Annotated in this window: 91 protein-coding genes and 2 pseudogenes (2 of these 93 running past the window's edge); 69 read left to right on the plus strand and 24 right to left on the minus strand. The window is 37.4% G+C overall.

What is annotated here, in order from left to right:
• From IPK35_08370 to IPK35_08425, 12 genes and pseudogenes are all read left to right on the plus strand, one after another.
• Positions 1–185, plus strand: partial view of an META domain-containing protein gene (locus IPK35_08370; protein ID MBK8053269.1) — the 3' portion only. 430 nt of this gene lie to the left of the window's left edge; the window shows 185 of its 615 coding nt (coding positions 431–615); its start codon lies beyond the left edge, outside the window; the stop codon is at positions 183–185.
• Positions 186–638: 453 nt separating this feature from the next.
• Positions 639–1,826, plus strand: a complete 1,188-nt coding sequence (locus IPK35_08375) for a hypothetical protein (protein ID MBK8053270.1) — start codon at positions 639–641, stop codon at positions 1,824–1,826.
• Positions 1,827–1,875: 49 nt separating this feature from the next.
• The gene (locus IPK35_08380; GenBank protein MBK8053271.1) at positions 1,876–5,301 is read left to right on the plus strand and encodes a hypothetical protein; all 3,426 of its coding nucleotides are present in this window, start codon (positions 1,876–1,878) and stop codon (positions 5,299–5,301) included.
• A gap of 37 nt (positions 5,302–5,338) precedes the next feature.
• Positions 5,339–6,607 carry a glycosyl hydrolase family 17 gene (locus IPK35_08385; protein MBK8053272.1) on the plus strand — a complete coding sequence of 423 codons (1,269 nt, stop codon included), beginning with the start codon at positions 5,339–5,341 and terminating at the stop codon, positions 6,605–6,607.
• 89 nt (positions 6,608–6,696) lie between these two features.
• A pseudogene (locus tag IPK35_08390) lies at positions 6,697–8,081 on the plus strand (MFS transporter).
• An 87-nt stretch (positions 8,082–8,168) separates the two neighbouring features.
• A complete protein-coding gene (locus IPK35_08395; GenBank protein MBK8053273.1) occupies positions 8,169–9,014 on the plus strand; it encodes a glycosyl hydrolase in 846 nt (281 codons plus the stop codon).
• A 69-nt stretch (positions 9,015–9,083) separates the two neighbouring features.
• Positions 9,084–9,704, plus strand: a complete 621-nt coding sequence (locus IPK35_08400; GenBank protein MBK8053274.1) for a hypothetical protein — start codon at positions 9,084–9,086, stop codon at positions 9,702–9,704.
• 684 nt (positions 9,705–10,388) lie between these two features.
• On the plus strand, positions 10,389–13,490 hold the full coding sequence (locus IPK35_08405; protein ID MBK8053275.1) for a glycosyl hydrolase: 3,102 nt from the start codon (positions 10,389–10,391) through the stop codon (positions 13,488–13,490).
• A gap of 73 nt (positions 13,491–13,563) precedes the next feature.
• The gene (locus IPK35_08410) at positions 13,564–14,325 is read left to right on the plus strand and encodes a metal-dependent hydrolase (GenBank protein MBK8053276.1); all 762 of its coding nucleotides are present in this window, start codon (positions 13,564–13,566) and stop codon (positions 14,323–14,325) included.
• A gap of 200 nt (positions 14,326–14,525) precedes the next feature.
• Positions 14,526–14,741: a hypothetical protein gene (locus IPK35_08415; GenBank protein ID MBK8053277.1), complete on the plus strand. Its 216-nt coding sequence runs from the start codon at positions 14,526–14,528 to the stop codon at positions 14,739–14,741.
• The gene (locus IPK35_08420; protein MBK8053278.1) at positions 14,731–15,060 is read left to right on the plus strand and encodes a type II toxin-antitoxin system RelE/ParE family toxin; all 330 of its coding nucleotides are present in this window, start codon (positions 14,731–14,733) and stop codon (positions 15,058–15,060) included. Before IPK35_08415 ends, IPK35_08420 begins: the two co-directional genes overlap by 11 nt.
• Before the next feature lie 92 nt (positions 15,061–15,152).
• Complete coding sequence (locus IPK35_08425; protein MBK8053279.1) at positions 15,153–16,349, plus strand: amidohydrolase; 1,197 nt, start codon at positions 15,153–15,155, stop codon at positions 16,347–16,349.
• Here IPK35_08425 and tilS read toward each other — a convergent pair.
• Complete coding sequence (gene tilS, locus IPK35_08430; protein ID MBK8053280.1) at positions 16,323–17,672, minus strand: tRNA lysidine(34) synthetase TilS; 1,350 nt, start codon at positions 17,670–17,672, stop codon at positions 16,323–16,325. The two genes, IPK35_08425 and tilS, sit on opposite strands and share 27 nt — an antisense overlap.
• Before the next feature lie 51 nt (positions 17,673–17,723).
• Here tilS and IPK35_08435 point away from each other — a divergent pair, with 51 nt between their 5' ends.
• Positions 17,724–18,305, plus strand: coding sequence for a hypothetical protein (locus IPK35_08435; GenBank protein ID MBK8053281.1), 582 nt, complete (start codon positions 17,724–17,726; stop codon positions 18,303–18,305).
• 520 nt (positions 18,306–18,825) lie between these two features.
• Here IPK35_08435 and IPK35_08440 read toward each other — a convergent pair.
• On the minus strand, positions 18,826–19,560 hold the full coding sequence (locus IPK35_08440; GenBank protein ID MBK8053282.1) for an RDD family protein: 735 nt from the start codon (positions 19,558–19,560) through the stop codon (positions 18,826–18,828).
• Positions 19,561–19,580: 20 nt separating this feature from the next.
• On the opposite strand from IPK35_08440, the gene IPK35_08445 reads away from it, so the two are divergent.
• The 9 genes from IPK35_08445 (at position 19,581) to IPK35_08485 (ending at position 30,503) form a co-directional block, all read left to right on the plus strand.
• Positions 19,581–20,552 carry a stage II sporulation protein M gene (locus IPK35_08445; GenBank protein ID MBK8053283.1) on the plus strand — a complete coding sequence of 324 codons (972 nt, stop codon included), beginning with the start codon at positions 19,581–19,583 and terminating at the stop codon, positions 20,550–20,552.
• On the plus strand, positions 20,545–21,321 hold the full coding sequence (locus IPK35_08450) for a hypothetical protein (GenBank protein ID MBK8053284.1): 777 nt from the start codon (positions 20,545–20,547) through the stop codon (positions 21,319–21,321). Before IPK35_08445 ends, IPK35_08450 begins: the two co-directional genes overlap by 8 nt.
• Positions 21,318–22,526 (plus strand): DUF4350 domain-containing protein, encoded by a 1,209-nt coding sequence (locus tag IPK35_08455; GenBank protein MBK8053285.1) that lies wholly within the window; start codon positions 21,318–21,320, stop codon positions 22,524–22,526. The genes IPK35_08450 and IPK35_08455 overlap by 4 nt, the downstream gene beginning before the upstream one ends.
• A 3-nt stretch (positions 22,527–22,529) precedes the next feature.
• Positions 22,530–23,525: a MoxR family ATPase gene (locus tag IPK35_08460; protein MBK8053286.1), complete on the plus strand. Its 996-nt coding sequence runs from the start codon at positions 22,530–22,532 to the stop codon at positions 23,523–23,525.
• A 2-nt stretch (positions 23,526–23,527) separates the two neighbouring features.
• Positions 23,528–24,874, plus strand: a complete 1,347-nt coding sequence (locus tag IPK35_08465; protein MBK8053287.1) for a DUF58 domain-containing protein — start codon at positions 23,528–23,530, stop codon at positions 24,872–24,874.
• Positions 24,875–25,173: 299 nt separating this feature from the next.
• Complete coding sequence (locus IPK35_08470; protein ID MBK8053288.1) at positions 25,174–25,752, plus strand: hypothetical protein; 579 nt, start codon at positions 25,174–25,176, stop codon at positions 25,750–25,752.
• Positions 25,753–25,852: 100 nt separating this feature from the next.
• Positions 25,853–27,181, plus strand: coding sequence for a diaminopimelate decarboxylase (gene lysA, locus IPK35_08475; GenBank protein ID MBK8053289.1), 1,329 nt, complete (start codon positions 25,853–25,855; stop codon positions 27,179–27,181).
• A gap of 9 nt (positions 27,182–27,190) precedes the next feature.
• Positions 27,191–27,799 carry a histidine phosphatase family protein gene (locus IPK35_08480; GenBank protein MBK8053290.1) on the plus strand — a complete coding sequence of 203 codons (609 nt, stop codon included), beginning with the start codon at positions 27,191–27,193 and terminating at the stop codon, positions 27,797–27,799.
• A gap of 73 nt (positions 27,800–27,872) precedes the next feature.
• Positions 27,873–30,503: a valine--tRNA ligase gene (locus tag IPK35_08485; GenBank protein ID MBK8053291.1), complete on the plus strand. Its 2,631-nt coding sequence runs from the start codon at positions 27,873–27,875 to the stop codon at positions 30,501–30,503.
• Positions 30,504–30,582: 79 nt separating this feature from the next.
• Here the strand turns inward: IPK35_08485 and IPK35_08490 are convergent, their stop codons facing one another.
• A complete protein-coding gene (locus tag IPK35_08490; protein MBK8053292.1) occupies positions 30,583–31,071 on the minus strand; it encodes a hypothetical protein in 489 nt (162 codons plus the stop codon).
• Between the two features lie 245 nt (positions 31,072–31,316).
• On the opposite strand from IPK35_08490, the gene IPK35_08495 reads away from it, so the two are divergent.
• Positions 31,317–31,775, plus strand: a complete 459-nt coding sequence (locus tag IPK35_08495) for an SRPBCC domain-containing protein (GenBank protein ID MBK8053293.1) — start codon at positions 31,317–31,319, stop codon at positions 31,773–31,775.
• Between the two features lie 557 nt (positions 31,776–32,332).
• Here the strand turns inward: IPK35_08495 and IPK35_08500 are convergent.
• On the minus strand, positions 32,333–32,734 hold the full coding sequence (locus IPK35_08500) for a type II toxin-antitoxin system VapC family toxin (protein ID MBK8053294.1): 402 nt from the start codon (positions 32,732–32,734) through the stop codon (positions 32,333–32,335).
• Complete coding sequence (locus IPK35_08505; GenBank protein ID MBK8053295.1) at positions 32,731–32,979, minus strand: hypothetical protein; 249 nt, start codon at positions 32,977–32,979, stop codon at positions 32,731–32,733. Before IPK35_08505 ends, IPK35_08500 begins: the two co-directional genes overlap by 4 nt.
• Positions 32,980–33,116: 137 nt before the next feature.
• On the opposite strand from IPK35_08505, the gene IPK35_08510 reads away from it, so the two are divergent.
• The 3 genes from IPK35_08510 to IPK35_08520 are packed head-to-tail and all read left to right on the plus strand — an operon-like array spanning position 33,117 to position 34,295.
• Positions 33,117–33,443: a winged helix-turn-helix transcriptional regulator gene (locus IPK35_08510; GenBank protein ID MBK8053296.1), complete on the plus strand. Its 327-nt coding sequence runs from the start codon at positions 33,117–33,119 to the stop codon at positions 33,441–33,443.
• The gene (locus tag IPK35_08515; protein MBK8053297.1) at positions 33,440–33,871 is read left to right on the plus strand and encodes an SRPBCC domain-containing protein; all 432 of its coding nucleotides are present in this window, start codon (positions 33,440–33,442) and stop codon (positions 33,869–33,871) included. The genes IPK35_08510 and IPK35_08515 overlap by 4 nt, the downstream gene beginning before the upstream one ends.
• A gap of 13 nt (positions 33,872–33,884) precedes the next feature.
• Positions 33,885–34,295 (plus strand): SRPBCC domain-containing protein, encoded by a 411-nt coding sequence (locus IPK35_08520; GenBank protein MBK8053298.1) that lies wholly within the window; start codon positions 33,885–33,887, stop codon positions 34,293–34,295.
• A 204-nt stretch (positions 34,296–34,499) separates the two neighbouring features.
• On the opposite strand, the gene IPK35_08525 is transcribed toward IPK35_08520, so the two are convergent.
• Together IPK35_08525 and IPK35_08530 are read right to left on the minus strand one after the other, a co-directional pair.
• Positions 34,500–36,866 carry a glycoside hydrolase family 127 protein gene (locus tag IPK35_08525; GenBank protein MBK8053299.1) on the minus strand — a complete coding sequence of 789 codons (2,367 nt, stop codon included), beginning with the start codon at positions 36,864–36,866 and terminating at the stop codon, positions 34,500–34,502.
• 5 nt (positions 36,867–36,871) lie between these two features.
• Positions 36,872–39,268, minus strand: a complete 2,397-nt coding sequence (locus IPK35_08530) for a glycoside hydrolase family 127 protein (protein ID MBK8053300.1) — start codon at positions 39,266–39,268, stop codon at positions 36,872–36,874.
• An 817-nt stretch (positions 39,269–40,085) separates the two neighbouring features.
• Between IPK35_08530 and IPK35_08535 the strand changes: the two genes are divergently transcribed.
• From IPK35_08535 to IPK35_08550, 4 genes are all read left to right on the plus strand, one after another.
• Positions 40,086–41,156 carry a diguanylate cyclase gene (locus IPK35_08535; GenBank protein MBK8053301.1) on the plus strand — a complete coding sequence of 357 codons (1,071 nt, stop codon included), beginning with the start codon at positions 40,086–40,088 and terminating at the stop codon, positions 41,154–41,156.
• A gap of 50 nt (positions 41,157–41,206) precedes the next feature.
• A complete protein-coding gene (locus IPK35_08540) occupies positions 41,207–42,292 on the plus strand; it encodes a hypothetical protein (GenBank protein ID MBK8053302.1) in 1,086 nt (361 codons plus the stop codon).
• A 923-nt stretch (positions 42,293–43,215) separates the two neighbouring features.
• Positions 43,216–43,821, plus strand: a complete 606-nt coding sequence (locus IPK35_08545; GenBank protein ID MBK8053303.1) for a hypothetical protein — start codon at positions 43,216–43,218, stop codon at positions 43,819–43,821.
• Between the two features lie 92 nt (positions 43,822–43,913).
• Positions 43,914–45,401, plus strand: a complete 1,488-nt coding sequence (locus IPK35_08550) for a DoxX family protein (protein MBK8053304.1) — start codon at positions 43,914–43,916, stop codon at positions 45,399–45,401.
• A 217-nt stretch (positions 45,402–45,618) separates the two neighbouring features.
• Here the strand turns inward: IPK35_08550 and IPK35_08555 are convergent, their stop codons facing one another.
• Positions 45,619–46,470 (minus strand): ChaN family lipoprotein, encoded by an 852-nt coding sequence (locus IPK35_08555; protein ID MBK8053305.1) that lies wholly within the window; start codon positions 46,468–46,470, stop codon positions 45,619–45,621.
• 733 nt (positions 46,471–47,203) lie between these two features.
• On the opposite strand from IPK35_08555, the gene IPK35_08560 reads away from it, so the two are divergent.
• Together IPK35_08560 and IPK35_08565 are read left to right on the plus strand one after the other, a co-directional pair.
• Positions 47,204–49,486, plus strand: coding sequence for a TonB-dependent receptor (locus IPK35_08560; GenBank protein ID MBK8053306.1), 2,283 nt, complete (start codon positions 47,204–47,206; stop codon positions 49,484–49,486).
• A gap of 25 nt (positions 49,487–49,511) precedes the next feature.
• Positions 49,512–50,072 (plus strand): hypothetical protein, encoded by a 561-nt coding sequence (locus IPK35_08565; GenBank protein MBK8053307.1) that lies wholly within the window; start codon positions 49,512–49,514, stop codon positions 50,070–50,072.
• A 102-nt stretch (positions 50,073–50,174) separates the two neighbouring features.
• Here IPK35_08565 and IPK35_08570 read toward each other — a convergent pair whose 3' ends face one another.
• Entirely contained in the window at positions 50,175–51,620 is a 1,446-nt protein-coding gene (locus tag IPK35_08570) for an OmpA family protein (GenBank protein MBK8053308.1), read from the minus strand.
• 1,079 nt (positions 51,621–52,699) lie between these two features.
• Here IPK35_08570 and IPK35_08575 point away from each other — a divergent pair.
• Positions 52,700–55,384, plus strand: coding sequence for a hypothetical protein (locus tag IPK35_08575; protein ID MBK8053309.1), 2,685 nt, complete (start codon positions 52,700–52,702; stop codon positions 55,382–55,384).
• A gap of 699 nt (positions 55,385–56,083) precedes the next feature.
• Positions 56,084–56,719, plus strand: coding sequence for a transposase (locus IPK35_08580; protein ID MBK8053310.1), 636 nt, complete (start codon positions 56,084–56,086; stop codon positions 56,717–56,719).
• Positions 56,720–57,255: 536 nt separating this feature from the next.
• On the opposite strand, the gene IPK35_08585 is transcribed toward IPK35_08580, so the two are convergent.
• Entirely contained in the window at positions 57,256–57,528 is a 273-nt protein-coding gene (locus IPK35_08585) for a T9SS type A sorting domain-containing protein (GenBank protein MBK8053311.1), read from the minus strand.
• 261 nt (positions 57,529–57,789) lie between these two features.
• On the opposite strand from IPK35_08585, the gene IPK35_08590 reads away from it, so the two are divergent.
• A complete protein-coding gene (locus IPK35_08590; protein MBK8053312.1) occupies positions 57,790–58,275 on the plus strand; it encodes a hypothetical protein in 486 nt (161 codons plus the stop codon).
• Here IPK35_08590 and IPK35_08595 read toward each other — a convergent pair.
• The gene (locus tag IPK35_08595; protein MBK8053313.1) at positions 58,250–59,932 is read right to left on the minus strand and encodes a hypothetical protein; all 1,683 of its coding nucleotides are present in this window, start codon (positions 59,930–59,932) and stop codon (positions 58,250–58,252) included. The two genes, IPK35_08590 and IPK35_08595, sit on opposite strands and share 26 nt — an antisense overlap.
• An 867-nt stretch (positions 59,933–60,799) precedes the next feature.
• On the opposite strand from IPK35_08595, the gene IPK35_08600 reads away from it, so the two are divergent.
• From IPK35_08600 to IPK35_08610, 3 genes are all read left to right on the plus strand, one after another.
• Positions 60,800–61,027 (plus strand): hypothetical protein, encoded by a 228-nt coding sequence (locus IPK35_08600; protein ID MBK8053314.1) that lies wholly within the window; start codon positions 60,800–60,802, stop codon positions 61,025–61,027.
• 67 nt (positions 61,028–61,094) lie between these two features.
• Positions 61,095–62,045 carry a transposase gene (locus tag IPK35_08605; GenBank protein MBK8053315.1) on the plus strand — a complete coding sequence of 317 codons (951 nt, stop codon included), beginning with the start codon at positions 61,095–61,097 and terminating at the stop codon, positions 62,043–62,045.
• Positions 62,020–62,184 (plus strand): hypothetical protein, encoded by a 165-nt coding sequence (locus IPK35_08610; GenBank protein MBK8053316.1) that lies wholly within the window; start codon positions 62,020–62,022, stop codon positions 62,182–62,184. The genes IPK35_08605 and IPK35_08610 overlap by 26 nt, the downstream gene beginning before the upstream one ends.
• A 208-nt stretch (positions 62,185–62,392) precedes the next feature.
• Here the strand turns inward: IPK35_08610 and IPK35_08615 are convergent.
• The 4 genes and pseudogenes from IPK35_08615 to IPK35_08630 all read right to left on the minus strand — a co-directional run bounded on the left by IPK35_08615 (position 62,393) and on the right by IPK35_08630 (position 66,816).
• Positions 62,393–63,605 (minus strand): annotated as a pseudogene (locus IPK35_08615) (IS256 family transposase).
• 264 nt (positions 63,606–63,869) lie between these two features.
• Positions 63,870–64,316 carry a DUF5606 domain-containing protein gene (locus IPK35_08620; protein ID MBK8053317.1) on the minus strand — a complete coding sequence of 149 codons (447 nt, stop codon included), beginning with the start codon at positions 64,314–64,316 and terminating at the stop codon, positions 63,870–63,872.
• A 188-nt stretch (positions 64,317–64,504) separates the two neighbouring features.
• Entirely contained in the window at positions 64,505–66,073 is a 1,569-nt protein-coding gene (locus tag IPK35_08625) for a hypothetical protein (GenBank protein ID MBK8053318.1), read from the minus strand.
• A gap of 131 nt (positions 66,074–66,204) precedes the next feature.
• Positions 66,205–66,816, minus strand: a complete 612-nt coding sequence (locus IPK35_08630; protein ID MBK8053319.1) for a hypothetical protein — start codon at positions 66,814–66,816, stop codon at positions 66,205–66,207.
• 513 nt (positions 66,817–67,329) lie between these two features.
• On the opposite strand from IPK35_08630, the gene IPK35_08635 reads away from it, so the two are divergent.
• The 10 genes from IPK35_08635 (at position 67,330) to IPK35_08680 (ending at position 76,438) form a co-directional block, all read left to right on the plus strand.
• On the plus strand, positions 67,330–68,190 hold the full coding sequence (locus tag IPK35_08635; protein ID MBK8053320.1) for a class I SAM-dependent methyltransferase: 861 nt from the start codon (positions 67,330–67,332) through the stop codon (positions 68,188–68,190).
• Between the two features lie 148 nt (positions 68,191–68,338).
• Complete coding sequence (locus IPK35_08640) at positions 68,339–69,955, plus strand: Na(+)-translocating NADH-quinone reductase subunit A (protein MBK8053321.1); 1,617 nt, start codon at positions 68,339–68,341, stop codon at positions 69,953–69,955.
• 30 nt (positions 69,956–69,985) lie between these two features.
• A complete protein-coding gene (locus IPK35_08645; protein ID MBK8053322.1) occupies positions 69,986–71,236 on the plus strand; it encodes an NADH:ubiquinone reductase (Na(+)-transporting) subunit B in 1,251 nt (416 codons plus the stop codon).
• A gap of 31 nt (positions 71,237–71,267) precedes the next feature.
• A complete protein-coding gene (gene nqrC / locus IPK35_08650) occupies positions 71,268–71,987 on the plus strand; it encodes an NADH:ubiquinone reductase (Na(+)-transporting) subunit C (GenBank protein MBK8053323.1) in 720 nt (239 codons plus the stop codon).
• 7 nt (positions 71,988–71,994) lie between these two features.
• A complete protein-coding gene (locus tag IPK35_08655) occupies positions 71,995–72,687 on the plus strand; it encodes an NADH:ubiquinone reductase (Na(+)-transporting) subunit D (GenBank protein MBK8053324.1) in 693 nt (230 codons plus the stop codon).
• A 20-nt stretch (positions 72,688–72,707) separates the two neighbouring features.
• The gene (gene nqrE, locus IPK35_08660; GenBank protein ID MBK8053325.1) at positions 72,708–73,313 is read left to right on the plus strand and encodes an NADH:ubiquinone reductase (Na(+)-transporting) subunit E; all 606 of its coding nucleotides are present in this window, start codon (positions 72,708–72,710) and stop codon (positions 73,311–73,313) included.
• Positions 73,314–73,333: 20 nt separating this feature from the next.
• The gene (locus IPK35_08665) at positions 73,334–74,656 is read left to right on the plus strand and encodes an NADH:ubiquinone reductase (Na(+)-transporting) subunit F (GenBank protein MBK8053326.1); all 1,323 of its coding nucleotides are present in this window, start codon (positions 73,334–73,336) and stop codon (positions 74,654–74,656) included.
• A gap of 214 nt (positions 74,657–74,870) precedes the next feature.
• A complete protein-coding gene (locus tag IPK35_08670) occupies positions 74,871–75,098 on the plus strand; it encodes a helix-turn-helix transcriptional regulator (protein MBK8053327.1) in 228 nt (75 codons plus the stop codon).
• Position 75,099: 1 nt separating this feature from the next.
• On the plus strand, positions 75,100–75,426 hold the full coding sequence (locus tag IPK35_08675; protein ID MBK8053328.1) for a HipA N-terminal domain-containing protein: 327 nt from the start codon (positions 75,100–75,102) through the stop codon (positions 75,424–75,426).
• The gene (locus tag IPK35_08680; protein MBK8053329.1) at positions 75,413–76,438 is read left to right on the plus strand and encodes a HipA domain-containing protein; all 1,026 of its coding nucleotides are present in this window, start codon (positions 75,413–75,415) and stop codon (positions 76,436–76,438) included. Before IPK35_08675 ends, IPK35_08680 begins: the two co-directional genes overlap by 14 nt.
• 1,137 nt (positions 76,439–77,575) lie before the next feature.
• Here IPK35_08680 and IPK35_08685 read toward each other — a convergent pair.
• Positions 77,576–79,408: a glycoside hydrolase family 13 protein gene (locus IPK35_08685; protein ID MBK8053330.1), complete on the minus strand. Its 1,833-nt coding sequence runs from the start codon at positions 79,406–79,408 to the stop codon at positions 77,576–77,578.
• A 145-nt stretch (positions 79,409–79,553) separates the two neighbouring features.
• Between IPK35_08685 and IPK35_08690 the strand changes: the two genes are divergently transcribed.
• Entirely contained in the window at positions 79,554–79,949 is a 396-nt protein-coding gene (locus IPK35_08690) for an ACT domain-containing protein (protein ID MBK8053331.1), read from the plus strand.
• Positions 79,950–79,963: 14 nt separating this feature from the next.
• Here IPK35_08690 and IPK35_08695 read toward each other — a convergent pair whose 3' ends face one another.
• Positions 79,964–80,890, minus strand: a complete 927-nt coding sequence (locus IPK35_08695; protein MBK8053332.1) for a hypothetical protein — start codon at positions 80,888–80,890, stop codon at positions 79,964–79,966.
• Positions 80,891–80,975: 85 nt separating this feature from the next.
• Here IPK35_08695 and IPK35_08700 point away from each other — a divergent pair, with 85 nt between their 5' ends.
• The 9 genes from IPK35_08700 to IPK35_08740 all read left to right on the plus strand — a co-directional run bounded on the left by IPK35_08700 (position 80,976) and on the right by IPK35_08740 (position 91,848).
• Positions 80,976–81,614, plus strand: a complete 639-nt coding sequence (locus IPK35_08700; protein ID MBK8053333.1) for a 4'-phosphopantetheinyl transferase superfamily protein — start codon at positions 80,976–80,978, stop codon at positions 81,612–81,614.
• A gap of 4 nt (positions 81,615–81,618) precedes the next feature.
• Positions 81,619–82,044, plus strand: coding sequence for a hypothetical protein (locus tag IPK35_08705; GenBank protein ID MBK8053334.1), 426 nt, complete (start codon positions 81,619–81,621; stop codon positions 82,042–82,044).
• Between the two features lie 409 nt (positions 82,045–82,453).
• Positions 82,454–86,083 (plus strand): T9SS type A sorting domain-containing protein, encoded by a 3,630-nt coding sequence (locus IPK35_08710; GenBank protein MBK8053335.1) that lies wholly within the window; start codon positions 82,454–82,456, stop codon positions 86,081–86,083.
• A gap of 62 nt (positions 86,084–86,145) precedes the next feature.
• On the plus strand, positions 86,146–86,946 hold the full coding sequence (locus tag IPK35_08715) for a PASTA domain-containing protein (GenBank protein MBK8053336.1): 801 nt from the start codon (positions 86,146–86,148) through the stop codon (positions 86,944–86,946).
• Between the two features lie 44 nt (positions 86,947–86,990).
• Complete coding sequence (locus IPK35_08720; GenBank protein MBK8053337.1) at positions 86,991–87,290, plus strand: rhodanese-like domain-containing protein; 300 nt, start codon at positions 86,991–86,993, stop codon at positions 87,288–87,290.
• 24 nt (positions 87,291–87,314) lie between these two features.
• Entirely contained in the window at positions 87,315–87,857 is a 543-nt protein-coding gene (locus tag IPK35_08725) for a CvpA family protein (protein ID MBK8053338.1), read from the plus strand.
• A gap of 100 nt (positions 87,858–87,957) precedes the next feature.
• Positions 87,958–88,452 (plus strand): hypothetical protein, encoded by a 495-nt coding sequence (locus tag IPK35_08730; GenBank protein ID MBK8053339.1) that lies wholly within the window; start codon positions 87,958–87,960, stop codon positions 88,450–88,452.
• Positions 88,453–89,024: 572 nt separating this feature from the next.
• Positions 89,025–91,385: a hypothetical protein gene (locus IPK35_08735; GenBank protein ID MBK8053340.1), complete on the plus strand. Its 2,361-nt coding sequence runs from the start codon at positions 89,025–89,027 to the stop codon at positions 91,383–91,385.
• Entirely contained in the window at positions 91,372–91,848 is a 477-nt protein-coding gene (locus IPK35_08740) for a type I restriction enzyme HsdR N-terminal domain-containing protein (GenBank protein MBK8053341.1), read from the plus strand. The genes IPK35_08735 and IPK35_08740 overlap by 14 nt, the downstream gene beginning before the upstream one ends.
• A gap of 11 nt (positions 91,849–91,859) precedes the next feature.
• Here IPK35_08740 and IPK35_08745 read toward each other — a convergent pair whose 3' ends face one another.
• Complete coding sequence (locus tag IPK35_08745; protein ID MBK8053342.1) at positions 91,860–92,915, minus strand: branched-chain amino acid aminotransferase; 1,056 nt, start codon at positions 92,913–92,915, stop codon at positions 91,860–91,862.
• A 236-nt stretch (positions 92,916–93,151) separates the two neighbouring features.
• On the opposite strand from IPK35_08745, the gene IPK35_08750 reads away from it, so the two are divergent.
• The gene (locus IPK35_08750) at positions 93,152–93,580 is read left to right on the plus strand and encodes a hypothetical protein (GenBank protein MBK8053343.1); all 429 of its coding nucleotides are present in this window, start codon (positions 93,152–93,154) and stop codon (positions 93,578–93,580) included.
• A gap of 6 nt (positions 93,581–93,586) precedes the next feature.
• Positions 93,587–94,165, plus strand: a complete 579-nt coding sequence (gene rdgB, locus IPK35_08755) for an RdgB/HAM1 family non-canonical purine NTP pyrophosphatase (GenBank protein ID MBK8053344.1) — start codon at positions 93,587–93,589, stop codon at positions 94,163–94,165.
• On the opposite strand, the gene IPK35_08760 is transcribed toward rdgB, so the two are convergent.
• The 3 genes from IPK35_08760 to IPK35_08770 all read right to left on the minus strand — a co-directional run bounded on the left by IPK35_08760 (position 94,148) and on the right by IPK35_08770 (position 97,436).
• Positions 94,148–95,008, minus strand: a complete 861-nt coding sequence (locus IPK35_08760) for a UbiA family prenyltransferase (GenBank protein MBK8053345.1) — start codon at positions 95,006–95,008, stop codon at positions 94,148–94,150. The two genes, rdgB and IPK35_08760, sit on opposite strands and share 18 nt — an antisense overlap.
• Positions 95,009–95,098: 90 nt before the next feature.
• Positions 95,099–95,620 carry a DUF1573 domain-containing protein gene (locus IPK35_08765; protein MBK8053346.1) on the minus strand — a complete coding sequence of 174 codons (522 nt, stop codon included), beginning with the start codon at positions 95,618–95,620 and terminating at the stop codon, positions 95,099–95,101.
• A 199-nt stretch (positions 95,621–95,819) separates the two neighbouring features.
• The gene (locus IPK35_08770; GenBank protein ID MBK8053347.1) at positions 95,820–97,436 is read right to left on the minus strand and encodes a DNA polymerase/3'-5' exonuclease PolX; all 1,617 of its coding nucleotides are present in this window, start codon (positions 97,434–97,436) and stop codon (positions 95,820–95,822) included.
• A gap of 667 nt (positions 97,437–98,103) precedes the next feature.
• Here IPK35_08770 and IPK35_08775 point away from each other — a divergent pair.
• Positions 98,104–100,002, plus strand: coding sequence for an amidophosphoribosyltransferase (locus IPK35_08775; GenBank protein MBK8053348.1), 1,899 nt, complete (start codon positions 98,104–98,106; stop codon positions 100,000–100,002).
• A gap of 75 nt (positions 100,003–100,077) precedes the next feature.
• The gene (locus IPK35_08780) at positions 100,078–101,487 is read left to right on the plus strand and encodes an aminotransferase class V-fold PLP-dependent enzyme (GenBank protein MBK8053349.1); all 1,410 of its coding nucleotides are present in this window, start codon (positions 100,078–100,080) and stop codon (positions 101,485–101,487) included.
• Between the two features lie 32 nt (positions 101,488–101,519).
• Here the strand turns inward: IPK35_08780 and IPK35_08785 are convergent, their stop codons facing one another.
• The 3 genes from IPK35_08785 to IPK35_08795 form a co-directional block, all read right to left on the minus strand.
• On the minus strand, positions 101,520–105,143 hold the full coding sequence (locus tag IPK35_08785) for a DUF4961 domain-containing protein (GenBank protein ID MBK8053350.1): 3,624 nt from the start codon (positions 105,141–105,143) through the stop codon (positions 101,520–101,522).
• Between the two features lie 131 nt (positions 105,144–105,274).
• Positions 105,275–105,718, minus strand: a complete 444-nt coding sequence (locus tag IPK35_08790; protein ID MBK8053351.1) for a hypothetical protein — start codon at positions 105,716–105,718, stop codon at positions 105,275–105,277.
• A 106-nt stretch (positions 105,719–105,824) separates the two neighbouring features.
• The gene (locus IPK35_08795; GenBank protein MBK8053352.1) at positions 105,825–106,454 is read right to left on the minus strand and encodes a hypothetical protein; all 630 of its coding nucleotides are present in this window, start codon (positions 106,452–106,454) and stop codon (positions 105,825–105,827) included.
• A 420-nt stretch (positions 106,455–106,874) separates the two neighbouring features.
• On the opposite strand from IPK35_08795, the gene IPK35_08800 reads away from it, so the two are divergent.
• From IPK35_08800 to IPK35_08830, 7 genes are all read left to right on the plus strand, one after another.
• Positions 106,875–108,668 carry a hypothetical protein gene (locus tag IPK35_08800; GenBank protein ID MBK8053353.1) on the plus strand — a complete coding sequence of 598 codons (1,794 nt, stop codon included), beginning with the start codon at positions 106,875–106,877 and terminating at the stop codon, positions 108,666–108,668.
• A gap of 54 nt (positions 108,669–108,722) precedes the next feature.
• On the plus strand, positions 108,723–109,253 hold the full coding sequence (locus IPK35_08805) for a hypothetical protein (GenBank protein MBK8053354.1): 531 nt from the start codon (positions 108,723–108,725) through the stop codon (positions 109,251–109,253).
• A gap of 88 nt (positions 109,254–109,341) precedes the next feature.
• On the plus strand, positions 109,342–109,917 hold the full coding sequence (locus IPK35_08810) for a hypothetical protein (protein ID MBK8053355.1): 576 nt from the start codon (positions 109,342–109,344) through the stop codon (positions 109,915–109,917).
• 169 nt (positions 109,918–110,086) lie between these two features.
• Entirely contained in the window at positions 110,087–111,118 is a 1,032-nt protein-coding gene (locus IPK35_08815; protein ID MBK8053356.1) for a hypothetical protein, read from the plus strand.
• Positions 111,119–111,133: 15 nt separating this feature from the next.
• Complete coding sequence (locus IPK35_08820) at positions 111,134–114,730, plus strand: M36 family metallopeptidase (protein MBK8053357.1); 3,597 nt, start codon at positions 111,134–111,136, stop codon at positions 114,728–114,730.
• A 169-nt stretch (positions 114,731–114,899) separates the two neighbouring features.
• Entirely contained in the window at positions 114,900–115,307 is a 408-nt protein-coding gene (locus IPK35_08825; protein MBK8053358.1) for a hypothetical protein, read from the plus strand.
• A gap of 12 nt (positions 115,308–115,319) precedes the next feature.
• Positions 115,320–115,343 carry the 5' portion of a GNAT family N-acetyltransferase gene (locus tag IPK35_08830; GenBank protein ID MBK8053359.1) on the plus strand. It continues 513 nt past the right edge of the window, so the window shows 24 of its 537 coding nt (coding positions 1–24); its start codon is at positions 115,320–115,322; its stop codon lies beyond the right edge, outside the window.

Genomic DNA, 115,343 nt, shown 5'->3' on the forward strand with positions numbered 1-115,343 from the left:
CCTTTTCAACCAGAATAGGTGTAAGAGAAGAAGACGCAAAAAGTGAAAACAAATTTATTGAATTTCTGAACGCCCTGACTCAGTTCAAAGTTGAAGGTAAATATCTTCAATTAAATTCAAGAATTTATAGCCAGGATGGATTGGCTATACCAAAAGATGAGGTATTGATCTTTAAAAAGAGGTAGTAATCTTACATAAACTTATGTTGGAATTCACTGACATCGATAATATGCCATGGTCATAGTCTATGACTTAGATACTATCCAACACTATCCAACTCCAATTTTCAATTCCATATAGCAACGGATTCATAAATATTATTACCAGTTAAGGTTCATATTTTACTAATTTTCGATTTTATTAAAATTGTAATTCCCGCAATTTTAATTCTAATTTATTATAATACAATTATTTAAAAATATACAAATACCTATATATATCCTTGTATATAAAATGTATATATACTATTAAAAATAAATTGAGATATTATTGTGGTGCATTTTTTTTAAAACCACATTTCAATACTAGCAATGCGCCTATCCTTTAAGATAGCCACCATGTTGGCGATCCTGATGACCGGACCTTTCTGCATAGGTCAATCAGCAAAAGTTTCTATTGCCGGTAATAATAATAGTCAGATGCTTTTGGTCAATAATAAGCCACTGATGATCAACGGTATGAACTGGGATTACTTTCCTATCGGCACCAATTATTCATATATTCTCTGGGATCAGCCTGATCCGATTATCAAGGCAGCTCTGGATGATGAAATGGCTTTACTTGCCAATATGGGAGTCAATTCCATCAGAGCTTATACAGGAATACCCAAAAAATGGATTACTTACATTTATGAAACTTATGGGATTTACACCATGCTAAACCATTCCTTTGGACGGTACGGTTTGAGCGTGGAAGGAGTATGGTATCCTATTACAGACTATGCTGATCCTAAGGTGAGAGCACTCCTGCTTTCTGAAGTTAAAAAACTTGCAGAAGATTACAAAGACACCCCGGGATTATTGTTGTATCTATTGGGCAACGAAAACAACTACGGGCTTTTCTGGGAAGGGGCCGAGACAGAAGATATCCCGATGGAGGATCGTAAATCTACGTTAAAGGCCTTACCGATGTACACTCTGTTTAATGAAGGAGCAAAAGCAATCAAAAGTATGGACATGAATCATCCGGTCGCTTTATGCAATGGAGACTTACTATTCCTGGACATCATTGCAAAAGAGTGTAAGGATGTGGATATCTTTGGTACCAATGTGTACAGAGGTATTTCATTTGGTGATCTGTTTGACAGAGTCAAAAAAGAATATGGCAAGCCAGTTCTATTTACAGAGTTTGGTGCTGATGCTTTTAATGTTCAAACCGGGGAGGAAGATCAGCGTGCTCAGGCAATGTTTGCGTTGGGCAACTGGCAGGAAATCTATGAAAATGCTGCAGGCTTGGGTAGGGCGGGCAATTCCATAGGTGGATACACCTTTCAATTCAGTGATGGATGGTGGAAATATGGCCAAACTAAAAATTTAGATATTCATGACAGCAACGCATCCTGGTCCAATGGTGGATATTTTACAGATTTTGTAAAAGGCGAAAATAATATGAACGAAGAGTGGTTTGGTATCTGTGCAAAAGGTCCGACCAATGCTCAGGGTCTGTATAAACTGTATCCAAGAGCTGCATATCACTCACTCAGAGAAGCACATCGGCTAAATCCGTTTCAGACAGGAATGAGTTTGAATGAAATCAAAAAATACTTTGCTGGTATCAATCTTGCTGATGCTGAACTGAAGGCCAGAGGCAGTAATATAACCAAATGATCACAAAATATATCAATTTAAAAATATCAATAGATCAAATATTAGAGATATGAATGAACAGATTTTGCTTACATTTGAAGAATTTGGTGATGAACAATTTCTAAAGATATCTAATAATAATCTGCTGCGCCCTTTCTTTATGAGCATAGTGAGTGATTCTGATCATTGGATGTTCATCTCGAGCAATGGAGGTCTGTCGGCAGGTCGAAAAAATGCTGAGTATGCACTTTTTCCTTATTATACAGATGACAAAATCACCGAGTTTGCAGATATTACCGGAAGCAAAACCATTTTTCAGATTGGAAAAAGAGAGGAGAAAGTCATTTGGGAACCATTTTCAAATAGAAACAAATATAATCTGAATCTAAAAAACAATATCTACAAAAGTATCTATGGCAATAAGATAATATTTGAAGAAATCCTGACGGACTTCAACCTTACTTTCAGATATTCCTGGGCTTCAAGTGATCAATTTGGTTTTATTAAATCTTCTTCGCTGATCCAGAATGGTCAACAAAGTCTTGAGATAATAATATTGGATGGCATCCAAAACATCATGCCTTATGGCGTGACCAGTGACTTGCAGAGAGCCAGCAGTCATTTGGTAGATGCATATAAACGAAGTGAGCTTCATCCATCTTCCGGATTAGGCATCTTTGCTTTGAGCGCTATCATAGTAGATAAAGCTGAACCAAGCGAAGCGTTGAAGGCAAATATCGTTTGGTCTCATGGTTTAAAGGATGTTACCTATCTGATGTCATCACTTCAGCTGGATACATTTAGAAATGGAGATGGCATAAAACCTGAAACTGACAAAAAAGGCGAAAAGGGTGCATATTTTATTTCAAAAAAAGTGGTTTTAAGTGCCGGAGAAAACCTTTCATGGCAATTTGTGGCTGATGTAAACAAAAACCATAGCCAGATAGTAAAAATCATTGCTGATATTCAGTCCACACCTGATTTGAAAGAAAAAATTGAAGCAGATATGGTGAAAGGAACCCACAACCTGATACAACTTGTTGCTGCATCAGATGGTATTCATCACACGAACGACGTGCTTCAGGATTGCCGAAACTACGCCAATGTGCTCTTTAACATCATGAGAGGCGGGATTTTTGATGACGGGTATAATATTGATAAAAGAGATTTTGAAAAGTATATCCAAAATGGAAATAAAGAGGTACATCAAAGGCATCAGCAATTATTGCAATCCATGAATGCTGTTTCTGAGTATGATTCACTGATCAATGCAGCCAGAGAAACAGAAGATGAAGACTTTATCAGGCTGACAATAGAATATTTACCTCTAAAATTCAGCAGACGTCACGGTGACCCAAGCCGACCATGGAACAGATTTTCGATCAATCTGCGTGACGAAAACACAGGTGATAAAATCCTGGATTATGAAGGCAACTGGAGAGATATATTTCAGAATTGGGAAGCTCTTGCTTATTCATATCCGGAGTATATCGATGGTATGATCTTCAAATTTGTCAATGCATCTACTTTTGATGGATATAATCCATACAGGGTGACTAAAGATGGTTTTGATTGGGAAACTATAGAACCCGATGACCCTTGGTCCTACATCGGATATTGGGGAGATCATCAGATCATCTATCTGCAGAAATTTTTGGAAATCATTCATAAATTTAAACCCGGAGGTTTACAATCCTATTTTGATAAAGACTGGTTTGTTTACGCAGGAGTTCCTTACATTATAAAACCATATGAAGATATTACAGCCAACCCTAAGGATACCATAGATTTTGATCATCATTGGAATATTAGGCTGAGGGAGCAACGAAACAATATCGGAGCAGACGGAGCATTACTCAGAAGTAACGAAGACAGCATTTATCACGTCAATCTTATTGAAAAATTATTGGCAACGTTACTTGCAAAAATGTCCAATTTTATCCCTGAAGGTGGTATTTGGTTAAATACTCAACGCCCGGAGTGGAATGATGCCAATAATGCCTTGGTAGGCAATGGGGTATCTATGGTCACTCAATATTACTTGAGAAGATTTTTGGTTTTTCTCAAAGACGCCCTTGATCAATCTGATATGGAAAATGTAAAATTGTCCAATGAACTGATTGAATTTTATCACAGTGTACGTGAGACCTTAGAAGTCCACCAATCTCTGCTTAAGGGTTCTTTCAGTGATAAAGATCGAAAGATCATTCTTGATAAACTCGGCAGAGCTGCTTCTAATTACAGATCTCAAATATATAAATCAGGCTTTTGGGGCAAAAAAAGAACAGCATCCATGGAAGGCCTTAGACGTTTTGTAAGAGTAAGTATCGACTTTGTGGAACATACGATTTGTTGCAACCAAAGAACAGATGGGCTGTATCATGCTTACAATCTGATGACTTATACTGAAAGCGGGGTCACCATATCACATCTTGATGAAATGCTTGAAGGGCAGGTAGCTGTCCTTAGCTCTGGTTATCTCGATGGTCAACAATCTTTGGCAGTACTTGATGGCATGAAACAAAGTGCTCTTTTCAGGGCTGACCAATACAGTTATATTCTCTATCCTAACAAAAAGCTACCTGGTTTTTTGGAGAAAAATAGGATTCCTGCCAAGGATGCAGAAGTTTCTGCACTGATACAGAGAATGGTATTGGAAAAAAACACTTCCATAGTAGAGAAAGATATCCGGGGTCAATATCATTTCAATGGCAACTTCAAAAATGCAGGTGATCTGAAAAATGCTTTAGATCGGATAGAAAATGATGACTATACAGATTTAATCAAAAAGGAAGGTGCACAATTACAAAATATATTCGAAAAAGTATTCCACCATAAAGCATTTACCGGGAGATCAGGTACTTTTTACGGATATGAAGGTTTGGGTTCCATTTACTGGCATATGGTGTCTAAATTACTGCTGGCAGTTCAGGAAAATATTCTTGGAGCCATCAAGTCTAAGGAGAACAATGATATCATCGGCGGGTTATTTGACCATTATTATGAAATACAGGCAGGTATTGGGGTACATAAAAATCCAAAACTTTATGGTGCATTTCCTACTGACCCGTATTCACATACCCCAATGCACAAAGGAGCGCAACAACCAGGTATGACCGGTCAGGTAAAAGAAGATTTGTTGTCTAGATATGGAGAATTGGGAATTGAAATAGAAAATGGGCATTTAAAATTTAATCTGACATTGTTAAGAAGTTCAGAATTTCTCAATGATGTTAAAACTGCATGCTACAAGGACTTAAGTGGAAAAGATAAGACAATAGAAATCATGAAAGATCAATTATATTTTACATATTGTCAGGTACCTGTGATTTACGAAGTTAGTGATACCAATGGAATAGAAATTCGGTATCAGAATGGACAAATTTCAACTTTTACCGGTCAAGCTTTGAATCATGAGGATAGCAACTCCATTTTTAAAAGGCAAGGTAAGATAGAAAAAATAAAACTTTTAATAGATAAAATATCTCTAAAATAAATTATCATTACGCTGATAAATCTAATGCTATATAAATATGAAGCCAATATATTCAGTATTGTTGACAGTTTTTTTAATACTGTCTTGTAATGTAACACAAAAAGTAAAAAATAGATCAGAAAGTATGACGGCTGAACAAATATTGGGTAACCCTCATTATCAGGCAATCAGTTATGGAGGTTACCGCCAAAAGAGCAGAGATATCCAACCGACCATTTCAGAGTTGAAGGAAGATTTAAAGATCATGTATGCTATGGGTTTCCGAATCCTGCGCACCTACAATGTCCATCTTGCTGAAGCAAGCAATCTCCTGAGAGCCATCAGGGAAATGAAAACTGAAAATCCCCATTTTGAAATGTATGTGATGCTGGGTGCATGGATCGATTGTAAAAATGCCTGGTCCCACCTTCCTGTTGACCACAATCAGGAAAGTGAAAATAATGAAATAGAAATTCAAAGGGCCATTGAATTGACCAACCAATATCCTGAAATAGTAAAAGTCTTTGCAATTGGTAATGAAGCTATGGTCAAATGGGCTTCAAGTTACTATGTTCAACCTTGGATTATCCTTAAGTGGGTCAATCATCTGCAGGACTTTAAAAAACAAGGTAAACTTCCCAAAGATTTGTGGATCACCAGTTCAGACAATTTTGCATCGTGGGGTGGTGGTAGCGATGATTATCATATTGATGACCTGAAAAAGTTGATTCAAGCTGTAGATTATATTTCTTTGCATACTTATCCTATGCACGATACGCACTATCACCCGGATTTCTGGGGAGTAAAAACTTCAGAATCATCATTGTCTGATAGAGAGAAGGTAGATGCTACCATGTTGCGAGCCAGAGATTATGCCATACATCAATACCAGAATGTTGTCAGGTATATGAAATCATTGGGTATCAACAAGCCGGTACATTTGGGCGAAACAGGTTGGGCTACTCAATCCAGTGAACACTATGGAGACACAGGATCCAAAGCCACAGATGAGTATAAATCCGCAAAATATTACAAACTTATGAGAGATTGGAGTGATACAAATAAGGTGACATGTTTTTATTTTGAAGCTTTTGATGAGCAATGGAAAGATGCAGCAAATCCATCCGGGTCAGAAAATCATTTTGGTCTTATCAATTTGAAATCTCAGGCAAAATATGCCATTTGGGACCTTGTGGACAAAGGGGTATTTAAAGGATTGACCCGTGATGGAAAACCAATTTCAAAGACTTTTAATGGTGACGAAAAACTCATGTGGGATTCAGTAAAAATTCCTAAAACAGTAGAATCCATCAAAGTTTATAAATAGGAAAGTCATACAAACCATTATCTTAAAGTCACAACAAAACAAGCCACATTACGATGAGTACCAATCACAACAAATCCAGTACAGTACCGATGACACAAAAGGTAGCTTTTGGCCTTGGTATGCTAGCCAATCAAATGTTTCCAGCGGCCTTAGGTATCTTTATGGTAGTGCTCGTACAAGACCTGGGATTCCCCGGGTGGATGTGGGGAATTTTATTCTTTCTCCCAAGAGTGTATGACTCTCTCACTGATCCTATCATGGGTTTTATTTCTGACAATACACAATCCATTTGGGGCAGGAGGCGGCATTATGTGTTTATAGGAGCTATCATTATGGGTATTTCGTTCATCATTATGTGGCAGCTCTACAGGGAAGATGGAGTAAATTACAATTTTATTTATTTTCTTCTTTGGTCCATTGCTTTTTATACAGGATTGACCATTTTCAGCGTGCCATACGTGGCGATGGGCTATGAAATGAGTACTGATTTTCACGAAAGAACAGATATTATGGCTATTGCTCAGTGGATTGGCCAATGGGCGTGGGTACTAGCCCCTTGGTTATGGGTGGTCATGTATGATCCGACTTGGTTTCCCAATGCCGATACTGCTACACAGACCCTCGCTATTTGGGTAGGTATTTTTTGTACGATTCTGGCCGTGATTCCTGCCATATTTATTAAGAGTGAATCAACAAAAAATGATGCATCTTTAACTCCGCTTACATTTTCTACAGTGGGTTCAGGGATGGTGCAGATAGTCATAAGTTTCAAAGAAGCTTTTGCTTTTGCCCCTTTCAGAAAATTATGCATTTCTACTTTTCTTATCTTCAATGCATTCAATACTATAGCAAGTTTTTCATTTTTTATAGTAGTCTATCATCTTTTTAATGGTGATGCCGCTAAAGCAGGAATATGGCCTACTCTATTTGGTAGTGTAGGTGCACTGGTCACCACTTTCGTTGTTATCCCTATCGTGGCCAGACTTTCAAAAAGGACTGGTAAAAAGAAAGCTTTTATCATTTCTCAGGGCATATCCATCATAGGCTATATTTTGCTTTGGTTTCTATTTGTTCCGGGTAAGCCGTATATGTTCATTTTTGCACTTCCCTTCTTTTCATTCGGTATAGGAAGTTTATTTACATTGATGATGTCTATGACTGCAGATGTTTGTGATCTTGATGAACTACACTCCGGGAAGCGAAGAGAAGGTGTTTTTGGAGCTATCTATTGGTGGATGGTCAAGTTTGGTTTTGCTATTGCAGGATTATTGTCTGGAGCTATCATGTCTCTCATAGGATTTGTGCCTGGTGCAGATTCACAAAGTGAAGAAGCTATCACGGGATTAAGACTTTTTATTCCGGTGTGCCCATATTAGGTACACTCATAGCCATGTATGTGATGAGAGATTACGACTTGTCAGAAGAAAAATGTCATGAAATCAGAGCACAGCTCGACCAAAAAAAAGGAGAATAAACTGTCCAATTATCTTAATATATGTCTTACAGATCAGAACAAATTGCTCCTTATCAAGGGTTTCCTTATCAGCACAATGATGTGTTTATGGTAAATATGGGTGTGGAGGACATTGATGCATTGTTTCTGGAAATCCTGAATAGCGGAATTCATGGTATTTGCTTTAGTCTTTATGAAGACGGACAAAAACCGGGTGACATCATTTCAGCAGCTCAGGTAAAAAGACGAATAGAAATTATAAGGCATCATGCACAATGGGTCAGATCATTTTCAACAACAGAAGGCAACGAACTCATCCCTGAAATAGCCAAGCAACATGGAATGAAAACCATGGTTGGAGCATGGTTAGGAAATGATAAAGGAAAAAATGAACAAGAATTAAAAAACCTTGTTTCGCTTTGCCAAAATGGATTGGTGGATATTGCAGTAGTTGGAAATGAAGTTTTGTACAGAAACGACCTGACCCTCGATGAACTCCTAGAACACATAAAGCTGATAAAAACTCAGGTTCCTGACATTACTGTAGGATATGTAGATGCTTATTATGAGTTTAGCAGGCATCCGGAGTTGGTAGAAGTTTGCGATGTCGTTTTGACCAATTATTACCCATTTTGGGAAGGTACAAGTTTTGAAGATTCATTAGGGCATCTTCATCATATGCACCAGCAAACGTTACAGGCAGCCAACGATAAAAAAATCATCATTACAGAAACAGGATGGCCAAGCCAGGGTGAAAATACTAATAACGCTTTTCCGGATCCGATTTCTGCGATGAAATACTTTATCAATGCACAGTTATGGGCAATGGATGCAGGAATCGAAATGTTTTATTTTTCATCTTTTGACGAGTCGTGGAAAGTAGGTGCAGAAGGTGAGGTAGGGGCTTATTGGGGACTTTGGGATAAAAATGAAAAATTGAAATATATCAAGTAAGAAAAAATTTGAATGATCTACTTAAAAAATTTATTAATCAAATATTTTGGGAAATACTTAAAAGATTGAATGACAGCATTTTTATACATCATTTTAATATGTATTCTGATAACGGCGTTGCTTGTCCTCTACTTCAAGTTATCAAATACAAATAGAGAAGTGATAAAATGGAAGGAACAAAATGATGCTAGTACAATCTTACTGAAATCTATTCAGAACGAAGTCAAAAAAAATAATGAAACCATCGCATTGCAGGAAAATCTTTTGCGAATCAAAACTAAAGATATAATTATAAAATCAAGGGAACTCGACGAAAAAAACCACCTTATAGGACTCATTAAGACCAAAATTTCGGATGCTCAGCAAAATCCTGCTAAAATCAAAAACAGAGTTCATGAAATTGATCTCGAATTAGAACATTTTTTAAAGGTAGAAGATCACACTTTTGAGATGCAGATGGACGAATTGAACCAGGCATTCATGAAGCTCCTAAAATCAAAATTTCCTGAAATCACTCCACATGACCAAAGGATCTGCCTATATATCAAAACAGGAATGTCATCTCTTGAAATGGCAGCTCTCATGAATGTACTGCCTTCAAGTATTTATATCAGCAGGTCACGACTTAGAAAAAAACTCGGTTTGGAAATGGATCAGGATTTGTACGGATTTCTGACGCAGCTCAGATGAACATTTCTATAGCTGATCAGCCTTGAAATTTAATTTTCAAATCCATAAATAAGCGTATTAGTTCTACTTTGTTAACTTAAGAATTGAGTCCAAAATGTTTCAAACTTCTTCATTTGTTTTATGCCACCCATTCAAAACCATGACAATGTAAATACCAAGTTAAAAAATGATTTATAGCTTAATAATGGGACTATCTTCATTTGTCTGGCTTTGTCGCTCAAGCCGCGACTGGCTTTTACTTTTTTTCATTACCAAAAAAAGTAAACAACCCGCCTGCCTACGGAGTCGGGCAGGAAAAGGTTAGTTCCGCTAAATCGCTCCGCGTACCGGAACGGCCACGCTTCTTATATTCTAATTTAATGTTTGCTATTTAGCCTAGGTTAAATACAATATCTGATCGATTATATGACGTAAAAGCTAAGTTGACAAAGTAGTATTAAGCATCAAAAATCAGGATTGAATAAAGATGCGGTTAAAAATTACGGGATTGGTAAGTAAAAATAAAATTTGATATGCAAACTAACCCAAACTCAAAATTAGTAATTTTTCCGAATAAATGTGATAAAAAAATTGGTAAAACCGCATTACAATTTACATTTGTATTTTTATATTTTTTACCTTTTTTAAAATTCCAGTAGTATGAATATTTCTTTGCCAAAATACGTGAATTTGTTTTTCGCATTAATTTTGTTTACGTCATTCATTTATTCCCAAGATAACTCTTCCAAATCCTTTGATAATCTAAAATTCCGTTACATAGGTGTCGATGGCAACAGAACCATCGCTGTTGTAGGTGAAGTAGGTAATCCCATGGTCTCTTATGTAGGGGCGGCATCAGGTGGTATCTTCAAGACCGAAGATGGAGGGCTTAATTGGAAACCCATCTTTGACGATCAGGATGTGGCAGCCATAGGTTCATTGGCTATCGCGCCTTCCAATCAGAATCAAATATGGTGCGGTACAGGGGAAACTTTTGTAATTCGACCCGCACATCAATATGGCAACGGTATCTACAAATCATCTGATGCAGGCAAAACATGGAAACATATGGGACTTGAAAATTCAGCCCGAATAGGTAGAATAGTCGTACACCCGGTAGATACCAATACTGTTTATGCCGCCGTATTGGGTAATACTCATGCACCCCAGAAAGATAAAGGTGTGTATAAAACAACAGATGGAGGCAAAACCTGGCAACAGGTATTTTTTGTCAATGAATATACAGGATGTAATGAGATTGAAATAGACCTGAATAACCCTGATATATTATTCGCTGCTATGTGGCAGGCCGATATAAAAACATGGGGACTGAAGTCCGGAGGAGAGGGCAGTGGTATCTACCGCTCGACAGATGCCGGCAAAACCTGGGAACCTATGAATACCAAAGGTATAGAGTTTGGTAAAAATCATCCTGTCGGAAAAACATCAGTCTGTATCGCACCATCCAACTCCAACATCGTTTATGCGCTCATAGAAGATAAGGAACCCAGATTGTATCGCACCGAAAATGGCGGAAATAGCTGGACATTGGTCAAAAAAGACCATTCTATGGCGCAACGCGCACCTTATTACACCAGGGTACGCGTATCCACCGGAAGTGCCGATGAAGTATATACCATTTGTGTCAATATCCTGAAATCCAAAGATGGAGGTAAAACCTGGGTAAAAGGGGAAGGAAGTCCATGGGCGATGGGCGGTGATTGTCATGATATGTGGTTTGACCCCAAAAATCCCAACAGACAAATGGTAGCTCATGATGGCTGTATGAATATGTCCATGAATGGCGGGAAATCATGGCAAAACATCAATCTACCTGTAGCACAAATGTATCATGTGGCTGTGGATAATATGATTCCGTACCATGTTTTTGGCAACAGGCAGGATGGATATTCTTATCGTGGTCCGTCCAACAGCAGGACAGGAAGTATCACACTCAGCCATTGGGAGAATTGTGGTGGATGTGAGTCAGGTTTTGCTCAGGCCGATCCGTTTCAACCCAATATTATCTGGTCTGGCTGTTATGATGGTGGACTGGATGTCACGGATATGAATACAGGTATAGCAAGAGATGTAAGGGTATGGCCGGAAACTCAGTACGGCTGGAAACCTGCAGATGTAAAATATCGCTGGCACTGGAATTTTCCGATGGTCATCTCTAAGCATCAACGAAATACCGTGTGGGTAGGAAGCCAGTTTATACACAGGACTACCAACGGAGGTCAATCGTGGGAAATCATCAGCCCTGACCTCACGACTGCCGATCCCTCCAAAATGGACAATTCAGGTGGTATAGCCAATGATAACCTCAATACCTGGGATGGATGTACTACACTCAATATGGCTGAATCCCCTGTGGCAGATGGTACGCTTTGGGTAGGTACCAATGATGGTTTGCTCCATGTCACCACTGATGGTGGCAAAAACTGGATCAATGTGACTAAAAACATATCCGGTTTGCCGGAAGGTGGTTCGGTTTCTTGTATCGAGCCATCTCATTTTGATGCAAAAACCTGCTATGTATCATACAGACTCAATTATATAGGTGATACAAAATCATACATTTTTAAAACCACAGACAATGGTCTTACCTGGATAAAAATTAAGGGTGATATTCCGCAAAATCAATTATCCACCATTTTCCAGATCAAAGAAGACCCCGCATTAAAAGGTTTGTTGTATACCGGCACAGACAATGGCTTGTATTTTTCCCACAATGATGGTCAAAAATGGACACGGCTGAAAAATAACCTCCCTCCGGCGCCTGTATATGGTATTGCGGTTCAAAAGCACTTTGGCGACCTGGTGATTGGCACATACGGACGTGGTTTTTATATCCTGGATGACTTGACACCTATCAGAGAGTGGACAAACCAGGTGAAAGACAAATCTAATCATTTGTTTGGTATAAGACCGGCCTATAGATTTCAAAGATTACAAGGTACGCATGCTGAGGGAGGTGATTTTTCAGGTCAAAATCCTTCCTACGGGGCGACTATCAATTATTATCAAAAAGATACTTTATCAAAAGCTGCAAAAATTGTTGTCTTAAACATGTCGGGAGATACCATAAAAAAATATACGGCTATAAACAAATCCGGTATTTTCAGAACAAATTGGGATCTACGTGGAGAAGCAGCCAAACTGCCCAGACTGAGCACCAAACCAAGAGGCAATGATTGGCTGGAGTTGGACAAAGATGGTACAAGACCTATCTATCCCTGGGACTTAGATATGCAACCGGGTCTTAATGCACCTTTGGTACCTGAAGGAAAGTATAAAGTACAATATATTGCGGACAACAAAGTACAGGAACAAATAGTCGAAGTCAAAAAAGATCCCAATTTACCAAGCAGCACAGAAGATATCAAAAAGCAATACGAATTCGGTGTGAAACTCAACAGAGACATTAAAGTCACCACAAAGCTTATTGAAGATATGGAAAAACAAAGGGCAGCTTTACTCAAAGCCATAGCCAGTGAAAAATCAGACATAAAGAAAAAGGACCTGACTCATCTTGAAGAACAAATCTACCAATTAGAAAGTGGACTATTGGATTTGAAGCAGACCGGTGCAAGGCAAGATAACTTTAGAAATCCTGTGAATGTTCTGGAGCGTTTTCTTGCTATAGGAAAAGAGCTATTAGTATCCAGTGGAGACCATCCGCCTACCAACCAACAAGCAGAAGTCTATACATTGACCAATAAAAAATTAATATCTATTCAGGAAGCGCACAAAAAACTGATGGAATCAAAAGAGTGGAAGGCATGGATAGGGGACAGGCCTTAAAATAGATAAAAAATGTCTGATAGAACCTGACGAATGATGACATTACGTTAATGAAACTAATAATTCAATTACTTTGGACATCATTACACATACCATGTCGGGAGTCTTAGTTGGAGCTACAGTCGCTTCATCTGCAATTAGCACCAAGGCAAAAATAAACATCATTCTGGTTGGAGCATTGGGAGGTTGTTTGCCGGACATTGACGCCATCAGTCTTTGGTCGGGATTTGATGATACTTTTGGAAAAATATTTAATCTCAATCATGCCGGACATGAGATATATTTCAGTAAGTTTTGGTACTCACATCATGGTTTTTTCCACTCCATAGCAGCGATAGTAGTATACCTATTGCTATATGTGACAGTAATGAAAATGGATGCAATAATGGCCAAGAAATCAACAAATGTAAACTATCATGCCTTTGTGGCATTTTCAGGTGGATATCTGGCACATATACTTAAAGACTTACCTACGCCTTCGGGAAGTTGGGGTGGTATCAATCTGTTCTGGCCTTCTTCTGAGTGGATTGGTGGTACCGGACAGACGTGGTGGTGGAACAATTATGATATATTTTTGATAGTTTTGGTCTCATGCACCATCAACATTATTATGGCCTTTTGGAATACTAAATGGAAGAAAACAGTTTCTATAACAATTTTGTCAATGGCTTTCTTTATGATCATTTTTCAAATCAACAACAGACATTTTGATTTCAATGCCAGTGGTTATGGGGCAAAAGAATCCATTTCACTGGACATCCAAAGGGAAATTCTTGGTGAAAAGCTTTTTGACTTCATGGTCAAATTGGATAATAAGATAAAGATCAATTTCTAAATAATTAATACCTACTTATATCCATTGTAAAATTATACTTGATTTGAATTGACAACTTTTTATTAGTCAAAAGTTATTGAATTATACATTCTTAATGTATTGGATCGAGGACTTCGACCATCACGGAAAATGATTCTCAAATTTGAAATATGAACTAAATAATATATTTTGATGTTAAAAAGATCGAGTAATAAATTAAGATGAGACAAGTAACTATATATACGACTGATAAGGAATATAGCCATTTTATAGAGCTGGCAAAAAACCTTCATTATGTCAAAAAAATAGAAACAGATGAAGAACCATCAAAGACTTTACTTATAAATGAGATCAAAGAAGCTGTTGATAATCTTGCTTTAGCCAGAAAAGGTAAACTAAAACTTAAATCTGCAAGAGAATTGTATAATGAGTTATAATGTTTTATCTATTCCGCCTTTTAATAAGCAAATAAAACGTTTAAGCAAAAAATACCCGTCTTTAAAAGAAGAATTCCTTAATTTAATTGAAAGCCTTGAAGAAAACCCTATTCAGGGTATCGATCTAGGTAACAATTGTTTTAAAATTCGACTATCTATCGCATCCAAGGGGAAAGGTAAAAGTGGAGGTGCAAGAGTAATTACAAATATATTCATTTCTTCTGAAACAGTATATTTGCTTGCCATTTATGACAAGTCTGAAAAAGAAAACCTGTCAGAAAAGGAACTGATCGAACTGCTGAGATTTTTGCCTGAATAGAAACACAAAAGACGAATTTGTTATAAACAAATTGGATAATCAAATAAAGATCAATTTCTAAATAATACCTACCTTTACAGCCATAAGCAATAATGGTGAATGTGGATACATCCCTTCTGAGTGAAATAAAAAACCTGGCAACATCTCTGCGTTCGGAAGTGGTGGATATAAGACGTCATCTCCACATGCATCCTGAGTTATCTTTTGAAGAGGTACAGACAGCTGCCTGGATCTGTGGTCAATTGGATGAATTGGTTATACCTTATACCAAAAATTGGGCAGGAAATGGAATTGTGGCAGAAATCCGTAGTACAAATTCTGACAAAGTAGTAGCGCTCAGAGCAGATATGGATGCGCTTCCTATTATGGAAGCCAATGAAGTCACATACAAATCAGTGCATCATGGAGTCATGCACGCATGTGGGCATGATGTACACATGGCTTGTTTATTGGGTGCTGTAAAAATTCTGCATAAATTACAAGACAAGCTTCCGCATTCTGTCAGATGTATCTTTCAACCAGGTGAAGAAAAACTTCCTGGTGGTGCATCCATGATGATCAGGGAAGGAGTCTTGGAAAATCCTGTTCCTTCAGCGATCCTGGGACAGCACGTTTTTCCATCTTTACAAGCCGGAAAAGTGGGAATCAGATCAGGGCTCTACATGGCATCGGCTGATGAGATATTTATCACAGTTTCGGGAAAAGGAGGTCATGGTGGAATGCCAAATGAGTGCACAGACACCATACTTGCGGCGTCACAGATGATCGTAAGTCTCCAGCAAATTGTGTCACGACGTAATAATCCATCAACACCATCCGTGCTCAGCTTTGGAAAGTTTCAGAGTGATGGAGGCGCTACCAATATCATACCGGATACCATAAAAATTGAAGGTACTTTTCGGACTATGGATGAAGATTGGCGGTGTCAGGCACACGGACTGATCACATCTATAGCACAGGATGTATGCAAAGCCTATGGTGCAAAATGTGATATCAATATCATCAAAGGATATCCTTGTCTGATCAATGAGCCATCTTTATCCACTTCTGTAAAAACATTGATGGTGGCTTATCTTGGGGTGGAAAATGTTGTTGACCTCCCGCTCAGAATGACATCTGAAGATTTTTCATTTTATTCTCAGGTGATCCCTGCATGTTTCTACAGATTAGGCACCGGAAATTCGGAAAAAGGGATAACATCTCCGGTACACACACCTACATTTGATATTGACGAAAGTGCTCTTGAAGTCGGTATGGGTCTTTTAGCATGGAATGCTTTCAATGTTTGACAGTCTTATCAGCTCAATTTTCCAGATTTTTTTAGTATTATGATTGATGACAACGCTTTCGGATTTCCTAAAGCCTGGTATGGCGATGATTTCATGATCATGTGTCATCACTACCAGTTTTTCCTTATCAAAGAGATTTACTTTATGGTTGGTGAAAAAGTCACTTAGCACCTGAGATTTTCCGCCCATACCTGAAGGTTTGAATTTATCACCTGGCATAATACCGCGTAATATTACCTTTCCGGTCAATCGATCTGCATTAAGGTATAAGGTGTTATGTGTATCCTGCATGCTTTTACCTTCAAAAGATACTTCCGAAATGATGATTTTGCGATCGGCCCATTCATGAGAAAATGGCAGACTATGGATTATTATTTCCCTATCAAAATTGAAAACCTGGCCTTTACGACGGATGATGAGTTGGGCGCGGTCGGTGATAGCTTCATGGCTATCTGTCAAAAAACGCTTGCCGGAAGATGTTTTGCTGTTTATAATATCTGAAGTTTGGTCGATATTAAATCCAAAGGTTTTTATCAAATGAAAAAGCCACTGAACGTATATCGGATCCGTGTTGAATGTATTTAATTGAATACTAATATAAGTTGGCTTATGAGTAATAATTTCTGACGAAACCTTTTCTATTAAAAAATCAAGTAATTTTTTCGTATCGCTGAGATTTTCAATACTTCTTACGATGCCGGAGTATGATCTTATATCTGTTTCATAAATGGATGGTAAAATATTGTTTCGAAGTTTGTTTCTCAGATATTTATTGCTCTTATTACTACTGTCTTCTCTGTAATTTACGGAGTTTTCAGTACTGAAATCTTCAATTTCTTTTCTGGTTGCAAAAAGTAATGGGCGGATGATTTTTCCATTTATTGCTTCAATACCATCCAGCCCGGACAATCCACTTCCTCTCATGAGATTGATAAAATACGTTTCTACCATATCGTCTTTGTGATGTGCGGTAGCAATTTTGTCAAAATGATGCTCTTCAGCAAGTTGATACAACCATGCATATCTGATTTTTCTGGCTTTGTCCTGCATATTGCCGCTACTAAATTCAGTCGGATCAATATCAAGCTGAAAAAATGGGATGTTATATTTTTCTGCATAGTTTCGGACCAAAGTGGCATCTAAGTCCGATTCTTTTCCCCTTAATCTGTGGTTGATATGGGCCAAAGCAATAACATAACCTGCCTGATGGAAAAGATGCGTCATCACCATGGAATCCTGTCCACCAGATACGGCAAGTAATATTTTTTTGTCCTGACTTACTATTTTTTTCTCCCGAATATAAGATAAAAACCTTTCAAGCATTAATTTTGCTATTCCATTTATTAATTCACAAAATAAACACAATTTTAAAATATGAGATCATTGTTAGTAATTTTAGTTTTTTTTATAGTTACATTGATGGCATGCAAAACTGATAATACACCTGGAAAAGGAAAAGATACAAAGCAGGAACCGATAAATGATGCTTACATCCTTCTCAATCAGACAGGTATCGCTCCGGTAGAGTTGGAAGCCATGCGAAAGACTGCATCAGAAACACTGGCATTCAGAAAAAAAGAGTCCGGTAACAAGTCTTACACCATTATGGACAAGGATATTTGGGCTTTTGGAGGTTTTGTTACAGAGTCAAAAACTTTATTTACTGATTCATTAGGAGGTGCCTGGATCGATTTTAAGGAAAACCTTACTTATGACTATGGCAAATATGACAAAAAAGGCGGAAGCGGACATTATTATTATGATATGGAAAAAGCCACTTTACTGATGCTGGACGATAATCCAGCCATCAAACCACAGGAATTTGATGTGAAAATCAGAGAGGATATGTTAGTTATTGTTGGTCAGCCAAATACACGAGATAACAACATTCAGGCGAAACTTGACAGGATGCCATCTTATCCGTCCAAAGTGAAACCAACCGCTGCACCGCAATAAAGCAAGCAAATTCTTAAGCAGATTTGTTTAGAGTATGTTTAAATTTTTATGTTTGAGCGAAAGTGAGAAAATTTAATTTTGGACAATATGACTGAATGGTCTCGTCTACAGACGAGAATTGAGTAAAATAGTTTACTCAATAAAGCTTTGCAGTGAGCGTAGTCGAAGTGTGAAGTAAGTGTGAAGTAACTGCGAGCAGCTGCTCGAAGCTAATACTGAATATAGCCGTTCAAGACGGTTTTTTAATAAAAATGTCATGATCGGGATAGAAGTGTCCCGAAAGTTCAAGCGTAGCTTGACACAATACGGCGAAAAATATAATGCTGGATAAAATTAAATTTGCCGCTTGGTGCCAAATGATAAAATTTTAAACACTCTAAGGTCAAACGTTGAAAAAAGGGTAGGATAGGGGGTTTTATTTTTGCTTTTTTCTCTAGTAAAAAGTCATGAGACTCTTCTAACTTATGATGACCCCATCAATAAGGGACTGTTTAATGTGGTGTAAATATGCCAAATTTGCCTATTTACCAGTATAATAATTGTAATCTTTGATGATAGTAGAGATAAATTTTGAATCCGACAATGCACCTTGTTTGATTCCTGATACCGTTTCCATTTTATCGATCAGTTTTCTTATGGTTTTCAGATCATTATTTTTGATGGCATTCTGATATGTTTCTTTGATGATGCGCATATCATTGTCAGAAAACCTGACCACCTGAGCAAATACCGGCTGATAGTCCTGTGAAAGATTTTCAAGTATTGTATGGCTGATGTTGATATTATTTTTGAGCGATATGACAGCAGTACCGGCTGCAAGGTCTCCCAACCTCTGATGATTTTTGGACATTGCCATGCTGATCATACCTGCCATATACAAAGATGCCGACATATCTACCAATCTCATCACCCACCTGATAAGGTAGTCAAAAAAAGACGCCTGATACCCGTCAATTTTTACAACTTTTATTCCCAATAGTTTTTTGCCGATGGTCTGACCTTCCATCAGGGATTCCTGCACCAGTGTATAAAACATCATTGGAAGATACATCACTACATAAATAGCCATCATTGACCAATCATCTTTGATGACTCTGTCAATAGACAAACCCGAAAGTACGGTCCACTGTAGGAGCAGATGATAACAAAACTTGACAGCTCCATCCGTCAAATAAGCTCCGATACGTGCTCCTATACTGGCTACAGTAAAATTAATATTGACATTTTGTGTTGTATTTATGCTTATTTCAGGCATTCGTATTATTTTTACACCCTATGAGGGAAATTTTGTTTATAAAACGCAACAAAGAAAAATGGCATACTTTTGAGCAGGCTATCAGCGGTAAAATTAAAAAAAATCCTGATGAACTTGCCGGTTTGTATGTTCAATTGATCAATGACCTTGCTTTTGCACAGACATACTACCCAAAAAGTAAAACCGTCATCTACCTGAATCACCTGGCAGCGTCTGTCTATCAGCAAATATACAAGACAAAACGGGCAGATAAAAATCAAATTGTTGTTTTCTTCAAAAATGAAGTTCCGATGCTTATAAGGGAAAACAAAAAATTTCTTCTGTTTGCTTTTTCCTTGTTTTTTTTATTTGTCAGCCTTGGGGTATTATCGGCTTTGTATGATGATTCATTTGTACGCCTGATCCTGGGTGATGGCTACGTAGATATGACATTAGACAATATCAAAGGCGGAGATCCGGTTGCAGTGTACAAATCAGGGTCCAACTGGGGAGGATTCATAGGCATCACTATGAATAATCTGATGGTAGGCTTGAAGTGTTTTGTATATGGTGTGTCAGGAGGCTTGGGCACGGCATACATTATGCTTCACAATGGCATCATGATTGGAGCCTTTCAGACTTTTTTCGGTCAGCAGGGTGTATTGTGGGAAAGCGTCAGAGGAATTTGGATACATGGAAGTATGGAGATTTTTGCTATAGTGATTGAAGCCATGGCAGGATTGATTCTTGGATTTGGTATTTTATTTCCCGGCACCCAATCAAGACTGCAGTCCTTCAAAAGCAGTATGAAAAAAGGTTTAAAAATCTGGATCAGTACCATACCATTTACTATTTCTGCGGGATTTTTGGAGGGCTTTGTCACCAGGTTTTCCAATGTGATGCCAAATGCAGTAAGTGTGGGCATCATCTTGTTTACGCTGGGATGTATAAGCTGGTATTATCTCATATACCCATTTTGGTATGAGCACCAAAAAATTGAGACTTATGAGTAACAAACTATGTCAGGCGATACATATTTGGGTTTTTTTGATGGCTTCTCTGATGATGATAGGTCAGGAAGATACTTTAAGCACTCAATTTGCTGATTTTGAAGAGGAGTTAGGCGTTGTTGATGAAGAAAATGATGTGGTACCTGCGCAGGAGGAAGTGAGAAAATTTGATGAAAACTATAAAAGACGGTATGAGTCAGCAGAATTTGACTATGAAATCAAGCCAAAAAGTAAAAATGCCTTTCAGAGATTTTTGGACTGGTTGTTTGGATCCGGGGCGAAGAAATCCGGGTCATCCAATGCGGGCTTATATCTGGTATGGTTTCTCAGGATTTTTGCATTTTTGGTCATAATTTATGTTGTATTTGCCATAGTAAGTATCCTTCTGGGCAAAAAAGGAAACTGGCTCTTTGATAAAAAAGATGAAAAAAGAGTCATCACCTTTCCATTACAAGCTGAGGACATCATTTCTGGCGACTTCAAGACGCTGTATGAAAAAGCAATGCAAAATGAAGATTATAAGATGGCTGTCCGGTACAGATATCTTCTCCTATTGCAACAATTGGCCAAAAAAAATATCATATCATACCACAAGGACAAGACCAATTCAGATTATTATTATGAAATAAAGGACAAAAATATATCGTCGTCATTCTCCTACGTGTCTTACATATATGAGCACATTTGGTACGGCGGATTTGAACTTCAAAAAAAGGACCTAAGCGTAGCAGTCCAGGCATTTGATCACACATCATCACTGATCAGGATATGAGTCGGAACAGAATCACCATAATAAGTATCTTGGCAGGACTCATCCTGGTAGCCATATTTTTTGGAAGCGCAGGTAAAAAACCACTAAACTGGAACCCTACTTACAATACAAAAGACAAAATTCCCCTGGGCCTGTATATCTTTGACAAAGAGGTAGACAGCTTTTTTCATGTTTATGTCGAGCGTTATAAAGATGACCTGAAAGATTACTTTTATGAAGGGGTATTTGAAGATTCAGTACTCTATGACTATTGTATGATGAATATCAATATGTCTTTTGATGTTGATAAAAAACAAACCGAAAACCTATGTTCCTTCGTGAAAAATGGAAACAGTGTATTTCTGAGTGCCGGCTCGTTTTCTGAATCCCTGATGAACAGACTGAAACTGGAAGTTTTTAATATTCCTTACTCAACTTTATCTGACAAAAACCATGAAAATATTAAGATATACCTGCAGGACAGTACGGCAGGCAGTAAAATCATCGGACAAAGGACTATCACGGGATCGTACTTCATATCATATGACAGCGCCTCAAGTCAGGTATTGGGCTACAGAATGTTCAATAAAGTAGTGCAACCCAATTTTATTAAAGTAAAGATGGGCCTAGGACATTTTTTTATCCACCTGGAGCCTGCCGCTTTTTCCAATTACCATTTTATGACAGGTGATGATTATAAATATGCTGAAGCCGTTCTCACTCACATCCCTTATAATCAGGATATCATATGGTTACTTCACAAACAAACTTCCAGGGTAATTTCTGATTCACCACTCAGATTTATTTTATCTCAGCCTCCTTTGAAATGGGCATGGTATCTCCTCATTACAGGGCTTCTGGCTTTCATTATTTTTAACATCAGAAGGAGTCAGCGCATCATTCCTGATCTGCCACCTCCTGCAAACACATCAGTGGAATTTGCAAAAACTGTAGGTAATCTTTACAGACGGGAAGGTGATATAAAAAACATCATCGATAAAAAGATCATATATTTTCTTGAAAAAATCAGGACAGATTATCATCTGCATACTGATGTGCTTGATGAAAAGTTTGCCAAAATGCTGCACATAAAATCCGGCAAAGACATAAAAATCATAGAGAGAATCGTGCTTCTGATCAATAAACAACGAAATTTTGATTTTGCCAGGAGCACGCACGACTTACAACAACTTAATGATACTTTTGAAAACTTTTATAAATCATAAAATATGGAAGACAATACCATGAACGAGTCATTACACTTTGAAAGCAGGCTGGACATGAGCCGTTTGCATGAAAAAATTGAAGCCATAAAAGGAGAAATTTCGCGTGTGATCGTAGGACAGGAAAAACTGGTGGATATGTTGCTGATATCCCTTCTGGCCAATGGGCATACCATCCTAGAAGGTGTGCCCGGTGTTGCAAAAACAATCACAGCCAAATTGTTGTCAAAGTGCATACAGACCGATTTCAGCAGGATACAATTCACTCCTGACCTGATGCCAAGTGACATCCTGGGTACGCTTGTATTTGATGTCAAAAAAGCGGATTTTGAGTACCGTAAAGGACCGATATTTGCAAATGTAGTACTGATAGACGAAATCAACAGGGCTCCTGCAAAAACTCAGGCAGCACTATTTGAAGTCATGGAAGAGCGTCAGATCACCATGGATGGAACAACCTATCCTATGGAACTGCCTTTTCTTGTCGTGGCTACTCAGAACCCCATCGAGCAAGAAGGTACTTACAGGTTGCCTGAAGCACAGCTGGACAGGTTTCTCATCAAGATACAAATAGACTATCCCGCTAAAGATGAAGAGATAGAAATCATCACCCGAGAGAATAATTTGTATTCAGGTTCCAAACTTGACGATATCTCACCGGTCATCAGTTCAAATGAAATCATGGAATTTCAGTCACTCGTAAGACAGGTGAAAGTGGACCCGCAAATGATAACCTATATCGCCGGCATCGTGGTCAGCACCCGACAAAACCCTATGCTGTATCTCGGTGCATCTCCAAGGGCTTCTATAGCCATACTCAATGCATCAAAAGCACATGCCGCTATCAGAGGAAGAGATTTTGTCACGCCTGATGATATCAAAGAAGTGGCATACGCAGTCCTCAATCACAGACTGATTGTTTCTCCTGAAAAAGAAATGGAAGGCATCACGACATCGCTCATTATCAAACAAATCCTCGAATCAGTAGAAATACCACGATGACCATGACACAAGTCATAAAGACACTATATAAACACTTGTACATCCAACCCCGTTTTTTTTATGCAGGGATAGCTGTGGTTTTTGTTTTTATAGTTTCTTTTTTTATTCCGTTATTATTTGTCCCGGCTCAAATTATGCTGCTTTTGTTGGTGCTATTTTTTATTTTTGATACCATATTGCTGTTCAGGTCTGAAAAAGGAGTAGAAGCGCAAAGAATTTTATCTGACAGATTTTCAAATGGCACTCAAAATACCATTGAGCTAAAAATTACAAATCATTACGGTTTCAGAATAAGTACGGAAATCATTGATGAACTGCCGCCGGAGTTTCAGGTGAGAGATTTTGAGATCAGAAGCGCTGTTGCTGCCGGTAGTACAGAGATCTATGTCTATCAGCTGCGCCCGACATTCAGAGGGCTGATAGATTTTGGAGATGTTCATATTTATGCTGCTTCCCCATTGTCCTTAGTAAAACGCAGGTATAGCATTGATCTGAAAAAAGAAGTGGCAGTTTATCCATCCGTAGTTGACCTTCGCAAATTTGAGCTTATGGCATTTTCCAATAAAATATTTCAGCATGGATTAAAAAAGATCAGGAAGCTTGGCCATACTATGGAGTTTGAAAAGATCAAAGAGTACGTGCCGGGAGATGACTTCAGGACAGTCAACTGGAAGGCCACAGCCAAGAGCAACAAACTAATGGTCAATCAATATCAGGATGAACGATCCCAGTCAGTCTATTGTATTATCGATAAAGGCCGGGTGATGAAAATGCCATTTGACGGGTTGAGTCTGCTGGATTATGCGATCAATACCACTATCATCCTGTCCAATGTTGTGCTAAGGAAACAGGATTATGCAGGATTCTTTTCATTTTCCAAAAGAGTGGACAACAGGGTAGTTGCTGACAAAAAAGCCACCCAAAAGGAACGAATCATGGAAGCACTGTACAATGTAAAAACGGATTTTTTTGAATCAGATTATGGCAGACTCTATGCTGACATCAAAAAAAACATCACACACCGCAGCCTTTTGTTTCTGTTTACTAATTTTGAAACGCTGGATGGTCTCAGCCGACAACTGCCTTACCTCAAAGCTATTTCCAAAAATCATCTGCTGATCATCATTTTTTTTCAAAATACTGAATTGGAGCAATTGGCGGATGTTGTGGCAGACACAGAAGCCAAACTTTATGATAAAGTCATCGCTGAAAAGTTTTTATTTGAGAAAAAGCTGATTGTGCAGGAGCTAAAAAAATATGGTATCACGTGTATACTCACGAAGCCTCAAAATCTGACAGTAGATGCCCTCAATAAGTATCTTGAGATCAAGGCCAGGAATATGATATGATTTTAAGTAAGGAACGAGGAGAAAGGAATTTGGAACGTGGAGAAAGGAAAAAGGAGAAAGGAAAAGGGAGAAAGGAAAAAGGAGAATGGATCGTGGACCTTGGAAATTAGAGAACGGAAAAGGGAAAATTTCGAAGACGGTGGTTGAGCACATCGGAGTGGAGCCGAAGTGAATGCAGAATTATAATGTAAGAGACTACAGAACCCGAAGCAATTATTAGTCACCCTTAAGTGTTTGGTGTATCTTTGCACCTAAAATCTATTTTTACATCACTGCCAAAGGCACAAATTGAAAGTATAATGTCATTTTACAGGAAGAGTAGCAATTGGAAAAAGTGGATTGTTTTCTCAGGCATCATGGCTATCATTCTGTTATATTCGGGTTGTAAGTCTCAAAATGCTAAAACCGATCAGGGACCAGTTACATCTGACAAGCTTGATGAAGTCTTGGATAGTACTGCTATTTACCTTGAAAACTTCAAAAAAGAGGGCGACGCCTACATCGTACCCTGGAATTATATGCTCAATGTAAAATTTGAAAAAAAATATAGCGACTCCTTGGGAATGGAAGTATCACTGCCTATATTTAATGATACACTCAAGGTGCTGAATGGTAAAAAAGTCATTGTTGAAGGATTTTACATACCTGTAGATGAAACCGGCGATGAAAAGATCGTCATTTTGTCCGCCTATCCTTTTGCCCAGTGCTTTTTTTGTGGTCAAGCCGGTGTAGAATCCATTGTAGATATTATCACTTCACAAAAATTGCCCAAACTCAAAGTTGATACCAAAATCAGATTCAAAGGTACTTTTAAGTTGAATAGAGATAACTTTGATTTTCTGATCTACATGCTGGAAGACGCGGAATTGATTCAATAGCATTATCACTACATTAACAAAAAAGGAGACACAGACAGTAGAATTCCCTTCCTTTCTTTGGAAAACTGCTTATCTTTGCACCCTTAAATAAGAATCAATAATGTATATCGAAAACAACAGATACGTGCTTGATGGAGGATTGGATCCTTTGGAACTGGCAAAAAAATACGATTGCCCGCTGTATATTTACGAAACAGCCACTATGAAAAGGCAGTATGACAGACTTGTAAATGCTTTTGATCTCAAAAAGTTAAAAATCAATTATGCTTGCAAAGCACTGAATAATATATCCGTCCTGAAGTTTTTTAAATCTATAGGAGCAGGTCTTGATACAGTTTCCATTCAGGAAGTGAGAGTAGGGCTAATGGCAGGATTCAGACCTGAAGACATCATCTATACGCCCAACTGTGTATCGATTGAAGAGCTCTCGCAAGCAGTCGAAATGGGTGTCAAGATCAATGTCGACAACTTGTCCATATTGGAACAATTCGGTAGTTTGTACCCCGACTACCCGGTATGTATCCGTATCAATCCACACATCATGGCAGGTGGTAACAGCAAGATCAGTGTAGGACATATTGATTCAAAATTTGGTATTTCTTTCCATCAGACACCGCATATCCACCGCATCGTCAAGACTCACAACATGATCGTCGAAGGTATTCATATGCATACAGGAAGCGACATCATGGATATTGATGTTTTCCTTCAGGGTGCAGAGATACTTCTCAGCGTAGCAAAAGATTTCAAAGACCTTCAATATGTGGATTTTGGCAGTGGATTTAAAGTGCCGTACAAAGAAGAAGATATTGAGACCGATATCGAAGAACTTGGAGAAAAAATCGGTAATAGATTCAAACAATTTTGTTATGAATATGGCAGAAACCTTACATTGATGTTTGAGCCGGGCAAGTTTCTGGTCAGTGAATCGGGCATATTTTTAGTCAGGGTAAATGTAGTAAAACAAACGACATCCACTGTATTTGCAGGAGTGGATTCCGGGCTGAATCACCTGATACGTCCTATGCTGTATGACTCATATCACAAGATCGTCAATATCTCCAAAACAGAAGGCAGAACCAGAGTGTACAATGTCGTGGGATACATATGCGAAACAGATACATTTGGTGTCAACAGGAAAATGACAGAAATCAATGAAGGTGACATCCTGGCGTTCTACAATGCAGGTGCTTATTGTTTTACCATGTCATCCAACTACAATTCAAGATACCGACCTGCTGAAGTGCTGATCCACGAAGGTAAGGACTATCTCATCCGCGAGCGAGAGTCGATGGAAGACATTCTCAAAAATCAGATCAATGTAGACATTTTTGGAGAACCTAAAGCACTGCAGGCACCACCAATGGATGATATTAAAGTAAAAGAGAAAGAATATTCAGAAATCATAGCAGATAAAGAAAATAAATAGCAGATTAATATGCAATTAAAAAATTTAAGTTTTGTTTTTGTCCTGGCTTTGTCGACTGCTTTTTGGGGGTGCAAGCAGGAAGCTACAGTCATCGATATCAACGGTAAAACACTGAAAGAAATTCAATCCGCCACCATCATCACTTCAGACGGGCAGCAATTGGTATTGCCTGAAGATAGTATTTCAAAAATTTACTACCTCGTACGTCATGCTGAAAAAGATACATCTATCAAAGATGAACCACCATTGACCCCTGAAGGTATAAAAAGAGGAACAAGGATAGCAGAAATTCTCAGAGGTACCAGAGTTGATGCAATTTATTCTACCCTTACACTGAGGACCATGTTTACGGTTGATTCATTTGCTGATATTAAAGCCATGAGCATCAAACCTTATGAAAACAAAGAACTGAAGATATTGCTTGATGATGTAAAAAAATCAACCGACTTCAACAGAATATTTATCGTAGGCCATTCCAATACCATACCGTCGATCACCAACTCTCTTGCCGGCAGACAAATATTCAACAAAGTATTTGAAGAAAACGAATATGATAACTTTGTCATCGTTGTTGAAAAAAAATCCGGAAATACCGATGTCTATACTTTGAAGTACTGATACCAAAATTAAAAAATCCTGATTCTGTCCTTCTAAGTCTCCAATTCGTCATCTTAAAAATACCAATTTAAAAATCGTGATTTCATCAAGATATAATCCGTCAGAAGTAGAAAACTCATGGTACGCCCACTGGATGGATAAAAAATACTTTCATTCAGAACCTGATCATCGTGAGGCATACAGCATTGTGATTCCGCCACCCAATGTCACCGGTGTACTGCATATGGGACACATGCTCAACAATACTATTCAGGATATTTTGATTCGAAAAGCACGCATGGATGGTAAAAATGCGTGTTGGGTACCAGGTACAGATCACGCTTCTATTGCTACTGAAGCCAAAGTTGTAAAAATGCTACGTGATCAGGGTATCAAAAAAGGTGATCTTACCAGAGAAGAATTCCTGAAATATGCCTGGGAATGGAAAGAAAAATATGGAGGCATCATCCTCGAGCAGTTACAAAAACTGGGGGCATCCTGTGATTGGGACCGTACGGCATTCACCATGGATGAAGTCAGGTCTCAAGGTGTGTTAAAGGTATTTGTGGATCTCTACAATAATGGAAAACTCTACCGCGGCAAGAGGATGGTCAACTGGGATCCCGAAGCCAAAACCGTACTCTCCAACGAAGAAGTCATCTATGGACTGGAACAATCTAGATTATTTCATGTAAAATATCAGATAGAAGGGACCAATGATTTTCTTACTATAGCTACCACAAGGCCTGAAACCATCATGGGCGATACCGCCATTGCTGTACATCCTGACGACCCCAGATACGCACATCTGGAAGGAAAATATGCCATAGTACCCATCATTGGCCGCGTGATACCTATCATCAGGGATAGCTATGTGGATATGGAATTTGGTACCGGAGCACTGAAAGTCACACCGGCACACGACGTCAATGACTATGAGATTGGCAAAAGACACGATCTGGAAGTAGTGGATGTGTTTAATGATGACGGGACAATGAGTCCTGAGGCTACAGTATACATCGGAGAAGACAGATTTGTGGTGAGGAAAAAATTTGTAAAAGACCTGGAAGCAGCCGGTCATATCGCAAAAATAGAAGATTACCAAAACAATGTAGGAAGGTCGGAGCGTACCAGCTGTGTGGTAGAACCACGGCTTTCATTGCAATGGTATGTGGATATGAAAGCCCTCGCAGGTCCTGCACTTGACGCAGTAATGAAAGACGAAGTAGAGTTTTTTCCAAAAAATCAGAAAAATATCTACCGCCACTGGATGGAAAATATCAGGGATTGGTGTATCTCCAGGCAACTTTGGTGGGGACACAGAATTCCTGCATATTATTATGGAGGAGAGACATTCGTGGCAGAAACTGTTGAATCAGCATGGGCTATAGCCAAAAACAAATTTCCGGAGATCAACATCGAAGATTTAAAACAGGATGAAGACGTGCTCGACACCTGGTTTTCATCATGGTTGTGGCCGATTACAGTTTTTGATGGATTTAATGATAGAAAGACATTAGACTATTACTATCCAACTTCTGTCCTCGTGACCGGGTGGGATATCATTTTCCTGTGGGTAGCACGCATGATCATGGCAGGCTACGAATGGGAAAATAAAAGACCATTCAAACATGTGTATTTCACAGGAATGGTGAGAGATAAACTTCGCCGCAAAATGTCCAAATCCCTGGGCAACAGTCCTGATGCACTTCAGCTGATAGAAGATTTTGGCGCCGATGGTGTTAGATTTGGGATGATGCTTTGCTCACCTGCTGGAGGGGATTTACTATTTGACGAAAAACTTTGCGAACAAGGACGGAATTTCTGCAACAAGATATGGAATGCTCTGAGACTTGTGGATGGATGGCAGGCTGATGAAAATATCAAAGCGTCGGCATCTGACATGCTGGCTCATGAATGGATGCAACATAAGATGAATGCCATGCTCGCCGATGTGGACAAAAACTTCAACGAATACAGGCTTTCTGAAGCGCTCATGAGCATTTACAACTTTGTTTGGAATGACTTTTGTTCCTGGTATCTGGAAATGGTCAAACCACCATATGAAGGAAAAATCGCACAGGAAACCAAAAACAATACCATTCAGATTTTCACCAAAATATGTGCGATCATGCATCCGTTTATGCCCTTCATCACAGAAGAAGTGTGGCACAAACTCTCCGATCGGAAAGAAGGTGACGACTGTATGGTATCAGCATATCCGGTATCCGGAAACTTTAACCAGCAACTCATAGATAAAGTCGAACAGGCAAAAGACATCATCACCTCCATCAGAGACATCAGAAACAAACAAGGCATCAAAGCCAAAGACCTTCTCGATGTGTATATCATCAGCAGTGACAGGTCAAAAAACCTGATAAATACTGCCGGTTGGGCAGACATCTGCATAAAATCTGCCAGCTTAAACCATTTAGCGCTTACAGAAGATGATAGTATAACCGGGATCAGTTTCATAACAGGTACTGAAAAATGCATTGTTTCCTTAAAACAAGAGATAGATATACAGTCCCAAATAGAAGAAAAGAAAAAAGAACTCGAATACCAGCTTGGATTTGTAGCGTCAGTACAGAAAAAGCTTGAAAATGAACGATTTGTAAGTGGCGCTCCAAAAGATGTGGTGGACAAGGAAAGAGCCAAGCTGGCTGATGGTCAGGAAAGGATCAGGATTCTGGAAGAAGAGATTCAGCGATTGACAGGGTTGTAAGCAAAGGAACAGCAATTTCTATTCAAGCTTCTGGAAGTGACTGATTTATTTTGCGATTAGGGTATTAAAAAACCCAATCTTACTTTAATGTAAAATTCAATCCCCAGCTTTGGGCTACACTATCCACCAGATTTTTATTAAGTTCGGCTCTTTGATACTCTTCTTTATCAACAAAAAACAAACTTCCTTGAGACTTTACAATGGTGTCACAGGAAATTCGGGTAAAAATATTCAGCTGATAGTACAGTGAATCATTATACTTTTTCCTGAAAGCATCCTTTTCTTCATATATACTCCCAAAATATTTTGGTAAAGTGACGATCTTCCACAGGTGCAGCACTTCCTGATCATTTGGAAAATTGTCAGGGGAATCCCAGCGATGTCCATTGTATAAGCTTTTTGGTATCATTTTATCATTGATACCAGGAATATTGAATTTTGCTCGTATTTCATTTGCATTCGCCCCGTAATATAGGTTGTCATCCTTCCTATTGTTACATTGCCTTAAATCAAATATTATTTTAAAAATAAAAACTATCATGACTACTGCCAATATATACTTATTCATCGTACAATATGTTTTTTAAAGTGTTTGTTACCTATCATTTTCCGACAACCTTATCGTAAACAGAAAATATTGTGCGAAAAATTTAAATCACAAGATATTATTTTTCAAATAATTGTGATTTAAAATTTTGCAAATCATTTTCTGCTAAGTATATATGAAAACCATAATAATTTTTCACTATCATCCGACAAAAATCCAAAAATTCAATTAATTTCGTAATTCAATTCACATAAAATCAATAAAAAATGATCAGAAAAGTATATCAAGTGAGCGTAAATGCACCAAAAGAAAAATGTTCCGATTTAATGTTAGGACTTTCGGACATCAGTACTTACAAGCAATGGACAGCAGTCTTCAATCCTACCTCGAGATATGACGGGTCGTGGGAGAAAGGTAGCAAAATCAAATTTGTAGGTGTAGCAGAGAATGGAAAAAAAAGCGGTATGGTGTCGAGGATTGCTGAGCATATACCAAATGAATATGTGTCGATCGAGCACTATGGACTTTTCGAAGATGACGTGGAAATTATCGAAGGTCCACAAGTGGAAAGTTGGGCAGGTGGCCAGGAAAATTACACTTTTGAAGCCGATGGAAATGGGACCAAAATCACCGTAGAGGTTGATGTGACAGAAGACCATGAAACATGGTTTGACGAAAATTACCCCTTTGCTTTGAAGAAGTTGAAGGAAGGAATCGAAGGCTGATACGAGTCATCATTTAGTACCGACAGAATAATCATTAAATGTGACAGTGTGTGTGTAACACATTCTACAATTACTTAATCACCTCGCTACCCCTGCCTAAGTAGGCATGCAATCACATTCCCATAAAGGACGCCTCACCCAGTAACTCCTATGTTCAGCGGGCTGATCTCCCCTTTAGGGGCCGGGGGTATGTGGAGGGAAATGGCGAAAACTAATTTCATTTCGTGGCTAGCATAACAGTAATTATCTTTTTACAAAAAAGTGCAATGTGTTACATACACTGTGACAGTCATCATGCATGCATTGTGATATTATCTTTATTTTATCTTTTTTATGGGTGCATTTCATTTTTTCGCCCTTTGCTCGATTTCTTAACAAGTTTCGTTTGTTCGTCGTAGCTTCCAGCTACGATGCAATATAGACAGGGATCTTGCCTGAATCGCGAAATAATAAAATGGTGATTTTTAATGTGAAGCGAAAAAATGAAATAAACCCTTTTTTATTGGAATTACACTGCAAATCTATCTTATTTCCTAAATGAAGGTTAATAAAAATATTCACCAAACTACCTTCAACCCACAATCTTTATATTTATGAATTTGCTCATCATCAGTGATAAAAGTCATGTTGTTTTGGATCGCTTGCCAGATCAGCATACGATCAAACGGATCTTTGTGGTGGAATGATCTTAAATTGTGAAAAGAAACCGTGTCTGAAAGATTTAAGTCAAGAATAGATACTTTACAAGCCATCTCTAATTCACGCTTAAATGTTTCTGGTGTTGCACCATTAAGACTAAGTTTCCCCAAACTATATTTGAGACTAAACTCCCAAAAACTAACTGTACTAATGAAAATTTCATTTTCTTGATTTAATAGTATATCCTTGATACTTGTCCTGATCATACCAGGTTGTGTTACCATCCAGATTCCTATATGGCTATCAATCAAATAGTTCATAAGCCCATTTCTTCTAATTCTTCATCCGACCATTGAAGGTCTTCCTTTTTTATATCAATTCCCAAATGACTGAGCGTACCTAATATTCTCCCTTCTTTTTTCTCAGGCAACATTTCTTTACCAAAATAACCAACTAATTCCCCAGCCTTACCTTTTACAACTTTGACTGTAACACCTTTTTTAAGAAGTTCCACAACTTCAGAAAATCTGGCTTTAAAATCTCCAATGTGCATGGTCTGTACCATATTTCAAATTTTTTAACAAAGATAAGACATTCTTGACAAGTTGTCAAGAATAATATTTTGAAAAAATGTTAAAATAAATTTACGCAATCAAATAGTAGCACATATATTTGCAACCAAATAGCAGCACATAGTATTTTATGGAAGCAAGAAGAGATATATTTCAAGCCATTGCAGACCCTACCCGCAGAGCGATTGTCGTATTACTAGCTATGGGATCAATGACGCCAAATGCATTGGCAGAACATTTTGATAGTAGCAGACAAGCTGTCTCCAAACACTTAAAAATTCTAACAGAATGCGAATTATTAAGACAAGAACAACAAGGTAGAGAGATATATTATCACTTAGATATCGACAAAATGAAAGAAATAGACCATTGGATAAGCCAGTTTAAAAAGATTTGGGAGTCGAAATTCGACCAGTTAGATCAATTATTAGCAAACCTTAAATCCGAAAAGAAATGAAACCAGAAATTGAAATTTCCAGGTTATTAGATGCAGATATAAGTCTCGTATGGAAGGCCATTACTGAAAAGGAATTGATGAAGCAATGGTATTTTGACCTTATTGAATTCAAACCTGAAATCGGGTTTTCATTTGAGTTTACAGGTGGACATGAAGGTGGTATCCAATACAATCATATATGTGTGATAACTGAAGTAGAATTCGAAAAAAAGCTCACCTACAGCTGGAAATATGAAGGTTATGAAGGCATATCTTATGTGACTTTCGAACTTATAGATGAGGACGGAAAGACAAGACTTAATTTTTCCCATAGCGGATTATCGACATTTCCTTACAACAATCTTGACTTTGCATTACACAATTTCGAAGGAGGTTGGGATCACTTTATAAATCATGCATTACCAGAATTTTTAATTAAAACAAATTAAATAAAACATTAATATGAGTGATAAAATCACGGTTTCAGCCATAGTAAATGCTGACAAAATCAAAGTTTGGGATTGTTATACCAATCCGGTACATATCGTCCATTGGAATTTTGCAGATCCTTCCTGGCACTGTCCGAAAGCTGAAAATGACATGACTATTGGTGGAAAATATCTAGCAAGAATGGAAGCCAAAGATGGGAGTTTTGGATTTGACTTCGAAGCGATTTACACCACCATTGATATGGGAAATTCTTTTTCATATACATTTGGAGATCGTTTTTGTAATGTGAGTTTTAAGGAAGCAGATGATCAAACCAAAGTCACGGTATCATTCGATCCTGAAACAGAACATCCAATTGAAATGCAACAAGCAGGATGGCAAGCGATCCTAAATAATTTCAAATCGTATGTTGATACTTTTTAAAAATAAAAATCAATGAATAGTCTCTTGCAGTTTGACTTTATCGTCAATAAGGAAAATAAAACGATCAACATCCATAGAGAATTTGCAGCTGATCTTGATCTTGTTTGGGCAGCTTGGACAGAAGCTGATATCTTGGATCAATGGTGGGCGCCAAAACCATATAGAAACAAAACAAAAACAAACTTCTTTATCCCATTTATACATTTATTTACTTTCCCTCAATGTTCTTGCCCCAAATACTCTTCCTGCAGTAGTACCGTGCACTGCATTAATCTTGATGGTGATTTTTTCGTTCCCTTGGGTCAAATGTATGGGTATAGAGTAACTTTTATGGTAGAATTTGCCCGTTGCCCCTCCTTTTAATTGTTCAGTAGATATGACTTCATTGTTGACTTCAATATCAAATTTTCTGTCTTTATCATCACCGATATAACTCAATAATAGAGAATTGGGTTTTGAAGGGTCTGTCATCATTTCAAATGAAAAATAATGGTTGACTCTTGCTTCTCTGCCTTTAACTCCCATGGCTTCACTGACATAAGACCGCTCGGTGGCAAATAATTTATGATCACGTTCCGGTTGCATTTCACCTACCCTGAAATAATCGACTGTTTTTTCTGAAATTTCTTTTTCTTCTTTTTTGAGTTTCAGATACTCTTCCTTTTGTTTTTCCCATAGATCTTGTGTAAAATAGTCCCAATAGACATTGTAATGCCCCTGGTATGTGTCATAAAAAGGTCTTAATTCTACATCAAAAGGTTTGCCTACGCCATAAGTCTTGAAGTTAAGTCCTGAAGTGGTTTTAGTCACCCAATCTTTTACCGGAAGCCTTTGATCTGTTAATAAAACTGGTATGCCAATAAGAGGGTCAGGCATAGAATCACCCAATTGGCCGGCTAAAACAATTGGCCCATAAAGAATGCTGATTCGGTCTTTATTATCTGGCATAGCTTCCGTATGCAATGTCATCTCCATCTCTATCCTGATGTTGTCCTTATGTTTCCATCCTCTGCTGAATACAGCATATCCCTGCTGAATGTAATCCGGGTTTACCTGTTTGGAATTAATGTAATATCTTATATTTCCATTTGACCATGAAGGAATCCTGAGTTTCAGATCGAAGTTTTGTTTTTTCTTTAACTTAAAACTTAAAGTGGTAACACCTGATTCAGGAAATGTAGTCACCTGAGATACCGTAACATTTCGATTTTTCCAATTGAGTTCGGAAGGTATAAACAGATTGACATAAAGGCTTCCGTTACTTCCTTCCATATATATGCCCTCACCATATTTGGTATGGTTTTCAATGCCAGTGCCCACACAACAAGTAAATGTTTCGGTAGAATCGCTAAACATTTTTTTTGCTCCCATTCTCAATGGCATAAAATACGTCATCATTGCCGTACCCGGATGCTGTGATGACAAGATATGATTGTACAATGCGCGTTCATAATAGTCTCCAAATTCAGAAGATGGGTTCAAAGCTAAAAGCTGCCTGGTGAGTTTTAGCATATTGTATGTGTTGCAGGTTTCTGCGGTGTTGTCACTCAAACGATCATTTAGTTTGCCTGCTTCCCCACAATATTCATAATTGCTGTTGCCACCTATGACATAAGTATGGTTTTTCACCATTGTATTCCAAAAAAAAGCGGCAATTATACTGTCTTTTTTATTGCCGGTAAAGATGTATTGAGTAGCACTTCCAATAGCTTTTGGAACATTGGTATTTGAATGTTTTCCAGGTAAAGGATCAATAGATTCAGCAAGTGGTTTCATTACAAAATCATCAAAAAATTTATAGGACAACTCAAGATAATATGGATTATTTGTAACAGCATACAATTGAGCAAGTATATCATTCATGCCTCCCCATTCACACTTGAGCATTTCCTGTATTTGATCTCTATTCAGATCTTTTAAAACATTGCCTGTCCAATGAGCCATTCTTTCCAATGATTTTAGAGCTTTAGTATTATCACAATGCAGGTAAGCATCCATCAGTCCGGTCATAACTTTATGTACAGTGTACCATGGGCTCCATCCGCCATTGAGATCAAATCCGCTGGTCTTAATTTCACCCTTTGCAACTTTTCCAAAGATGTCATCTTCATTAGGAATGGCTCCAACGTATCCTGTCTTTCGGGCATTTTGACAGATGATTAATTCATCTACAATGTAGTCAATCCTTTTTTTATACTCCTGTTTTGCTGTCGCACTATACATCAATGCACAAGCAGATAAGTAGTGTCCCAAAGTATGCCCGGATACACCTGCGCTCTCCCATCCTCCATAAACTGAATCCTTTGGATTTAATCCGGCATTTTTGTAAAATCTGTGTAACAATCTGTCAGGCTGTAATGAAAGTAAGTATCCTGCATCATTTGTCATCGCCTGATAAAATCTGCTACCCGGTAACAATCGAACCTGTGATAATGGAAATGAATATGCTTTTAAAGGAGCAACAGGCAAAACCTTGATTTTAGGATTGGATCTTTCAGGTACAAATGATTTAGCCAAACAATGTAACGCTGAAAATATAAAAACTGTTAAAATGAAAACCTTCTTTTTCATAACTCTTAATTTATTATCCATTCATAAATTCCTGCTGAAAACTGTTCGGGCAGTACTACTTCCATTCTGATTGCAGTGGTTTCCACAGGAGTAAAAGTCACCTTATTAAGTTGATTTTTAATAACTTTATAACTTTCTGTGGTTTGGGCAGGATACCAGTCAGAACCGGATTTATATAAAATCCTCCATGAAACGGGAGTTCTGCAACCTCCCCACGGACCATCATCAAACCAGTAAACTGATGATTCTGTTACTTTTTTCTTTTCATCAAAGTGGTATTCCACCCACTCAGTAGTATTTTTTTTGGGCCACCAATGGAGATATGAAGCTTCACGGTCACTTGAATCCTGTGGAATATAATGATCATTTATGGCTTTGAGCATTCGTGCATTATTTATAGATGATGACACTTTTGCATATTTTGAAATGTTAAGAGGTGATTTTGGTTTAGCAACAGAAACATCATGAGGTATCCATACCAGCATTTCAGAAGGACCTCGGTTTGCCCATGTATAGTATGGTATTGCCTTTAAAGGTTGTTCTTGACTTTTTGCAACTGTACTGTCAGCGTTTTGAAACAGATATTTGCCTTTTAAATGTAATACATTAACACCACCCAATAATCCGGCATCAAATCTTTTATTGACTTCTACATCTTCAGAAACAAGCAAATTACTGATGGATGATTCATTATCTGGACTTTCTATACAATACACTATTGGTCCCAATTCCAGAGCAATTTTCTTCTGATTGGCGGCTACCTGATTATTAGACACCACTTTTTTTACTTCCATTGGTAGTTCAAATGTGACGACATCACCTTTTTTCCAGAGTTTGTTGATTACTGCATATCCATTTTCAATTTTTACAGGTGTTACCTTTCCATTAGTTAAGATGACAATATTAGCTTTCTCAGGATTTTTATAAAAGTATAGGTCACCGGATGTAGGTTGGCCATTTGCCCATCCGGGTATCCTGATTTTCAAGTCAAATTTTTCTTTTTTAACCGGGTTTATTTTTATCATTATCTTCCCATCCCATGGATATTCGGTGATTTGCTGTATGTTAATTTTATTTTTTGCATAAGAAATGTTAGCGGATGAACTGGCAAAAAGATTTACGAAAATACCTTTTTCATCCTGAGCATAAATGTAGCCTGGCACTGAAGGCAGAAATCGGGTCATATTTGAGACGCAGCAAGCACAATTATGCCAATCACTTCTTTGATGCTGGCCTATCGATGCCAGTGGGTTAGGATAAAAGAAATGATCACCACTGAGCGATACACCGGACACCAGTCCATTGTACAGGGTTCTTTCGAGGATATCAATATATTTTGATTCACCTGTCATGGCAAACATTCGCATGTTCCAATAAACGTTGGCGATTGCAGCACAGGTTTCAGCGTATGCCGACATGTTTGGAAGAAAATAATCCTCCCCAAATGCTTCACCATTGCCTGTGGCCCCTATGCCGCCAGTGATATATAGTTTTTTTTGTACAACATCTTCCCAGATGTGATTGAGTGCATTTTTATAATCCTTATCTCCAGTCAATGCCGCAATATCAGCCATACCGCTATACATATAAGTAGCACGTACAGCATGGCCGACTGCGGTAGTTTGTTCGGTCACTTTTTTGTGAGACTGGCTATATTCCTGGTTTAAATGGCCTTCCTGTCCTCTGAGGTCCAGGAAAAATTTTGCAAGATCTAAATATTCCTTTTTCCCTGTAATCCTGTACAATTTTACAAGGCCTGTTTCAATAATCTGATGTCCGGGGAATTTTTCAGTTTTTCCATAACCGAATTCTTTCACATGTAAATCCGCATTCTTTAGTGCAATATTTAATAAATTTCTTTTGCCCGTTGCTAAAAAATGAGCAGATGCAGCTTCATAGAGATGTCCGACATTATAAAGTTCATGACTTAAGTCTTCATCCAACTCCCATCTGCTTTTGCCCAGCCAGGGATGAGGTTCCTTCAGTGGCATGGTTCTGAAAGTAAACAAATAACCATCAGGTTCCTGAGCTGACCCAATCAGGGCTATGAGGGTGTCCAGATACTTTTCCAATAAAGGATTTGGTTTAGATTGCAGGCTGTATGATGCCCCTTCAATTACCTTATACAAATCAGAATCATCAAAAGGATATGTTGATGATTTATTATCCTTTATGACACCAGCTGCCCTTTTAAAATTAGCCATCCTGTCTTCCGATTCACATTTGCTCAAGGTGTGTGGTATGGATACATCAGCATTGATATTTATCTTTGGCAGCCAGAATTTGTCATCAATTTTCACATGGTTAAAACTGACAGGACGTATGGGATAGTCAAGATTTTGACCGAATAAACTGCAGGTTGCAATAGATATAGTACAAAGAATAAATAATTTCAGATTCATATTTTTAATAATTACTGCATACAAAAATATAATTAAAAATCATCTTTTACATGATATCATAAATTTATTCTTCACATAATCGTCAAAACAAAGGTACAGTATTATTATTTATTTCTTAACTTTACGTTTTCCACATGAAGTTATAAGTTATAACATTGTTGTCAACGAAAATCATGAGAGCTCATTAACTTTACTCATTCAAGAATATGAACAAAAGACGTTTATCATTGAGCTTCCCAATCCTATTGATGCTATTCTGTTTAGAATGGATCAATTGGGAGTGACGAAAAGTGATTTAGCAAAAATTGTAGGTTCTAAAAGAAGAGTTAGTGAAATATTTAATGGTAAAAGGAAGTTAACCTTGAAATGATTAGGAATTTTAATGTGCATCTTGGCATATCAGCTCAATCACTAATCACTGAATACGATTTAGCTCATGTTAAGACATTTTAATTTAATTCTCACTAATTTTAAATAATGTTAATGAACGTATTTGCTGTCATTCAATTTCAAAAATACTATCTATCTTTGCTACTTTTCTTACTAGTTCCAATCAGTTTAATTTCCCAAAAAAGAAGCAGCGACAATGGGGATGGCACCTTTACCAATCCTGTGATTCCTATAATATAAGGAGTATTCATGGGTTACTGGTGGTACATTATGGACATACGAAAAGACATTTGCGTCAAATCATAAAACTAAAATCGCAATCAAATTATCTAAAATGAATACAAAAAAGAAAATACATTGAACCCATGTTTTGAATAAATATGCTGATCTATCAAGACGGCATTCCACAAGGCCAAACCGGACTCTGATGCATAACAAAAATATGATTAATAAAATGAAAATAATTTATCTAATTGCTTTACTTTCATTTAATTATTCTTGTAATAAGGACAAAAAATATAATGAACAAAATATTCAAAACGAAACATCTCTTGAAAATACCTCCGATCCTTTAAAGTTCACAAAAGGCTTGCGTTCAATTTGTCAAGACAGTAGAGGAAATTATTGGATTGGAAGCGACCAAGAGGGCGTATGTAAATATGATGGAAAGACATTTTCATATTATACCACCGAAAATGGATTTTGCGGCAAACAGGTAATTTCGATTAAAGAAGATGCAACAGGAACCATTTGGTTCGGCACAAGCAGTGGTTTGTGTAATTATGACGGTGAGAAATTTAATTCAAACTTTAATCCAACCGAGATGAAGCCTTGGACAACCAACAAAACAGACTTATGGTTTCCTGGAAATAATGGTCAAGGTCTTATCAAAATTGGCAAAGAGTTTAGTTACACCACAAAAAATCCAATTGAAATCCCATTAAACGGTAATCCCGTTGATTTTGGAATTACAGGGTTCTCTGTAGGTAAAATGAATGACTTATGGATAGCATACTACAACGGTGTTGCTCATTATGATGGGAAATCCATACAATATATCAACGATAGCAAAATGAATTTTGATGGAAAATCAAATTATATGCACGTAAGAAGTATATTGGAAGATTCCAAAGGTCGATTATGGATTGGAAATAACGGAATTGGAGTAATGTTAAAAGAAGGAAATGTTATAACCCATTTCTCTGATAAAAAAGATTTGATAAAGGGAGAAATATTTGGTGTCAAATCACCAGAACGATCATTAATGCATGTTTTTGCGATAAAAGAAGATTCAGAAGGGAATATTTGGTTTGGAGATAGAGATACAGGAGCTTGGAGATATGATGGAAAGGAAGTTAAGAATTTTATAGTTGACCCAAAGCTGCATTCGCAACATATCTGGGATATATATGAGGATAAAAAAGGTAATTTGCTTTTTGTTATGGCAGAAAATAGCGTTTATAAATTTAATATCGATGGGTTTAGTAAGTTTTTTTAAAATTTATGGCGTCTAAAAATTTGTTCAGCTTAACATTAATCACAATGAATATGACCATACTTTATTTAATCGTCATCACAGTATTTACATCGTGTAATGGGCAGACCAATTCGCAGAACGTAAATTCAGTAAAACCAAATGAACATCTTGTAACAGATGGTACTAAAAATGAAATAGGGAACAACATAATGGTTATTCATCAGGACAGAGAAAATAATTATTGGTTTGGCAGTTGGAAAGACGGATTATATAAGTATGATGGGAAGTCAATAGTTCATTTTACATCTAAAGACGGTTTACCAGACAACAGAGTTGAAGAAATAAGAGAAGATAAGCTGGGGAACGTTTATTTCAATACAAGCAAAGGTTTATGTATATATAGTGGAAATGGATTTTCTAAATTGACAGAAACCATAAGTAATGAGAATGATTGGGATTTACATCCTGATGACCTATGGTTCAAAAGCTTGGATCATCCGGGCTATGTTTATCGGTTTGACGGTAATCATCTTTTCAGATTGAAGTTTCCAAAATCAGAACTTGGAGAAGACTATATTCAAAAGCATCCAAATTATCCTAATCCTTACGCCATTTATTGCATTTACAAAGACAGCAAGAAAAACATTTGGTTTGGCACTGCAACTTTGGGTGTTTGCCGATATAATGGAAAATCATTTGACTGGATTTCAGAACAAGACCTAACAGAGATTCACGAAGGACCAGCCAATGGTGTTCGTTCGATTGCTGAAGATAAGAATGGATATTTTTGGTTCAACACAGAATATCTGTATAGCGTTTACCACAAAAAGACATCATCAAAAAACGACACCAACAATTCAACCTTTTACAATCGTATAAAAAGTATAGGTTGTCTAGACGGTAAAAAGGACGGTGATTTAAACGAGTTTCTATCAATCATTATAGACAACAGTAACAACTTATGGATTGCGATTTATGTAAACGGTGTTTGGAAGTATGACGGTGAAAAGATTAGACACTTTCCAATTCAAATTAATGGAAAAAATATTCCTGTTTATTGCCTGTACAAAGACAACAAAGGAGATATCTGGCTTGGCACACATGAAAACGGTACATTTAAGTTTAACGGACAAACCTTTGAAAAATTCACACTATGACGGACTAAATAAGTGTTGCCGATAACCTATTTTGGTAATATAATTTTTAACAAATATGCCAGTCAAAATGACACTTTGATTTATATTGAAATAATTTCGAAAAAGGCATAAATATAATTAATAAAATTCAGCCAAGTGTTTGGAATACAGCGATTAAGAGTTTAAATTTTTATGTTTGGTTGAAAGTGAGAAAATTTAATTTTAGACAAAATGACTGAATGGTCTCGTCTGTGACGAGAATTGAGTAAAATACTTTACTCAATAAAGCGCTGCACTGAACTAAGTCGAAGTGTGAAGGAACTGCGAGAAGCTGCCCGCAGCGAATACTGAATATAGTCGGTCAAGTCGATTTTTTAAAAAAATGTCATGATCGGGACAAAAACGTCCCGAAAGCTCAATCATAGCGTGACACGGTACGGTGAAAACAATAACGCTGACTAAAATAAAGTTTGCCACTTGGAGCCAAATAATAAAAGTTTAAACATACTCTAATGACATCAGTAGAAAACTTGAGCATAATATTAACAAAGTTAAAAGATAAAATATCTGCAAGAAGCAGATATCAATAATATGCTCTTTTTATGATACCTAAAAATCGAAAATGAATTTCCTATTGCAGACCAAAATTACTGCATTCTGACCTATGAAACAAGATGACCATGCCGTCAGGTGTGCTGACGGTTCCTTCACTAAATTGAGCTCCCACTCAATTTTGCAGTCGCACCGTTCAGTCATGCACCATAGCGATGCTATGATTTGTCGTCAAAAATGCTTATTTTATTGGACTTTTGATCTTCATTACGGAACTCATTTTAGATATTTAGGTAATATTTATTTTTGATTTATAGATAATATTATTGGTAAAATATATAATAATAAGTATATATATAATATCTTTGCATGTGTTAATATAATGAAGTAACATGTCTGAAGATAGCAAACCTGTGATCTTTGATGCAAAAACTGCCCGATTAATGGATATCATTTCTGAAACAGAAAAACAATTTGGAAATCAAATAAGCCCTACACCAGGAGAAGTCAAGCGTCTGGAGTTGATAAGGAAAATGAAGCAGGATACTGATAAAAAGGAGTACATGATCATGTTCAATATCCTGATGATTGGTTTATCGTTGATATCACTCATCCATTTTTCAATGTATGGTGCCATTATTTCTTTGGTATGTGTTATGTTTTGTCTGATATATTTTGTATTCATCCGCAAGAGGCTCACCACCGCTACTTTGCGACTTTCTGAATATAAAAACAATTTTGACCGATACTTGTGGGAAGGATTTTATCTTAAAGAGATGAGATATTCGGCGGTTAAACTTGCCTATTTTCTCTTTTTTCCATTTTTCACGGTTTTTTTAGTGGATTTAATCAGAGGTATAGAAAATAATACAGCCATGTGGATCGCTGTTATGATCGCAGCGATACTCAGTACTGTAGGATGGTGGATCTATTTCAGAGATGATCATGAATCTTTGAAGAAGTTAGAATCAGATTTAAAATCACTTGAATATATATAAACACGCCATAGATTAAGGAAATCGAATTGGTAAACACATTTCAAATCCGCATATAGTCAATAAGAATAAGTCAAATATTTAAAAGAAAAAAAATGAGTATTTTCACATTAATGATTTATATAGCTATCGCAGCAGTACTTCTAACCACAGGCATGATGTATGTAATGAAAAAAAATAAGTCTGTCCTTATGAGTTTTGTACAAAATTTTGCGGGATTGTTATTTATTTTTTCCGGATGGGTAAAAGCTGTAGACCCGATGGGAACAGCTATCAAAATGGAAGACTATTTTGTTGAGTTCAATGCTGCATTTACAGAGTCAGCCTTCAGTTTTTTGGCACCTTTGTTTCCATTTTTGTCTCAGCATTCTCTAGCCGTGGCTATTTTTATGATCATCTTTGAGATAGTGCTGGGTGTCATGCTCATATTGGGGGACAGACCAAAATTGACTGCCTGGTTGTTTTTTTTATTAGTGATTTTCTTTACTATTTTGACAGGTTATACTTATCTGACAGGATTTGTACCATTAGACACCACATTTTTCAAATTTGGTAATTGGACAGAGTTCAAAGCTACCAATATGCGTGTGACAGATTGCGGTTGTTTCGGAGACTTTATAAAGCTTGATCCGAGGGTGAGTTTTTTTAAAGATATATTTTTACTGATGCCCTCACTATATTTTATTTTCAGGTGGAAAGATATGCATCAGATATTTACTGCAAGAAGGAGAAATATAGTACTATTGGTATCTACCATATTCCTCATCCTGTATTGTGTGTATAATTTCCACTGGAATGAACCTCATGTTGACTTCCGACCATTTAAAAATGGTGCCAATATTGCTGCTATCAAGAAGACAGAAACGGATGCTGCCAATGCTGTGCAAGTCATAGCCCAGCGGATGAAAAATAAAAAAACAGGGGAAATCAAAGATTTTGCTTATGCGGACTATATGAAAAATCTGGCTACCATCACTGAAGAATGGGAAACTATTGAACAGTTAAAAACGGAGCCAACGATCAAAGAAACCAAAATAAGTCATTTTCATATCATGGACTTTGATAGTGATGACAAGACAGATTTGTATTTGGCCAATGCTGATCCCCATATCATGATACCCATCTACAAAGCAGAATATGAAGCGATACCTTCCATTAAGATAGTAAAGGATTCTATCTTCACTTTTGATACGATTCAGGTGATAGGTGTGGTAGATAGTTTCCAGGTAGTCCGAAATTTTAAGGAAGTTCGTACCAGAGAAGTGGAGTATTACAAAATTATCTGGGATCAGGATTTGCTCGATATTCTGAACAGTAAGATCAAACCATTGGTTGAGCAGGCTGCAAAAGATAAAGTCAAGTCTTCATTTGTGATCAGTGGAATAGATGCTGAAAAAGCGCAAACATTATCTGAAGCCACAGGAATCAAAGCAGACATATACACCGCAGATGAAAAACTGCTAAAAACCATCATGCGCTCTAATCCGGGAATCATACTGTGGCAAAATGGTGTCCTGTTGCAAAAATGGCATTATAAAAAGCTACCTGAATGGCAGGCTATAAGAGCAGGATTTTTAAAGTGACATTCCTTGAAACTTTAACCTACTCTAAGTTTTATCTGCTTGATTGGTAACTATTTAGGTATATGCTTTCAAATCACAAAAATCAGTTAATTTTTCGTCAGATGAAGCTACTTTTTGAGTTAATAGCAGCGCTATTGACGAAAAAAGAGCTGAAATATCACGGAAAATTAACATTTTTTGATTGAAATTGATCATAACTAAATAGTTACCTTAATTGTTAATAAGTTTTGGTCATTTGTTTGTCAATGACTAAGATAAAGTCAGCTTTTTTTAAATGTTCTTTGTCCAAGGATTTTAGCTGACTTTGCTCTACAGTGGCTATGGTCATGATTTTGACTGTAGGCATGTAGTGCTTTAGATACCAGCTAATTCCCTCATAATTGTCCGAATGATATGTCCCATTAAAATGTAAAAATACACCCGGTGAAGGCAGATTATTAATGATAAAATGTGCCATAGTGGCATCTTTAATTGCTTGTGCTTTGGGCATTTTTTCGCCGGCATGACCGCCCATCATCTCCAGCATACTTTTATAACCGGGCAAATTGATATCAAAAGGAATGGGCAAAGGAGCAATCCAGCTTTTTTCTTCCATGGTGAGCGAATCTAATCCGGCAAAATCTCCTCTGAATACCTTACTTGCATAGCGTCTTGGAATGTTTGCAGCGATGAAGGGTAATTTATTGTCTTTGGCAAAATCTACAAGTGGCTTGTAGTCAGTCTTATAATTACTCCAAAGTCTTGCCAAAGAATCTAATGCTTTTTGGTCAATCTTTCCGGTCAGATATTGATTGAGAACTTGTTGGTTGTCAGTTTCTATCATTTCAGCTCCGAGTACCAATTTGGTTTTATTGTGAAGTGCTTCAGTCAGCTTGAGTTGCATCCAGTGACAAATCGGATTGTTATGATATTCGCCAAACAAAACTACCTGATGCTTCAGGGATTGTTGAGTCATTTTTTTGAAAGAAGTTCTTTTACCCTTAGCACTAAATAACTGATAAGCAGGCAAATCCTGACCAGTCATTTGCAAAGTCAAAAGTATCATGAAGAAGGAAAAAATGATTCTCATTTGTTGGTTTTTAATGTGTGAGGTCAGAAATTTATTGGCCTTCCCTGGCAATACAAATTATAGTTCTGAATTTAAAGTGCAAATATAAAAACTTAAGTTGAATATTTTTGGTGATACCATCATATAGTGAATATATTGAGTTGCACCAACTAGTAAAAGCCCTTCTTTATCCCTGGCCGGCGTGCCTTTTCAGCTCGATCCCTAAAGAGTTGTCAAGTTACGCTTGAGACTACCCACATCTTCTTCTTACCAAAGTTCTGCGCTCCGCTCAATATGTTTACATTTCAAATTATTTTATACGCTAATTAACCCTAATTTCGCTAATTATTCATTTTTTAAATTTTAAAGCGATGAGAGCCCAAAGTATGGAAGATCGTGGGTGGGTCGTCCCTTTAGGGAATGAGGGTTGCGGGAAGAGAATATAGGAATTTTCTTTGTCCTCTAGGGATTGGGCCTGCCTGCGTGCCTTGACAGGCAGGGTTATTACAGCATATCTCTTCATTATGTTTATTCTAATTAATTAGCACTTATGGCTTAAAACATTTGTTAATAGCATTAAGCGCAATTTGCTATACACGCGTATCACATAGTGAATAAAGCGAATGGCGTAAAGTAGCAAAAGCATAATAATCTTTGGTAAGCAAACTTTCTATCACATAAATGCAACAATGTTGCACAAAATGACTACTTTTGCAGAATGTATCCGATTTACTATCGAATTTGTACTTTTTTTGTGGCCATTTTCTTTTACTCAACCACAACAATAAGTCAATCTTGCGACCTTACAGTAAAAGGCCAGATTAGTGATTTTCATGAAGACCATACACTGGAATATGCAACGGTTTATATTCAGGAACTCAAAACAGGGGTTACAACAGATGAAACGGGCAAATTTGAGCTAAATCAACTTTGCAAGGGAGAGTACCATTTTATCATATCTCATATAGGGTGTGCCTCCAAAACGATTTACTTTAGTCTTCAGCGGGATACAACTATTCAGGTTTTTATGGAGCATCATGATGAACTATTGGAAGAAGTAATTATAGAAGGTACCGGGTTTCAAAACAAAACAGGTTTAGTAAAATCAGTCATTTCTAAAGATATGATCATCGAAATGTCGGGTCAAAACCTAACAGAAATGCTGAGAACTATACCTGGTGTAAGTATCTTAAGATCAGGACCCAATCTGACTAAACCCATTATAAACGGACTTTATGGCAATCGTATCACAGTCCTGAATCATGGATTGCCGCAGGAGGGCCAGCAATGGGGCAATGATCATGCACCGGAAATTGATCCCAATACAGCAGATAAAATTTCGGTTTACAAAGGCAGCAATGCTATAAAATATGGACTTTCTACATTAGGTGGACTCGTAGTCATCGAGCCTGATGATCTGAGTTATGATCCACACTGGCATGGTGATATGAAAATCACAGGACAAACCAATGGAAGAAGTTATGGTTTGCAGACTGCTTTGCGCAAATCTACTGCATGGGGTAATACCAGATGGACGGCAGGATTTACCAATAGTGGTGACAGACATACACCAGATTACTATCTGACCAATACAGGTAACAAAGAAAAATCTGTATCCTTGCTTTGGAGCAATAGTCAGACTTCCCGAGCATACCGAAAGTTTTATTATAGTTTTTACCAAAATGAAATCGGCATATTGCGCGGCTCACATATCGGAAACCTCACTGATCTTCAGGACGCCATAGGACGCAATGTACCCTTTTTTACACAGGATAGTTTTAGTTATGCCATCAATGCACCAAGACAAAATGTAAGACATCATCTTGCAAAATACAGTCAAAAATATTTCATGTCTGAATCCCTGATCCTGAATATAGATGCAGGATTTCAAGCCAATCTGCGACAGGAATATGATGTGCGAAGAGGAGGGAGAAGTGATAGACCTACGCTGGATTTAGTATTATTGAGTCAGTTTTATGATGTACAGCTTACCCACCAGGGCTCCAATCCGGGTGAAGTACAATCTGCAGGTATTCAGTATAAAATCAATGATAACTCCAATCAGGCAGGTACCGGTATCAATCCTTTGATTCCCAATTATTTAAATCATCAACTAGCCTCTTATTTTATTTATAAAAACAAATGGAAATCTGTACTTTGGGAATTGGGTGTCAGGGCAGAATATCGGGATTATCAGATTTACAGATCAGAAAATACAGGAGGATATGCCCGTCATCATTTTTTTAATATGGCTGGAAATCTTGGCTTTAAACAAAATATCAACAAAGACATATCTGCCACTCTTGATATATCGTACACCGGAAGACCCCCTGAAATCAATGAACTTTATAGTTTTGGCCTACATCAGGGAGTAAGTGGTATAGAAGAGGGTAATCCTGGTTTACAACCTGAACATTCGTTCAAAATAGTCCAGGAATGGAATGGTCACCTTACACACCATCATCATGTCCAGATGTCTGTGTTCTATAATACATTCCGGAATTTTATTTATCTCCAACCTTCAGATGAATTCAGATTGACGATCAGAGGTGCATTTCCGGTATATAGATACGTGGCTGCAAATGCAGATATTGCAGGTCTAAGCTTTAAGTCCAATCTGGAAATAAATAAAAACCTTCTGTGGAGCAATACTTTCAATTATACATACGGACAAAACCAGACCATGGGTCATGGATTGATCAGAATTCCGCCGCTGAATGCAGTCTCAAATATTTCATACACCATCAGTAAATCTGCATGGTTTGAAGAAATGAAGCTGGGAACAGAAATCAGTTATACAGCTATGCAAAATAGGGTCAATGAAAAAGAAGATTTCCTTCTACCGCCGGACAGTTATGTGCTTTTTAATGGATTTCTAAAAATGAAATGGAAGACCAATTCAAAAAATGATATCGATCTCGTCATAAGAGGTGAAAACCTTTTGGAAAAAAGCTATCGCGATTACTTGAACAGATTAAGGTATTTTGCTGACGAATTAGGAAGGAATATTTATGTAAATATTAATATCAAATTTTAATTTTTTAATAATTTAATACAATATCATGAAAAAGTTTTTTTTATTAAGCATGGCTTTGATAAGCATCGGATTTAACTCTTGCGGTGATGATCACGATCATGAAAATGAATCAGAACTTATCACCTCAGTGGTGTACACTTTAACTCCATCTTCAGGAGTACCCGTAGTGATGACATTCAAGGATATCGATGGTGATGGTGGCAAAGCACCGGTCATCACCACATCAGGTAGTCTGAAATCTACCGAAACTTACAATGGAAGTTTGGTCTTACTCAATGAATCAGTTAGTCCTGCGGTAGATATTACAAAGGAAATAAATGCGGAAGACGAAGCTCACCAGTTTTTCTTTGAAGTAACCGGAGCTCTTCAAGGGAAGGTGGCCATCACTTATGAAGACAAGGATAGCCAAAACAATCCTGTAGGCTTAAAAACCAAAGTAAAACCTTCCGGTACCGGAACAGGTAAGTTGAAAATCACGCTCAGGCATGAACCAAACAAAAAAGCATCAGGTGTAGCAAGCGGAAGTATTGCCAATGCCGGCGGCGAAACTGATATCGAAGTAAGTTTTGATATAGAGGTGAAGTAGTGATAGAAGACGAATATTAGATCTGAAGCACTACAATACCAAATAAAAAGCATCTCCCAATTTTAAAAAGGAGATGCTTTTTTAAAGCAGATAATTTCTGAATTACTGCCTTGGTATAAGGTTAAACTCCACCCGTCTGTTCAGAGATCTGCCTTTTTCATTTACATTGGTAGTGATAGGCCGCGATTCTCCATATCCTGTGGAACTGATTCTGGTAGCATTTACTCCTTTATTTACTAAGAAATCATAGCAGGCTTTGGCACGTTTTTCAGATAAAATCTGGTTGGCAGATTCGCTGCCTACATTGTCAGTATGGCCACTTATCGTCATCACAAAATCCGGATATCTACCCATGATATCAGCGATTTGCGACAAAACGATATTGGATTCAGGTTTCAATACAGCACTTCCTGTTTGGAACTGTACTGCCTGCATAGCTACCTCAAGTGTCTTTTTATCTTCTTTGGTGATTTCTGGACAACCATCATTGGCAACCGTACCAGCAATATTGGGGCATTTGTCCCGACTGTCATCGATGCCATCACCATCTGTGTCGGGGCATCCATAATAAATTTTAAGCCCTGGTCTATCCGGGCATTTGTCGTCTTTGTCGGCTACACCATCCCCATCTTTGTCAGGACAGCCTCCTGCTGCAGCACTTCCGCTGTCATTGGGACATTTATCTTCGCTATCCGGGATACCATCGCCATCAGCATCAGCCTTTTTTTCAGGACATCCTTTATTTTTAGCCACTCCGGCTATATTGGGGCATACGTCTTCATTGTCCGGAATGCCATCACCATCGCTATCCGGACATCCTTTAAATTCTTTAAGTCCTTTTGATTCAGGGCATTTATCTTCGTAATCTGCAACACCATCCCCATCTTTGTCGGGGCATCCATTCAATTCTTTAAGACCGAATTCATTTGGGCAAAGATCCAGATCATCACTTATACCATCGTTATCACTGTCGATTTTTGTCATTTTATCTTTTTCATTGTCGGTAGGACTTTCCGGAGATTTTCCAAGCAGATATGTAAAACCTAAACCATGTTGCAGATTGTTTCTGTTTTCAGCCAAAGAATATCTGAATTCTGACTGCCAGTGAAAATACGCTTTAGGAGCTATTCTGAAATATATACCTAAGCCTGCCGGTATCTGAACATTAAATTCTCCTTTGTCCTCATACACACCGCCTGCACCTGCAAATACATAAGGCGTCAATCTTTTGCCGGAGGTCTCAAATCGATACTGAAACTGCGCATCCAGACTGGCAATTCTTTTTTTGAAATCATTGATCGAATCCGAATTCACTACTCCATATCTCAATGGAATAGCAATAGCCACATTATTGGACAGCATTCTTTGATATCCGATCTCGTATCCATGGCGATAATCCTTGAAGTTGGTTATATTTCCACCATTCTGAGACTGATAGTCCATAAATAGTTTTTTGAAAGTAACACCTGATTTATTTGCAGGATTTTGGCCGAATGCCCACCCTACGGAGCATACCAAAAAAAGAAGAGCTTTAAAAAAATTTCCCATAATTTATGATTCTTATGTATAGATATCTATATGAGATGCAAAAATACATAATAATATTATATAATATATAATTTCTTATTAATATTTTCTAAATTCTAACTTTCTTGCAATAAAATGTATAATTTATTTTTAAAAATTTAGTGAATACAAAAAATTTAGTTTTGTACAATGTAAATGAATGGTCTAGTCTCGTTAGAGAAACGAGCAAATTGCATTAAACAATAAATCTATTGTTCAAAGTCTATGACTTTTGGAGTTTTAAAGTAAGACTTTGACAAACGGAGTTGGATTTTCTGGCTTGCCTGCCGATTACGGATGGGATGGAGTAAAATAAACTCCTTTGTCCTCCTTGAGGGTAAGTGTAAAACAAAAAGTAATTTTTTTTGGAGTGCAAATTTGGGATGCACCCATAATATTTTTGTATATCAGTGTTGCATGTCTTACTTGTACAGTAAGAATCTTTCATATTTTGTATCAAAGCAGACAAAAAAGTGTAAGCTAAACAGCAGATTAACAAAGTAATATAAATAATTAAATTTTCATTTATTTTATCTTTGACCTTTCAGAGTGGCCTCATTTGAAAAATATTTTTAATTTTTTAATAAAAACACATTATTTAAATAATTAATATGTATCTTTGCAAAAAATAGTGTTATAGGATGTGTTTATATATTAAAACTGATTTGAAAAACTTAATTTAAAGTAGATCATACTTTTCAGGCGAGGGAGGATGTTAAAGCATCTGGACTAAGGTGAAAAGGGTGGTAGGTTTAAAACAAAATTGCTACTGCTATATCAGTGATAAATTAAGATACATACCTTAGGATATTCCAACCATTAGAATGATATTATTTTAGGAAAGACCAACGGGTCATATTTCTTAATTATTAATACAGGTGTATTATGCGTAAGTTTATTCAGTTTTGTTTTTGTGGTGTATTCGCCATTTCTTTTCATCACGGTATTGCTCAAAAACGTGATCTTAATTTTAAGCAGGTAGAAAAAAAGTCGCTCAACTTGATGAAGTTTTTTCCAGATGCAAGGTCTTTGAGTTTAATGCAGCTGATTTTTATAATCAGATGACAACCCAGAGATCTCTTTCAGGCGAATATACTATTTCATTAGGAGATGATTTGTTATGGAAGTTCCATCTGGAAGAAGTACATATCATTAACGAAGAGACAACAATATATACTTTGTTGCCTGAGGGTAAACAAAAGTTAGCCAAAATACCAGATGTAAAAACCTATGAAGGCACTTTTGCTGATGGGCGACAGGGATATATAAGATTGACACTGCATGATGACTTTCTTTATGCCAACATTAAAGATGAACGTGCAGAATATTTTATAGAGCCCATGAAGTATTATGATAAAACTACAAGGAAAGGGGCTTTTGTTATGTACAATAAGGCAGATATTAAGCCTAAACATAAATCCAAACAGTGTTTCAGACCTGATATTAAAGAGCATGAAGTATTAAATCCTCCACAAAATGGAACAAGAATGGCCGGAGAATGCTATAAAGTGAAATTAGCATTATTGGCAGATTATTCAATGTATACAGATATTTCACATAGTGGATTGGATGCTGTGATAGACCATGTAGTGGGTGTTATGAATAATGTACAGGCAAACTATGTATATAATGGAAGTGTCAATTTTTCAAATGGGATTAACTATGAAATCAGCGAAATTGTGGTTTCTACATGTCCAACTTGTGACCCTATCTCTTCGACTCAAAATCCTTCTGCATTGCTTACTGAATTTTCGTCTTGGGTAGATATGAATGGATTTTACCATCCTTTTCATGCAGCACATTTCTGGACCAACCGTGATTTTGTAGGTACTACCGTTGGTGTCGCATTCCAGCAGGGTAACTTGTATTGTAATCAAAGAGCAAGAGCCGTACTAGAAGACTGGACAAGCAATGCAGGACTTCTGAAAACAATGGTGGCCCATGAGGTGGCGCACAATTTTAACGGAGCCCATGATGCTGCTACAGGGATGATTTTGTCACCCACTGTTACCACTACTGATACTTGGAGCAGTGCTTCCAAGACTACCATTTCCGGAGAAATCACAAGTCAGGCATCGTGCCTGACATTATGTGCACCTCCAGATTGTGAAAGACTCGAAAATGTGGTATTAAGCAATGTGACAACTTCCGGATTTGATCTCAGTTGGGATCATAAGCCTTTTCAGTTATATACTATAAAAGTGAGAGAATCAGGAAATGAAAATTTTATCCTTGAGCAAACCACCATCAATAACTCCCTTACTATTAGTCCTCAGGGTTTTGAAATCTGTAAAACTTACGAAGCCTTTGTATATAACAATTGTGGTGCTCAAGGTCTGAGTGCCCCCCAGATTGCTGTATTTAAGGGATTGACTTCTCAGGGTTGTGCTGAATTTACAGCGAGTAAAAGAGCTGCATGGTCAGGTGTCAACATCGGCTTTATCAACAATTCACTCAACGCTAACCAGTATAATTGGAATCTGGGAAATGGACAAACATCCACCCTGCAATCACCATCAACATCCTATAGTGCTCATGGCAAATATGATGTATCTCTCACTGTAAATGGTGGTAGCCACACCAAGATAAAAGATGATATGGTCCACATATTGCCAAATAGGAATACACCCTATACGCTCACCCAAGGTGGAAATTTTGAATCCAATGACTTAGATTTTGGTGTTGATCAGGTAGAAGGCACCACCAGTCTTTGGGAGTATGGGACATCAAATTATGTATTATCTACTCAAGGTAAGGCATGGAAAACCAAATTGAATAGTGATATACCGAGAGTCACTACAAAAAGTGCCCTTCTTACCCCAAGATATATTTTTACAAATTTTACTAATTACAACCTTAGTTTTGATTTGAGTATGGAAACTGTTTTTTGCAATGCTCCTTTTGCTGTCCAGTTACAGTACTCAACAGACAATGGAACCAATTGGACAAGACTTGGCGGCAACAGTTTTTATGACGCATATCCGGGTGGTTTCTGTAGTGTACAATCGCAGGTTTTTTCAGATGGTTACGGTTGGACATATACTCAGCAATACAGCACTAAATCTATAGATGTGAGTTTCCTATCAGGTCAGCCATCCGTTGTTTTCAGATTTGTAGCCTCCATTGCCGGCAGTTTTACAGGTGGATATGCCATTGATGGTGCTTTGATTGACAATTTTCAGATCACAGCTACAGGTGCGGTACCATTACCTTTGGATGTCAATAGTCTCAAGGGAAAAAAGGTAGAAAATAGTTCTTTCCTTGAGTGGTCATCTACGATCACAAACCATGATATCGAGCAGTTTTTTATATATCGGACAGTAGGAAATAATATTGAGTTTACTGAAATAGGAAAACTGGATGTAAGTCATTCTCAAAAAAATGATTTCACTTTTATTGATCAAAATCCTGTACCAGGCACTAATTTCTACAAAGTAGGCGCACGGAGCTATGACGGTAAAATGACCTATTCAAACATCATAAAAGTATTACATGCCGGTACATCAACGATAGAAGTATTTCCAAATCCCGGCCTTAAGGGTGAGAGTGTACGGCTTCTTATAAAGGACGATGCCGAAGTCACCCAAATTCAGATATCGGATGTTTTGAGCAGGAAAATTGACTCCAATTTGTATCATTTTGACAAAAATAACAATAGCATCACTTTCAAAAATGAAGGATTGTACGTGGCACACATTACACTCTCTGATGGTCTTACCTTAACTGCAAAGATGATAATACTTTGATAGTTTCTTCGATCTCTAGAAATCGACCACTAAGCTAAGATAAGCGAAGGCAGGTGAGCGATTTTCAATCCTTGTGCCAACCCCTTTTCACCCAAGGGTCGCCCTTCGGGACGCTCCTCAGTCGAAAAGGGGAAATCGACCACTAAGCCGACGAAGGAGGACTGGTGAGCGAATTCTACATTTGTGCCAGCTCCTTTCGCTTAAGGGTCGCCCTTCGGGACGCTCCGACGCTCCGCAGTCGAAAAAGGGACATTCGACCACTAAGCTGACAAAGGAAGACTGGTGAGCGATTTCTACATTTGTGCCGCTCTCTTTCGCTTAAGGGTCGCCCTCCGGGACGCTCCTCAGTGGAAAAAGGGCATTCGACCACTAAGCCGACGAAGGAGGACTGGTGAGCGAATTTTTATTTCCGGCACTCCTTTTCTCTTAAGGGTCGCCCTTCGGGACGCTCCTCAGTCGAAAAGGGTAAATCGACCACTAAGCCGACGAAGGAGGACTGGTGAGCGATTTTTCATTTCTGCCACTCCTTTTCGCTTAAGGGTCGCCCTTCGGGACGCTCCTCAGTCGAAAAGGGACATTCGACCACTAAGCCGACGAAGGAGGACTGGTGAGCGATTTTTTTCAAATATTCTTTTAGAAAAATTATTAATTTTTGGCCATTTTCTACAAATCCAATATTTTGCAATAAAATTTTAGTAAATGAATTTTTGGCAAGACTTTGAACCCGAAGAATTTTACCATATTTATAACAAGTCGGTGTCCGGTATTAAGTTATTTAGAGAAGACCTTGATTATCAAGTTTTTTTGACTAGATTTAATACATATTTGGGTGAATGTTTTGAAATGTATGCTTATGTACTTATGCCTAACCATTTTCATTTGCTGGTCAAAGTAAAAAGTGTCGCTGAACTGTATGATTTTGCTAAAACACAAAAAACCATAAAAAGTAAACTCTTTTTAGAGCAACAATCCAGTCTAAATGATTTTGTAATAGATCAGTTTAAAAGGTGGCTGAGTTCATATACTATTACTTATAAAAACAAATATCAACATGCCGGATCAGTATTGATGAAAAGATTCAAAAGAATACAATCAGATAGTATAGAAAAGAATATATATTGGTTGGCATACATCCACCACAACCCCATTCATCATGAGTATTGTAAAGATTATAGCCAATGGGAATATAGCTCTTATAATACTTATCTGACGACAAAACAAACAAAACTTAACAGAAGTCAAACACTGGAAAAATGGTTTTCTTCTCTTCAAGATTTTCAGCAGTATCATAGTGATTTTAAGCTTGATCAGAACATCGACCAAATCGACCACTAAGCTGAGTGCAACGAAGACTTGTGAGAGATTTCAATACTTGTGCCAGCTCTTTTCGCTTAAGGGTCGCCCTTCGGGACGCTCCTCAGTCGAAAAGGGGAAATCGACCACTAACCCGACGAAGGAAGACTGGTGAGCGATTTCTACATTTGTGCCAGATCCATTTCGCTTAAGGGTCGCCCTTCGGGACGCTCCGCAGTCGAAAAAGGGCATTCGACCACTATGCCGACGAAGGAGGGCTGGTGAGCGATTTTTCATTTCCGGCACTCCTTTTCGCTTAAGGGTCGCCCTTCGGGACGCTCCTCAGTCGATAAGGGCATTCGACCACTAAGCTGAGCAAAGCGAGGACTGGTGAGCGAATTCTACACTTGTGCCAACCCCTTTTCGCCCAAGGGTCGCCCTTCGGGACGCTCCTCAGTCGAAAAGGGGAAATCGACCACTAAGCCGACGAAGGAGGACTGGTGAGCGATTTTTCATTTCCGGCACTCCTTTTCGCTTAAGGGTCGCCCTTTGGGACGCTCCTCAGTCGAAAAGGAGCATCACTCTATCTTAATAAATCGTTTCTGATGCTGTGTGTTGCCTTGTGTCACAGATATATTATATGTTCCGGTAGGATACTGGGTGACATCGATCGGCTCGATGCCTGCTCCTATGATCGTTTTGTCTGCCATGATGCGGCCATGAATGTCATATATCCTGAGGTCTATCTCTCCTGCTGCCGCATCCATGGTACTGATGTCGAGATGTACCATCTGGATGGCTGGGTTGGGATAGATGGCTATGCCATCTGATGGCTTGCGGGAGAAGTTCACAGCTTTGATGTCGCTGTACTTGTGCGAGCCATCCAGATCTGTGAGCCTGAGTCTGTAGTAGTAAATCTGATCGGCAGTCCTGCTGAAGGGCAGATTGTCATCTATGTACTCATACGCAAGCTCGGTATGGCTATTGCCAGCCGCATCGACCTTGCCTATGGCATCCCAGGTGTCTCCGTCTCTGCTGCGCTCGATGCCGAAGTAGGCAGAGTTGATTTCAGAGGAAGTCGTCCAGTTTAGCCTGGATGCCCTCTCAGAGTGTTGAGTGGCAGAGAAGGTGTGGAGGTGATGGGGAGCGGGCTAAAGAAAACGCTAACTGGTGAACATGCTCCAACTGAAGCTGCTGATGGAAACCCATCAATTTCTAAATATGGGTTTGATAGACTAAAGACAACACTTCCCGAAGATTGTGGAGGAGAAACAGTATATGTTCCTGTGATAATTGTAGAAGGCTCCCCAGGAGGTATTGTAATTTCGACAACTCTTGAAAATCTATTTCCTAAAGTACCATTCACCGTTACAGCAAGATGGTTATCATCAACATTAACTGCTAAATTTGTGACTAATATTACACTTGATGAAGTGTTAGTAACAAATATCGAAAAACTTCCAGTATTTATACCTGGTGTAACTGAAAAACACACATTTTGTGAATTCCCCCAAAAGCAAATTAATTGTAAAAAAAATATTAATATTAAACGCATTTTTAAAAATTTTGAATTTAAGGAATTTGTTCGTTTCTGGTAGCTAATACATTTGGAACACCAATACTTTGCAATATGATTATTCTATCATTATTTGAATCTGAATATCTAATAATACCATCCATATTAACATCTTCTGAATGATATCCAGTTGTGGTAGCTAATACATTTGGTACACCAATTCTTTGTAAGATAAGAATTCTATCATTACCTGAATCGGAATATCTTAAAATTTTATCACCATTAACATCACCTGGCCATAAAGAAAATATGCCTGATGCCGATTTTTGCGCATTAGTGCCATATGTTCCCACACTTCCATCTGTAAAATTTATTGCCAGTGGAGTTGAACTTAAAAATACAACACTATTGGTCATCACTCCTAGGTGGTTTCTGTGTCTCACTACAACATGATAGTTACCGTCATTGATACCTGTAAATCTGACTGGTGATCCATCTTCGGCTTCTACCACATCACCATCTCTTTGCAGGATGGCAGATTTTGATGCCACGACTGTCGTAAGGTCCGATCTGAGTTCTAAAAAAACCCAATCTACTGCATCATTTTGTGAACCAGATTTGTCAAAATCTGCCAAAGCATTCACAAATTCTATGCCTTTTCCACCTCGTCCTGCATGCGCAAATGTTGCATTATAAGGGGCGGATGAATAGGGCTGATTTAATGGTACCAAATCTGCACTTCTAAGCTGATCTCCCATTTCATTGGAAGAAAAACTTGGTCCTCCTAAAAATACTTTAACATTTACAGCCACATAATCTAGCGCTTTATCATCACCTACCATAAAGTTGCCTGGGGTCACTCCGTTTCTTGATCTTGTATATGGGCCGGACCCTGAAGCAGCACTTAAGTCAGCAACCAATAAATCATATGTAGTACCATTATACCTTCCTACACCACAATCATTTCTTGTAAATGAAGGCAGTTCATCAGTTAAATTCCATTGTGCTGTAAGATTCAGATTACTGCTTCCGGCATTTGCTTCTGTAATAGCCCAGGTAGCATTGACAGCTTCAGTTGTTATTTGTGTTCCATTCGAGCCATTGACATATGCGTGTTCGAGTACTCTCACACCAATGTTATCGGCTGTTCCGTTTTCTGAGATAGAAATTGGATTGTAGGTTGTTGCATTAAATCCTACAGGATAGGTGAATGCAGTTGTTCCCAGGCCTGGGTTCACCAGTCTTCCGGTACCACCAGTCGCCACATAGCCATTAGTCGTATGATCCGTGGTAGCAGAAACAATAGCAGTTGTGTACAAACTCAGGTCAAAGTCTCCAAGATCGATCTTATTGTTACCTGTACCTGTAAATTCAAGATTTCCGTTGATCGAAGCGTTGCCCAGTAATGTCACTTTGCCTGCTGATGTGGTTTTTGCCATTTCTACATTGGGCAATTCATCTCCATTAAGTGTCACGTCTGAATTTCCTGTACCGATAAATCTTACTTTTCCGGTTGGAGAAATTGTGGTACCTGTTCCTGTAGCGTTGGTGAAATTTCCTTGAACTTCCAGAATACCTCCATCATCAATAGTAATAGTACCGGCTTGATTTTCAAAACTAGTCTCCACCCGCAGCGTGGCTCCGGACTGTATGGTCACCGTAGCACCGTTATTGATAAACTGTGCTTGTGCCGCTGCAGTCATCATAAGTGCAAAGATGAATAAAAGAAATCTGTTCATAAGTATAAAAGTATTTAATCAGATGATAATTTCATAAATGACGAAAAATGAGCTGTTGTATCACGTTTTATAATAAAAATCGACTTAGCCTTGAAATGGAGTGAGAACATTCCAATCAGGTCATGCTACGATCTTTATTTTATTCATTATTTTAAAAATTTGTTTTGATAATAAATAGGTTTCCCTCATTACAAAACGATTTATATCAAGGACTCCCTAAATAAATTCTTTACAAAAGTATATTTATTTAATTTATCAATCATTAAAAACTATTCAAAATATACCATTTTTTTATTAAATGGTAGGATACAGCATTTTAATGGTAGTTGTCAAATAATAAACTTTGAATGAGACATAATTAATTACCGGAGGAAGGAAATGAATCAGCTTGGGATTACTGACAGCTTATGATTGATTGTTGATAATCCAATGTCGTTAAGATATAGTTTTTTTAGTTGTTTTGGGTGTACACCAAATTTGCACTAAATTATATAATTCCTAAGTTCTGAATTTAGTGGAGTAGCCTAATAGTTAGGAGTTTAAGGGTGGGACGTCTCAAGCGTAGCTTGACAAGCTCTTCAGTGCCTGCCAAGCTATGCTTGGGAATGAGGTTATTGGGAAGGTAATTTGGCTTTTCTTACCCCTGCCCCTTATATGTTTGCATTTTAAAAATTAATGGTTTCAAGATAAACAAATAATTTATAACTTGGCGGTTGAAGGGGAACACCCCTTGATACTTAGATATCGTCCTTTAGTGTCCCTTTCGCCAAGCTTAATCATGAGGTATAACTTGATACATTGATATCGTATAATATAAGGGAATGTAAGGCTTGACATTTTTTTAACACATTTTAAAGTAATTTATGTATGAAAGTTGGATTTGGAGGACTGGACGCAAGTAAAGGTTATTGTGATTTCAGTTTAATTTCGAAGGGTAATGAATTTACCAATCGCAGGATGAATTTTATTGATAATCAATCCGGTCTTGATGAACTCAAAAAGTCTTATCACAGGCACTTTTGTCTATTGATAAAATTTATTTGGCTATTGAAAGTACCGGTGGGTATGAAAACAATTGGTATAATCAATTGGTAAGTTTTGATAAGCGAATCATCATGTTCAGGATTAATCCGTTGCGGACACATCATGAGTCAAAAAGAATATGCATCGCAATATTAATGACGCCATCAGTAGTGAAATTATAGCTAGGCATGTATCTGAAAATTATGAGGAACTAGAGAAAGCCAAGCCTAGATCCTTACATTTTTATACTGCGAAACAGATGCACAAAACTATACAAGGATTTATTAAACAAAAGACGAGAAATATCAACCAACTTGAGAAAGTAGTGTATAGTTGTATTCCTGGTCTTTTAACTTTTAGTAAAAATGGCATGCCAAAATACATGTATAAAGTACTTCAAAAGTATCCATCAAAGGCAAAGATATTAAATGCGAAAACAGCTTCATTGGCTAAAATCAAAGGGTTAACCATGGAGAAGGCTGAGGCCATCCAAAAAGCGGTGAAGCTAGATTCAGGGTCGGGTAATACGATACTTACTGAGCTAAATATTAAAACATTGGCCCAAACTATTAACTTATTCTCCACCCAGATCAAAGAACTTCAATCAGAGCTTGCTAAACACGGAGCCAACGACTTAGCGGATTTATTAGTCACAATTCCTGGTTGCGGCATCGAGTCAGCAGTGTCATTAAGCATAGAAATAGAAGATATAAATCGATTTAACAGTGCCGCATCACTTTGTTGCTATTTTGGAGTACACCCAGAAAACCATACAAGTGGTGATATATCAAAGAAACCTAAAATGAGCAAAAAAGGAAGTAGTTCATATAGGGGTACAATATACATGGTAGCTAAAAATGCGATTATGTATGACCCTTATTTTAAAGAGGTATATTCAAATCAAAGAGCGAAAGGTAAGACCTATAACGATGCTTTAGGTGTAATAATGAACAAGTTAACAAGAGTGATCTATGGTATGCTTACAAACAAAGAGGCATACGATTCATCAAAACCTAAAAACACAAAAAAACAAACCAGTAGACGCAGATCAGCAAATAGAGAAGTTGGAAAAAGAAACCGCAGATTATAAGGCAGAGCTAGAAAAGATGCAAAACGCACCAGTTTCTCGAAGAGCAGAAAATAAAATAAAAAAGGCAATGGAAGAGTCTCAAAACTCAATTGAAGAGTTGCGCACGAGATCAAAACCATTACCAAGTGCAAACATATAAATTTGTTTGAACTTGGTAATAAAAAACACCGCCAAATATTATAAAATCAACGGTATAACTAAAGGGGAATTCAGCGCTTTTATTAGGAGAATTTGGGTGGGACGTCTCAAGCGTAGCTTGACAGGCTCTTTAGGGATTGAGGGTTGCTGGCTGTTTAAACAATTTCAGGAGGCTGTAAAATATTTTGTGTAAACAAAACTTCAAAGAATTATGGCTGAATCAAATTATCCTCAAAGATAATTAAAATTTCATTATGAGTAATATGCCAGTTATGAATTGGCATTGTCCATTTAACTTGAATTTGCTGAATAGCAAGATATACAGATTTCAAGGCTGCCTGATCATTTGGAAAAAGTGTTTTGGTTTTGGTAAATTTTCTGATGGCTCTGTTGAGGCCTTCAATGGTATTAGTGGTATACATAATTTTACGAATGTTAGTAGGATACTGAAACATGGGAGATAGATTTGACCAGTTTGCTTCCCAACTTTTAATGGCATAGGCATATTTAGACCCCCATTTTGCTTTAAAAGCTTCCAAAAGCAATGAGAGCAGTTTCCATATTTAAAGCGGCATAAACAGTTTTTAAATCAGCCAGGAAGGCCCTTCTATCTTTCCATGGGACAAACTTCATAGAGTTTCTGATTTGATGAACGATACAAAGCTGGGATACGGTATCGGGGAAAGCAGTTTGAATGGCCTGAGTGAATCCTGTAAGATTGTCAGTGCATGCAATGAGCATCTTTTTAACGCCCCTGTCTTTGAGCTCATTTAAGACAGAAAGCCAAAACGCGGCAGACTCGTTGGCGCTCATCCAGATGCCCAAAACTTCTTTGATCCCATTGGTTTTCAGTCCTATAACGATATAAATACTCTTGTTGATGATTTTATTATCCTGCCGGATTTTAAAACAAATACAATCCATCCAAACGATGTAATAAGTATTATCCAAAGGTCTGTTTTGCCATTCCTGGATAGCCGGAATCATTTTGTTTGTAATATCTGAAACAAAGGTTTTAGAAACGTCTAAGCCATAAATTTCCTGAATTTGAGCTGTTATGTCATCGGTGCTCATACCTCTGCTGTAAAGAGATGTAATGACAGATTCTACTTTCTCAGTGGTAGTTTGGCCCTTGGGAACAATGATAGGCTCAAATTCACCGTTACGATCCCGTGGAATATCCAACTCTACCTGTCCTTGTGTAGTGCGTATCTTTTTCTTATAAGACCCATTCCGGGAATTACCTGAATTAATCCCATCGGGCGAGTGTTTTGAATAGCCTAAATGATGACTTAGTTCAGCTTTTAAAAGTTCTTGAATGCCATCTTTGTAAAGGCCATTCATAACATTGTCAAAATCATTAAGAGACTTGACATCCTGAAGAAATTCAGAGAGATTAAGATTAAATTTGTTACTTTGCATAACTATTAAATTTGTTAGGTTAAAAAATGTGTCTGTACTTGGTCGCACAAACATATTAAAAAATTTTCCATCTGTGGGGGGTACCCCCCACAGATGGAAGCCTAACTCCTTGATACTAGTTTACACAATCTTTCTTACACTCCCAATTTCAGTGCAAAAATGGGATACACCCGTTGTTTTTACCCATCAAACATCTTTGCCTTAGTAGGGGAGGACTTCATTTATATAAACTTATCTAAACGACACTGATTCAAAATTTGGGTATCATTCTACGGGTGGATCATTGGTAATTTCACTATCAGGACTTGTTTCAGCATTTTCCGGATCTGTGGTGAGGTATGCTCTTTCGTTCAGAAAATGGAACCACTTGATGACCTTCTTCATATCACTGTGATACACTCTGTCCCGGTCGTAGTCTGGTATGATGATTTCAAAATATTTTTGTAATTCGGCATGAGAAGCATTTGCAGACGGTACAGGAAGTTCGGTTTGATGATCGAGCATGGATTGAAACACTTTGGCAATCTCGACCGTGTCTTCTTCTGTATAGATAGCCACCGTTTCCATCGGGGTAAACTGGTGCTGTCTCACTGAACAAAATCTGGTTTTTCCGGTGTCAGGATCCGCCACGATCAGTCCATTATTTTTGGTTGCTACCAACTTAAAAAGCCCGGGAAGACCACTCACTGCTACGATATTTTTTATATTCATCTCTTGATTAAAAATTAATAGATGGTGCAAAGGTAAATTTTTTATGAATTTGGTGGTAAGTTTTTTCTCAATTGGCATTAGCTCAGTACAGAACTCTTGTTTCCCGAAGACGGTGTCAAGCAAAGCTTGATCTCCACTTCGTTCCGAATTGAGCGCATCCACTTCGGTGGAGGAACCGAAATCACTTTTTACTTCATCCGAAATACTTTCCCACTTTTATTTTCAAATACCTTCGGAAAGATCGTATCACAGTGACGAATATCATCCGGTAATGTCTCCCAGTTGGTATTGCTGAGGTAATTGGTCATTCCATTCATAATGAGATATTTAGAAATATCAGGATCAAGAGCTGTAGTATCCAAAGCTTTGAAAGATATAAAGGTGTTCATGGAGGTGTCATATCCACTATGAAAGCTTCCGATGGTAGCGTTTACATGATCAGTGACGATATATTTTTTGTGTTGGATACTATCCATGGTATAAAAATTGAGTGCCTTTTGGCTTTTGTAGTCAGTAGTGTTGTTGTACTCTGCGTTATTTACTACAACTGACATCATACCGACCATCCAAAACAACAACATCCACTTTCTATATCCAAAGTAAGCCGCAATCAAAGCACCTGAGAGAGGTAAAAACAGCCACCAGGTTTGTTCCATGTTATTGTCAATAGATATGTACAATTGCAGCACAAGGAAGACCACCATGATGATGAGATCAGATTGTGATATTTTACCTGAAAGCTCAGCACCATGTGCAATAAGAAGAACACCTACTGGTAAGATAAACATAAAATGTCTTGGATCCGGGCACAATGGCACATAGGATGTATAAGAAATGGACATAAAATTGGCCAATAACAGCAGTGATGTAAAACTGAGTGATAAAAACCTGGCCTTGTCATCTTTTCTTCTGAACAAAAGTATTATAAAAATTGCCGGGATCATGTACATATTTCTAATAAATTCGACCCACAACTGGTATCCGATTCTTTTCATCACGGCATCCAAAGGCAACTGATCATAAGCACAGGGAGATAAATACTGACCAGCAAAAATTGATTTCACTCTGATCAAAGCGTCTCCAAATATCCAGTAAGATCCCAGAAGATACAAAATACCAAATGAAAATAAACCAGCTGCAGCAGATATCCAAAACTTTCGGGATTGCTCTTTTCCTAAGTCGTAGATGGCGATCAGGAGAAAATATGGATAAAATATCAATATGGTTTCTTTTGACAGAATGGTGAGTATGATACCCGCCACAAAAAGCTGCCATCGAAATCTGATGCCCGGCAACTTGTATTTTTCGGCATACATGGCACAAAATGACGTAAAAAAACCCAGTTCTGTCATGAGATCAGGCATGGGTTTTTCAACATACATCATATGCATAGGTGCCACACAAAGAAATAACATAGCCATCCATTGCGCATAATAATCCAGGTGTTTTATTAAGACAATCACCCAAACGGCAATACCGAGTAAAGGCAACAAACCGATCAAAAAATTTGCAAAATCATTCATGCCAAATGTAAGATAAGATGCCGCAAGTGGCACGACGATGCCATATCTATAGGCATACTGTGTGTCATGACCATACACTCCTTTTGTCAGGTCAGCAGCCAGACGGGAATATTCCATATCGTCATAACCGAAATATCCTCCATGAAAAAATATAAAATGCAATACATAAGTCAAGATGACAAATAGTAAAAACCAAACAGGCGAATTCAGATATTGATGTGTATGTTTTGTCATTAGAAATCTACAGTTACAAGTTTTCTACATTGCAAATGATATATTATGAATGATAAATATTTGCTGTCACCTTGATCAACAAATTTTATTTCTGATGATAACCACATAGAAGTTTTAGACTTTTTTTCGATCTATTCACTTTCAACTTCAAATAGCTCAAAAATCCCCATCCCCAATCTTTGGAAATCATAAAGGATGTTTTCAGGTACGAGAGAATTGTGTGAGTAGAAAATCAAGTAGTAGTTGGCGGCTTCAATAGACCAACCACTAGTCCTGGAAAAAAATTTCAGAATTTGATCATTGAATGTATGTCTTATGAAATCTTCATTCTCCCCACTAAGGTGATAATTTTCTGAGAAAGAAGGATATTGTTCAAAATCAATGTCTTCCCAACCAAGATAAGCTGCTATCCGATGGCCAAAGTGTTCGGGTTTCATATAGAATTGTGGTAGACCAAGTTTTTTAGAATTTACAAAAAAGACTGTTTGGTCATATGATACCGAAGATTTCCCTGTTGAGATGGTGTATTTATAATCAAAGATATTGATTTCTGTGTCAAGGGAGGGAGATTTTTGTTGGCTGAGGTTTCTGATTTTGCCATTTCCGTGACTGAAAAGCTCAAAACCTTTGAGATAGGCTTTTGTCCCGAATTCGTCAATGTCCAGGTATTGGAGTCCGCGCACCTGACAGAGACTTCTGTATTTTTCTTTTCGGAGTTCTTCTTTTTTACTTTGTCCAAACATAACCTGACCTTTTAAAGGTGTCAAAGATAGAAGAGAAGTTCTAAAATCACAATTTTTGTTACAATTTACTTCGATAATTAAAAACTGATTATGAACAAGATTGAGATTTTCTCTTTTACATTTTTTACTTAAGGGTCGCCCTTCGGGACGCTCCTCAGTCGAAAAAGGTCATTCGACCACTAAGCCGACGAAGGAGGACCGGTGAGCGATTCGGGTAAAACCGTGTCTGCATTGGATTGGGCGGGCAGGAATGAGAGCGCATAAATCATATCTCTGAAACTTCTTAAATTCCTAGAAAATGAAGGAAGAGGTAAGAGTATGTTTAAATTTTTATTGCCTTAAAATCAATATATTATGAACCTGGCTTCAAAATAATCGCCTCATTTAGTTCACTAAATTCGTTAATTATTTTATCGCCAGAACCATAATCTCTTGATTTACAACTAAAAAAAATTTTAAACATACTCTAAATCTGACAATGTAGAATTGTGCTTACAAAAATTTTATATAGCTTTGCCGCTAAAAAAAAGCACATTGGACATCCGCAGGAAAATTTATTATTTTTTATCACCGGATTTAAGATATTTGGTCAGGCGAATATATTATTGGCCATTGGACTTATTTAGTTCATTCAAACCCCAAAAAAATTGTATTCAACCACCCAAAGGATTGATTTATACTGGTTCAGGAGATTTTGAAAAAACTGGACAACAATTTAAAGAAATATTTATAAGACATTGCGGGCTTTTACCAGATCATCATGTGCTTGATGTAGGTTCCGGCATTGGCCGAATTGCTATTCCACTCACAGGATATATTAGCAATGCAGGAAGATATGAGGGCTTTGATATTGTAAGGACCGGGGTCGATTGGTGTAAAAAAAACATCACTTCCACATATCCTAATTTCCGATTTACACATATTGACCTGAAAAATGATCTCTATAATCTTAGTACAGATCAAAAGGCACAGAATTTCATCTTTCCTTATGAAGACAATAGTTTTGATTTGGTAATACTGACATCGGTTTTTACACATATGATGCCTGAAGATATGGAAAACTATTTGACGCAGATTTCAAGGGTATTAAAGCCGGGAGGTAGGTGTATGATGACAATGTTTATATTAAATGAGATAAGTACAGCTAAAATGATGTCCAACGGTGGTCTTATCTTTAATTTTGATTTCGGGCATTATAGCCTGTTGGACAAAGATGTTAAAGAAGCCAACATAGCTTTCAAAGAAGAGTATATTTTACATCTTTTGGAAAAAAACAAATTAAGAGTGACGCTTATAGAATATGGTTATTGGTCAGGGAGGGAAAAACATAGTTGTTTTGATTTTCAGGACATCATCATTGTAACAAATGATTGATGAGAACAACCTTCGAAATATATTAGAATAATTCTAAATAATATTATATTAAATTTTACAAATATATTCCTATATTAAAAGTTTAAACCTTTTTATATTTGCGGCATTTTTAAGAAAATTCTTTAAATCAATCAATCTGTATAACAGCATGAATAAGCTGAAACTCACTTTAAGCTTTTTTTTATTAACACACATTATTTCTGCTCAATCCGCCTCATCAGGTAGCAATATGCTTCTATATGGTGTTGTGGGTACTTGTGTTGTGTTATTTATCTGGGCTATGTTTGGTCTTGCTTCCAATCTTCTGAAGATAGAAGCTATGAAAAATGGTATTGATCCTGAAATATCAAACATAGGAATATTGCCTACAATAAAGGATTTTATCAGTCCGAAAAGACCTAAATTTGCGCAAGCAGGTAGTTTTCACCACTTCACAAAAGGTCACGATATCAATCTTGCAGGAAAACCATCTGATAAAATAGAAAGAATAAATGTCACAAGATACGCTATCAAACCGACTGACTTTCATGGTATGTCACCCATCCCAAAGGTAGAACCAGAAGTAGGAGCAGAAGTAAAAGCCGGTGATGTCTTATTTTATGATAAAAAGAGACCTGAAATCAAATATTGTGCTCCTGTAAGCGGAGAGATAGTAGAAGTAAAAAGAGGGGAAAAAAGATCTATTGCTGAGGTCATTATACTGGCAGATAAAGCAGTGAGCTATAAAAAAGTACAAACTCCGGATATCAATGCTGAAAGGGCAACACTTGTGGAGTTTATGGCTGAAAACGGACTTTGGCCATTGATCAATGAAAGACCATTTGACATGGTACCTGATTTGGATACCATCCCGGCAAACATTTTTATCAGTACCTTTGATACAGCACCATTAGCACCGGACAATAACACTATCGTTAAAGGCAACGAAGCAGCTTTCCAGAAAGGTTTGGACGTGTTGACAAAATTGACATCGGGCAAAGTTCATTTAGGATTAGATGGACGTGGTACTGCACCATCGCCTGCCTTCTCAGAAGCACAAGGTGTAGCAAAACATTGGTTTGCCGGACCGCATCCTGCAGGTAATGTAGGCGTGCATATACACCATGTGGCTCCGATCAAAGGACATGACAGAGTATGGACCTTACCGGTACAAAATGTAATCACCATAGGCCAGATGTTTTTATCAGGCCAGTACCATGCTGACAGAATCATCGCACTCACAGGTGCTGAACTAAACGACCCTAAGTATGTGCACACTTATCAGGGAGCAAGTGTGGCTGATTTGCTGAAGGGCAATATCGTAGGTGACAATAACAGAATCATTTCAGGTGATGTGCTTTCAGGACAACAAGTAGGAGAAGATGGATTCCTTGGATTTAATGCAGACCAGGTCACTGTAGTGAAAGAAGGACGTGAATACGAGATGTTTGGCTGGTTATTGCCGTTGGCACCGAGACCAAGTGTATCAGGGACAATGCCTTCATATGGTGGTCCGGATACTGAGTTTGAAGCCAATACCAATACTCACGGTGAGAAGCGTGCATTTGTAGTTTCAGGTCAATATGAAAATTTATTGCCCATGGACATCTATCCTCAGCATCTCATGAAAGCCATCATTACCGGTAATATAGAGAAAATGGAAGGTTTGGGTATCACAGAACTGACAGAAGAAGATGTAGCTTTATGTGAATTTGCATGTACATCAAAAAATCCGTTACAGAGCCTGCTCAGAGATGGATTAAACAATCTAAAAGAACAATTATAATATCAAAAAGTAAGTAGTATATAATAAGACATGGGATTATTAGAATTTATTAAAAAAATAGAACCGGATAAGAAGAAGAGTCCATTGCTGCACACGGCATATGACGCTTTTTTTACCTTCGCCTACGCTCCTGACACGGTTACTAAAGCAGGTACACATATCAAAGACGGTATGGATCTCAAGAGATTGATGGTCGTAGTGGTGATTGCAATGCAATTGTGTTATCTTTTTGGTACGTACAATATTGGACATCAGCACTTTGTAGCTGCAGGTGAGTACTTAGGATTTATTGAAGGATTTCATCTGAAGTTAGCCCATGGACTTATCAAAATGCTACCAATATATGTGGTCAGCATGGTGGTGGGATTGGGTATTGAATTTTATTTTGCAGCTAAAAAAGGCCATGCAGTAGAAGAAGGATATCTTGTGACGGGAGCTTTGATTCCGTTGATCATGCCCCCTGATATACCTTTGTGGATTCTGGCAATGTCTATCGCATTTGCAGTCATCATAGGCAAAGAAGCTTTTGGAGGCACAGGAATGAATATATGGAACATTGCCTTATTATCAAGAGTGTTCGTGTTTTTTGCTTATCCATTGACCATAGCGGGTGACCAGTGTTGGATATCGGGATTTGAGAAAATCGGAGATGGTGCAGCTGTAAATTATGGTTGGTGGCATACGGGATTTTTTAATTCTATTTTTGAGGCAATTGGATTAACAACATTTGACGCTACCAGTACTGTCATCAATGGTTATAGTGGAGCTACACCTCTGGCATTAGCTTATGAAGGAGGTTGGGAAAAAGTAACTGCCACATTTAGTGAAAGTCAAATGATTTGGGGAGCGATTCCCGGTTCAATAGGAGAGACGAGTAAGGTATTGATCATCATTGGTGCATTGATCTTACTGTTGACAAAAGTGGCATCCTGGAGAATTATGGCAGGAATGATGGTAGGACTTATTGGTACATCCTGGTTGCTCAACGCATTAGGCAGTACACCTTTTATGACAGTCACATGGACACAACACCTGATGATGGGATCGTTCTTATTTGCGATGGCATTTATGGCTACTGACCCGGTAACTGCAGCTACTACCAATACAGGAAAGTGGATATATGGTATTTTGATAGGATTTATAGGATTGATCATCAGAGTGATGAACCCAGCTTATCCTGAAGGATGGATGTTGGCTATTCTCTTCCTGAATACTTTTGCCCCAACTATAGATTATTTTGTATTAGAATCAAACATCAAAAAAAGATTGAGCCGTGCATAGTACCAGTTATATAATACGATTCACACTGATCATGACAGTCATAGTTGCGGCTGTACTCTCACTTATGGTATCGGGTCTTAAAGACATCCATACTGAAAACGAATCAGTGTACAATAAAAAAGGAATTCTGTCTGCTGTAGCGACACAGTTGGGCAAGGAAGTAAATACTCTTTCTAATGCCGAAGTACAAAAGATCTTCGAATCACAAATCACCCAGAAAGCTATCAACAGCAAAGGTGAAGAGTTAACACCGGAGCAAGTGAAGAGCATGACGGGAGCATCTTCAGTAGTGGATATTGACTTAGGAAAGGAAAACAAAAAACCTGTTGACCAAAGAGTATTTCCAATGTTTACGTTTAAAGCTGCAGACAATAAGACTTACAATATTATCTATGCCAGAGGGAAAGGACTTTGGGATGAGATATGGGGATACATCACACTGGACAGTGACTTGAACACTATTGCAGGCCAGGCATTTGATCATAAAGGTGAGACTCCTGGCCTTGGTGCAGAGATCAAAGATAATAAGTCGTGGTATACACAGTTTACTGGGAAAAAACTATACAACGAAGCGGGCGAATATAAATCCGTAGCTGTGGTAAAAGGAGGCGTAAAAAATAAAAATCACGAAGTAGATGCAATTTCCGGTGCTACCATCACCGGAAACGGAGTAGATGAAATGCTTGACAGGGGCTTGGCATACTATGAGCCTTACATTAAAAAGAATAAAAAAGCAGAACCACAAAAATAATAAAAAGATGGCTGAAGTTTTAACAAAAAAAGAAACCGGAGCTTTCAGTTTCGGTAAGGAAGAAAAGAAATTGCTTACCGATCCGCTCAATGACAATAACCCGATCACGGTTCAGGTATTAGGAGTTTGTTCTGCGTTAGCAGTTACTACTCTTCTTTCAAAAGCAATCGTGATGGGTATAGCTGTAATCTTTGTGACTGCACTTTCCAATTTGTTTACATCGTTGCTTAGGAATTATATTCCTAAATCGATCAGAATGATCGTACAGTTGGTCATCATTGCTTTTTTAGTGACAGTTGTTGAGTTGGCTCTAAAGGCCGTTAATTATCCGATTTGGAAAGACTTATCAGTTTTTATAGGCTTGATCATCACCAATTGTATAGTCATGGGTCGTCTCGAAGCATATGCCATGGCCAACAAACCATGGAAATCTTTTCTGGATGGTATCGGTAATGGTGTAGGGTATGCCATTATATTGATCATTGTAGCAGCTGTTCGAGAGCTTTTTGGAAAAGGCTCCCTGTTGGATTACAAAATTATTGGTCCAGGTGCAGATTATGTGTTGGACACTACAGTATCATGGTTGTCTTGGTATGCTCCTAATAATTTGCTGGTTTTGTCCCCGGCCGCCATGTTTATAGTAGCGGTGATCATTTGGATACAGAGAAGTAAGAATACAAAACTTGTTGACATTTCTTAAGAAAATAAAATAAAATTAAAATGGGCGATATATTAAATATATTTATCAAATCGGCTTTTATTGAAAACCTTGCACTTTCTTACTTTCTTGGAATGTGTTCTTTTCTGGCTGTATCAAAAAGTGTAAAAACCGCTTTAGGTTTAGGAATTGCAGTTATATTTGTCAATGGATTAACAATTCCTTTAAATTGGTTAATTGATTACTGGTTACTTGGTGAAAATGGTCTTTTGGGAATGGACTTGACTTTCCTTAGATTTATCATTTTTATATCTACGATAGCAGCATTAGTACAGTTGGTAGAAATGGTAGTAGAGAAAGTTTCTCCATCTTTATACAACTCACTTGGAATCTTTTTACCTTTGATTACAGTAAACTGTGCTATCTTAGGAGCATCATTGTTTATGATTACTAAGGAATACAACTTTGCACAGTCTGTGTCTTTTGGATTGGGTGGTGGATTCGGATGGGCATTGGCCATTGTTGCTATTGCGGGCATCAGAGAGAAGATGGCTTACTCACATGTGCCACCGGCATTGAGAGGTTTAGGTATGGCTTTTTTCCTTACAGGATTGATGGGCATGGCTTTTATGGGATTGATGGGTATCGATCCTGCAGCTTTTAAATAAAAGAATTAAAAAGAAAAATAATGTTTGTATTATTATCTATCATAGTTTTTTCGGCGGTCATTCTTGGACTGTCTTACATGTTGATCTATGCACGAAAAAAGTTAGTACCTCAGGGTGATGTAAAAATCATTGTCAATGGGGATGAAGAAAACCCAATTCTTGCCAAGCCGGGTTCATCTTTACTTTCTACTCTGGGAGACAGGAGTATATTTCTCCCATCAGCTTGTGGTGGTGGTGGTACATGTGCTATGTGTGAGTGCCATGTGTATGAAGGAGGAGGAGATGTGCTTCCTACAGAAATGAACCACCTTACCAGAAAAGAAGCTGCGGAAGGTATGCGTCTTGCTTGTCAGGTAAAGGTACGTCAAGATATGAAAATCGGTATTCCTGAAGAGATTTTTGGTATCAAAAAATGGGAATGTGAAGTCATATCAAATTACAACGTAGCTACGTTTATAAAAGAGTTTATTGTAAAGCTTCCTGAAGGCGAGCACCTTGACTTTCAGGCTGGGGGTTATATACAGATTGATGTTCCGCCTGTGACCGTGGACTACAAAGGTATCGATATCACAGCACACCCCAAATATCATGATCGCCCGGATAAGTTTCAAAAGGATTGGGATCAGAATAAAATGTGGGGACTTAAGATGGTCAATGACGAGCCTATCTTCAGAGCATACTCTATGTCAAATCACCCTGCGGAAGGAAACATAGTTTCATTGACGATCAGGATAGCCACACCACCGTTTAAGTTTAAGATGGGATCAGATGGTAAGAGGCAGTGGGATGGTTACGAAGCAGTAAATCCGGGTATCTGTTCTTCATATATCTTTTCAAGAAAACCTGGAGATAAAGTAACTATTTCAGGTCCATATGGAGAATTTTTCATAAAACCTACACAAGCCGAAATGCTTTATGTAGGTGGTGGAGCAGGTATGGCACCGATGAGATCACATTTATACCATTTATTCCAAACATTGAAGACTGGAAGGAAAGTTACATTCTTCTATGGTGGTCGTACGAAACAAGAGCTTTTCTACATAGAGGAGTTCAGAGAGATTGAAAAACAATTTCCTAATTTCAGATTTGCAGTAGCACTGGACAATCCACTACCTGAAGACAACTGGACACTCAAAACGCATTTGGATGATCCTAATGGTGACGGCTTCAAAGGATTTGTGCATAATGTAGTCATCGCTGAGTATCTAAGCAAACATCCTGCACCTGAAGAAGTAGAGTTGTACTTCTGTGGTCCTCCGATGATGAACCAGTCTGTGATAAAGATGGCCGATGATTGGGGTATTCCAAAGGAAAACGTTGCGTTTGACGATTTTGGTGGATAATGTCATCCAATTGAAATAAATATAAAAAGGGAATCAGAGATGGTTCCCTTTTTTATTTGTAATAGCATAATTATACTTTATATAGTATAAAATTAACATCAAAGTATTAGAATATACTATTAAAAGTATAAATATGTAATATTTTGTTAAAATATACTTTATATCATATAAAATATCAATAATATCGTATCTTTGTGCTACAAATAGTATAAAAATGCGAGAAAAAGTATCTGATTTAAGTAGTCATATCAAACTAAAACGTAAACAAAACAAATTGACTCAACCATCTTTGGCTCTGAAAGCTGGAGTTGGGTTGCATTTTGTGAGAGATTTGGAGCAAGGGAAACAAAGTTTGCGAATGGATAAGGTAAATGATGTTTTGCGTTTATTTGGCGAGATGCTCGGTCCTGTTCAGATGGACAGAGATAAAATATTAAGATGATATGGAACGTAGTGGACACGTATATATGAAAGATGTATATTGTGGTAAGATATATGAAACTGAAGAAGGTTATTTTTTTCAGTATGATGAGGCCTATCTGAAAAATAATATTCTACAAGGCATAAGCCTTACTTTGCCAAAACAACAGGTACCTTTTCATAGCAAAACATTGTTTGCTTTTTTTGATGGCTTGATTCCTGAAGGGTGGTTGCTCGACATAGCTCAAAAAAACTGGAAAATCAACCACAGGGATAGGATGGGTTTGCTTTTGGCATGTTGTAAAGATTGTATCGGTGCAGTAAGTGTTTTAAAAAATGAAGAATTATAAAAAGAAATATTTGGCTCAATTTCAGCATCATGAGTCTGTGCTTCATGAACCTTCGCCTTTTTATGGAAAAAGGTGTTTACATTGTTATGAGCCATTGAAGGAGTTAGACACTGATGTTCACCAGGCTTGTAATAAAAGATTTTATGGTCAACTGAAGACACCCCAATTAGGATACAGACTTCAGGATCTGGATGAATTAGCTTCGAAAGTCATCCTTAGTCAGATAGCTGTGACGGGTGTACAAGCCAAGATATCTCTCAGCCTTCACAGGAAAGAAGACAAAAATTTGGCAAAAAAACTGACTATAGTTGGTCTTTATGGCGATTATATATTGAAGCCTCCATCAGAGTATTATCCGCAACTGCCTGAGTTGGAGAGTGTCACCATGCACATGGCTGCAGTCTGTGGTTTGTTGGTTGTCCCTCACAGTTTGATCTATCTGGAAGATGGCACTCTATGTTATATAACTAAGCGTGTAGACAGGACTCGAAAAACTAAGTTGCATATGGAAGATATGTGTCAATTGAGTGAGCGCCTTTCTGAAGACAAATACAAAGGTAGTCATGAGCAAGTAGCTAAATTGATATTGAAGTACTCATCCAATCCTATTCTGGATGTGAGCAACTTTTATGAGCTTGTTTTATTCAGTTTTTTTACCGGCAATGCAGATATGCACTTAAAAAACTTTTCACTTTTGGAATCAGAGGCGAGTGGTTTTGCATTATGTCCCGCTTATGATTTAGTTCCTACAGCGATAGTCAATCCTGCTGATACTGAAGAATTGGCCCTAACACTGAATGGTAAAAAAAGAAAATTGAATTACAGTGATTTCCTAACAGCATACAGTTTGTGTGGTATGAATAAGAAAGTCCTTGATAATACTCTGGAGCTTTTTAAGTATTGTAAACCTGAGATGCTTCAGGTATTGGATAAAAGCCTGGTACAAGATGAGTTCAAGGCCAAATTTCATGCATTAATTAATGAGAGATTTGGACAATTAGGGTTAGGGTAGGAGTCTGTAGTGCTCTGACTAAATAAATAACTTTATTAAATATGGTTCTTTTTCCGAATATTTGCGTTAAAAATACTCGCCGTAGGATTTGTACTAGCTGTGGCACAGCGACCACAGTTCAGAACTAAAATAGTTTGCGACAATTTCTTTACGCTCTTCATGTTTTTTGCCTTGATCTTCAAAAAAAAATAACTCCCAATCATCTAAATTTACCCACCCTAAATGTGTCCACAAGCCGACGTTTGTGGTTCTCTCATTATTGAGTAAAATCGTTCACTCAATTTGCTTTGCAACTATTCAGTCACCCTTAAAATAGAGGGGACAAGTTCGTTATTTGATACTAGATGTATTATGTTATCAAAAATCAGCAATTTCGGCTTATACTAATTTTATCCGCCTGTTTATTTAAGCACCTTTTATGGTACTTAAATTAACTTTTTATATAGTCAGAGCACTAGGTAAAGGTAGCTACTGCTATGCTTCAAGAAATTGCCATGTTAAAAACTAAAATTCCTACATAAATTTTGTTCATTTTATAACAATGTCGGTTATTTAAGGAATTTTTCTTTGTTTTACCCTATCTAAATCTTTCCCTTGCAAGGGAAAGACTTCAAAAAAAGGTCTTAACTAATTCTACTTTGTCAAATTATACGGACTTTCCGATTTATTGGGAACTGTTGGGTTAGCCCAACAGTTGTGACTCTAATTCACCCATACATTTATCTTTAACCAACTATGAAAAAATATCAGGTTTCCGATTGATTACATTTTGATGAAAGCGTAATTGACTTAGATTTTTGAAGGTGACAAAGTAGAACTAAACGACATTATTTTTTATATCATAACAAATCCTATGAGTGCATTTCTTTTTTTTTGCACCATGTTAGATTTTTTATAAGTCTCGTTTGTTTGTCGTAGTTTCCAGCTACGATGCGCTTTATTCAGTTATCTTGCCTGAATCGCAAAATAAAAAATGGATGTTATATCAAACAGAAAATTGATTGCAAAAATTTAGAATCATAATTATTTATTTTACAATACATTATGATTTAAATTTTTCGCAGAATATTTTCTGCCCAGTAAAATATTATAATGAAGCGAAAAAAATCAAATACACACAACCCTAAACCCTAATAACTACATCATTCTCAAAACAAGACCGGAGTAAGGCGGCAGTGTCAGAATTTTTCCTTTCTGGTCTGCATCCGCCAAATAAGAAAAAACTATACTGAATCCGGAAATGTCCAAGGGAACCTGTACTGTATTTTGCTGATCATTGTTGTTGAAAAGGATCAAAAAACTTTCGTCATTGAAGGTTCTTCTGTATCCCAGAATATTTTTGTCATCATCAAAGTTTTCAAACTCAAAGTTTCCATATATAAAAGCTTCGGAACTTTTCCTTAGTTGAATCATGAATTTGTAATATTCATACATTTCAGAATCAAATTTTGGTTTTTCCGAGTATTTGTATTCAGAGTAATCAGATTGAGTTTCGTCTTCAAAAGTGATATCTGACCATACCAAAGGCTTCCTGCAGTCGGGGTCATCAGCACCGGTCATACCTATCTCATCGCCATTCCATATGTGTGGTGCACCAACAAAAGTAAACTGATGCAATAATAACAATCTCACACGATGATGTGTGATAGCAGGTGGATAGTTGGTGCGATAGTTTTTATCTTCCTGAGGTTTACAGTTAAATTTGTATTTATTGACATTATAAAAGGATGACAACAATCTGGGCGAGTCGTGAGAAGATGCCAGATTCATCATGACCTGCTGAGTATAAGCTGGATATTTTAGAAAGATGGTTTTCATTTTATCCTTAAACTCTGTTAATGTAAGTTTGTCATTTGGTTCAGCAAAATAACTTCTGGCTTCCTTAAACCATTGATAATGCATGACGGCATCAAAAACATCACCTTTGACCCAAGGGGCCGGGTCCATTAATTCATCAGGCCATTTTGTCCACCAGTTTTCACCTACCAGATAAAAGTCTGGATTTATAGACCTGACAAATTTTCTGAAGTCTCTCCAAAATCCCAATGGCACATGTTCTGCCACATCCAGCCGCATCCCATCTATACCATCATCAAAACGACCATCCCCATTTGGATCCATCCACCTCTCGGTAACTGCAAAAATGTGCTCTTTTACAGCGGGGAGCATATTGCCTTCATACGGGTGCCCCGGGATTTTTCCATTGTGATCTATTTTTTTAAGTTCTGGCAGCGTTTTGATACCTATCCAACCTTCATAATTAAGTTTGGTCTTTCCTGTATTTCCATCTTCGGTAAAACTGGTGTGGTACCAATCTTTGTAAGGCGACTTATCCAGATTTTTTTCAATGTCTTTGAATGCCCAAAAATTATTTCCTGTATGGTTCCATGAGAAGTCCAAAATGACCCTGATGCCTTCAGCATGAAGTTTTTTAACTAAATTGATAAACTTTTTATCAGCACTGGTCCACTGCCAGGTAGATGGATCTGCCGGATTTTCTTTTGACATTAAATCTAAGTCACTTGCCACATCATCTCCAAAGGTGACATCAATGTGATGGTAAGATCTTGCATCATATTTATGCAAAGAAGGTGCATCATTGAGTGGGTTGAAATAAATGGCATTGATACCCAAATCCTTCAGATATGGTATTTTTTCTTCCACACCAGCTAAATCTTCCCCATACCGTCTCATCTGTATAGTGCGATAGAAGTCGAGACCTGTCTTTTTTGCCCATGACTCTTGCTCATACCAGTTTTGTCCCCAAGGGCTGACATCCCAATCCGGTGGAAGAGCATCAATCAAACCGTTTTCGCAGGTTTTTAATGTTGGATTATTTTTAGGATTTCCATTTCTGAACCTCTCCACAAATATCTGATACCAAATTGCTTCCCTGGCCCATTTTGGTGGTTTATCAAAATCTGTTTCAGAAGTATCTGAACCCTTTCTACTTGAATTACATCCAGTCATGGTTATCACCAAAATATCAATATGCGACTTAAAATTGTCATTTAATGATTTTTGACAAAAATATTTAATTCCAATTTATATTTTTGATAAAGTGTTAAATAAAAAGTTACTTTGTGAGTCAAAGAATATAATACCAAAAGTAGACATGTCTGATTCAAATATATTTTCTTTAATCAAAAACATGCAACCTCAACTTCATAAAGGAGCATACGTGTATTGTACAGTTCAGCAATTAAGTACTGAAATACTTCAAAATTGTATTATGATTTTTAAAGAAGAGGAATCTTTTACATTGATATTGGAAAAAAATTATGCTGATAAAGAATCTATAAATTATCAATACGTGGCAGCCTGGATTACATTAGAAGTATATTCATCTCTCGAAACCACAGGATTGACGGCCGCATTTTCAAAGGCTTTGGCCGATGAAGGTGTCAGTTGCAATGTCGTGGCAGCTTTTCACCATGACCATATTTTTGTTCCATTCCATGAAGCTTCTTTGGCTATTGAAGTATTACAAAAATTATCTTCATCATCTTAGCAAGGATGCACAACCTATTGTGGAGCAGACATTTCTATCTTGAACATCCTGATCATCCTGTCGTCTCCGGCAGAAACCATCAGACCTGCTTCGGGAATCCAGACCAGAGCATTGACAGAATTGATATGCCCACCTTTTTGAACATCAATATTTTTTAGTAATTTAAAATCATCAGCACTCCAGAGCCTCCAGGTTTTATCTCTTGATGCAGTGGCAAAAGCGGATAATTCGGGTATGCCCACTATTTTATTGACAGTAAACCAATGGGCATCAATTGTCTTCTTCTTGCTATACTCCAAGACATCCCAAAGATGACAAACCGCATCCCGACCACCGGAGATCATAGTCAAATTATCCAACATCTCTATACAAAATACACTATTGCGGTGAGCCTGAGTGATGACATGTTGTATTTGAAAATTGTAAATATCCACTACATAAATATTGTTATCGCTTGCTCCGATATAAAGTAAATCCCTGCCCTGATCATACTTAATACAACGAAGTCCCTGTGTTGACAAGCGTAAAGACAATTCGGGCACCATATCGTTGACATTCCATCTGCAAAGATATCCGTCATTACTTACGGAGTATAAAATGTCATCATTGACAAATACAAGCTCCAATATACTTCCTTTATGGAATGCAGAGCGTTTGATGATTATATTTTCAGCAGAATCCAGCCAATAGAGATGCCCATCCATATCACCCGCGACTAATAATGATTTTCGATCATTGAGTGCCAATGAAAATATTTTTGTGGTTGTATTTCCGGTGAGAACACCATCCGGATTGTCGGACAAAGGGTACCACTTCACAATCCAGCCGTCGCCTCCTGCAGAGTATAGTACCTGCTTCTGATGGTCATATTTCATGCTGTATATAGCAGAACGATGTCCGGAAAAATCTTTTATTTTAGTAATATTGGCGAAAACTCCCAAAGGTATATTAGTTTTGCTTTTTTAAAAATATGATGTTGCAACTTCGGAGCACTAACAAAGCCAGAGATCACAAGTTTAAGAATCTATGCCTTTAATATTGACAAAAAATGAAAATGGATTATTCAGATATGGTATATGGCATCATATCGAAGCTGATGAATTCTTCCTGCAAAGACTTAAATTAAGCAACGCAGAAGAAGCAGAGGTGCAAAATCTGAAAGCAAGAAAAAAAAGTGAATGGCTTTGTTCCAGATATTTGCTCACAATAGTGGCTGATCACGAAATACGTGGAGCCTGCCTTAAAGATGAATATGGCAAACCGTATATAGAAGGATCTGACGAAAATATATCCATCAGTCATACTTTTGATTACACCGCGGTGATCATCAGCAAAAAATTATGTGGCATTGACATACAGGTTGTTGTGCCCAAAATTATTGCCATCGGGCCGAGATTTATCAATGAAAATGAATTAAAATACATACCTCAAAACAATAAACTCTACTATTTTCATGTCATATGGGGTGCGAAAGAAGCCATGTATAAATGTCATGGTAAAAAAGAGTTGGATTTCAAGAAGCATCTCGAAGTCAGTCCGTTTGATTTTAGCCCGGTTTGTTTCACATTTGAAGGTCGAATTCATAAAGATGATTGTATAGTGAAATACAGTTTATTCGCCGAACTTAACGATAAAATAATGACCGTATATGCCGTTGAAAATTAAAAATATGGTTTGGTTAGTAATTTTCTTGCAATTGTTTGCCAACTCCTGCAAAGACAAAACTAAGCCCCCGGAAGCAGAATCCGCACCAAGTATTGATAAAAGCTTTTTGGCTTTTTATGAGCAATACAGCAAAGACAGCCTTTTTCAGTTAGAGCATACTGTTTTTCCTCTGGAAGGTATGAAAGCCCGACATGATGAAAATGATATGATTGATCCGGATTTCAGATGGACTCAGGAAAATTGGGTTTTTCAAAAAGAATTTGACGACTTGAACGGATCATTTACCAGAGAATTTTATAACCTAAATGGGGTCATTGTAGAAAAAATTGCCGACAAATCCGGAAATTTTACAATGGAAAGAAGATTTGGAAAACTTTCTTCGGGATGGCATTTGATTTATTACAGGGAAATGGGTATGTATGGCAAATGAAAAACTGAACGTAATTGTTGAGGTTTGAAAACCAATTCAAAAAAATGCATCATTTTGTAAAAAATGATGGATATTTCATAGGGTTTAAACCCCATATAGGCTGAATAAATCCTTTATACCAACGCACCTAAGTAAAAACACAGAAACTATTAAATTGGCTTGTTGTTATACTAAACAGAAAATTGAATGTAAAATTTGAAATCATAATTATTTAATTTACAACACATTATGATTTTATTTTTTTGCAGAATATTGTTCACTATAGTTACCAAAATATTAATTGTTAATGGGATTTTATTTTGTAGGATCGAATTTTAGTTGATTAAAATATCTTTAAAATCAGTTTGATCAGCAACATTTTAATTAATTTTGTATTTAATTTGATATTTATTTTTAGAGATAATTACCGATGAATAAAATATTTAACCTATTTGTCTTGTGCGCATTTTTACACACTTTGCCTGTGGAAGCACAAAATTTTTGGAAAAAAATCAAAGAATCTGAAATTTCATTAAGAGATAACAGTACCAGAGAAATCATTCCGACACAATACCAAACTTTTAAGGTAGACTTATCCGGATTACGGTCCCATTTGCTAACTGCTCCTATGGAGTTTGGTGGAGCAAGGAACGGTGAACCATTTACTGTCGATATGCCTTCGGCCGATGGAAATATTGAAACTTTTATAGTCTATGAAGCACCTGTGATGGAATCTGGTCTGGCACAAAAGTTTCGCGATATAAAATCTTATAAAGGATATTCTACAAAAACAAAATTGAATCAAATAAGATTTGCTGTCTCCGACAGAGGAGTACATGCGGTCATTAAATCACCATCGGGAGAAGTCTATATAGACCCTTATGCCACAAACAATGCCACTGAGCACATCACATATTACACCAAAGACCACATAGATGAGTCGTATAAAAATATAAGCTTGTGTGGAGTGGATGCCACTGAAAAACCTGATAGACAATATTTCCGTCCTCCAGGCACCAGAAGTGCTCCAGCTGTAGAAATGAGGATTTATAGGGCCGCAGTTGCCTGTACAGGTGAATGGGGTGCCCGACGAGGTACAGTCGCTGCATGTATCGCAGATATCAATGCTATGATGACCAGACTCAATATGATCTATGAAAATGAACTGGCAGTTCGTTTCGTACTCATCAGCGAAAATGACAAGCTTATCTTTCTTGATGGTGCAACCGACCCTTATGACACCCCTACAGAAGGTCTGAAATTGGTAGGCTCAAATACAGGTAAACTAAACGCCATCATTTCTTCAGCAGCTTATGATATCGGGCATGTTCTTTCCACATGTAACGATGTAGGAGGTGTCGCTCAGCTTGGGTCATTATGCCAGAGTAATAAAGGGAATGGAGTAACCTGCCACACATCACAATCCATCTCTGTAGTTGTAACGAGGATAGTCGCTCATGAAATAGGTCATCAGTTTACGGCGTCACATTCCTGGAACAGTTGTCCTTCTTCTGCAACTCAAAGATCTTCCGGAACGGCATTTGAACCAGGTAGCGGATCTACGATTATGTCATACGCGGGCTCATGTGGTTCGGACAATGTCATAGGTGATAATGAAGATTACTTTCATGTGGGGTCACTCGAGCAGATGTATGCGAAAACACAACCAAGCGGAAATGCGTATAGTTGTGCCCAAAGAATCATTACTGCCAACAGACTACCGGTGATCTCTGTCCCAAGTAAAACTTATACCATTCCGGTACTGACTCCTTTTGAACTTGCAGGTACAGCAACTGATGAAGACGGTGATTTATTGACATATACCTGGGAGCAATATGACATAGGAAGTGTAGCAACTCTAGGTACACCAACTGAAACCGGACCTTTATTCAGGTCGTTCAGACCAAGTGCCACAGGCAATGTCAGATTTTTTCCCAGAGCTTCAAACTTAACTTCAGGGATTTTTAATGAAAAAACTGAAGTGCTGCCCAATACAACCAGAAATATGTCTTTCCAGCTTACTGTAAGGGATAACAATCCAGCTGGCGGTGGCGTCGCTTGGGATGATTATTCTGTAAAAGTGGACGCATTGGTCGGTCCATTTAAGATCACACATCCGGCCATAGATTTCAGATTTAAAGTCGGAGAAGTCGTGAAAGTAACATGGGATGTAGCAGGAAGCGACAAAGCACCTGTCAACTGCAAAGCTGTCAATATTTACGGCTCATTCAATAGTGAGCTGCGTACAGGAAGCCCCAACCTTGTACCGTTGGCTCTTAATGTACCCAACGATGGAGAAGAGGAGATCATCATACCCAACAGAGTTACAAATTTCTTTAGAGTAGTGATTAAAGCTGCTGACAATATCTTCCTTACAACGGGCACATTACCTTCCAGGATAGAACAACCCTCTGTGCCGGGAATTTATTTTGAACCAAATACCAATGAAATAACCATATGTCAACCAAATACCGGAATCATTAATTTTTCTACTTCCGGACTATTTGGATATACCGGTGATATTAATTTCCAGATTGCCTCTACTCTGCCTTCCGGCATGACTGCTGCATTTGACTTTATCAAAGTGAAAGCAGGAAGTAACAATGTACTCAAAATAAACACTGGTACAAGTACAGGAAGCATTTCAATCCCCATAACCATAAAAGCAGATGCGCCTGGAATAGCCTCACTAGAAAGAACTGTTTTGGTGATTATCAAGAGCAACAATATCAACAATATCATAACAAAGGCTCCACAGAATGGTATTTCAGGAGTATCACCCACACCACAGTTTGCATGGGATTTAAAACCGGATGTTTTGCAATACGAGCTTCAGGTGGCATCAAATCCGGGTTTTGAATCAGCTCAAATTGTATTTAGCAGTATGACTTCTGCAGCATCTGTCAAATCAGAAATTATTCTTAATAAATCTACTATCTATTATTGGAGGATAAGGGGTTTAAATTCTTGTGGTGAGGGATTATGGTCAGATGTTCGGGTTTTTATGACTGAAGCCTTGGCATGTAAAACATATACCTCTGGAGTTCAATCTATCAACATTTCATCATCTGGGAGCCCCACAGTTGATATCCCCCTGCAAGTGGGTGAAGATGGATCCGCCGTGGACATTAATATAAAACTGATAAGAGGAGAACACAACAGATTAGTTGATCTTGAAGGTTATCTAATAGCGCCATCAGGTAAAAGTGTAAATCTATGGAGCCGAAAATGCGGAACACAAAAAAATCTTAGTCTTGGCCTCGATGATCAGTCAGCAGAATCATTTCAATGCCCAATAAATACAGGTAAAATCTACCAACCTGAAAATCCGCTTGCTACTCTACAAAATGAACCAATCAAAGGTGTCTGGAAATTGCAGATTGCTGATAGACAGTCCGGTGAAGGCGGCAGGCTTCAGGAATTCAATTTAGAGTTATGCTCCAGTCTGACCGTTTCAAGTCCGTTTATTGTTAAAAACGAAGTACTCAAATTACATCCCGGTAACAACAGGATCATTACCGATACTGTATTATTGACATCTGACAATAATAATACTGCAAACCAATTAATTTATACTATTGTGTCATTGCCCAAAAATGCCCAAATATTTATAAACGGAGCAGAGGCAAAGATAGGATCGACATTTAGTCAGGCCGATATTAATAGTGCAAAAATTCTGTACGATGACAATACCGATGTCGAAGGCAATGACTTTTTTACATTTACAGTGCATGATGGTCAGGGCGGATGGGTTTCAATCACAAGATTTGAAATTCAAAAAAGTAAGAGTTTTATAAATTCGGTTGATGATACCAATTGGGGAAAGGATATACACATACATCCTAATCCCGCAAGGGAATCGTTCAGAATCTCTACTACCGGAAAAGTATCTGATTTTAATCAATATGAGATTATTGACATCACTGGCAGGAGTATACAAAAAGGAATCCTGACATCACCATCCACAGAAGTAATCATGCAAAATATCCCGGCAGGCATTTATTCTGTGCAACTGACAAATGGCATCAATAGAGCTTCAAAAAGAATTATTTTACTTTAGACCTGATGATTTTTTTGAAGTTCTGTTTTTCTGAATAAGAAATCCATTAAAAACAACATAATTTGCTTGAGTATTTAAAAAGTAAGGAATTTTTAAAACACCTTTTGTGGATCACATTAGGGATAGCAGTTTTATTGTTTTTGATTCAACTGTGGCTCAGATTTTATACTCACCATGGGCAAAAAATCCAACTTCCCCGTTTCGTCGGAATGGAAATTGAAAAAGCAGCATCTAATGGCAAGAGAAATGATTTTGAAATTGTTGTGGCTGATTCAGTATTTATCGTTGGCAAAACAGGCGGTATCATCACAGATCAAAATCCCAAACCCGGAGCATTTGTGAAAGAAGGAAGAAAAATTTATGTGACTGTAACAAAATTTGGCGTCGAAACCATCAGATTCGGTGATTTACCACCATTATATGGCAATGGTTTTGAACAGAAGAAAGCAGAATTGAAGTACCGCGACATAGATTTTGTAATAAAAGATTACGCCTTTGATCCCGGAGAACCAGATCATATCCTGGAAGTATGGTATAATGGAGCACTGATTCTTTCTAAAGATGTAAGAAATGATGATGTCCAAATTGCAAAAGGAAGTACGCTCGAATGTATAGTTTCTAAAATAGATGGTGGGGAAGTGATTGTCCCGGATTTGGTATGTTTATCACTGGACGAAGCCAATTTTTTACTTTCAAGTAGCAAGCTGCAAATAGGCGAAATCATAAAAAAGGGACAAAGTGAACCCGATGCGATACTGTATATTTCATCCCAAATACCACCATTTGATGGTGTAAGTACCATAGCCATGGGTGAAAAAATTACTGTGACAGTAAGTCCAAATAAACCTGCTGAATGCAATTAAACGAAATAAGAAAATCGTATCCAAAAATCAAAACAGTCTAAAAAATGAATGACATAACAGTCGAAGAACTAAAGCAAAAAATAGACAACAGTGAAAATTTTATTTTTATTGATGTACGCGAACCTTATGAATACGAAGAATTTAATCTCGGAGCACGACTGATACCAATGGGCAGTTTACCTTCTGCCTTACCCGATCTGTTGCAATATAAAGATGAAGAAATAGTCATTCATTGCAGGTCCGGAGCGAGAAGCGGTTCTGCCAAAATCACACTTATGAATCTTGGATTTACCAATGTTCGCAATTTGCTAGGAGGTGTGCTGGATTGGCAAAGGAAATTTTAAATAGATAAGTAAATCAGTAAAGATATGATAATTGATCTTTTTGTAGCAATTGTGATTGCACTCGGATTTTATCTTGGGTATGCACGCGGGCTTATCAAAACAGTTTTTGATAGTCTGTCATTAATCATTGGTATTTTAGCCGCACTCAAACTATCGCCTTTCATCATTAATATATTGCAGGGTATCATCAAGACAACTCCGGCATTAACATTTATCCTTGGTGTGGTAATCACCTTTATAGGCATCATGGCTTTGATCAGGTTTATAGGCAGAAAAATGGAAGACATGCTTGAAGCGATCAACATCAACTTTATCAATAAGATTGCAGGAGGCGCATTACAAGGCCTGTTTTTTGCATATCTGTTGAGCTTGGCCCTTTGGCTTGTCAATAGTCTGAATGTACTCAATCCTGAAGCAAAATCAGCATCAATCACCTATCCTATGCTTGAACCATTGCCTGAAAAAGGGAAGGCCGTATTTACCACATTGAAACCTATGTTTAAAGGATTTTGGGATAAAACACTTGAAACTATGGACAGCATCAAAGGTGAAAGCAAAACTAAGTAAGGAAATCCTGAAAAATATTTAATAAAAATATAAATTTTCTCTTTTACATTTAAATTAAGTTATTTATCTTCGCTCAATATTTAGATCATAAACATCTTCAATGCTTCGGTTAGCAAATTTCATGTTATTTTTTTTGATGATGTCGGAACTCATGCAGGCTCAGACATTAAAAGCATTACAGGATAAAGCTACTAAAGTGTATTTTATCGGCGAAGATGAAAAAGAGTATGAAAAACTAGTTAAAAATTATAATTCACTATTGTTTACCGTCTGTGAAAACAAAATGGAAAAGGCCTACGACAGTTGGTCTTTATTACTTAAAGATATTGATGACTATGCTTCAAAACAAAATTTTGATCTGAAAGGAGTAAAACTTTGGTTAAATGTCTTTTGGGACAAGGATGGTTCGATAGATTTTATAGTATTTTACCCCAAACCAAATTCCAAAAATATAAATTATGATCAGTTGAAAATTATACTGATAGATTTTGGAAAATCATACCAGTCCCCATTAAAATATACTTCCACTTTTTCGCATTATGGGAGTGCATCTTTCCCCCTTTTCAACAAATCCATATCGGGTTCCGAAAAGTAAACTGCATAATATTTTATACACACTTAATATTGTGTGTAAAACGAATTGCACAAATTCATATTTTATTCCCCGCTACCCTCATTCCCTAAAGAGCCTGTCAAGCTACGCTTAAGACGAGCCACCTACTTGTACTTTTCAAAGCGCTGCACTCTACTTTAGGGGCTACCGTTTACACATAAGTATGAAAGTTCCGGCATGATAAATATTTGAAAATATTTTTGAGAAAAGTGCCTCTTTTTAACTGTTTTTACCCATCCCCGACCCTTCCCTAAAAATGGAAGGGTGACTCGCAACGCTTGGCATTTGAACGTAATTCATGAAAAATAGTTTTTATTTTATAAAGAAGGGTTCAGAATCACACACCACCTAAGATGTGTGTAAACGGTAGCCTTTAAGGGGTCGGGCCTGCATGCGTGCCTTGGCGGGCAGGGGTTATTGAAGCAGATTTAACCTGTATATTTGGACTAATATGTATTCTTAAATCAAATACTTTATTATTTAAAAAAGTGCTATTATGTTATATACGGACTAAATATTTATTTTTTTCATATATATGATAAAATGATATATCTTTGTATTTTGATTATGTGATCAATACAACGATGAATCCTTATATTCTTAATCACCAACAAAAAAACCTTGTCCACTCTGAAGCCACCCTCTTCAATGTGACATATAGAGATGTTTCTGAAGCTTTGCATACTGTAGCCATGCGAGTTTTGAAAAATTGCTATGAACATAAATCCACATACCTAGTTATTCCTGATCCAGAAGTCAGAAAACAAATAGGTGAAAGTCTGCAAACTCTGATGATTGACGACCTGACTTTGTTCGTACATCTGCAAAAGTCGGTAAGTGAAATTGATCTTAATGCACTAAGGGACAAATGCGGCTCGAAGAGAACACCATGTGAAAGCAAAACTTCCAGTGGCTATCTTTATGATGTGTTAAATGACAAAATCAAAAATCATTACCTGCAAATGCACAGTAAGATTATTTATAATGATAAGTCATGGTCTAAATTATTAACTCGTTATTTGGGTTTGACTGAAAAAAATACTTATTCAGTATTTAATGATCTGGAAGAAGGAACACAACTTGATTTTTCAAAGTCTGAGTATGACTCTATTTCTGAAAATATTTCAGAAGCACTTTTCTTGTACCAGAGAGAATTTGAGTTGACTCAAATAAGCATGACAGACAAAACATTGTTCCATCCCTCTATCGACCATCGGGATGATTTTCATAATATATCATACACACTATACGGTTTTAAACAAGAAGCATGTCTTCTGGCTGGAAGATATAGAGACTTCATATCTGAAATTGAACAACTCCATATAAAGTCATCAGTTAAAGAGACTGATCAAATCATTGATAAAATAAACTACCTTATTTATGTTTCTCAACTTAACGAACAAGAAACACCTGACTCCAATGGTTTTTTTTCTGGACTGTTTACATCCCAAAAAAATAAGAAGGATAATTCATTACTACAGGAATCAAATAAGCTCCTTGATGAGATAAAAGATAAAGGGATAGTTAACCTGAACTATCCCAAAATCAATAATTACGGTGAAATAGGACCCGCTCTCCGATTCATGTCCGATGTGATGACATCCAAAAGACATCAAATACCTCAAATGGCAGAGGAATTGATTAAATCTGTCAATAAACTCAATTATCTGGATCCTGCAGCAGAAAATCTTGAATTTGGGTTAAATGATTTGCTAGAAAGAGTCAATGCTTCGAATATATTCAGGATCAAGCATGAATTCAATACATTGAGCATAAAAAAGCAAATGGAATACTTGCAGCATTTGATTCACTTACTTGAGACAGCGATATTGAGTATCGAAAAAAATATAAATTACTATCAATGGTTGAAATTCTTAAATACCATTGGTGAAAAAAGCAAATGTATCATCCTTCACCTGAAATTTTACGATCCGTCTGACTGGCAGGATTTATTTAAAGCCTGGTATCTGGAAAAATTGCTGGAAAATAACTTTCCTTATACAGATATAACACCAGAACACAGTGAATTGCTGGAGCAATACCTCATCGAGAAAGAAAAATTTAATGTCGGACGCTATAAAAACAGAATTTTGGAAGAATTTGAATCCAAAATGACCACCATTAAAAAAGAGCATCCTGAGTTGAATAGTTTGCTTGTCAAGAGAAAAGCACTGAAACACCCTGTGTTATGGAAAAACTTCCTTGCGACAAATACAGAAATGATTACTGCTGTATATCCGGTCATTGTAGCAGAAAGTGATGATGTTCCGGATTTAAAAACCCATGCATTAGAAGAAATTATTTATCTCGATTTTCCTGGAATTAAGGTAGACAAGATGAATGTTTTTAAATCAACTATTTTCTTTTTTAAAGAAGAATCATTTCAAGGCATTCCGGAATATAGTTTGACAAAAGAACCGCTTTGTGCATTTAAGACACTTCAGGAAACTCATACTACAGGCAAAATCTCATTGGTAAGAAGTATTACAAATGAACTTTTGCAGTTCGGAATTCAGCCGGCAATTTATGGATTATGGGACACAACTATCATTAGTTTTTGCTCTGATTACTACAATGGACGACTGAATGATGACTTTTATAACTCAGGTATCAAAAGGCTCCATGGAGACAATGTCAGGCAGACCATCACTGGTGCTTTGCTTGATGATCAAAAGAATATTTTTATACTTGTAGAAGATGAACTATTCAATCACGACGTAGACAATTATGATTTTCTTTTACAAAAAATGACTGCCGATTTTATAGTGAGGATGGGATGTGAGTGGATATCACTAGATAATAAAAACATCTATGAAACCAAAGGCACAAGTCTTACGGATGTATTTGCCAGGATTAAGTTATTCAACCATACAACAATTAAAAATCAAAATCAACTGTCCATTGAGTTTAACTGAATTCAGGCTTGACCTTAGACTTCTTGATTACACTCCTGCGTTGATCCTGACAGAAAAGAGTGGAACAAAATACGTCTTTGACCCTATAAGAAAAAAAAATATCATCCTGCAGCCGGAAGAAATGGTAAGACAACTTATGATCCAATGGTTGATAGAAAAATCTGTTTTTTCACGAAATGCAATCCAGGTAGAAAAACTTGTCACCGTCAACAATATAAGGAAGAGATTTGACATACTGTTGTACAATAACAACATCAATCCCTATATTTTGATAGAGTGCAAGTCACCTGCAGTCACAATAAACCAATCAGTATTTGACCAGATTTCGGTGTACAATCTCGCAATGAAGGCCCCTTATCTGATGGTGACCAATGGTCATAGTTCGTGGATGGTCCACCAAAATATGGAAGAAAAAGAATATCAATTCTTTTCAGAACTTCCTCCATGGCTGACAAAGTCATGATTTTAGACAGGTCATGCCGGTACGATCCAACCATGAGTATCTTCGACGGTACAATTTCTCAACCCATTGATCGTCTCATAAATCATCTTGCTGATTTTGAATGAGTCCGGGTCGATTTTTACAATCTGGCTTCCATGTTTTATTTCACATACCGGTGCTACAACAGCAGCCGTACCTGCGCCAAATACTTCTTTGAGTGTACCTTTCTCACCGGCTTCCATCACCTCATCAATGGTGATAAGTCTTTCGGATATCCTTATGCCTCTATCTTTCAGTAATGTGATGATACTGTCTCTGGTGATTCCTGCCAGAATAGCACCATCAAGATTTGGAGTAAGCACCTCATCACCTATTACAAAAAAAATATTCATTGTTCCAACTTCCTGAATATACTTTTTATGAACACCATCAAGCCACATGACCTGATCATATCCTTCATTTTTTGCCATAGCTGCGGGAAGCAGTGATGCAGCATAATTTCCTGCAGCCTTTGCTTCTCCTACACCGCCCACTACTGCTCTAACAAAAGTGTCCTGAGCCAATAATTTTACTGGTTGACTGTAATATGGCCCGACCGGCATAACAAAAATAATAAACCTATATGTATCTGAAGGCTTCACTCCTATAGTCTCATCTGTAGCATACATAAATGGTCTTATATAGAGCGCAGAACCTGATTGAGGTGGTATCCATGCTTTTTCCATTCTTACAAGAGTATGGATTGCCTCAAGAAATAAGTCTTCAGGGATTTCAGGCATACACATCCTTCGTGCGGAAGCGTTTATCCTTTTGGCATGCATTTCAGGTCTGAAGAGGAGTGGATGCCCCTCATCATCTCTGGATGCTTTCATACCTTCAAAGATGGATTGGCCATAATGCCATGCCATATTTCCTGGATGAGTTGGAATTAATGCTATGGGCTTTATCTCCAGATTTGTCCAGTGTCCATCTATGTAATCGGCCACAAACATATGATCAGAATAAAACTTTCCAAATGGGAGATGGTCAAAATCAATATTTTCAATATTTGATTGTGAAGTTTTAGTTATTTTTATCTGGTATTTCATAATACTTGGGTTTTAACTCATAATAAAAACATTCTGACCTTAGAGTGTGTTTAAATTTTCAAGTTTGAGCGAAGTGAGAAAATTTAATAACCGGCATAAATATAGAAAAAATATAAAGGTCAATTCGTGCAACAAAAATACGACATTCCTTTTAAAAAAATTGTTAATCAGATAATATTTTTTAAATTTCATCAAACTTTATTTTATATTTTTACATATTTAAAAATTATATTCTGATGAATGAAATAAATGATACAGTCTACCAAATTCCTTCACTCACTTTGGAACAACTATCCAAAGAAGGTGCCGGATTTAAAAAAATAATATTAGTAGTTGAAAAAACCAAGTTTACTACCGCAGAATCTGCTACTTTACGATTGATCATAAATGCAATAAAACTCGATTTTGAAAATGATATCATTTTGTTGAAAATAGATAATCATGAAAAGGTGTCCTTGTCTTCACTAATAGATGATTATCAGGATATTCTGATTTTTGGTTTACCACCTTCCGTTCTTGGATTTTTTATTGAGTATAAAGCATATCATATTTTGCAATTCGAAAAAAAACGTATGCTGGTGGCAGACTCACTGGAAGAACTAAATGTGTCAAAATCCAAAAAAGGACTTCTTTGGTCTGTATTACAAAATATGTATCAAGTCTGATCTACTATGAAAACATTAATATTTGCTACATCAAATAAACATAAACTGGAAGAACTCAAAGCTATACTCCCAGAATATCAGATACTGGGATTGGAAGATGTCGGAATCACTGGAGAAATACCCGAAACAGGAGATATATTGGAAGAAAATGCTACCATTAAGGCTCAATACCTTTTTGATAAAACCGGGTTGCCTTCTTTTGCAGAAGACACAGGTCTGGAAGTGAAGGATCTTGCCGGCGCACCGGGAGTCCATACGGCGAGGTACGCAGGAGCCCACAGAGACCCAAAAGCCAATATGGATCTTTTATTGCAAAACTTAAAAAATAGTGCTGACAGGTCTGCAAGATTCAGGACTGTCATAGCTTACATTTCGGATCAGGGTACAATTCTATTTGAAGGACAAGTATCAGGACATATTGCCCTTGAAAAATCTGGTGACGGAGGTTTCGGATATGATCCTGTATTCATTCCTGATGGTCACACAAAAACATTTGCTGAACTCAGTCAGGAAGTCAAAAACAAGATCAGTCATCGTGCCCGTGCCGTACAGTCACTATTGAAATATCTACAACAACACATCTAATATGTACATACTCCCGAAAACGACACTTGCAATACCGTTTGTCGTAAAAAAAGCTTGATTTACCCTACTCAAATCTCTGGGTGATATGATGCTGTGCTGATACACCAGCATGCTAAAAAAAATGCCCATACCTATCATGACTATGACACTCAATGATAAAGGCTGGAAATATAAAGCCATACTCACGGTCAGGAGAGCTGCAGAAATAAAATGCAGGATTTTGGATAGATGCATAGAGTTGACTCTTCCAAGTTTTACCGGGATAGAATACAGCTGGTTTTCTTTATCAAATGATTCATCCTGGAGTGCATATATGATATCAAAGCCAGCGACCCAAAATAGTACAGACAATCCTATCAGCACCGGCGGTAGTGCAAAACTACCGGTAACGGCCAGATAGGCACCTACCGGTGCTAAAGACAGACCTAATCCTAAGACTAAATGACACAAGGCTGTGAACCTTTTGGTAAATGAGTACCCCAATACTATCAGCAATGCCACAGGACTCAACCAAAAACAAAGCGGATTAATAAACCAGGTACACACAATAAATAGAATACAATTGGCCATCACAAAAATAAGTGCTGCATCCGCCATGATAATACCCGAAGGGATCTCTCTTATTATGGTTCTTGGATTTTTTGAATCTATATCCTTATCTAACCATCTATTGAAAGCCATAGCAGCACTTCTTGCAAATACCATACATAGTATAACTAAAAGCAGGATTTTTAAGTCAAATCCGCCACCTTGTATCACAGAACCGGAGACAAAACCCACCAATGCAAATGGCATAGCAAATATGGTATGACTGAATTTGATAAGTGAAAGATAATTTTTCAATCCTGTGGTTATATTTTTACTATTGTACACCAACAAAAAAGGCTGCCCAATAGTTGAACAGCCTCTTATAAATTTTTAATATGACCAGAATTATTTACCGGCTTCGTCAGCTTTTTTGTTTACTTTTCCTTTAATCTCTAAGTAAGTATCCATAGGATCAGTATTAGCTGTAATGGTGACTCTTTTTGAATCATCTTTTCCACCAACTGCACCTTTTCCTTTAGAATCGTATACTACTTTGATCTCACCAGATTTACCCGGAGCGATAGCATCTTTTGGCCAGTCAGGAACAGTACATCCACAAGTAGCGTTTGCTTTAGTAATGATCAAAGGCTCCTTTCCTGTATTTTTAAACTTAAAAATTTTAGTAACTTTTTCACCGTCCATTACAGTACCCCAGTCGTAAGACATCTGCTCAAATTTGATACTGGTAAGTGGACCTGTCGGAACAGGAGTTGCAGCTGCAGCGTTTGGATCAGTTGCAATAGCAGCAGCATTGGGATCTTGTGCCGGTATAGCAGCAGGATCAGTAGTCACAGGCACGGCACTTACCTCTGCAGCATCAGGTGCTGTGTTAGCATCATCAGTAGCTTTTTCTTTACAAGATGTCATCGCGATAAAAGTTGCGAAAACCAGAATTGAAAATAAATTAAAGAGTTTCATTATATACTTTTGTTTAGTTTAAAAATGATTAAATAAAAATAAAGGTAAAATTAAGCTTTTAAATATTTTTTTTTACTAAATCGTTTTTATGTGAATTTTGATTAACAAGTATTTAACACAAAATAATAGCCCTTAACAAGAATTCTGATCAACGATGCACCCATTGACTAAATTCAGATAATGATTTTGTATTCAGACACATATTTTTTGTCAATCCTCCTTTTCTTGCAGCAGCTACTCCGTACTTTATATAATGTATAGATTCTTTTGAATGGGCATCAGGATTGACTGATATGACCACACCTTTTTCCATACAATAGGGTATCAAGATCCAGTCTATGTCCAGGCGCTGTGGATTGGCATTAAGTTCTATCACCACATTATTCGCTGCACAGGCATCGATGATCTTTTTGTGATCCAAGGGGTAACCTGGTCTTGCCAAAAGTAATCTTCCTGTGGGATGACCTAGTATTTTTGTGTATGGATTTTCGATGGCTTTGATCAATCGGTCATTGGATTTTTTTTCATCCATATTCAGGACGGAATGAACTGATGCAATCACCACATCAAATTGCTTCAGGATGTCCTCCTCATAATCCAGAGATCCATCGGCAAGAATGTCGCTTTCTATCCCTTTAAAAATCCTGAAATCCCGTCCATATCCAGCATTGAGTGCGTCAATTTCCTGCCATTGTTGTTCCAGTTTTTCAACTTGAAGCCCTCCTGCATAACCGGCAGATTTGCTGTGCTCAGATATCACAAAATATTCATATCCACACTGTAGTACATAGTCACTCATGTCTTTCAATGTATGTAAACCGTCACTGTAAGTAGAATGGTTATGAACTATGCCTTTTATATCCGCTTCTGTAATAAGTTCTGGCGATGTATCTTTCCACAATCGAATGGCTTCAGCGGATTCTCTGCATTCAGATGGAATAAATCGGATACCTTTATGTGAGAATATTTCAACTTCACTTGCAACATCCGGCTCAATTTCTCCAAAATGTTCAAAGAAAATTTCACTGCAAGATCTGATGAAAAGTTCTGTAGCAAAATCCGCCTTACTTACGAAATATATAAACACAGGTAAATCCTGATATGTCCAGCTATCATCGTCTGAATGTGTAAGCAGATCATAATCAAAATCATGACCGGCAATATCAGTTATAATCTCAATTCCGCAAACTTCAGGCATCAAACGTCTTACATCTCCGCAAATTGAAACTTGATTTTCAGGGTATTTTTCCAGAATTTTGATAACCAAATCATCTGCATGCTTATGCACATGTGCATACAAATATTTGCCCTGAGCATCCATAAAATATTCGATTCGGTGTTTTATTTCCTCCTGGGCTTTTTCGCCAAACCCTTTGTAATGAACCAGTCGGTTTTCATTGCATGCATATAGAAGTTCACCCACCGATGTGATTTCCATCTCTTTCCATATTTGTTTGACCTTTTTAGGTCCGAGACCTTTGATGCTGAGCATCTGCTGAATACCTGCCGGTGTGATATCCCGGTAAGTCGTCAGTGCTTTCATTTCACCGGTTTGCAGTATTTCTTCGATCTTATCGGCGATAGCTGTACCTACGCCTTTGATAGCTGCCAACTCACTCTTGGGCATTTGATTGAGATCTCCTTCGAGTTTACGAAGACTGAGATAAGCATTGGCATAGGAGCGTATCTTGAAGGGATTTTCGTCATGCAGCTCCATCAGTTTTGCCAGCAGGTCAAATTTTAATGCTATTTGTTTGTTGTTCATGATATAGACTATGGCTTACTCAATTCTAAAAACCCCAAAAGTAATTTTTTTTAAAATTATTGTATGAAAGAAAGAGGATTTTATCATGTCTTTTGTTGAATCATTCAAATACAAGAGATTTACGATATTTGAAATTATACGAAAAGAAAATGTGGATGTACGAGATTAGGTAATTAAATTCAATGTCGTTTAGATAACGAATTTTTCCTTGTTTTTACCCTATGTAAATCTTTCTCTTACAATGGAAAGACTTCATAAAGAGGTCTTAATTAAACAAAATAATACCTAAAAATCTAAAATGATATTCTATTACGACCTCCAAATACTGTATTCAGACCTATGAAACAACATGACCATGCCGTCAGCTGTGCTGACGGTTCCTTCACTAAATTGAGCTCTCACTCAATTTTGCTGTCGCACCGTTCAGTCATGCCCCATACTGTGTGCAGCTATGCTGTAGTGGTGACTACAGCATAGCTGTACACAGTATGATTTGCCGCTAAAAGTGCTTCCGCCGCGGCGGATTGTATTTGAATCTCTCACTACGAATCTCATTTTAGAAATTTAGGTAATAATTAAAATTCCAAATATTTGAATCAATTTTACTTTAGGTAAAAAAGATAAACTTACCTTTGCCGGACCATCTGAAATGAATTAATCCTCTTACATGAGCGACCAGATAAAACACGAATGCGGGCTGGCATTAATCCGACTCCTTAAACCACTTGATTATTATCATAAAAAATACGGAACAGCATTATATGGCCTCAACAAGATGAACCTCTTGCTCCAAAAACAGCGCAACAGAGGGCAGGACGGAGCAGGATTGGTCACCATCAAGTTGGACTCTACTCCAGGTACAAGATACATAAGTCGTCGTCGCAGCAATAGTCCTCAATACCTCAAGGATTTGTTTGAAGGAGTTTTTTCACATTTTACGGACATCACTAGAGATCAACTCAATGACCCGCAGTGGCTTAAGGAGAATAAACCTTATACCGGAGAGTTGTTATTAGGTCATTTGAGATATGGAACACATGGGGCAAATACAATTGAAACCGTGCACCCGTTCTTAAGACAAAACAATTGGATATCAAGAAACCTTGTGTTGGCAGGAAATTTTAACCTGACCAATGTGGATGAGATGTTTGCTGAACTATTGTCGTTTGGGCAGTATCCTAAAGAAAAATCAGATACAGTGACAGTTTTGGAAAAAATAGGACACTTCCTTGATGATGAAGTACAGAGATTGTTCAATTGGTTTAAGCCGGAAGGATTTAGTAATCAGCAGATCAATGGACTTATAGCTGACCATTTGGATGTACAGCGACTTTTGCAACGGTCTTCCAGAAAATTTGACGGAGGATATGTGATGGCAGGCCTGATAGGTCATGGTGATGCTTTTGTGTTTCGGGATCCTGCAGGAATCAGACCGGCTTTTTATTATCATGATGATGAAATAGTAGTAGTTGCTTCAGAACGACCTGCGATACAGACAAGCCTGAATATCCGGTACTTTCAGGTGCAGGAATTGAAGCCTGGTCATGCACTCATCATCAAAAAAAATGGAGTAGTTACAGAGGAGCTTTGTAAAGAACCTATTCAATCGAGCCCTTGCAGTTTTGAGAGAATTTATTTTAGCCGTGGTACTGACAGGGATATCTACTTAGAACGCAAAAAACTAGGTGAGCTGCTTGCTGACAAGATATTGAAGGCTGTACATTTTGATTTGGAAAATACAGTATTTTCATTTATTCCCAATACCGCAGAAGTAGCTTATTTTGGGATGATCAAAGGTCTGGAACAAAAGCTGAATGAAATAAAACAGAACAAAATCCAACAGCACTTAAACGAAGGGACGCTCACTGAAGTCACACTAAACAAGATTTTAAATTTAGCTATAAGATCTGAAAAACTCGCTGTGAAGGATGAAAAACTTAGAACATTTATTGCTGATGATGCATCCAGAGGTCAGATGGTATCGCATGTGTATGACGTGACCTATGGCATCGTCGAAAATGAAGTGGATACAATAGTCCTAATAGATGACAGCATCGTGAGAGGAACCACACTAAAGGAGAGTATAGTTTATATCTTGTCTACTCTAAAGCCCAAAAAAATCATCATAGTCTCATCTGCTCCACAGATAAGGTATCCCGATTGTTACGGAATAGATATGAGCAAAATGAAGGAATTTGTAGCTTTCCGAGCATTGGTCGAATTGCTCAAGCAGGATGGGAAAAGTCATATGATGCAGGAAGTGTATGACAAATGTCTTGAACAGGAAAAGCTGCCGATCGAACAAATGACCAATCAGGTAAAGCTGCTGTATGACCAATACACGGATGAACAGATTTCAGCAAAAATATCTGAACTTGTAACTCCTGAAGATATCATACCAGATGTACAAGTGATCTATCAGAGCATTGAAGACCTTCATATGGCATGTCCGAATCATAAGGGGGACTGGTATTTCTCAGGCAATTATCCTACGCCGGGAGGTGTACGAGTTGTCAACAGGGCTTTCATGAATTACATGAAGAACAGTGATGAAAGGGCGTATTAAAAGCAACTTTTGTCATTCAAGATTATACATTCTTTTAAATGAAGAAGCAATAGTTACCGAATATAATTAAATCTTATGTCACTACTTGAAAGAGTCTATGATCCGGAATCATTCAGAAAATCAGGTCATTTGTTAGTAGATTTGCTCGCAGACAATCTATCGCAAAATCTTTTATCAATACCCGAAAAAGTCATTGATTATATTCAGCCGGACAAAAATTATGAAAACTGGAAGGATAAAAAATTTGACGAGCCTGAACAATATTTTAAAGAACTCATCAGCAACTCCATCCGGATACAGCATCCACGATATATAGGTCATCAGGTCAGTGCTCCGGCGCCTCTCGCGACCCTTGCAGGCTTTGAAGGTTTGATGCTCAATAGCGGTGGAGCTATTTATGAGATGTCAGCAGCATCATCAACACTTGAAAAATTAGTCATTGATACTTTCAAAGGTTATTTTGGCTTTGATACCGGCGATGGTATCATCACTTCCGGGGGTACATTAGCCAATCTGACAGCCCTGATTTGTGCCCGAAACGTCAAAGCCAAAGGAGAGGTATGGACAGAAGGCCAAAACGAAAAATATGCATTTATGGTCTCCGAGGAAGCACATTATTGTATTGACAGGGCAGTAAGAGTGATGGGATGGGGTGATAATGGCATCATTAAAGTACCGGTGGACGAACATTATAAAATGAAGACAGAATTTCTGGAGCCATTATATCAAAAAGCTAAATCAGAAGGCATCATTGTTTTGGGTGTTGTGGGCAGCGCACCTACTACATCTACGGGTATATACGACGATCTTACAGCAATAGGACACTTTTGCCAAAAGCATGATTTATGGTATCACATAGATGCGGCACACGGCGGACCAGCAGTATTATCTGCGAAATACAAACATCTGATGCAAGGATGCGATCTGGCAGATAGTATCACTGTGGATGCTCACAAGATGATGATGACTCCGTCACTCACCACCATGTTGTTTTTTAGAAAACCAGAAGACAGTTATAAAACCTTTGCTCAAAAGGCACAGTATCTATGGAGTGACAGTACTGAAGAATGGTACAACTATGGCAAGAGGACCATGGAATGCACCAAAATCATGTTGAGCTCAAGAGTTTATGCCTTGATTGCCAATTATGGTTTGGAAGTTTTCGGGGAGTATTTGGACAAATGTTATGATCTTGCGCAAATATTTGCTGAGTTGATTTCAAAGACGGACAATATGGAGATAGCTGTCTATCCGGAATCCAACATTGTTTGTTTTTGTCTGACATCTTCAGATCCGGATCAAGACAATGAAATTAACAAAAGAATCAGACAAGCATTGCTGGAAGACGGATCTTATTATATTGTCCAAACTATGCTTAACAACAAAGTGTATCTGCGTGTGAGTATCATGAACCCATTTACTACGAAGCAAGATTTGCAAGGATTACTTGATCTTATTATTTTGAAATCGTCGATGTTTAATTGATCAAAACAAGTTTGTGTCACATAAAGTCTTCTTTATTGAGTCACTATCAATTTTCCCGTTTTGATATTACTTCCCTGAGTAAGCGTAAAGAAAAACAGACCACTCTTTAAAGTGCTTACATCTGTATCAGCGTCATCAATGATTACTGATTGGTATACTTCCCGACCTTCTATATTGTAAATTTTAAGGAGAGCATTCCCTTCCAATCCTTTAAAGCGTAGGTTACCTGTAGTTGGATTTGGATGAATCGTTATATTAGTTTTACTCAGGTCATTAATATTGACAATTCCTGTATTTTTTATAAAGTAGTCCAGATTATTTGCCACAAATCCATTGTCGATTTGTCCGGGGTTTGTAGTACCTTTTTTGCTTCCTGAGGCATCTCTGAATACCGCAGATATCCAATATGGAAAGTCGCCGGATGCCATATTGAAATAATTTTTTGGTTTCAGTTTTATCTGCCATTTATCAGTCTCTCCCGGGACTTTTGTCATCAATCCTACACCATCATCTTTTCCCCAGTTACCGACTACTTTGTTCCAGGCAGATGCTTCGGGTGTAGTGTTGTTTAAAGTGCTGACTCCTCCATGCATGTATACTTTCTGGGCTCCGACTAGCTCTCTGTTGCCTTCTCTGGCATTAAATACTATGGTGATTTCATTGTCTGCATTAAATCCCGCCGGACTGATATATACGATAGGCAGTGAGGACAAAACGTTATAATATACCAGTTTATTTTTAAAGCCAAAACCTTGCTTAGTGTTATCACCATTTCTGAACCACATGCCGATTTGAGTAATCTCCTGCCCTGCATTTGTTTTGAAGTATTGATTGGGTATTAGCTTTATTTCCCATATATCACCCGAGACTTTAGTCATCTGGCCTATGCCGTCATCCTTAAGATTTCCGACTATATTGGTCAAAGACGATGATGTGGCATTGCCCAATAAAACGCCGGAATGTATATATACCTTATCAGCACCTTTAAGTCCTGACGTATTGCCCGGAAAAGCCTTTGTTGCATCAAACCGAATCGTGATTTCCTGATTTGCTTTAAAAGGAAATGGAGTGATGGTGACAGGATTCTCATATACACTCACTACTCCGGGAAGACCTTCAGACAGTCTTTTTGAAGTGAAGATATGCCACTCTCCGGCTTTTAAATTGATAGGGGCAGAAGTATTTGTTACTGTCATGGAGTCACCTGCAAAATAGTTGTACCATTTCCCGTTTTGGGTAAATTCGGGGGAGATAGAGTTTTGTGCCAGCCCAAAATTACCAATCACAACAAGGTCGGTATCATTGGTATTGAAAACCAATCTTCTTGTTTGTCCCGAAAACTGATGATTTTTTGATGCAGAAGCTAGGTTTTCGGCACCAATAGTATGACGTATTTCCAGTAAATTCTGATATGTTGTGTAAACATTTTGTCTGTCAGGATTGGTGTAATAATTCAGGCTGTTAGGTCCCCAGACTTGAGGTTTTCGGCCTGTTCTGCCATTGAGATCGATGTCAATATCATACCCTAACTCATCAAATTGCCAGATCATCTTTGGGCCGGGTTGGAGATAAGTAAACGCCGCAGCCATCTTGACTCTTTCCAACATCACCAATGTATCCTTAATATTGTATCCGTCTGATGATCTGCCTTCTGTGAGACAGTGTTCTGCAATCCGCCTTTCGTCATGACTATTGTAAAAAGCCACATGAGAAGTAGCATCCATATTTGAAAATGAACCGACAGTGTTACCAACTGTGGCAGGTACATAGTCATAAGACTTGTTTCGCCACATCTTCATACCATAATTACCCAAAATGTTTTCTTCACTTTGTGGAGCCCAATGTTCCAGAATGATGTATGATTTCGGATTTGTCTGCCATATCTTATCTGCCATTCTTTTCAATATCGTAATTCTCGAAGCATCAAATCCATCTATACTTCCACCCGGTGCATTGTTGGTAAACCCCTTTGTGAAATCAAACCTGAAGCCATCAAAATGAAATTCTTCCACCCAATACCTGTTGACTTCGTCCATAAATTCTTCTGTGTAACTACTTTGATGATTGAAGTCGTATCCCCATTGATATTGACCTACATATTCTCTGTTAAACCAGGGATTGTTAGCTGCGGGTTTGTTAGCTGATTTGTCAAAATACATCTGAACAAGTGGACACTGACCGAAAGCATGATTGAGTACCAGATCTGTTATGACGGCTATCCCATGCTGATGTGCTGTTTCTATAAATTTTTTCAGCTGTTCCTTTGGTCCATAATACTTGTCCACAGCAAAGAAAAATGACGGATTATAGCCCCATGAATTATTTCCTTCAAATTCGTTGACCGGCATCAATTCTATGGCATTGACACCGAGTCTTTTTAAGTAGGTGAGGGTGTCGGTAAGATCTTTAAAATTGTGGGAACCTATAAAGTCTCTGACATGTAGCTCATAAATGACTAAGTGATTTACATCAGGATGTTTCCATGAGGATTCTGTATTGGCCCATTGATAGGCAGATTGACCTGTGGTCAGCACCGAGGCTATCCCTAAGTCGGTCCGTGTATAGACAGGCAAATTTGGATACACGCTTTGTTCTATATCTTTATCATTCCATGGATCAGCTATCTGATCAGCAAACGGATCAGCGATTTTCAGATTTCCATCGATCCAATATTGGAAAACATAAGGTTTCCCTGAAGTGAGATTTTGTAATTCTATCCAGAATTTTTTTCCATCGGGAGATTTTTTCATTTGATAATCAGGCCTGATTTGCCAATCGGTCATATCACCTACCAAATAGACAAACTCTTTTTCAGGAGCAAGCAAGACCAATATTGCCTTAGTGGGGTCATTTGGTATAAAGTTAATGCCGTTTTTCATACCGAATGGCACGGGGGCTACCTGACTGGGTTTTTTAACTATGATAGAGTGATTTTTAGCAGTTTCGAGTGTCTGCCCGTTGATATTTGCAGTAACTTTGATTTTAAGATTTACAGTAGAAGTGGGTTTGTATTGATACTGAAGAGATTTGGTACCATTTACTGTGGAGACATTATTAAACCCATTGCCTTCATCGAGCCACAATTTCATTTCACCGGCAGCTGAAGAAGCTTCTACTGAAAAATTGACAGATTCTCCTTCATTGATGATCGACTCATTTCCAATCGGAGATAGGATGGAGATGTAGTTGGCAACATTGAGATTGACATAAACGTCGTTATTGGAAGCGACAGTACCCCAACCATATTCTCCGGGTGCAATGGTTCCTTTTTTTGTGCCGTCTGCAGAACGAAAAACACATGAAATTCTGAAGATATTTTCACCAGCCTGTACTCCGAAATAACTTCTTAGTGTAGGTGAAAAAGTGAATTGCCATTTATTGGCTTGCCCTGCTACCTTAGTCATCTCTCCGATGCCATCATCTTTGCCCCAGTTTCCTTTCACATATTTCCAGGCAGTGCCGTTGACTTTGTCTGTGACTACACCATGGTGGAGATATACCTTGGAGGCACCTATGAGTTCTTTATTACCTTCATTGGCATCAAAGGTCAGGGTGACTGATTCTTCGGGGCCAGCACCTTGCGGACTTAGAGTAACTATCTGAGCTTGAAGGTGAAATACATTAAAAAAGATGAAAAGCAGAATGATGTGGCGCATGATCAGGTTTTTACTTATTGTAAAATTGACAATAACAATGTAAATGTAAATATTGTTTTCATCATTGTGGTAAAAACAGATAAAAAAATTGTTAAAATTGCAAGTAGCCCCCTTTTTTTTTTTTGGTGAATCTAATCTTTTACACCTGAAAAAGACTTGGAATTTTTTTTGCCTAAGATACTATCATGGCCTACAATCTTTATTTTATTCATAATTTCATCAAAGGTTAGTGTTACATCAGTAGAGTCAGTGGAGATGAATTTATGGAATCTTTTGTTGGAATTGGTTTCAGTGTCTTTATACGCTAATCGTTGTTGGGGAAACAATTTTTTATCATCAGCTATAACAATGGTATTGAGATCATAAAGTATCACTTTCATCTGATTTGTAAAAGAAGGTGTACATATACTGTCGCGGGATGGACTAATGATTTCGCAGGTTGCTGAACTTCCGCTGTATTGGCCAACAACCTTAGTAAATTCAATTTTTACCCCTGAATTATCTTCAATGGCGCACCCGATAAAAATAAAAAATATGACAGCCCCAAGTGTGCAGATAATATTATTATATCTCATAATTTAGTTGTAAAGCATATTTGACATATTTCCATTTCGGCTATATCACAATTATGCCCATCATTCATTAACGTTTGAGCTGATACTCTTTATTGTAAATATCATGCTAATTTTTTCCACCATAGAAAATTCCTGAAGTAATGATTTGACCTCCGGGGTTGTGTATGGTATAGATGTATTTGTTATTTGCGGAATAGTGTTCAGTATCTTCAGTAGTAAAATTCACCAGAAACTCATCAGTGTCCGTGCTTTGTTCTGAAATGAATCTGCCTATCATATCATATATGTAAAGTCGATATTTTCCCGGACTTGTATTAATAAATTTTATTTTTCCTTCTGATCGCATTGGATTTGGAAAAACAAATGACTTGCTTTTCTCAAACTCAAAATATTCTGCCTCCAAAGGCGGTGCAGTTTTGCCCGAAAATCCCAGTTCAAGAATGTAGTAGTGGATCTTGTTTTTGACCGGATTTTCATCGATAAAAACAAAGTTTTGCTCAGTTTCTGCACTACCACAAACTCCGGTGATTTCACCTATTTTTTCGAAATCAATATTATTGGTGGATCTCAATATACCAATACCAAAACAGGAACCACCCTGTTTGATAGTCCAGTTGAGAATGATACGGTTTCGGTCTTTGGTAGCTTCGAGTCTGGATAAAAGATAGTGAGACTGTCCATAAGCTGAAGACAGACTAGTTATTAATATCAATACATACAGTCCTTTAAGAAACATAAGATAATAACCTGAAAATCGAAAATTTGTTGTAATGTTGCTTTTAGAAGTCTATTATAAATGGAATGCTAACGATATGGTATGATGCGGAAAATTTCTTAAAATAAGGATTATGGCCTTCTAAAGTCCGGATGTCTCGCGACTTATTATAATTTTTTTTAAAAATAGTGCTTCTAATATATTATCATAAATAATAGAAATACAACTAAATACATATTATTTTTATTTTTATTTTTATTTTTATTTTTATTTTTTGAAGTATATTTGCTGTTGAAAGTAGGGATGTGATGGTGCATCTGAAAGTGGACTAATTAGTTTTATTAATGTAAGGTGGAATGACTTTTATAGTTTGCGTGTGCTATGCACAGCCTGACGGCCCTATTAATTATTTCTTAAATCACAATCAAAAAATTATCAAAAATGAAAACATTAATTTCTTTATACACAGCTGCTGCTCAGTCAAAACGTATGGTTTATCACATTTTTGCGACCTCCATTTTTTTATTCCTGTTGAGTTCATGTGCAAAAGATGTGCCTGATCAGGATAATTCAGCTACTACGGATCAGGTTATAAAAACATTTCCCAAGTCCGATCTGCCCGATAACTATATCAACGGCGAAACCGTCCCTGAAATCCTTGTAGAGATAGACAAGGCACTCAAACCTGCTGAGCTGGAACACCGTACATCAGATAAGTTGCCGTTCAAGGTATTGGGCTACGATAAGACCCGTGCGCTCAGGATTTATAACGATAGTTTTGAAATAACTTCATATTCTTTCCTGGCCTTTACTGATCTTACAGACCTCAACAAGGTAGTCAACATCGTCGTCACTCAGAAGAAAAACGGCAAACCCGGCAAACCTTATTTGTATGAGTACACCTATACTAATGTGCCCAACAACCCGCACCCTTTTCTTACGAAAATTATCAAATACAAATTTAACGGGGTAAAGATAGACTTGCCTGGAGCCAATTTTGATCCTTGTATAGATGTAGTATGCGATCAATACACACTACCTGCGGGTAGTGGAGGGTCAGGTAGCGGTTCATCAGGTGGAGGTGGTGGTTACACTGGTGGAAGTGGTTCGACCTATAGTGCATCGACTAGTGGAGGTGGCTTTGTTTCCTGTACTACCACTAGCTATGGCTTTGTGTCAGGTGGAGGATCTACATATACCACAGTGTATACCACAAACTGTTCTGATGGAAGCAGTTACAATCTTGTAGTAGTAAGAGAAAATACAGTGTTTACCAATTGCTGCGAAAAAGAAAGTGTTGATATCGGGGTAGTGACATGGCCAAAAGGATACAACACCAAGCTCAGCTATACCGTAAACAGGTATTTAGAATCTAAATCAGTGCTTAAATCAAGCGTCAATACCTTTCTGTTTAATCAAATCTATAGTGATGAGGCCCATGACCATGTAGAAAACCAAGTACTCAATATGATGACTGACGCAGAGTATGAACAATTGGTCATGTCTTCCTTCAGTTTTACACCTATCATGTGGGAAATAGCCAAGGAGATTGTAGGTGATAAGGCAGCTGAAATTGTAATAAATAAATTAATACCAGGACTAAGTGATAAACAAAAAATTATAGACGCAGTCAAAGCTTGTAAAAATGGTGATTGGATAGAGTTTGGTTTTGAGGTTGGTAAACTTATTGGACAAAATACACCAATTGGAAAAATAATTAAGTTAGGAGAGGCAGGCAGTGAAATGTATGTTTTTATAAAAAAAGTTGAAAAGCTGCACTCCAGAATATCTACATGGTCTACCACAAAAACAACACAAATTTGGAACATTGTTAAGAAAAATATTAAATTAGCGTCTAATTCTAATTACTGGAAATATGTTGATGATTTAGCAAGTCCGAGATTTGGGCCGTACTTTGCTACTAAAAATACTTATGCACAAAATTATAGAACTTTGTTTTATGAAGTTGCGAATGATATACAAGCTGTTCATCATGCAATACCACAAGCCGTACTTACAAAATATCCAAATTTAAATATATCTCAAGATATGATGCATTCATTGGAAAATTTAAGAGGCATACCTAGCAATGGTTCTGTCAACCATCAAACAATTACCAATTCGTGGACACAATTTTATAATAATTATCCAAACGCTACATTACAGCAGCTAATTGACAAGGCCAAAGAAATCGATAATCAATATGGACACCTTTTCGTTCCACCTATAAGGTAAATAATGCTGAATTGAAGTCTTATATGCAACTTTATCAGTTAAAAAATTAATAAAATGAGTAATTTAATTGAATTAAGACAATATTTATTTGGAAAAAGTCAAGAATATAAACTTAAATTTCCAAGAAAAATATTTGGTTATGCAGGATTAATACCAACTGATGAAAATTTTAGTAGGTATGTTGACACCCCGGTTAACACAACTATTTTTGCACATACCGGTGGAGATGGTTGTCATTTTAGTCATCTAAATTTAAATCAAAATGTTGATTTATTTATTTTAACTGTTCCGATGTTAAGAAGCAATAATCCGAGAGATAGCAATATTATTCTTTCTTGTAACTTTGATAATTTTTTAAGTCTAGGATATAATAATTGGTGGTTTGGGCTTGAGCAAATTTTATATGGTGATTTTGAAATAATGAACATCCAAGATGATGATCCATATTTCCTGGAATCATTAGACTACTTACTTGTAAAAGAGATGAGATCAGACTTCAAAATAAATTCAATTTTATTTTCCAAAGATTATTTTGAAAGTTTGCAGAACATGTATTTTGATTATTTAGATTTTAAATTGAGTTAAATCAACCCAGGAGTAGATAATGGAGTTATGTACCGCAATGATGAAAAGTGATCTCATGAAATTGCTTAAGAATATAAAAATATAAAATTTGAATAAATATTTTATAATTATTTTCGACACTTTTCTTGAATGTGATAGTTATTACAGAAGCAAATATCATCCAAAAAATGAGCATTGTGGAGACGAAAATGATAATTCATTCTTTTTAGTGGTTTCGTTTGAATCTGAACCAGAAGAATTGCCAAATATCATTTATAATAGTTCAGCAGGTCATTATTTTTGCAATTCAAATTTTAAAAATTTGATCGAATATCAATTTATTGATATTTCTTTTGAAAAAGTAACTAGAATTTGGAACTCAATGATTGATGACTTGTGGAAAATAAACTTTGATGAGAATATTTGTAAGGATTTTATGGTTTTAGAGCATCACTTTATAGTTTCAGAGACGGCACTCGAATTTTTGAAACAACATAATATTTTTAAAGAACATTTTATAGGTGAAGTTTATGGTAAAACATATAATATTTATTCTAATATATTTGAAATAAACAATAACAATTATCAGGAATTTATAAAAGTTGAACTTCCCAAATTAAGAAAAAGAGTAGAAGAAGTCAGAAATGAAATAGATGAAGAATATTCAAGAAGGACAAGAAGTTAATTATCTTTTTGAAAGCAATGCATTTGAATGATTTTAAATTAATCAATAATTTTAGAAGTTTCATTTGTATAAATAAAAATTAGTACCAGGTTTGAGAAACTCAAGAGTTACAACATTTTTGTTTCTCAAGCCTTTTTTGTATATTCAGAATTCAATAATCACGTAATCAATGCATCATCATTCAACAAAAATCACCCTGATCATAATTTCTCTGTTATCGTTAGCCGAGATCCTCCTTTGCCAATCCACCACCTATTTCATCCACAGAGAGCCTAAGAATAGTAGAGAGACCATCCGTTTTCTTTGGAACAAAGGTCAGGTATATACCTATACAAAAGCCTCTACCACATTAAAAATCGAGGGCAGTGATACACTGACCAATACATCTGAAGTGGATACTATCACATTCAAGATACTCAAAATAAAAAAATCTGGTGCCGATATCCGTGTTTTTTTTAAAAAAGAAAAGATCAGGAGTTATTTTTTAAATGACCGGTGTAAGATAGATCCTGCATTCGATCAGTTCAAAACGATGTATGTGGATCTGAAATATATTTATAAAGGTCAGCAATTTGTTTTGTCCAACTGTGATGATGTAAAAGCTCAATGCAAAAAGATCATAGCGTATAATAAGGACTGTGTTTTTGAAGATAGTTTTGATGAAAGAATATATAAAAGTTTGATTGAGAATGTTGAAAACTGTCCCACATTATCTAATTGGTTTTCATTTGATTTGCAGTTTTTATTTACTTATGATGGTTTCATTTATCCCAAACAGGATACCATTCGATATACTACCGTAACGAAACAGAAAAAAATAAAACCAAAAGACCCCGATATTTCGGAAGATGAACAAAAAATGATGGATAATTTAAATCAGGTGCATAGTCTATGTTTCAAAACTGTAAATCAAAATGGAGTCAAAAAATATACGCTCCGGGAAGATACTTCTATTGAGCCAGGCATATCTGCAAAAACACAGAATCTGTGGTTGGAAGGGTTTAAAAAAAGAATACCTGAAGAGGACTACAAAAAATGGCAGCAAAGAATACTGACAGCAGAAGAAGACAATTTTGAAGAAATTATTTTGTCAGAAGGCAATGCACTGATAGGTATCAATAAAGTGATGAAGTCCGCAGAGTATGAAGATAACGTCAGGAAATCAGAATATTATTTATCAGAATTCAAAAGACTGGAGTGAATTCTTTGACTTGTTATGAATAATAAAATTAGGGAAGAAAAAAATCGACCTAAAACTGAAATGAAAGTAGTCAACATAACATATATGCTAATTCTGTTATACTTTTCCTTGCCACAGATATATGGGCAAGGTGATAGGGATGTCACTCATGCACTGGCATATTTGCAAAATAACAAGGTTGCACTCAGGATCGAAGATAAAGATATAAAAAATTTCAGGCTCGACCATGTCTATCAGGATCAAAATACCAAAGCCAGGCACATCTACTTTCAGCAGATATACATTGGAATGGAGATCAAAAATGCCATGATGATCGTAACCATTGACCACAAAGGTCAGGTAACACATGTTGGGAATTCCTGCGTTCCGCATATGTCAAAAGTTACAAAATCCACCCATTCAAATCTGCAAATGCGGGACGCAGTGGTTCTATCTGCAATGCATCTTGGTATTGAAAAGCCTGATGTACCATCACTCTCCAAAAGAAGCAGTGGTGACGAAGGTATATTTGAAGCTACGCCTTATGTGAAATCAGATATAAGGGTAAAACCAATATACGAATATGATGAATCTATCAATAGGCTGATCCTCTGCTATCAGGTGACTCTTGATCTGGCAGATTCTGATGATCTTTGGGAAATAAGCGTAGATCAGAACACAGGAAAAGTCGTAACCAAAAACAACCTGTCTCTATATTGTACTCATACCACACATGATTGCTCACATCAGAATAGTGCTCTGTCAGAGCCAAAAAACATGCACAGTCCTGCAAGCATCTTTAATAGAACATGCGGAAATATACCCCAATACAGAGTATATCCCTTTCCTATGGAGAGCCCGCTGCATGGGCCGCATACATTGGTCTCCCACCCTTCTATAAAATCTGCATCACCGGAAGGGTGGCATACTGCTGACGGCATTGAATTCAACACAACTAAAGGAAATAATGTCATAGCTTACCTTAATGCTGATGGAGACGACAGTCCTGACCCTGGCAGTAGTGTGATTCCGAAGACAAATCTGTTATTTGACTACCCTCATAGCATCACACAGGATCCGGAATTGTACAAGGATGCATCACAGGTCAATCTGTTTTATGCTGCAAACATGATGCATGATATATCGTTTTTATATGGATTTACAGAAGAAGCAGGAAACTTTCAGTCACATAATTATTCCGGACGAGGTAAAGAAAATGACCCGGTGATTTGTCAATCTTTTGATGGATTTAATGCTCCTGTAAAAAAGCGCAACAATGCAGTTTTTACCTCACCAGCAGATGGTGGCACAGGTAAACTGCAAATTTTTTTATGGGACAGATATGGTAGCGCTGTAAAAGTTACTGCACCATCTGAAATTGCTACTGATATTTCCATATACGGTACTACAACCTTTGGAGCGGCAATTCCAAAGTCACAGGACTCTCCTGTGTTTGGCAAAATAACTGTTGTAGGCAACAAGGGATCAAATGAATCTTCGCTGGGCTGTAAACCCGTCAATCAAAATCTGCATGGAACCATAGCGATGGTGGACCGTGGCGAGTGTGACTTTATACAAAAAGTGTACTACGCTCAACAAGCCGGCGCATCGGCCTGCATCATTTGTAATGTAGCTGGTGTCAATGGTGGAACAGGTGAGGAAGTCAATCCCGTAGGTGCTCCACCCAACAGTCCATTTCAGGTAACAATTCCTTCAATTTTTGTAAGAAAGAGTGACTGTGACAAACTAAGAGCGATAATATTAAGAGGAACTGACGTATTCCTAAAAATGCAGGAACCTGCTGAGACATCACCCAAATATCGGGATGGCGCTTTTGATAATGTGATCATAGCCCATGAATATGCTCATGGTATAAGTACCAGACTCACCGGAGGACCCAATAATTCATCTTGTCTCATCAATGATGAACAAATGGGAGAAGGTTGGAGTGATTTTTTTGCTTTGGCAGTGACAGCAAAACAAGGTGACAATGGCAGAAAACCACGAGGTGTTGGTAATTTTTCTATCAATCAGGCTGCTAATGGAAATGGTATCAGAAGGTATCCATATAGTACAGATATGAGTATCAATCCTCAAACCTACAATAACATTAAAGGTACTGATACTCCACATCAATTGGGTGAAGTCTGGACGTCTATGCTTTGGGATTTGTATTGGGCGATGGCTGAAAAGTATGGATTTGATCCTGATGTAACTAATATCAATTCCGGTAATGGAAAGGCTATACAGTTGGTAATGCAAGGGATGAAAATGCAATCATGTAAACCTGGTTTCATTGACGGTCGGGATGCCATCCTGGCAGCAGACCGGATTTTGTTCAATGGAGACAACAAATGCCTCATATGGTCCGTATTCGCCAAAAGAGGGTTAGGCATATTGGCATCTGGTGGCAGCAATAATGACAGAAATGATGGAATCGAAGATTTTAATACTTTTCCTTCGTGTATTGAAGAGCTTAAGATTATGAAAAAGATGCCGGAAATTGCAAAATCAGGATCAAGTGTAAAAGTAGAATTAAAAGCAATAAATCATATCCCAAATACACTGAAAAATGTTTCCATCGTGGATAGTTTACCTTCAGGTTTTGTATATATTGACGGAACAGCTACATTACCCGCAACCGTTAAAGAGAAGTATATCATTTTCAATATAGGTGATATGAAATACGAGCAGGAAGCAGAAATTACCTACCAATTAAAGGCCGTTTCCCCACCATCATTTACAAAATATATATACAAAGTGGAAAAGGATGGTCAAAATTTTCAGATAGTACCAAATATTGGCAGTTCTACCTGGACTTTTGACGATAACATGTTGCCTTCAGGGCAAACAGGTTTTTTCATTCCTGCCACTTCTATGGAAAATGATCATTCACTATTTACAAAGGCTATCAGAATCGATAGTGAAAAACCTGTTTTAAAATTTTTACATAAATACAAAACCAGACAAATTAATGATGGTGGATACTTATCAATAAGCAAGGATGGCGGTCTCACATGGGAAATTCCGCATTTTATTTTCAATGGCCCAAAAGATGCAGTAAATTATTCCACTTTTGCTATTCCAAACCTTAAAGTATTTACAGGTGATTCAGGGGGCGAATTTGTAAATTCCTACGTTGATTTGTCAGATTATCTAGGAGAACAAATTATTTTTAGAATAAGATTTGGTACAAAAGATACTTCAACTTTGATCAATGGTGGTTGGTGGATAGCAGCAATGAAAATTTTTGATGCCAATTCCGGAGCAAGTATTGCATGTATTCAGGATGGTGCAAATTTATATTCATCATGTACATCTGCTAAAACAATACTAATTGATAATAACTTACTGCCGACAAATACAAAAGAAGAATCGATTTCTACAGTAATGCTTTACCCTAATCCCGCAAGTGATATTATCACACTTACATTGGACAACAATTTGCCATCAGTATTTGAAATTAGAATAATAGGTATAGATGGGAAAATAAAAATGTTAGAATCGTTTTGGGGTATTAATGGAAGAAATGAAATTCCCATTGATATAGTAAATTTAGAAAACGGAATGTTTTTATTCGAAGTAAATAGTAAAAATTTTAACAGGGTTCTGAAATTTTTAAAAATCCACTAAATGTTACATAAAAGCAATGTAGAATTATTTCAAAATTTTGAAAATCGAAAATTTGTTGTAACGTTGCTTTTAGAAGTCTATTAAGCTTTAGATCTAAAATACCTTAAATTGACATCTGATTCGTATATTTGTTCTACATTATTTAAAACAAAATATAAACCATAAACAAATGTCGTACAAAATCGGAACAAAAGACAAACCTATGCTGCTCAAGACACCACCTTTGAGCAGTGAATATACAATGCATGTGGACCACAAGGATGGTAAAGATATTCTGGTCTGTACCGTCGGGAAAACTATTCTTCATTATAATATCAATTGCCTGACCGACCTGCATAAAATGCTCAAAGATCATGGCGACTGGATGGAGTTGGGAAGTGCAGACGAACAAAAACCAGCTAAAGAAGGCACTGTAGAAGCATGGGGAAGATTAGAAAACAATCCTGCAGGGGGTTGGTATGGACTTAAAAAAGGGTTTAGAGGAAGATTCGGCATGTATATACCACCTTTGATAGAAGTACTTGGATTAGCTGAAGTCACTCATGATCCAAAAAACAATAAAATGAAAGCAATCTAATTTTAATTCATTATGCTGATAACCAAAAACCTAAAA

The organism is Saprospiraceae bacterium, from assembly GCA_016713025.1.
Taxonomy (GTDB): Bacteria; Bacteroidota; Bacteroidia; order Chitinophagales; family Saprospiraceae; genus OLB9.

Bases quoted from the DNA above. Each gene is read 5' to 3' on its own strand.
- IPK35_08375 (MBK8053270.1), top strand. From the start codon at position 639: ATGCTTTTGGTCAATAATAAGCCACTGATGATCAACGGTATGAACTGG.
- IPK35_08380 (MBK8053271.1), top strand. From the start codon at position 1,876: ATGAATGAACAGATTTTGCTTACATTTGAAGAATTTGGTGATGAACAA.
- IPK35_08385 (MBK8053272.1), top strand. From the start codon at position 5,339: ATGAAGCCAATATATTCAGTATTGTTGACAGTTTTTTTAATACTGTCT.
- IPK35_08395 (MBK8053273.1), top strand. From the start codon at position 8,169: ATGGTAAATATGGGTGTGGAGGACATTGATGCATTGTTTCTGGAAATC.
- IPK35_08400 (MBK8053274.1), top strand. From the start codon at position 9,084: ATGACAGCATTTTTATACATCATTTTAATATGTATTCTGATAACGGCG.
- IPK35_08415 (MBK8053277.1), top strand. From the start codon at position 14,526: ATGAGACAAGTAACTATATATACGACTGATAAGGAATATAGCCATTTT.
- IPK35_08420 (MBK8053278.1), top strand. From the start codon at position 14,731: ATGAGTTATAATGTTTTATCTATTCCGCCTTTTAATAAGCAAATAAAA.
- IPK35_08425 (MBK8053279.1), top strand. From the start codon at position 15,153: ATGGTGAATGTGGATACATCCCTTCTGAGTGAAATAAAAAACCTGGCA.
- tilS (MBK8053280.1), bottom strand. From the start codon at position 17,672: ATGCTTGAAAGGTTTTTATCTTATATTCGGGAGAAAAAAATAGTAAGT.
- IPK35_08435 (MBK8053281.1), top strand. From the start codon at position 17,724: ATGAGATCATTGTTAGTAATTTTAGTTTTTTTTATAGTTACATTGATG.
- IPK35_08440 (MBK8053282.1), bottom strand. From the start codon at position 19,560: ATGCCTGAAATAAGCATAAATACAACACAAAATGTCAATATTAATTTT.
- IPK35_08445 (MBK8053283.1), top strand. From the start codon at position 19,581: ATGAGGGAAATTTTGTTTATAAAACGCAACAAAGAAAAATGGCATACT.
- IPK35_08450 (MBK8053284.1), top strand. From the start codon at position 20,545: ATGAGTAACAAACTATGTCAGGCGATACATATTTGGGTTTTTTTGATG.
- IPK35_08455 (MBK8053285.1), top strand. From the start codon at position 21,318: ATGAGTCGGAACAGAATCACCATAATAAGTATCTTGGCAGGACTCATC.
- IPK35_08460 (MBK8053286.1), top strand. From the start codon at position 22,530: ATGGAAGACAATACCATGAACGAGTCATTACACTTTGAAAGCAGGCTG.
- IPK35_08465 (MBK8053287.1), top strand. From the start codon at position 23,528: ATGACACAAGTCATAAAGACACTATATAAACACTTGTACATCCAACCC.
- IPK35_08470 (MBK8053288.1), top strand. From the start codon at position 25,174: ATGTCATTTTACAGGAAGAGTAGCAATTGGAAAAAGTGGATTGTTTTC.
- lysA (MBK8053289.1), top strand. From the start codon at position 25,853: ATGTATATCGAAAACAACAGATACGTGCTTGATGGAGGATTGGATCCT.
- IPK35_08480 (MBK8053290.1), top strand. From the start codon at position 27,191: ATGCAATTAAAAAATTTAAGTTTTGTTTTTGTCCTGGCTTTGTCGACT.
- IPK35_08490 (MBK8053292.1), bottom strand. From the start codon at position 31,071: ATGAATAAGTATATATTGGCAGTAGTCATGATAGTTTTTATTTTTAAA.
- IPK35_08495 (MBK8053293.1), top strand. From the start codon at position 31,317: ATGATCAGAAAAGTATATCAAGTGAGCGTAAATGCACCAAAAGAAAAA.
- IPK35_08500 (MBK8053294.1), bottom strand. From the start codon at position 32,734: ATGAACTATTTGATTGATAGCCATATAGGAATCTGGATGGTAACACAA.
- IPK35_08505 (MBK8053295.1), bottom strand. From the start codon at position 32,979: ATGGTACAGACCATGCACATTGGAGATTTTAAAGCCAGATTTTCTGAA.
- IPK35_08510 (MBK8053296.1), top strand. From the start codon at position 33,117: ATGGAAGCAAGAAGAGATATATTTCAAGCCATTGCAGACCCTACCCGC.
- IPK35_08515 (MBK8053297.1), top strand. From the start codon at position 33,440: ATGAAACCAGAAATTGAAATTTCCAGGTTATTAGATGCAGATATAAGT.
- IPK35_08520 (MBK8053298.1), top strand. From the start codon at position 33,885: ATGAGTGATAAAATCACGGTTTCAGCCATAGTAAATGCTGACAAAATC.
- IPK35_08525 (MBK8053299.1), bottom strand. From the start codon at position 36,866: ATGAAAAAGAAGGTTTTCATTTTAACAGTTTTTATATTTTCAGCGTTA.
- IPK35_08530 (MBK8053300.1), bottom strand. From the start codon at position 39,268: ATGAATCTGAAATTATTTATTCTTTGTACTATATCTATTGCAACCTGC.
- IPK35_08535 (MBK8053301.1), top strand. From the start codon at position 40,086: ATGCATAACAAAAATATGATTAATAAAATGAAAATAATTTATCTAATT.
- IPK35_08540 (MBK8053302.1), top strand. From the start codon at position 41,207: ATGACCATACTTTATTTAATCGTCATCACAGTATTTACATCGTGTAAT.
- IPK35_08545 (MBK8053303.1), top strand. From the start codon at position 43,216: ATGTCTGAAGATAGCAAACCTGTGATCTTTGATGCAAAAACTGCCCGA.
- IPK35_08550 (MBK8053304.1), top strand. From the start codon at position 43,914: ATGAGTATTTTCACATTAATGATTTATATAGCTATCGCAGCAGTACTT.
- IPK35_08555 (MBK8053305.1), bottom strand. From the start codon at position 46,470: ATGAGAATCATTTTTTCCTTCTTCATGATACTTTTGACTTTGCAAATG.
- IPK35_08565 (MBK8053307.1), top strand. From the start codon at position 49,512: ATGAAAAAGTTTTTTTTATTAAGCATGGCTTTGATAAGCATCGGATTT.
- IPK35_08570 (MBK8053308.1), bottom strand. From the start codon at position 51,620: ATGGGAAATTTTTTTAAAGCTCTTCTTTTTTTGGTATGCTCCGTAGGG.
- IPK35_08575 (MBK8053309.1), top strand. From the start codon at position 52,700: ATGACAACCCAGAGATCTCTTTCAGGCGAATATACTATTTCATTAGGA.
- IPK35_08580 (MBK8053310.1), top strand. From the start codon at position 56,084: ATGAATTTTTGGCAAGACTTTGAACCCGAAGAATTTTACCATATTTAT.
- IPK35_08595 (MBK8053313.1), bottom strand. From the start codon at position 59,932: ATGAACAGATTTCTTTTATTCATCTTTGCACTTATGATGACTGCAGCG.
- IPK35_08600 (MBK8053314.1), top strand. From the start codon at position 60,800: ATGAAAGTTGGATTTGGAGGACTGGACGCAAGTAAAGGTTATTGTGAT.
- IPK35_08605 (MBK8053315.1), top strand. From the start codon at position 61,095: ATGCATCGCAATATTAATGACGCCATCAGTAGTGAAATTATAGCTAGG.
- IPK35_08620 (MBK8053317.1), bottom strand. From the start codon at position 64,316: ATGAATATAAAAAATATCGTAGCAGTGAGTGGTCTTCCCGGGCTTTTT.
- IPK35_08625 (MBK8053318.1), bottom strand. From the start codon at position 66,073: ATGACAAAACATACACATCAATATCTGAATTCGCCTGTTTGGTTTTTA.
- IPK35_08630 (MBK8053319.1), bottom strand. From the start codon at position 66,816: ATGTTTGGACAAAGTAAAAAAGAAGAACTCCGAAAAGAAAAATACAGA.
- IPK35_08640 (MBK8053321.1), top strand. From the start codon at position 68,339: ATGAATAAGCTGAAACTCACTTTAAGCTTTTTTTTATTAACACACATT.
- IPK35_08645 (MBK8053322.1), top strand. From the start codon at position 69,986: ATGGGATTATTAGAATTTATTAAAAAAATAGAACCGGATAAGAAGAAG.
- nqrC (MBK8053323.1), top strand. From the start codon at position 71,268: ATGACAGTCATAGTTGCGGCTGTACTCTCACTTATGGTATCGGGTCTT.
- IPK35_08655 (MBK8053324.1), top strand. From the start codon at position 71,995: ATGGCTGAAGTTTTAACAAAAAAAGAAACCGGAGCTTTCAGTTTCGGT.
- nqrE (MBK8053325.1), top strand. From the start codon at position 72,708: ATGGGCGATATATTAAATATATTTATCAAATCGGCTTTTATTGAAAAC.
- IPK35_08665 (MBK8053326.1), top strand. From the start codon at position 73,334: ATGTTTGTATTATTATCTATCATAGTTTTTTCGGCGGTCATTCTTGGA.
- IPK35_08670 (MBK8053327.1), top strand. From the start codon at position 74,871: ATGCGAGAAAAAGTATCTGATTTAAGTAGTCATATCAAACTAAAACGT.
- IPK35_08675 (MBK8053328.1), top strand. From the start codon at position 75,100: ATGGAACGTAGTGGACACGTATATATGAAAGATGTATATTGTGGTAAG.
- IPK35_08680 (MBK8053329.1), top strand. From the start codon at position 75,413: ATGAAGAATTATAAAAAGAAATATTTGGCTCAATTTCAGCATCATGAG.
- IPK35_08685 (MBK8053330.1), bottom strand. From the start codon at position 79,408: ATGACTGGATGTAATTCAAGTAGAAAGGGTTCAGATACTTCTGAAACA.
- IPK35_08690 (MBK8053331.1), top strand. From the start codon at position 79,554: ATGTCTGATTCAAATATATTTTCTTTAATCAAAAACATGCAACCTCAA.
- IPK35_08700 (MBK8053333.1), top strand. From the start codon at position 80,976: ATGCCTTTAATATTGACAAAAAATGAAAATGGATTATTCAGATATGGT.
- IPK35_08705 (MBK8053334.1), top strand. From the start codon at position 81,619: ATGGTTTGGTTAGTAATTTTCTTGCAATTGTTTGCCAACTCCTGCAAA.
- IPK35_08710 (MBK8053335.1), top strand. From the start codon at position 82,454: ATGAATAAAATATTTAACCTATTTGTCTTGTGCGCATTTTTACACACT.
- IPK35_08720 (MBK8053337.1), top strand. From the start codon at position 86,991: ATGAATGACATAACAGTCGAAGAACTAAAGCAAAAAATAGACAACAGT.
- IPK35_08725 (MBK8053338.1), top strand. From the start codon at position 87,315: ATGATAATTGATCTTTTTGTAGCAATTGTGATTGCACTCGGATTTTAT.
- IPK35_08730 (MBK8053339.1), top strand. From the start codon at position 87,958: ATGCTTCGGTTAGCAAATTTCATGTTATTTTTTTTGATGATGTCGGAA.
- IPK35_08745 (MBK8053342.1), bottom strand. From the start codon at position 92,915: ATGAAATACCAGATAAAAATAACTAAAACTTCACAATCAAATATTGAA.
- IPK35_08750 (MBK8053343.1), top strand. From the start codon at position 93,152: ATGAATGAAATAAATGATACAGTCTACCAAATTCCTTCACTCACTTTG.
- rdgB (MBK8053344.1), top strand. From the start codon at position 93,587: ATGAAAACATTAATATTTGCTACATCAAATAAACATAAACTGGAAGAA.
- IPK35_08765 (MBK8053346.1), bottom strand. From the start codon at position 95,620: ATGACATCTTGTAAAGAAAAAGCTACTGATGATGCTAACACAGCACCT.
- IPK35_08770 (MBK8053347.1), bottom strand. From the start codon at position 97,436: ATGAACAACAAACAAATAGCATTAAAATTTGACCTGCTGGCAAAACTG.
- IPK35_08775 (MBK8053348.1), top strand. From the start codon at position 98,104: ATGAGCGACCAGATAAAACACGAATGCGGGCTGGCATTAATCCGACTC.
- IPK35_08780 (MBK8053349.1), top strand. From the start codon at position 100,078: ATGTCACTACTTGAAAGAGTCTATGATCCGGAATCATTCAGAAAATCA.
- IPK35_08785 (MBK8053350.1), bottom strand. From the start codon at position 105,143: ATGCGCCACATCATTCTGCTTTTCATCTTTTTTAATGTATTTCACCTT.
- IPK35_08790 (MBK8053351.1), bottom strand. From the start codon at position 105,718: ATGAGATATAATAATATTATCTGCACACTTGGGGCTGTCATATTTTTT.
- IPK35_08795 (MBK8053352.1), bottom strand. From the start codon at position 106,454: ATGTTTCTTAAAGGACTGTATGTATTGATATTAATAACTAGTCTGTCT.
- IPK35_08800 (MBK8053353.1), top strand. From the start codon at position 106,875: ATGAAAACATTAATTTCTTTATACACAGCTGCTGCTCAGTCAAAACGT.
- IPK35_08805 (MBK8053354.1), top strand. From the start codon at position 108,723: ATGAGTAATTTAATTGAATTAAGACAATATTTATTTGGAAAAAGTCAA.
- IPK35_08815 (MBK8053356.1), top strand. From the start codon at position 110,087: ATGCATCATCATTCAACAAAAATCACCCTGATCATAATTTCTCTGTTA.
- IPK35_08820 (MBK8053357.1), top strand. From the start codon at position 111,134: ATGAATAATAAAATTAGGGAAGAAAAAAATCGACCTAAAACTGAAATG.
- IPK35_08825 (MBK8053358.1), top strand. From the start codon at position 114,900: ATGTCGTACAAAATCGGAACAAAAGACAAACCTATGCTGCTCAAGACA.